General features: G+C 58.0%; 98 protein-coding genes, 1 tRNA gene and 2 pseudogenes. 40 read left to right on the forward strand and 61 right to left on the reverse strand.

The features are described from left to right. Positions 1–1,146 (reverse strand): putative ABC transporter substrate-binding protein YdcS, encoded by a 1,146-nt coding sequence (gene ydcS, locus ACI2JR_RS00770; protein ID WP_462477591.1) that lies wholly within the window; start codon positions 1,144–1,146, stop codon positions 1–3. A gap of 304 nt (positions 1,147–1,450) precedes the next feature. Continuing rightward, the gene (locus ACI2JR_RS00775) at positions 1,451–2,863 is read right to left on the reverse strand and encodes an aminotransferase-like domain-containing protein (protein WP_132730866.1); all 1,413 of its coding nucleotides are present in this window, start codon (positions 2,861–2,863) and stop codon (positions 1,451–1,453) included. Between the two features lie 205 nt (positions 2,864–3,068). Between ACI2JR_RS00775 and ACI2JR_RS00780 the strand changes: the two genes are divergently transcribed. The 5 genes from ACI2JR_RS00780 (at position 3,069) to ACI2JR_RS00800 (ending at position 6,537) form a co-directional block, all read left to right on the forward strand. Then, positions 3,069–3,383, forward strand: a complete 315-nt coding sequence (locus ACI2JR_RS00780) for a putative quinol monooxygenase (protein ID WP_462477592.1) — start codon at positions 3,069–3,071, stop codon at positions 3,381–3,383. 267 nt (positions 3,384–3,650) lie between these two features. Continuing rightward, positions 3,651–5,048: a cytochrome ubiquinol oxidase subunit I gene (locus ACI2JR_RS00785; RefSeq protein ID WP_462477593.1), complete on the forward strand. Its 1,398-nt coding sequence runs from the start codon at positions 3,651–3,653 to the stop codon at positions 5,046–5,048. Continuing rightward, the gene (cydB, locus tag ACI2JR_RS00790) at positions 5,048–6,058 is read left to right on the forward strand and encodes a cytochrome d ubiquinol oxidase subunit II (protein ID WP_462477594.1); all 1,011 of its coding nucleotides are present in this window, start codon (positions 5,048–5,050) and stop codon (positions 6,056–6,058) included. The genes ACI2JR_RS00785 and cydB overlap by 1 nt, the downstream gene beginning before the upstream one ends. Next, positions 6,058–6,198, forward strand: a complete 141-nt coding sequence (locus tag ACI2JR_RS00795) for a DUF2474 domain-containing protein (protein ID WP_132730862.1) — start codon at positions 6,058–6,060, stop codon at positions 6,196–6,198. Before cydB ends, ACI2JR_RS00795 begins: the two co-directional genes overlap by 1 nt. A 93-nt stretch (positions 6,199–6,291) precedes the next feature. Beyond that, positions 6,292–6,537: a hypothetical protein gene (locus ACI2JR_RS00800; RefSeq protein WP_462477595.1), complete on the forward strand. Its 246-nt coding sequence runs from the start codon at positions 6,292–6,294 to the stop codon at positions 6,535–6,537. A gap of 81 nt (positions 6,538–6,618) precedes the next feature. On the opposite strand, the gene ACI2JR_RS00805 is transcribed toward ACI2JR_RS00800, so the two are convergent. Next, entirely contained in the window at positions 6,619–8,583 is a 1,965-nt protein-coding gene (locus ACI2JR_RS00805; RefSeq protein WP_462477596.1) for a U32 family peptidase, read from the reverse strand. 233 nt (positions 8,584–8,816) lie between these two features. Next, positions 8,817–9,365, reverse strand: coding sequence for a helix-turn-helix domain-containing protein (locus ACI2JR_RS00810; protein WP_132730859.1), 549 nt, complete (start codon positions 9,363–9,365; stop codon positions 8,817–8,819). Positions 9,366–9,554: 189 nt separating this feature from the next. Here ACI2JR_RS00810 and ACI2JR_RS00815 point away from each other — a divergent pair, with 189 nt between their 5' ends. Further along, positions 9,555–10,721, forward strand: coding sequence for a benzoate/H(+) symporter BenE family transporter (locus ACI2JR_RS00815; protein ID WP_462477597.1), 1,167 nt, complete (start codon positions 9,555–9,557; stop codon positions 10,719–10,721). On the opposite strand, the gene ACI2JR_RS00820 is transcribed toward ACI2JR_RS00815, so the two are convergent. Continuing rightward, positions 10,698–11,567, reverse strand: coding sequence for an AraC family transcriptional regulator (locus ACI2JR_RS00820; RefSeq protein ID WP_132730857.1), 870 nt, complete (start codon positions 11,565–11,567; stop codon positions 10,698–10,700). The two genes, ACI2JR_RS00815 and ACI2JR_RS00820, sit on opposite strands and share 24 nt — an antisense overlap. Before the next feature lie 183 nt (positions 11,568–11,750). Between ACI2JR_RS00820 and ACI2JR_RS00825 the strand changes: the two genes are divergently transcribed. Beyond that, positions 11,751–12,647 (forward strand): DMT family transporter, encoded by an 897-nt coding sequence (locus ACI2JR_RS00825; protein ID WP_462477598.1) that lies wholly within the window; start codon positions 11,751–11,753, stop codon positions 12,645–12,647. 69 nt (positions 12,648–12,716) lie between these two features. On the opposite strand, the gene ACI2JR_RS00830 is transcribed toward ACI2JR_RS00825, so the two are convergent. Together ACI2JR_RS00830 and ACI2JR_RS00835 are read right to left on the reverse strand one after the other, a co-directional pair. Continuing rightward, positions 12,717–13,385 (reverse strand): DUF3313 domain-containing protein, encoded by a 669-nt coding sequence (locus tag ACI2JR_RS00830; RefSeq protein ID WP_132730855.1) that lies wholly within the window; start codon positions 13,383–13,385, stop codon positions 12,717–12,719. A gap of 132 nt (positions 13,386–13,517) precedes the next feature. After that, positions 13,518–15,110, reverse strand: a complete 1,593-nt coding sequence (locus ACI2JR_RS00835; protein WP_462477599.1) for an ABC transporter substrate-binding protein — start codon at positions 15,108–15,110, stop codon at positions 13,518–13,520. Between the two features lie 114 nt (positions 15,111–15,224). Between ACI2JR_RS00835 and pepT the strand changes: the two genes are divergently transcribed. Further along, the gene (gene pepT / locus ACI2JR_RS00840; protein WP_132731344.1) at positions 15,225–16,454 is read left to right on the forward strand and encodes a peptidase T; all 1,230 of its coding nucleotides are present in this window, start codon (positions 15,225–15,227) and stop codon (positions 16,452–16,454) included. Here pepT and tehB read toward each other — a convergent pair. Together tehB and tehA are read right to left on the reverse strand one after the other, a co-directional pair. Beyond that, a complete protein-coding gene (gene tehB, locus ACI2JR_RS00845) occupies positions 16,451–17,047 on the reverse strand; it encodes a tellurite resistance methyltransferase TehB (protein WP_462477600.1) in 597 nt (198 codons plus the stop codon). The two genes, pepT and tehB, sit on opposite strands and share 4 nt — an antisense overlap. Positions 17,048–17,049: 2 nt before the next feature. Further along, the gene (gene tehA, locus ACI2JR_RS00850; protein ID WP_462477601.1) at positions 17,050–18,048 is read right to left on the reverse strand and encodes a dicarboxylate transporter/tellurite-resistance protein TehA; all 999 of its coding nucleotides are present in this window, start codon (positions 18,046–18,048) and stop codon (positions 17,050–17,052) included. Between the two features lie 110 nt (positions 18,049–18,158). On the opposite strand from tehA, the gene ydcK reads away from it, so the two are divergent. Next, a complete protein-coding gene (ydcK, locus tag ACI2JR_RS00855; protein WP_132731341.1) occupies positions 18,159–19,139 on the forward strand; it encodes a YdcK family protein in 981 nt (326 codons plus the stop codon). A gap of 41 nt (positions 19,140–19,180) precedes the next feature. On the opposite strand, the gene rimL is transcribed toward ydcK, so the two are convergent. Beyond that, positions 19,181–19,747 (reverse strand): 50S ribosomal protein L7/L12-serine acetyltransferase, encoded by a 567-nt coding sequence (rimL, locus tag ACI2JR_RS00860; protein WP_462477602.1) that lies wholly within the window; start codon positions 19,745–19,747, stop codon positions 19,181–19,183. A gap of 63 nt (positions 19,748–19,810) precedes the next feature. Beyond that, on the reverse strand, positions 19,811–21,466 hold the full coding sequence (locus ACI2JR_RS00865; protein ID WP_462477603.1) for a glucan biosynthesis protein D: 1,656 nt from the start codon (positions 21,464–21,466) through the stop codon (positions 19,811–19,813). Positions 21,467–22,022: 556 nt separating this feature from the next. Between ACI2JR_RS00865 and ACI2JR_RS00870 the strand changes: the two genes are divergently transcribed. Beyond that, positions 22,023–22,478 carry a GNAT family N-acetyltransferase gene (locus tag ACI2JR_RS00870; RefSeq protein ID WP_462477604.1) on the forward strand — a complete coding sequence of 152 codons (456 nt, stop codon included), beginning with the start codon at positions 22,023–22,025 and terminating at the stop codon, positions 22,476–22,478. A gap of 288 nt (positions 22,479–22,766) precedes the next feature. Here ACI2JR_RS00870 and ACI2JR_RS00875 read toward each other — a convergent pair whose 3' ends face one another. The 3 genes from ACI2JR_RS00875 to ycaC form a co-directional block, all read right to left on the reverse strand. Next, on the reverse strand, positions 22,767–23,540 hold the full coding sequence (locus ACI2JR_RS00875; protein WP_462477605.1) for a transporter substrate-binding domain-containing protein: 774 nt from the start codon (positions 23,538–23,540) through the stop codon (positions 22,767–22,769). Between the two features lie 11 nt (positions 23,541–23,551). Continuing rightward, on the reverse strand, positions 23,552–24,721 hold the full coding sequence (locus tag ACI2JR_RS00880; protein ID WP_132731336.1) for a pyridoxal phosphate-dependent aminotransferase: 1,170 nt from the start codon (positions 24,719–24,721) through the stop codon (positions 23,552–23,554). A 144-nt stretch (positions 24,722–24,865) separates the two neighbouring features. Continuing rightward, positions 24,866–25,489 carry an isochorismate family cysteine hydrolase YcaC gene (gene ycaC, locus ACI2JR_RS00885; protein WP_132731335.1) on the reverse strand — a complete coding sequence of 208 codons (624 nt, stop codon included), beginning with the start codon at positions 25,487–25,489 and terminating at the stop codon, positions 24,866–24,868. 188 nt (positions 25,490–25,677) lie between these two features. Here ycaC and ACI2JR_RS00890 point away from each other — a divergent pair, with 188 nt between their 5' ends. Beyond that, the gene (locus ACI2JR_RS00890) at positions 25,678–26,574 is read left to right on the forward strand and encodes a LysR family transcriptional regulator (protein ID WP_132731334.1); all 897 of its coding nucleotides are present in this window, start codon (positions 25,678–25,680) and stop codon (positions 26,572–26,574) included. Here ACI2JR_RS00890 and ACI2JR_RS00895 read toward each other — a convergent pair. Then, the gene (locus ACI2JR_RS00895) at positions 26,513–28,021 is read right to left on the reverse strand and encodes a carboxylesterase/lipase family protein (RefSeq protein WP_462477606.1); all 1,509 of its coding nucleotides are present in this window, start codon (positions 28,019–28,021) and stop codon (positions 26,513–26,515) included. The two genes, ACI2JR_RS00890 and ACI2JR_RS00895, sit on opposite strands and share 62 nt — an antisense overlap. A 52-nt stretch (positions 28,022–28,073) precedes the next feature. Continuing rightward, positions 28,074–29,417, reverse strand: coding sequence for a VOC family protein (locus ACI2JR_RS00900; protein ID WP_462477607.1), 1,344 nt, complete (start codon positions 29,415–29,417; stop codon positions 28,074–28,076). A gap of 242 nt (positions 29,418–29,659) precedes the next feature. Here ACI2JR_RS00900 and pcaH point away from each other — a divergent pair, with 242 nt between their 5' ends. From pcaH to ACI2JR_RS00915, 3 genes are all read left to right on the forward strand, one after another. Continuing rightward, entirely contained in the window at positions 29,660–30,400 is a 741-nt protein-coding gene (gene pcaH / locus ACI2JR_RS00905; protein WP_462477608.1) for a protocatechuate 3,4-dioxygenase subunit beta, read from the forward strand. After that, complete coding sequence (pcaG, locus tag ACI2JR_RS00910; RefSeq protein ID WP_462477609.1) at positions 30,397–31,017, forward strand: protocatechuate 3,4-dioxygenase subunit alpha; 621 nt, start codon at positions 30,397–30,399, stop codon at positions 31,015–31,017. Before pcaH ends, pcaG begins: the two co-directional genes overlap by 4 nt. A gap of 178 nt (positions 31,018–31,195) precedes the next feature. Then, complete coding sequence (locus ACI2JR_RS00915; protein WP_132731329.1) at positions 31,196–32,119, forward strand: LysR substrate-binding domain-containing protein; 924 nt, start codon at positions 31,196–31,198, stop codon at positions 32,117–32,119. 66 nt (positions 32,120–32,185) lie between these two features. Here the strand turns inward: ACI2JR_RS00915 and ACI2JR_RS00920 are convergent, their stop codons facing one another. The 5 genes from ACI2JR_RS00920 to yajD form a co-directional block, all read right to left on the reverse strand. Continuing rightward, positions 32,186–33,304, reverse strand: a complete 1,119-nt coding sequence (locus tag ACI2JR_RS00920) for an S-(hydroxymethyl)glutathione dehydrogenase/class III alcohol dehydrogenase (protein WP_462477610.1) — start codon at positions 33,302–33,304, stop codon at positions 32,186–32,188. A 24-nt stretch (positions 33,305–33,328) separates the two neighbouring features. After that, positions 33,329–33,604 (reverse strand): metal/formaldehyde-sensitive transcriptional repressor, encoded by a 276-nt coding sequence (locus ACI2JR_RS00925; protein WP_132731327.1) that lies wholly within the window; start codon positions 33,602–33,604, stop codon positions 33,329–33,331. Positions 33,605–33,709: 105 nt separating this feature from the next. After that, positions 33,710–33,856 carry a hypothetical protein gene (locus ACI2JR_RS00930; protein WP_165905779.1) on the reverse strand — a complete coding sequence of 49 codons (147 nt, stop codon included), beginning with the start codon at positions 33,854–33,856 and terminating at the stop codon, positions 33,710–33,712. Positions 33,857–33,958: 102 nt separating this feature from the next. Next, the gene (cybB, locus tag ACI2JR_RS00935; RefSeq protein ID WP_132731326.1) at positions 33,959–34,486 is read right to left on the reverse strand and encodes a cytochrome b561; all 528 of its coding nucleotides are present in this window, start codon (positions 34,484–34,486) and stop codon (positions 33,959–33,961) included. 339 nt (positions 34,487–34,825) lie between these two features. Then, positions 34,826–35,173 carry an HNH nuclease YajD gene (gene yajD / locus ACI2JR_RS00940; RefSeq protein ID WP_132731325.1) on the reverse strand — a complete coding sequence of 116 codons (348 nt, stop codon included), beginning with the start codon at positions 35,171–35,173 and terminating at the stop codon, positions 34,826–34,828. Between the two features lie 625 nt (positions 35,174–35,798). Here yajD and proX point away from each other — a divergent pair. Together proX and gap are read left to right on the forward strand one after the other, a co-directional pair. Beyond that, positions 35,799–36,797, forward strand: a complete 999-nt coding sequence (gene proX, locus ACI2JR_RS00945; RefSeq protein WP_132731324.1) for a glycine betaine/L-proline ABC transporter substrate-binding protein ProX — start codon at positions 35,799–35,801, stop codon at positions 36,795–36,797. A 263-nt stretch (positions 36,798–37,060) separates the two neighbouring features. Next, entirely contained in the window at positions 37,061–38,059 is a 999-nt protein-coding gene (gene gap, locus ACI2JR_RS00950) for a type I glyceraldehyde-3-phosphate dehydrogenase (protein WP_132731323.1), read from the forward strand. A gap of 56 nt (positions 38,060–38,115) precedes the next feature. Here gap and aldA read toward each other — a convergent pair whose 3' ends face one another. From aldA to ACI2JR_RS00990, 8 genes are all read right to left on the reverse strand, one after another. Then, a complete protein-coding gene (aldA, locus tag ACI2JR_RS00955; RefSeq protein ID WP_462477611.1) occupies positions 38,116–39,555 on the reverse strand; it encodes an aldehyde dehydrogenase in 1,440 nt (479 codons plus the stop codon). 198 nt (positions 39,556–39,753) lie between these two features. Beyond that, positions 39,754–40,554, reverse strand: a complete 801-nt coding sequence (locus tag ACI2JR_RS00960; RefSeq protein WP_462477612.1) for a YdcF family protein — start codon at positions 40,552–40,554, stop codon at positions 39,754–39,756. A 146-nt stretch (positions 40,555–40,700) separates the two neighbouring features. Next, positions 40,701–42,137 (reverse strand): amino acid permease, encoded by a 1,437-nt coding sequence (locus ACI2JR_RS00965; protein ID WP_132731320.1) that lies wholly within the window; start codon positions 42,135–42,137, stop codon positions 40,701–40,703. Between the two features lie 10 nt (positions 42,138–42,147). Continuing rightward, on the reverse strand, positions 42,148–43,143 hold the full coding sequence (astE, locus tag ACI2JR_RS00970) for a succinylglutamate desuccinylase (RefSeq protein ID WP_462477730.1): 996 nt from the start codon (positions 43,141–43,143) through the stop codon (positions 42,148–42,150). 10 nt (positions 43,144–43,153) lie between these two features. Continuing rightward, entirely contained in the window at positions 43,154–44,494 is a 1,341-nt protein-coding gene (astB, locus tag ACI2JR_RS00975) for an N-succinylarginine dihydrolase (RefSeq protein WP_462477613.1), read from the reverse strand. A gap of 22 nt (positions 44,495–44,516) precedes the next feature. Next, the gene (gene astD / locus ACI2JR_RS00980) at positions 44,517–45,983 is read right to left on the reverse strand and encodes a succinylglutamate-semialdehyde dehydrogenase (protein WP_132731317.1); all 1,467 of its coding nucleotides are present in this window, start codon (positions 45,981–45,983) and stop codon (positions 44,517–44,519) included. Beyond that, positions 45,977–46,996 carry an arginine N-succinyltransferase gene (astA, locus tag ACI2JR_RS00985; RefSeq protein WP_462477731.1) on the reverse strand — a complete coding sequence of 340 codons (1,020 nt, stop codon included), beginning with the start codon at positions 46,994–46,996 and terminating at the stop codon, positions 45,977–45,979. Before astA ends, astD begins: the two co-directional genes overlap by 7 nt. An 18-nt stretch (positions 46,997–47,014) precedes the next feature. Continuing rightward, a complete protein-coding gene (locus tag ACI2JR_RS00990) occupies positions 47,015–48,220 on the reverse strand; it encodes a bifunctional succinylornithine transaminase/acetylornithine transaminase (RefSeq protein ID WP_462477614.1) in 1,206 nt (401 codons plus the stop codon). A 527-nt stretch (positions 48,221–48,747) separates the two neighbouring features. Here ACI2JR_RS00990 and ACI2JR_RS00995 point away from each other — a divergent pair. The 6 genes and pseudogenes from ACI2JR_RS00995 to ACI2JR_RS01020 all read left to right on the forward strand — a co-directional run bounded on the left by ACI2JR_RS00995 (position 48,748) and on the right by ACI2JR_RS01020 (position 55,486). After that, on the forward strand, positions 48,748–50,022 hold the full coding sequence (locus tag ACI2JR_RS00995) for a Glu/Leu/Phe/Val dehydrogenase (RefSeq protein WP_462477615.1): 1,275 nt from the start codon (positions 48,748–48,750) through the stop codon (positions 50,020–50,022). Between the two features lie 216 nt (positions 50,023–50,238). After that, positions 50,239–50,670 carry a MarR family winged helix-turn-helix transcriptional regulator gene (locus tag ACI2JR_RS01000; protein WP_462477616.1) on the forward strand — a complete coding sequence of 144 codons (432 nt, stop codon included), beginning with the start codon at positions 50,239–50,241 and terminating at the stop codon, positions 50,668–50,670. Then, positions 50,670–52,322: an MFS transporter gene (locus ACI2JR_RS01005; RefSeq protein WP_462477617.1), complete on the forward strand. Its 1,653-nt coding sequence runs from the start codon at positions 50,670–50,672 to the stop codon at positions 52,320–52,322. Before ACI2JR_RS01000 ends, ACI2JR_RS01005 begins: the two co-directional genes overlap by 1 nt. A gap of 28 nt (positions 52,323–52,350) precedes the next feature. Beyond that, positions 52,351–53,433, forward strand: a complete 1,083-nt coding sequence (locus ACI2JR_RS01010) for an HlyD family secretion protein (RefSeq protein WP_132731311.1) — start codon at positions 52,351–52,353, stop codon at positions 53,431–53,433. Continuing rightward, the gene (locus ACI2JR_RS01015; RefSeq protein WP_462477732.1) at positions 53,433–54,812 is read left to right on the forward strand and encodes an efflux transporter outer membrane subunit; all 1,380 of its coding nucleotides are present in this window, start codon (positions 53,433–53,435) and stop codon (positions 54,810–54,812) included. The genes ACI2JR_RS01010 and ACI2JR_RS01015 overlap by 1 nt, the downstream gene beginning before the upstream one ends. A gap of 15 nt (positions 54,813–54,827) precedes the next feature. Then, positions 54,828–55,486 (forward strand): annotated as a pseudogene (locus ACI2JR_RS01020) (O-methyltransferase). Between the two features lie 398 nt (positions 55,487–55,884). Here the strand turns inward: ACI2JR_RS01020 and hrpA are convergent. Further along, a complete protein-coding gene (hrpA, locus tag ACI2JR_RS01025) occupies positions 55,885–59,730 on the reverse strand; it encodes an ATP-dependent RNA helicase HrpA (RefSeq protein WP_462477733.1) in 3,846 nt (1,281 codons plus the stop codon). Between the two features lie 258 nt (positions 59,731–59,988). On the opposite strand from hrpA, the gene azoR reads away from it, so the two are divergent. Beyond that, positions 59,989–60,594 carry an FMN-dependent NADH-azoreductase gene (gene azoR, locus ACI2JR_RS01030; protein WP_004861333.1) on the forward strand — a complete coding sequence of 202 codons (606 nt, stop codon included), beginning with the start codon at positions 59,989–59,991 and terminating at the stop codon, positions 60,592–60,594. Between the two features lie 61 nt (positions 60,595–60,655). On the opposite strand, the gene paaY is transcribed toward azoR, so the two are convergent. The 13 genes from paaY to paaA all read right to left on the reverse strand — a co-directional run bounded on the left by paaY (position 60,656) and on the right by paaA (position 71,926). Further along, positions 60,656–61,252 (reverse strand): phenylacetic acid degradation protein PaaY, encoded by a 597-nt coding sequence (gene paaY, locus ACI2JR_RS01035; RefSeq protein ID WP_132731308.1) that lies wholly within the window; start codon positions 61,250–61,252, stop codon positions 60,656–60,658. Beyond that, positions 61,252–62,193 carry a phenylacetic acid degradation operon negative regulatory protein PaaX gene (gene paaX / locus ACI2JR_RS01040; protein WP_462477618.1) on the reverse strand — a complete coding sequence of 314 codons (942 nt, stop codon included), beginning with the start codon at positions 62,191–62,193 and terminating at the stop codon, positions 61,252–61,254. The genes paaY and paaX overlap by 1 nt, the downstream gene beginning before the upstream one ends. Before the next feature lie 192 nt (positions 62,194–62,385). Next, complete coding sequence (gene paaK, locus ACI2JR_RS01045; RefSeq protein ID WP_462477619.1) at positions 62,386–63,702, reverse strand: phenylacetate--CoA ligase PaaK; 1,317 nt, start codon at positions 63,700–63,702, stop codon at positions 62,386–62,388. 26 nt (positions 63,703–63,728) lie between these two features. Beyond that, entirely contained in the window at positions 63,729–64,934 is a 1,206-nt protein-coding gene (gene pcaF, locus ACI2JR_RS01050) for a 3-oxoadipyl-CoA thiolase (protein WP_462477620.1), read from the reverse strand. Further along, the gene (gene paaI / locus ACI2JR_RS01055) at positions 64,934–65,356 is read right to left on the reverse strand and encodes a hydroxyphenylacetyl-CoA thioesterase PaaI (RefSeq protein WP_132731304.1); all 423 of its coding nucleotides are present in this window, start codon (positions 65,354–65,356) and stop codon (positions 64,934–64,936) included. The genes pcaF and paaI overlap by 1 nt, the downstream gene beginning before the upstream one ends. After that, the gene (gene paaH / locus ACI2JR_RS01060; protein WP_462477621.1) at positions 65,346–66,788 is read right to left on the reverse strand and encodes a 3-hydroxyacyl-CoA dehydrogenase PaaH; all 1,443 of its coding nucleotides are present in this window, start codon (positions 66,786–66,788) and stop codon (positions 65,346–65,348) included. Before paaH ends, paaI begins: the two co-directional genes overlap by 11 nt. 3 nt (positions 66,789–66,791) lie before the next feature. Next, entirely contained in the window at positions 66,792–67,580 is a 789-nt protein-coding gene (gene paaG, locus ACI2JR_RS01065; RefSeq protein WP_462477622.1) for a 2-(1,2-epoxy-1,2-dihydrophenyl)acetyl-CoA isomerase PaaG, read from the reverse strand. 2 nt (positions 67,581–67,582) lie between these two features. Next, positions 67,583–68,350, reverse strand: a complete 768-nt coding sequence (gene paaF, locus ACI2JR_RS01070) for a 2,3-dehydroadipyl-CoA hydratase PaaF (protein ID WP_462477623.1) — start codon at positions 68,348–68,350, stop codon at positions 67,583–67,585. Continuing rightward, positions 68,347–69,417 (reverse strand): 1,2-phenylacetyl-CoA epoxidase subunit PaaE, encoded by a 1,071-nt coding sequence (paaE, locus tag ACI2JR_RS01075; RefSeq protein WP_132731300.1) that lies wholly within the window; start codon positions 69,415–69,417, stop codon positions 68,347–68,349. Before paaE ends, paaF begins: the two co-directional genes overlap by 4 nt. Positions 69,418–69,424: 7 nt before the next feature. Further along, entirely contained in the window at positions 69,425–69,922 is a 498-nt protein-coding gene (paaD, locus tag ACI2JR_RS01080) for a 1,2-phenylacetyl-CoA epoxidase subunit PaaD (RefSeq protein WP_132731299.1), read from the reverse strand. A 12-nt stretch (positions 69,923–69,934) separates the two neighbouring features. Continuing rightward, positions 69,935–70,690, reverse strand: a complete 756-nt coding sequence (gene paaC / locus ACI2JR_RS01085; RefSeq protein WP_462477624.1) for a 1,2-phenylacetyl-CoA epoxidase subunit PaaC — start codon at positions 70,688–70,690, stop codon at positions 69,935–69,937. Positions 70,691–70,697: 7 nt separating this feature from the next. Beyond that, positions 70,698–70,985 carry a 1,2-phenylacetyl-CoA epoxidase subunit PaaB gene (paaB, locus tag ACI2JR_RS01090; protein WP_132731359.1) on the reverse strand — a complete coding sequence of 96 codons (288 nt, stop codon included), beginning with the start codon at positions 70,983–70,985 and terminating at the stop codon, positions 70,698–70,700. Between the two features lie 11 nt (positions 70,986–70,996). After that, positions 70,997–71,926 carry a 1,2-phenylacetyl-CoA epoxidase subunit PaaA gene (gene paaA / locus ACI2JR_RS01095; protein WP_132731297.1) on the reverse strand — a complete coding sequence of 310 codons (930 nt, stop codon included), beginning with the start codon at positions 71,924–71,926 and terminating at the stop codon, positions 70,997–70,999. Between the two features lie 287 nt (positions 71,927–72,213). Between paaA and paaZ the strand changes: the two genes are divergently transcribed. Together paaZ and tynA are read left to right on the forward strand one after the other, a co-directional pair. Further along, positions 72,214–74,259 carry a phenylacetic acid degradation bifunctional protein PaaZ gene (paaZ, locus tag ACI2JR_RS01100; RefSeq protein ID WP_462477625.1) on the forward strand — a complete coding sequence of 682 codons (2,046 nt, stop codon included), beginning with the start codon at positions 72,214–72,216 and terminating at the stop codon, positions 74,257–74,259. Between the two features lie 315 nt (positions 74,260–74,574). Further along, positions 74,575–76,842: a primary-amine oxidase gene (gene tynA / locus ACI2JR_RS01105; protein ID WP_462477626.1), complete on the forward strand. Its 2,268-nt coding sequence runs from the start codon at positions 74,575–74,577 to the stop codon at positions 76,840–76,842. Positions 76,843–77,137: 295 nt separating this feature from the next. Here the strand turns inward: tynA and ACI2JR_RS01110 are convergent, their stop codons facing one another. Beyond that, positions 77,138–78,637 carry an aldehyde dehydrogenase family protein gene (locus ACI2JR_RS01110; RefSeq protein WP_462477627.1) on the reverse strand — a complete coding sequence of 500 codons (1,500 nt, stop codon included), beginning with the start codon at positions 78,635–78,637 and terminating at the stop codon, positions 77,138–77,140. Between the two features lie 201 nt (positions 78,638–78,838). Here ACI2JR_RS01110 and feaR point away from each other — a divergent pair, with 201 nt between their 5' ends. From feaR to ACI2JR_RS01130, 4 genes are all read left to right on the forward strand, one after another. Continuing rightward, entirely contained in the window at positions 78,839–79,780 is a 942-nt protein-coding gene (gene feaR, locus ACI2JR_RS01115; protein ID WP_462477628.1) for a transcriptional regulator FeaR, read from the forward strand. A 486-nt stretch (positions 79,781–80,266) separates the two neighbouring features. Then, entirely contained in the window at positions 80,267–81,388 is a 1,122-nt protein-coding gene (locus ACI2JR_RS01120) for a Gfo/Idh/MocA family protein (RefSeq protein WP_462477629.1), read from the forward strand. 222 nt (positions 81,389–81,610) lie between these two features. After that, on the forward strand, positions 81,611–83,056 hold the full coding sequence (locus tag ACI2JR_RS01125; protein ID WP_132731291.1) for a sugar porter family MFS transporter: 1,446 nt from the start codon (positions 81,611–81,613) through the stop codon (positions 83,054–83,056). Further along, positions 83,046–83,480: a PTS sugar transporter subunit IIA gene (locus tag ACI2JR_RS01130; RefSeq protein ID WP_132731290.1), complete on the forward strand. Its 435-nt coding sequence runs from the start codon at positions 83,046–83,048 to the stop codon at positions 83,478–83,480. The genes ACI2JR_RS01125 and ACI2JR_RS01130 overlap by 11 nt, the downstream gene beginning before the upstream one ends. 106 nt (positions 83,481–83,586) lie before the next feature. Here ACI2JR_RS01130 and ACI2JR_RS01135 read toward each other — a convergent pair whose 3' ends face one another. The 3 genes from ACI2JR_RS01135 to ACI2JR_RS01145 are packed head-to-tail and all read right to left on the reverse strand — an operon-like array spanning position 83,587 to position 86,751. Continuing rightward, positions 83,587–83,922, reverse strand: a complete 336-nt coding sequence (locus ACI2JR_RS01135) for a YdbL family protein (protein WP_462477630.1) — start codon at positions 83,920–83,922, stop codon at positions 83,587–83,589. Between the two features lie 7 nt (positions 83,923–83,929). Further along, complete coding sequence (locus ACI2JR_RS01140; RefSeq protein ID WP_132731288.1) at positions 83,930–84,115, reverse strand: YnbE family lipoprotein; 186 nt, start codon at positions 84,113–84,115, stop codon at positions 83,930–83,932. Then, entirely contained in the window at positions 84,112–86,751 is a 2,640-nt protein-coding gene (locus tag ACI2JR_RS01145; protein WP_462477631.1) for a YdbH family protein, read from the reverse strand. Before ACI2JR_RS01145 ends, ACI2JR_RS01140 begins: the two co-directional genes overlap by 4 nt. Positions 86,752–86,962: 211 nt before the next feature. Here ACI2JR_RS01145 and ACI2JR_RS01150 point away from each other — a divergent pair, with 211 nt between their 5' ends. The 3 genes from ACI2JR_RS01150 to hslJ all read left to right on the forward strand — a co-directional run bounded on the left by ACI2JR_RS01150 (position 86,963) and on the right by hslJ (position 89,146). Further along, positions 86,963–87,463 carry a DedA family protein gene (locus ACI2JR_RS01150; protein WP_462477632.1) on the forward strand — a complete coding sequence of 167 codons (501 nt, stop codon included), beginning with the start codon at positions 86,963–86,965 and terminating at the stop codon, positions 87,461–87,463. 146 nt (positions 87,464–87,609) lie between these two features. Next, on the forward strand, positions 87,610–88,599 hold the full coding sequence (locus tag ACI2JR_RS01155) for a 2-hydroxyacid dehydrogenase (RefSeq protein WP_132731285.1): 990 nt from the start codon (positions 87,610–87,612) through the stop codon (positions 88,597–88,599). Between the two features lie 124 nt (positions 88,600–88,723). Next, a complete protein-coding gene (hslJ, locus tag ACI2JR_RS01160; protein WP_462477633.1) occupies positions 88,724–89,146 on the forward strand; it encodes a heat shock protein HslJ in 423 nt (140 codons plus the stop codon). Here the strand turns inward: hslJ and ACI2JR_RS01165 are convergent. From ACI2JR_RS01165 to ACI2JR_RS01175, 3 genes are all read right to left on the reverse strand, one after another. Beyond that, positions 89,143–89,409: a putative hemolysin gene (locus ACI2JR_RS01165; protein WP_132731283.1), complete on the reverse strand. Its 267-nt coding sequence runs from the start codon at positions 89,407–89,409 to the stop codon at positions 89,143–89,145. The two genes, hslJ and ACI2JR_RS01165, sit on opposite strands and share 4 nt — an antisense overlap. 398 nt (positions 89,410–89,807) lie before the next feature. Continuing rightward, positions 89,808–90,074: a hypothetical protein gene (locus ACI2JR_RS01170; RefSeq protein ID WP_132731282.1), complete on the reverse strand. Its 267-nt coding sequence runs from the start codon at positions 90,072–90,074 to the stop codon at positions 89,808–89,810. 107 nt (positions 90,075–90,181) lie between these two features. Then, a tRNA-His gene (locus ACI2JR_RS01175) sits at positions 90,182–90,262 on the reverse strand. 518 nt (positions 90,263–90,780) lie between these two features. Between ACI2JR_RS01175 and nifJ the strand changes: the two genes are divergently transcribed. The 4 genes from nifJ (at position 90,781) to ttcA (ending at position 97,055) form a co-directional block, all read left to right on the forward strand. Beyond that, positions 90,781–94,308, forward strand: coding sequence for a pyruvate:ferredoxin (flavodoxin) oxidoreductase (gene nifJ, locus ACI2JR_RS01180; RefSeq protein ID WP_462477634.1), 3,528 nt, complete (start codon positions 90,781–90,783; stop codon positions 94,306–94,308). Between the two features lie 879 nt (positions 94,309–95,187). Further along, complete coding sequence (locus ACI2JR_RS01185) at positions 95,188–95,400, forward strand: KTSC domain-containing protein (protein ID WP_132731280.1); 213 nt, start codon at positions 95,188–95,190, stop codon at positions 95,398–95,400. Positions 95,401–95,479: 79 nt separating this feature from the next. Next, complete coding sequence (gene uspF, locus ACI2JR_RS01190) at positions 95,480–95,914, forward strand: universal stress protein UspF (protein WP_132731279.1); 435 nt, start codon at positions 95,480–95,482, stop codon at positions 95,912–95,914. 205 nt (positions 95,915–96,119) lie between these two features. Then, complete coding sequence (gene ttcA, locus ACI2JR_RS01195) at positions 96,120–97,055, forward strand: tRNA 2-thiocytidine(32) synthetase TtcA (RefSeq protein ID WP_462477635.1); 936 nt, start codon at positions 96,120–96,122, stop codon at positions 97,053–97,055. A gap of 44 nt (positions 97,056–97,099) precedes the next feature. On the opposite strand, the gene dbpA is transcribed toward ttcA, so the two are convergent. From dbpA to ACI2JR_RS01215, 4 genes and pseudogenes are all read right to left on the reverse strand, one after another. Further along, complete coding sequence (dbpA, locus tag ACI2JR_RS01200; protein WP_462477636.1) at positions 97,100–98,473, reverse strand: ATP-dependent RNA helicase DbpA; 1,374 nt, start codon at positions 98,471–98,473, stop codon at positions 97,100–97,102. Positions 98,474–98,487: 14 nt separating this feature from the next. Further along, positions 98,488–98,631, reverse strand: a pseudogene (locus ACI2JR_RS01205) (hypothetical protein); the annotation flags it as partial. Between the two features lie 322 nt (positions 98,632–98,953). Beyond that, on the reverse strand, positions 98,954–99,937 hold the full coding sequence (gene zntB, locus ACI2JR_RS01210; protein WP_462477637.1) for a zinc transporter ZntB: 984 nt from the start codon (positions 99,935–99,937) through the stop codon (positions 98,954–98,956). Between the two features lie 208 nt (positions 99,938–100,145). Further along, positions 100,146–100,787 carry an HD domain-containing protein gene (locus tag ACI2JR_RS01215; protein ID WP_462477638.1) on the reverse strand — a complete coding sequence of 214 codons (642 nt, stop codon included), beginning with the start codon at positions 100,785–100,787 and terminating at the stop codon, positions 100,146–100,148. Positions 100,788–100,902: 115 nt separating this feature from the next. Between ACI2JR_RS01215 and ACI2JR_RS01220 the strand changes: the two genes are divergently transcribed. After that, on the forward strand, positions 100,903–101,865 hold the full coding sequence (locus tag ACI2JR_RS01220; protein ID WP_462477639.1) for a GlxA family transcriptional regulator: 963 nt from the start codon (positions 100,903–100,905) through the stop codon (positions 101,863–101,865). 51 nt (positions 101,866–101,916) lie between these two features. On the opposite strand, the gene fhuE is transcribed toward ACI2JR_RS01220, so the two are convergent. Next, positions 101,917–104,097, reverse strand: coding sequence for a ferric-rhodotorulic acid/ferric-coprogen receptor FhuE (fhuE, locus tag ACI2JR_RS01225; RefSeq protein WP_462477640.1), 2,181 nt, complete (start codon positions 104,095–104,097; stop codon positions 101,917–101,919). A gap of 432 nt (positions 104,098–104,529) precedes the next feature. On the opposite strand from fhuE, the gene ACI2JR_RS01230 reads away from it, so the two are divergent. The 3 genes from ACI2JR_RS01230 to ACI2JR_RS01240 all read left to right on the forward strand — a co-directional run bounded on the left by ACI2JR_RS01230 (position 104,530) and on the right by ACI2JR_RS01240 (position 107,633). Then, positions 104,530–105,615 (forward strand): SMP-30/gluconolactonase/LRE family protein, encoded by a 1,086-nt coding sequence (locus tag ACI2JR_RS01230; protein WP_462477641.1) that lies wholly within the window; start codon positions 104,530–104,532, stop codon positions 105,613–105,615. A 175-nt stretch (positions 105,616–105,790) separates the two neighbouring features. Next, a complete protein-coding gene (locus tag ACI2JR_RS01235) occupies positions 105,791–106,537 on the forward strand; it encodes a DeoR/GlpR family DNA-binding transcription regulator (protein WP_462477642.1) in 747 nt (248 codons plus the stop codon). 13 nt (positions 106,538–106,550) lie between these two features. Continuing rightward, entirely contained in the window at positions 106,551–107,633 is a 1,083-nt protein-coding gene (locus tag ACI2JR_RS01240; protein ID WP_462477643.1) for an oxidoreductase, read from the forward strand. A gap of 508 nt (positions 107,634–108,141) precedes the next feature. Here ACI2JR_RS01240 and ACI2JR_RS01245 read toward each other — a convergent pair. The 6 genes from ACI2JR_RS01245 to ACI2JR_RS01270 form a co-directional block, all read right to left on the reverse strand. Beyond that, on the reverse strand, positions 108,142–108,825 hold the full coding sequence (locus ACI2JR_RS01245) for a hypothetical protein (protein ID WP_462477644.1): 684 nt from the start codon (positions 108,823–108,825) through the stop codon (positions 108,142–108,144). A 381-nt stretch (positions 108,826–109,206) separates the two neighbouring features. Continuing rightward, the gene (locus tag ACI2JR_RS01250) at positions 109,207–110,517 is read right to left on the reverse strand and encodes an amidase family protein (protein ID WP_462477734.1); all 1,311 of its coding nucleotides are present in this window, start codon (positions 110,515–110,517) and stop codon (positions 109,207–109,209) included. Positions 110,518–110,581: 64 nt separating this feature from the next. Beyond that, on the reverse strand, positions 110,582–111,877 hold the full coding sequence (gene hisD / locus ACI2JR_RS01255; protein WP_462477645.1) for a histidinol dehydrogenase: 1,296 nt from the start codon (positions 111,875–111,877) through the stop codon (positions 110,582–110,584). After that, positions 111,878–113,020 (reverse strand): ester cyclase, encoded by a 1,143-nt coding sequence (locus ACI2JR_RS01260; RefSeq protein WP_462477646.1) that lies wholly within the window; start codon positions 113,018–113,020, stop codon positions 111,878–111,880. A gap of 106 nt (positions 113,021–113,126) precedes the next feature. Next, positions 113,127–114,098 carry a nuclear transport factor 2 family protein gene (locus ACI2JR_RS01265; RefSeq protein WP_462477647.1) on the reverse strand — a complete coding sequence of 324 codons (972 nt, stop codon included), beginning with the start codon at positions 114,096–114,098 and terminating at the stop codon, positions 113,127–113,129. After that, positions 114,095–115,165 (reverse strand): LacI family DNA-binding transcriptional regulator, encoded by a 1,071-nt coding sequence (locus tag ACI2JR_RS01270; RefSeq protein WP_462477648.1) that lies wholly within the window; start codon positions 115,163–115,165, stop codon positions 114,095–114,097. Before ACI2JR_RS01270 ends, ACI2JR_RS01265 begins: the two co-directional genes overlap by 4 nt. Positions 115,166–115,343: the final 178 nt, after the last annotated feature.

Consider the following 115,343-nt stretch of genomic DNA (forward strand, 5'->3'; position numbering starts at 1 on the left):
TCAGCGGCCGCCCATAATCGCGATAAAATCCTGCGTCCAGCGGCTGTAAGGCACGTACTTGCCGCCTTGCGCAATCGGCGTTTTCCAGAACGCTATTTTAGCGAACTCGTTATAACCGTTCGTTTCGCACCCTTTATCGCCCAGCAGCGTACTGGCTTTACAGCCCTGCGGAACCACCGGCAGCGAGCCAAACCACGCGGCGACATCCCCCTGGACCTTCGGCGTCAGCGACCAGTTCATCCATTTGTAGGCGCAGACCGGGTGTCGGGCATCGCTATGCAGCATAGTGGTGTCCGCCCAACCGGTGACCCCTTCTTTCGGGAACACGGTGGCGATCGGCTGCCCTTCGCCTTTTAAGCCGTTGGCCTGATATGGCCAGGCGCTGGAAGCGACAACGCCTTCGTTTTTGAAGTCGCTCATCTGAACGGTGGTGTCATGCCAGTAGCGGTGGATCAGCTCGCGCTGGTCGCGCAGTACCTTCAGCACCGCCTGATACTGCGCTTCGGTCAACTGGTAGGGATCGTCAATCCCCAGCTGCGGCTGGGTGGCTTTGACAAACAGCGCCGCGTCGGCAATATAAATCGGCCCGTCGTAGGCCTGCACGCGGCCTTTGTTACTCTTACCATCGGGCAGATCTTGCTTCACAAAGACCACGCTCCAGCTGTCCGGCGGCGTCGGGAAGACTTTGGTGTTGTACATCAGCAGGTTGGGGCCCCACTGGTACGGCGTGCCGTAGACTTTGCCGCCGACGTTAAACCAGGCCCCTTTTTCGACGCGCGGGTCGAGGGTAGACCAGTTGGCGATCAGCGCCGTGTTAATCGGCTGTACCCGTTTACCCATAATTAAACGCAGCGAGGCGTCGCCGGAGGCGGTCACCAGATCGTAACCTCCTTTTGCCATCAGGCTAACCATCTCGTCAGAGGTGGCGGCGGTTTTCACATTAACCTGGCATCCGCTCTCTTTTTCAAACTGAGTGACCCAGTCATAGTTTTTATCCGTCTGGCCACGTTCGATATAGCCAGGCCAGGCGATAATATCGAGTCGCCCTTCGCCTTTATCCAGCGAGGTGGACGGTTCGGCGGCCTGCGCGGTCAGGAAGGCCATCCCCAGCACACACAGGCTGCCACGGGCAATTTTTTTGCTCATCGGGTGTTACTCCTGTCACAATAAAATGAGCGGCAGCCGTGCCGTAAAAATATCTCCCTTAATAACAGTAGTCGGCGCGCTTAGGCCCCTCCGGGATTTTATTCAGGTTGTGACAAGGGGCGCATTCCGCAAAAATCGACGAATGCAGCGCAACAATATGGATTATAGACAAGGAGTTATAGAGCAGCCGCGGCTATGCGAATTTCCTATGGTTACGGCCGGTAAAATAATCACCGGCACGCTTTGAACATCATATTTCGTTATTTTACCGGGCGGTTGACGCGGGTAAAAAATAAGCATCCGTTTACGCCAGCTGCTGGCGAATAAGTTCGCCAAGACGTTTCACCGCCTGCTCTTCTCTTTCTCCCCAGCCCCACGCGGTATTAAAGCGGAAAAACGAAGTCCAGCTGGCGGTGGTGGAGAACATTTTCCCCGGCGCGATGCTGATGTTATCGCGCAATGCGCGGGCGCTTAGCTCCCCGGCATCCGCCCCTTCCGGCAGCTCCAGCCACAAAAAGTAGCCGCTATCGCTATGGTGAATTTTCACTTCTGCCGGCAGATGACGCAGCAGCGCCTGCCAGGCCTGCTGTTTGCGTTCAGCAAGCTGACGCCGCAGGCGGCGAAGATGCGCGTCATAACGCCGGGTAGACAGATAGTCCACCAGCGCCATCTGCATCGGGGAGCTGGTAGAAAGCGTACTCATCAACTGGAGTTGCTGAATGCGCCGGGCATGCTTACCCGCCGCCACCCAACCGATACGAAAACCGGGTACCAGGCATTTAGAAAACGAACTGCAATGCAGGGTCATCTCCTGGCGGTCCCAATATTTGGCCGGCAGCGGTTTTTCACGGCCGAAGTAGAGTTCGCTGTAGACATCATCTTCGATCAGCACCACGTTATAGCGCGCCAGCAGATCGACCAGCCGCGCCTTTTTCTCCGCGCTCAGGGTAAAGCCGAGCGGATTCTGCCCGTTGGTCATCAGCCAGCAGGCTTTCACCGGGTAGTTTTGTAACGCCTGCTCCAGGGCGGCGAGATCAATCCCCTCTTTCACATCCGTCGCCACCGACAGCGCCTTCAGACGTAGCCTTTCCAGCGCCTGTAGCGCGCCGTAAAAACAGGGGTTTTCCACCACCACCCAGTCGCCGGGTTCGGTGACCGCCTGCAGACTGAGGTTTAACGCCTCCAGCGCGCCGGCGGTGATGACGATTTCATCGGGTGAAATATTCATCCCCTGCAGCGCGTAGCGGCGGGCAATGGCATGCCGCAGCTCATCGTTCCCCGGCGGTAAATTCTCAATAACGCTCATCGCGGTGGCGGTTTTGCTCACCTGCGCCAGCGAACGGTTCAGCTGCTGGAGCGGAAACAGCCGCGGGTCGGGAAACGCGGAGGCGAACGGCAGCATCGAAGCCTGGCGGCTGGCCTGCAGAACTTCGAAGATATAGGTATTAATATCCACCGCCTCGTCGCGGGTGACCTGAGCGGGCGGCGCGGGCTGGCGCAGTTTCACCGGTTTTGGCGCCACATAGTAGCCGGACTGCGGGCGAGCAATAATCCGCCCCTGGCTCTCCAGCAGTTGATAAGCATGGCTGACGGTCATAAAGCTCATGCCGCTGCTCACCACCTGTTCGCGCAGCGATGGCAGGCGATCGCCGGGCTGCCAGACGCCAAGCGCTATCTGTTCGGTCAGCTGTAAGGCAAGCTGCTGGTACTTTTTCATCGCGAAATCCGCAGGTTATCCTCTGTCCCTGTAGTATATCAGTTTTGGAAAAACAGGGGTTTATAAAAACTGTTATAGTTGCGATAAGGCGGAACGGATCCGCCCCCCGATGCTGATGGCGAGTTACGCCAAGATGGCGCTGACCCGCCGGACGCAGGTCTGTATTATCGCCAGTATCGTTCTGTTTCACTAACGCGGAGTTCCCATGAGCACACAGCAGTTACAGGTTATCGCCCACTATTATGTCCGTGAAGATGCGGTCGAAAGAGTGGCGAGCGCATTACTCGCCCTGGCCGAAGCCACGCGCCAGGAAGCGGACAACCTCTCCTATGAATTCTTCCAGTCCCGCGAAGCGCCCCGTCACTTCGTGATTCTTGAGCGCTATCGCAGCGCCAACGGGCTCGATATGCACCGGGCGACCCGGCATTTTCAGCATCTCGGCATCGAGGTGATCGCTCCTCTGCTGGAAACAAAACGGGTGGAGAGCTTTTTAGTCCCGGGGTCCGATAACGACAAATAAGGCGGGATGACGCCATCCCGGGATATGGATGCCTTCACGGCCGGCGGTTTCCTTCTCGTTGCCTGACAGGGCGCGCCACGATCTGCCGCGCCGGTTATCGCTGGCCTTTTCATTCCGGCAGTCCCGCAGCGCTTGACCACGCCCTGGCGCCGAAAAAAGCCATAACAGCAGGCAACTGTTATCGCAAAAAATAGCCTTTCTGCCTCTGCAACCCCAAACGGTCGACGCCTAGAATTGCGCTGAATAAATTTTCCTGCGGAGTTCTGCATGTTTGGTCTGGATGCCTTCCACCTGGCGCGAATTCAGTTCGCCTTTACCGTCTCATTTCATATTATCTTTCCCGCCATTACGATTGGCCTGGCCAGCTATCTGGCGGTGCTGGAAGGGCTATGGTTAAAGACCCATAACCCCATCTGGCGCTCGCTGTATCACTTCTGGTGCAAAATTTTCGCCGTTAACTTCGGGATGGGCGTGGTCTCTGGCCTGGTGATGGCCTATCAGTTCGGTACCAACTGGAGCGGTTTTTCTGAGTTTGCCGGCAGTATTACCGGCCCGCTGCTGACCTACGAAGTGCTGACCGCCTTTTTCCTCGAAGCGGGATTCCTCGGGGTGATGCTGTTCGGCTGGAACCGCGTCGGCCCCGGTCTGCACTTCTTCGCCACCTGCATGGTCGCGCTCGGAACGATCGTTTCGACATTCTGGATCCTCGCCTCCAACAGCTGGATGCAAACGCCGCAGGGGTTCGAGGTGGTCAACGGCCAGGTGGTGCCCGTCGACTGGGTCGCCGTGATCTTCAATCCCTCTTTCCCCTATCGTCTGCTGCATATGTCGGTGGCGGCCTTTCTCAGCAGCGCGCTGTTTGTCGGGGCGTCGGCGGCATGGCATCTGCTGCGCGGCACCCACACGCCGGCGATCCGCGCCATGTTTTCGATGGCGCTGTGGATGACCCTGATTGTCGCCCCCATTCAGGCGATGATTGGCGATATGCACGGTCTGAACACCCTCAAACATCAGCCGGCAAAAATCGCCGCCATCGAGGGACATTGGGAAAATCGGCCCGGAGAACCGACGCCGCTGCTGCTGTTCGGCTGGCCGGATATGCAGCAGGAGCGCACCCGCTACGGTCTTGAAATCCCGGCGCTCGGTAGCCTGATCCTCACCCACAGTCTGGATAAGCAGGTCCCCGCACTGAAAGAGTTTGCCCCGCAGGATCGCCCGAACTCGACGATTGTATTCTGGTCGTTTCGCCTGATGGCCGGTCTCGGCATGCTGATGATCCTCCTCGGCGCGCTGGCGCTGTGGTTACGCTACCGCAACCGCCTGTATCAGTCGAAGCCCTTCCTGCGCTTCGCGCTGTGGATGGGGCCGTCCGGGCTTATCGCCATTCTGGCCGGCTGGGTCACCACCGAGGTCGGCCGTCAGCCGTGGGTGGTCTATGGCGTGCAGCGCACTGCCGATGCCGTCTCCGCCCATGGCGACCTGCATATGACCATCAGCCTGCTGACCTTTCTGCTGGTCTACTGCTCGGTATTCGGCGTGGGCTACAGCTATATGCTGCGCCTGATCCGCAAAGGGCCGCAGGACGTTAATCCCCCGCTATCCGGTACCCCGGCACGCCCGCTCTCTGCCGCAACGGAAGGTTTTCAGCATAAGAAGTCCCGCTAATGGGTATCGATTTATCGGTTATCTGGTTCGTGATTATCGTTTTCGCCACCCTGATGTATATCGTGATGGATGGCTTTGATTTAGGGATCGGTATTCTGTTTTGCACCACCCGGGATGCGGAAGATCGTGACGTGATGGTCAACAGCGTTGCGCCGGTCTGGGACGGTAACGAAACCTGGCTGGTGCTGGGTGGCGCCGGGTTATTTGGCGCGTTTCCTTTAGCCTACGCGGTGATTATTGATGCGCTGGCGATCCCGCTGACGCTGATGCTGATCGGCCTGATTTTTCGCGGCGTCGCGTTTGAGTTTCGCTTTCAGGCGACGCCGTCGCATCGCCCGTTCTGGGATCGCGCATTTCTCGGCGGCTCGCTGCTGGCCACGTTTACCCAGGGGATGGTCGTGGGCGCGGTAGTTAACGGCTTTGCGGTCAGCGGCCGCACGTTCAGCGGCGGCGCGTTCGCCTGGCTCACCCCCTTCACCCTGTTCTGCGGTCTGGGGCTGACCATTGCCTATGCGCTGCTGGGGGCGACGTGGCTGGTGATGAAAAGTGAGAACCCGCTGCAGGAAACAATGCGTCGCACCTCCCGGAGATTGCTGCTGGCGCTGCTGGCAACCATCGCCGCTATCAGCCTGTGGACGCCGCTGGCGCAGCCGGCGATCGCCGCCCGCTGGTTCAGCCTGCCGGGCCTCCTTTTCCTGCTGCCGGTTCCGCTGCTGGTCGTCGCGTTCGGGGTCTGGCTGTGGCGTGCTCTGCGTCACCACCAACGTCACGCGCTGCCCTTTATCCTGACCCTGGGTCTGGTATTTCTCGGTTTTAGCGGGTTGGGGATCAGCATCTGGCCGCATATTATCCCGCCGAATATTACGTTGTGGCAGGCCGCCGCGCCGCCGCAGAGTCAAGGCTTTATGCTGGTGGGCGCGCTGCTGATTATTCCGGTGATCCTCGGCTACACCTGCTGGAGCTACTACGTGTTTCGCGGCAAGGTACAACATGGCGAGGGGTATCATTGATGGGTCCGGTATGGCTGAAACGGCTGAAACAGTGGTTATGGCTGGTCGCGTTATGGGGCGGCAGCGTGCTGGCGCTGGCGGCGGTGAGTATGCTCTTTCGCCTGCTGATGACGGCGGCGGGACTAAAAGGGGCATCCTGAGCGGATAAGACAACTCTGATTAGCCAGACCTCCATTGTCTCTCCATTTTTGTTTGCTGAAATCGCGGGGCAGATAAAAATAAAGGACATGACGATGAAAAAAATACTTTTGCTCTCGGCCGCGATGACGTTTGCGCTCTCATCTCTGGCGTTTGCCGCCGATAATCCGCCGCCGCCGAAAAAAGCGGCCGCGGCTCAACAGAGTGCTGGCCACACTCATCGCGCGCCGCAGCACAGCGGCAAACAGCCGTCGATGAAAGGAAAAGTCCCCGCTCATCGCAATAAGCAGCCGGCGAAAAGCGGCCAGCATAAGGACAAACCGTTACCACCCAAAAACTAGCCGTCTAAGCCTCGAACAGCAGCAGCCGTTCGAGGCCGACAGCGATCAGTTGCGCAGCCAGCGGGACGAGGCGGACGCCGATCAGGCGCCTTTGCGCTTCGGCAGGGTCTTCAGCAGCTCATCCGGGCTGACCGAGGCGACAATGCTTCCCGGAAGCGGCATTTTCAAAATATGATTTTTCATCTTGCCGATGACGTGCATTTCGCACGGACGGCAGTCGAATTTCAGCGTCAGCACTTCATCACCGTGAATGAGCTGCATCGGCGTCGCTTTCCAGCTCTTAATCGATCCTTTCGCCTGCTTCGGACACAAATTGAACGCGAAGCGCAGACAGTGCTTGGTGATCATTACCGGCACCTCTCCCTTCTCTTCATGCGCTTCATAAGCGGCATCGATCAGCTTCACGCCATAGCGTTGATAAAACGCGCGCGCCTTATGGTTGTACACGTTGGCGAGGAACGACAGATGCGTTTCAGGGTATACCGGCGGCGGCACAGAAACCGCTTTACGCTGGCCGCGAGGCGCAGCATTCACCCGCGCAGCGTCCAGCAGCTCGACGGTTTCACGGCGCAGCTGGTTCAGCAAACTGTTAGGGACAAACAGCGCGCCGGGCAGATTGATCTGCACATCGCGGGCAAAATAGATCGTCTGCCCCAGTTTCGCCACGCCGTCGCGCAGGTTAGCCAGCGCTTTTTCGCGCTGGGTCGCTTCGGCAAACTCGCCGTCGAGGGTATGAGTGGCGCTGACGCCATCTTCGCAGGTCATCGTCAGCACCAGCTGCTCCTGCCAGCCGCTGAGGGTGAGATCCACCGCGATCCGGCGCTCGCTGGACGTTTTTTGCAGCGCCTGCTGCCAGTTATGGTCAAGGTTACGGTTCAGCACCTGATGCGGGCGCACTTTATGCAGGTCCGCCGGCATCTCATTCGGCCATACGCGATAGCGATTTTCCCCGGTTTTTTCCACCGTATTCGCGCGGAAGCCGACGATTTCACGCTTAATCATCACGTTAAGGCCATCGCCGTTGGTCAGCGCTTCGCTAACTTCGACATCGAGATGGTCTTTGCCCACTTTCAGCACTTCCCCCACCGGCAGGCCGATGAATTTCGGTGAGTCGAAGGCGCCGATGTCGCCTTTGCGCGCATTGACAAAGTAGTCGGTGCTGCCGCGGTGGAAGGTTTTATCGGTGGAGGGGACGAAAAAGTGTTCGGTACGCCCGGCAGACGAACGCATAAGGTCGCCGCGATCTGCGATAATCGCATCGAGCATCTGGCGATAGTGCGCGGTGATGTTCTTGACGTAGCTCATATCTTTGTAGCGGCCTTCAATTTTGAAGGAGCGCACCCCGGCGTCAATCAGCTGGGCCAGGTTTGCCGTCTGGTCATTATCTTTCATCGACAGCAGATGCTTCTCGTACGCCACCACGCGGCCCCGATCGTCTTTTAACGTATACGGTAAACGACAGGCCTGGGAGCAGTCGCCGCGGTTGGCGCTGCGACCGGTCTGCGCGTGGGAGATATTGCACTGCCCGGAATAGGCCACGCACAGCGCGCCGTGAATAAAGAATTCGATCGTCGCGTCGGTATTATCGTAAATCGCTTTAATCTGTTGCAGGTTGAGCTCGCGCGCCAGAACAATCTGGCTAAAACCGACGTCGGAGAGGAATTTTGCCTTCTCCACGCTGCGAATATCGCACTGGGTGCTGGCGTGCAGCTCAATCGGCGGAATATCCAGCTCCATCACCCCCATATCCTGCACGATCAGCGCGTCAACGCCGCTTTCATACAGGTCGGTAATCAGCCGCTGCGCCGGCTCCAGTTCATCATCATGCAGAATCGTGTTCAGCGTCACAAAGATTTTCGCCCCGTAGCGATGGGCGAAAGGCACCAGGTCAGCGATATCGCTGAGGCTGTTGCTGGCGTTGTGGCGCGCGCCGAAACCCGGTCCGCCAATATAGACCGCGTCCGCACCGTGTAATATCGCTTCACGGGCAATCCCGGCATCACGGGCAGGGCTAAGAAGTTCAAGATGATGGTTTTGCAGGCGCATACGCTCGTCGTTATCCGTTATAGGGGGTCGAAATGGCGGCTATTGTAGTCAGAAGTGAGCGCAGACGAAAACATTTTCCATCACCCGCGACCGGTGAATTTTCGGTTTCCGGCAAAGCATTGAAGGAAAAGGTATTTCCATCGTAAAACGCCCGAGGTTACAGTCAACACGTATTCCGGATTTTCCTCGTCACGTTGTGAGTGGTTGTCACTGATCATTTGATTGGCCGCAGGTTAACTCCCTGCGGTTTTTTCTTTCGGGTAGTGAATCAGCGAATGAAAATGGGCCGTTTGCGTACCGCTGTTACGATAGGCATGCGCCAGGTCCCCGGCAAAGCGCCTTCCCTCTCCGGCGGTTAAGACCCGCCATTCTCCCTGCAGGCACAAATCCAGCGCCCCGCTTATCACCACCACATGTTCAATCACCCCTTTTTCATGCGGATCAGACTCGCTGAGCGCTCCCGGCGCCAGGGTAATCGAGAAATGGTCGAAGCGTAGCTCCGGGTCCCACGGGAAAATGGGCGTCACCACCATCGCCTGCTGCTGCGGGTCAAAGGCCGACGGCACGGCAGATTCATCGGCGACGATAAATGATGAAAACGCCACGTTCAGACCGGTGGCGATTTTCCACAGCGTCGCCACCGTCGGGCTGGATTCATTCCGCTCGATTTGACCGAGCATGGCTTTCGACACGCCGGTTTCTTCCGCCAGACGCGACAGACTCCAGCCGCGCTGCTGACGCAGCGTTTTCAGGGTTGCCGCGAGATGTTGCGCAATATTCATTCCACCTCCTGATATGCTCAGCGGAAATTATACGCGCATTGATATGATTCTACAGGGAGTTTACTCGCAAAGCGTTTGTGTGGCTCCCGCGAACCACCTCACCCGGCGGCTAAAATGCTGCCAGCCTTGTGCGCTATAACGCACGATGATACATTTCACCGTATGCTATAACGCACAAGAGGTCATTTTATGCGCGCGTTCTCACTTCCGCTGTCGACGCTGTTCGCCGGTTTTATCGCCGTGCTGGTCGGCTATGCCAGCTCTGCCGCCATTATCTGGCAAGCCGCCGCCGCCGCGGGCGCCGATGCGCAGCAAATCGCCGGCTGGATGACGGCGCTGGGGCTGGCAATGGGCGTCAGTACGCTGGCCTTAACGCTATGGCGCAAAGTCCCCGTCCTCACCGCCTGGTCAACCCCCGGCGCGGCGCTGCTGGTCAGCGGATTGCAGGGCGTGACTCTGAGCCAGGCGGTGGGAGTTTTTATCTTTGCCAACGCCTTAATCGTATTGTGCGGGGCGACCGGTCTTTTTGCCCGCCTGATGAAAATCATTCCGCACTCGCTGGCGGCGGCGATGCTGGCGGGGATTTTACTGCGCTTTGGTCTGCAGGCCTTTGCCAGTCTGGAGGGTAATCTCATCCTGTGCGGCGGGATGCTGGCGGCGTGGTTGATCGGCAAAGCCCTGTTTGCGCGCTTTGCGGTGGTTGCCGCGCTGCTGGTCGGCGGGGCCATCGCCGTGTTCTCCGGCGCGGTCGCCGGGGCGCACATCAGCCTCGCTTTTGTCGCCCCGCAATATATCGCGCCGCAGTTTACCCCTTCGCTATTGCTCAGCGTCGGCGTGCCCTTCTTCCTGGTCACCATGGCCTCGCAAAACGCCCCCGGCTTCGCCACGATGCAGGCATCCGGTTATCAGGTGCCCGTCTCAGCGCTGATGATTGCCACCGGCGGCCTGGCGCTGGTTCTGGCGCCCTTTGGCGTCTATTCGATTTGTATTGCCGCAATCACCGCCGCCATCTGCCAAAGCCCGGAGGCCCATCCGGACCCGCAACGACGCTGGCTGGCCGCGGCGGCGGCGGGCGTTTTTTATCTGCTCGCGGGGCTGTTTGGCGGATCGATTACCGCATTGATGTCGGCGCTGCCGACGGCATGGATCCAGATGCTCGCCGGACTGGCGCTGCTCGGCACCCTTGGCGGGAGTCTGTTTCAGGCGCTGAATCATGAAAGTGAACGCGATGCGGCGGGGATAACCTTTCTGGTCACCGCCAGCGGCATCACGTTGCTGGGGGTCGGTTCGGCCTTTTGGGGGCTGGTACTGGGCGGGGTCAGCTTCGCCCTGCTATCCGCGCTGCGCCGCGCGTAGCTGTGACGGGGTCAGGCCGGTGGCGCTTTTCACCCGGTGGCTAAAGTGGCTGGCGGAACTGAACCCGCAGGCCATCGCGATATCGGTTAGCGACCGCGCGCTGTGGCAGATAAGCTCCCGCGCTTTGACCATCCGCCGCTGCATCACATACTGGTGCGGCGCCATTTTCATCGACTGCCGGAACATCCGCGCAAAGTGATATTCGCTGAGCGCCGCTTCCTGCGCCAGATCGGCAAGGGTGAGCGGCTGATCCAGATTCTCCTCAATCCACGCGATGACGTTACGCAGGACGTGCGGCGCAAGGCCGCCGGTCACCGTCGGTAAACGCCACTGGACACTCGAGTAGTGCTGAATCAGATGGGTCAGCAACAGCGTACTGGCGGAACTGAGGGTCAGCTGATTGGCCTGCTGCTGCCAGTCGTTATCGAGGAGAAACTGGCGATACACGGCGGTAATTTTGTCATCCTGGGAAAAGGTTTGTTCCTGCAGGTTGAACGACGCCGGGCTGCGATCCCAAATCTGCTCCCCGACCCGACGCAGATGGTCGTCGGTGCAGTAGAGATGAACAAAAGAGAGATCGCCTCTGATGTCCCATGTGCTCTCAGCGCCCTTCGGCATCAGGCAAAAACGGTCCGGGCCGCCGCCGTTTTTCCAGCCGGCAGGAGTTTTCTGATAACTTTCGTAGCCATCCGCGACGTACAGACTCAGGGTATGGTGGTCGCTACGCACCGTCACCGTATCGCGATTGTTATACCACGCCGCCAGTTGAATACCGGAGTTGAGCTCCACCGTCTCGCGCAGGACGGCCTTTTGTCGACGTAATGTTTCGAAAGTCCCGTAAGCCATAGCCTTCACATATCAGATTGCGTAAACCTCTAGTCTATGAAGAGTCGACGCCGGATACCAGTTCTCTGCCGCCTGCTGGCAAAAATAAGCGCAAGAATTTGCAAATCCATTCGCCGGGGATGACAGCGCCAACGGCGAAAAACCGCCACACTGCCTCCCTGGTGTGCTTACGGGAGAGATATTTTGAACGCATTACTGTACGGGCTGGTGGTAATTATCTGGGGAACGACGTGGATTGCCATTTTTTTACAGCAGGGGCCGGTCTCCGCGCCGGTTTCCATCTTCTGGCGTTTTGCCGTGGCGAGCGTCACGGTATTGACGATTCTGCGGGTGACCCGCCGTCTGCGCCCGCTGGCGCTGCGCGATCATCTGTTCTGCGTGCTCCAGGGCTGCTGCGTATTCTGTTTTAACTTCTGGTGCTTTTATACCGCCGCGGCGCACATCAATACCGGTCTGGAATCGGTGATCTTTTCCATGGCGGTGCTGTTTAACGCCGTTAATGGCTTTCTTTTCTTCCGCCAGCAGCCGCCGGGACGTTTCTGGCTTGCCGCCGGGCTGGGTCTCGCGGGGATCGTTACGCTGTTCTGGGACGATCTGCTCAGCAACGGTCTGAATGCGTCGCTGCTGTGGGGAATTGGCCTCAGCGCGCTGGGCACCTACGGTTTTTCGCTGGGAAATATGCTCAGTATGCGCCACCAGCGTCGTGGGCTGGAAACGCTGACCACCAACAGCTGGGCGATGCTGTACGGCACGCTGGTGATGGGCGCTATCGCCCTGCTGCGCGGAGATGATTTCACTCCGCAGTGGACGCTGAGCTATATGGGCGCGCTGCTGTACCTGGCCTTGTTCGGCTCGGTTATCGCCTTCGGCGCCTATTTTACCCTGGTCGGGCGGATCGGCGCCGGCAAAGCCGCCTACAGCACGCTGCTGTTTCCGCTGGTGGCCCTGACGATCTCCACCTTTTACGAGGGGTACGTCTGGCATAGCAATGCGGTCATCGGCCTGGCGCTGATTCTGGTGGGGAATCTGGTGATGTTTGCCCGCCTCGAGCAGTGGTTTTTGCGCCGCAGACTGGCTTAGCCCCTGCCTGCTGGCATAAAAAAGCGCCCTCCTGCAGGGCGCCTTTTTCTTTATATTGCTATTGCGAACTTATTTCTGCGTCGGGTCGAATTTCACCGCGTCGATCGCCATATCATCAATAACCTGTTTCAGAGTATCAATGGTCAGCGGCGTATTCTCGTTAGCCAGATCTTTACCCTCGCCTTTACGCACCACTTTGATCACCGGCTTGTTGGTCGCCGGGTCGATCAGCTCACCTTCGAAATAGAGACTGGTATCCATTGTCCGATGGCCGGTCGCCATCTGCGTTCCGGCTACCACTAAGGCGACCGGCACCACTTCATAGAACTGCAACCCCTCTTTGCTGGAATCCACGCCGGTAATCGCGCCACGGAAAATCAGGCTCCGCGGGCCCGGCCTGGCGACCAGCGGTTTACGCTCGGCAATCGCCTGCTTCATCTGTTGGTTGGTATAAGTGAGGATATCGCTCAGCGCTTTTTCCCCGACCTGGGTCGAGGGTTTTGGCACCGGGTAATAGGTAATCGGATGATAGACGACGCTGTCATAGTTTTGCGGCTTGTAATCCGGGGAGATCCAGCGCAGTTCAGGTTTACCCGAAGCCGACGTGGTTTCTTTTAAGTTTGCATAATCTTTTAAGAAACCGGAATATTTTTCCGGTGCCGCAATTTTTGCCGCACAGCCGGTTAAGGCCAACAGCCCGGCGAATGCCGCCACTTTAAAAATGACATGAGTACGCATGAGTAATCCCTGTAGGTGCAGTTGTCGGCGCGATTTATAGCAATGAACAGGCTAAGTGTTGTGACAAAAAGAGTGGAACGCAATGATTTGAAAAAATAAATCCGCCACGGTCGGCGGATTTATCTGGCGGGGTTATTTTATATCGACCTGATAGAAAATATGCTTGCCGAAAGGATCGATTTGGTAGTCCGAAACATCCTTGCGCACCGGTTCAAAAATCGTCGAATGGGCAATCATCACCGCCGGCATCTGATCATGCATCATCTGCTGCGCCTGTTTATAGAGCGCTTCACGTTTTGGCCGATCGGTTATCGATTTCGCTTCGGCGATCAGTTTATCAAACGGCTGATAGCACCACTTCGCCGAGTTGGAACCGCCGTTCGCCGACTGGCAGGTAAATAGCGGGCCAAAGAAGTTATCCGGATCGCCGGTGGCGGTGGTCCAGCCCATCAGCGCCGCCTGGTGCTCGCCATCTTTCACCCGCTTGAGGTATTCACCCCATTCATAGGTCGTGATTTTGGTCTGCACGCCGATTTTCGCCCAGTCCGCCTGAATCATCTCGGCCATTCGTTTAGCGTTCGGGTTATAGGGGCGCTGAACCGGCATCGCCCACAGGTCAATGGTCAGCGGCCCTTCGATCCCCGCCTCCTGCAGCAGCGCCTTCGCTTTTTGCGGATCGTAATCGTAATCTTTCAGCTCGCTATCGGCGCTCCATACCCCTGGCGGCAGCAGGTTTTTCGCCGCGCTGCCGGTGCCGTGAAATACCGCATCAATAATCGCCGGCTTGTTGATCGCCATCGCCAGCGCCTGGCGTACTTTGACATTATCCAGCGGCGGTTTTTGCGTATTAAAGGCTAAGAAACCGGTATTCAGCCCCGCCTTACTCAGCAGATTAATGTCTTTATTCTCTTTCATCCTCGGCAGATCGGCGGGATTCGGGAACGGCATCACCTGGCATTCGTTCTTCTCCAGCTTGGCATAACGCACCGAGGCATCCGGGGTAATGCTAAAGACCAGACGGTCTATTTTCGCTTTGCCCTGCCAGTACTCCGGGAAAGCGGTAAACAGAATGCGGGAATCTTTCTGGTACTGCGCCAGCTTAAACGGGCCGGTGCCAATCGGATCCGAGTCCACGCGCTGCGGCGTCCCGGCTTTCAGCATCGCGTCCGCATACTCCGCCGACAAAATAGAGGCGAAATACCACGCCAGATCGGCAACAAACGGCGCTTCGGCGCGCGCCAGGGTAAAGCGCACCGTATATTCATCAGGTTTATCTATGGCGGTAATTAACTGGCCGAATTCGAGGCTCTCGAAATTAGAGTAGTTACCGCTGGAGACGTTGTGATAAGGATGCTGCGGATCTTTTTGCCGCATGAAGGAGAAAATCACATCATCGGCATTAAAATCGCGGGTGGGCGTGAAATATTTATTACTTTGAAACTTCACCCCTTTGCGTAAATGGAAAGTATAGACTTTGCCATCTTCGCTCACCTCCCAGCTTTCTGCGAGGCTCGGCTGCAGTTCAGTGGTACCCACTTTGAAGTCCACCAGCCGGTTATAGACCGGTACCGCGCTGGCGTCCACGCTGGTGCCGGATGTATAGAGCTGAGGATTGAAGTTCTCCGGCGATCCTTCGGAGCAGTAAACCAGCGTTTTTGCCCCCACGGCGGAACTAACCGTGAGCGCCGTTAATGTCAGAGCAAGCGTGGTGAGTTTGCGTTGCATAACGTTTTCCTTTTTTAATTTGTCAGCTAATGAATAGCTTGTTGTTTTCCTGCCCATACATAACACTAAAGCCAGATTGCAAACACCCTAAAAATCAATAAAGAAGGAATCACTATGTCATCTCCACTCGCCAGTCAATTGACCCAGCGCTTCTTCCGCTATCTCGCCATCAGCAGCCAGAGCGACCCGCGCGCCACCACGCTGCCGACGACGCCGGGGCAACACGAGATGGCCCGCGAGCTTGCCGATGAGCTACGGCGTCTCGGGCTGGACGATATCGTGATCGATGAACATGCCACCGTGACCGCGGTGAAAAAGGGGAATGTCCCCGGCGCGCCGCGCATTGGTTTTATCACCCACATCGATACCGTCGACGTCGGCCTGTCGCCGGATATTCATCCGCAAATTCTGCGCTTTAATGGTGAAGACCTCTGCCTGAATCGCGAAAAGGATATCTGGCTGCGGGTGAGCGAGCACCCGGAAATACTTGCCTATCCGGGGGAAGAGATTATTTTCAGCGACGGCACCAGCGTGCTGGGCGCCGATAATAAGTCGGCGGTTACCGTGGTAATGACGGTACTGGAAAACCTCACGCCGGCGCATCGCCATGGCGACATCGTGGTCGCCTTTGTGCCCGATGAAGAAGTGGGTCTGCGCGGCGCCAAGGCGCTGGATCTCAGCCGTTTTGCCGTCGATTTCGCCTGGACTATCGACTGCTGCGAGCTGGGGGAAATTGTCTATGAGAACTTTAATGCCGCTGCCGCCGAAATTCGCTTTACCGGCGTCACCGCCCATCCGATGTCAGCGAAAGGCGTACTGGTCAACCCGCTGCTGATGGCCGCCGATTACATCAGCCATTTCGATCGGCTGCAAACCCCGGAGCACACCGCCGGGCGCGAAGGCTACGTCTGGTTTAATGGCATTCAGGGGGATCAAAACAGCGCTCTGCTGCAGGCCAGCATTCGCGATTTCGACCGCGAGAGCTTTTTACGCCGCAAACAGCAGATTGGCGACGTCGCAGAAAAAATCGCCGCGCACTATCCAACGGCTAAAGTCGAGTTTACGCTGAGCGACACCTACAGCAATATCAGCAATGCGATTGGCGAAGATCGCCGGGCCATTGACCTGCTGTTTACCGCGATGGAGAGCATCGGGGTTACGCCGAAGCCGACCCCGATGCGCGGCGGCACCGATGGCGCGGCGCTGTCGGCCAAAGGGCTGTTAACGCCGAACTTCTTTACCGGCGCACATAACTTCCACTCAAAATTTGAGTTTCTGCCGCTGCGCGCCTTTGAGGCGTCGTATCGTACCGCCTTCCAGCTCTGCCTGCTGGCGGCGCGTTAAGCCGGTTTTTGCGCCAGCATGGTGGCAAAACGCAGCTTGATGCGGTTGCCGTTAGCGTCGGTGCGGTGCAGCTCGCCCACCTCTTCGTTGTACCTGAGGAACCTCCAGCCGGCGTAATAGCGGCGCAGTTCCTCAGGCTTAAAGGCAAACGGGAAGCCGACGGTGCAAGGATAATCGTCGGTATCCATTGCCGCGACGATCAGGTTGTAGCCGCCGGGCTTTGTACAGCGCTGCATATTGGCGATCAGGCCGGGGATGGTTTGCGCCTCGAGGAACATCAGTACCACCGTCGAGAGAATAAAATCATACTCGCCATCGAAACTCAGCGTATTCAGATCCTTAACCGCGGTCTGTAGCGCCGTCAGCCCCTCCCGATCGCGGATCTCCTGCAGATTCTTAATGCTCATCGCGTTTTTATCCCACGCGGTCACCTCAAAACCGTTCGCCGCAAGATAGAGGCTGTTGCGCCCGTTCCCGCAGCCCAGATCCAGCGCCTTGCCCGGCGGAATCAGCGTCGCGGCATGCACCACCTCAGAGTGGGTGCGGGTCATTCCGTATTTTTCGGTAAAGTAGTTTTCATCACGGATAGTCATGATTAATCCTTATTTTTTAATAATGTGGCCCGATCGACGCGAATCAGCAATTTACCCCGCAGCAGCAGCAGACAAGTATGTACCAGCAGCAGTGCGATAATCAGATTGGTAAAAACAAACAGCGGGATCGACAGAAAATGAAAAAAGCCGTCCGGGTGGCGATGGCCCAGATGCAGCCCGGTACTGGCCAACGCGGAGATGCCGAACGAGAAACTCCAGAACGAGGCGTTAAACGGTTGCCGCAGATACCACGGCATCAGACGTAGCATAAACAGCAGTTGCAATAGCCCGTAACCAAACAGCAGTTTGGCGAAGGTATCCGCCTCTGCGCCGTTGACGCTCAGCCAGGCGCTACAGGCGACCAGCGCCGGCGCCAGTTGAATGCCCAACGACGTGCGTAGACCGAGCGGCAGTTCGCCGTCGCTACGCAAACGTTGCAGAATCACCGGCTCCAGGCTCAGCCATGAGAAGATGCCGGCACCGAGGAAAACCAGCCCGGCATCGTTAAAGCCCAGCGCGCCGCAGGCCATCGCGCTGATGAAATTATTGGCCACCGTCGGTAAATAGAGGCCCGGCGTGGTAGCTTCTGCGGGGTGCCTGCCGCGCCATAAGCCAGCGCTGTGCCAGGCGGAATACGCCAGCTGGAGCGCAACGCCAAGGCTGAACAGCACCAGAGACAGCGGACGAAACCACGGCACAAAGCCGATCGCCACCAGCAGGGTGGTAGCCGGAAACAGGCTGACAAAACTACTGGCCAGCGGATGGCGCATCTCCTGCAGCAGGCTGTGCGGGGAGCGAATCGTCCGCGAGACAAACGCCAGGGTCAACAGCCCCCAGATAACGGTCGCCAGGGCGACCAGCCCGTCGCCAATGCGCTGACTGACCGGCCAGAGCGTGCTGGCATAGCGCCAGGCGAAGCCCATCCCGATGATGCCCAGCACCATGCCGAAATAGCCTGCCGGTAAATTCAGCACCTGCTGAGTTTGCTGCTTTTTGTTCATTTTATTTAATTTTTCAACTTATCTTTAAGTTGCATTTTAAAAGAACCTTCAAACCGCGCTACGGAGATTTTTGCTATGTTTATGTTAACCAAAAGTAAAGAGAAGCCGTGATGAACAAATATCGTCTCAGCGAGCAGGTTCGCCAGATTCACTATGACGAGGACGGGATTAAGCATAGCGTCAATCTGCGCCAGATTGTCGCCCTACGCGATTTCGCCGATGTGTCAGCCGGAAGCGAAGGCGGCTGGCTGGACGATGAAGCGGCGCTCAGCCAGGACGGCGACTGCTGGATTTATGACCCCAACAGCGCGGTGTTTGCCGGCGCGCGGGTGGAAGGTAATGCCCGGCTCACCGGGACCTGTATTGTCAGCCATGGCGCGCTGATAGGCGGCAACGCGTGGCTGGATGACGCCCACATCAGCCATCACGCCGAAATTAGTGACAACGTCACGGTTCAGGACTCTCACGTTCGCGGCTACTGCCGTCTCGCCGACGAGGCGCGTATTCTCCCCCACTGCCTGATCATCGCCGCCAGAGGCCTCACCGCCGACCGCGACAAATATCTGCAGATTTACCATCGGGCGACGGTCAGCGCCTCGCGCATCGTGCATCAGGCGCAGATCTACGGCGATGCGTTTGTCGAGTACGCTTTTGTTGAACACCGGGCGGAAATATTTGACCATGCGCGGCTGGAGGGCAACGAAGAAAACGATGTCTGGGTTTGCGATAATGCCAGGGTGTATGACCAGGCGCGCATCATCGCCGGGCGCGGTGAAGACGCCATACCCACGCTCCGCTACAGCTCGCAGGTAGCGGAGAATGCTATCGTTGAAGGCAACTGTTTGCTCAAGCATCGGGTGATGGTGGGCGGTCATGCCCGGCTGTGCGGCGGCCCGATCCTGCTGGACGACGAGGTGCTGATTCAGGGGCATGCCCGCATCAGCGGAGATGTGGTGATCGAACATCGGGTCGAAATTACCGACGATGCGCATATCGAAGCAACTAACGGCGATGCGATTCATCTGCGCGGCCGCAAAGTGATCAACGGCGCGGAGCATATTACCCGCACGCCGCTGCTGGGCTCGCTGTAGCCGGGCTAAGGCGCAACGCCGCGCGCCGGAGCGCGGAAATATCATGACCCGGCGCTATCGATAATCCGTCCGTAGATATTCTGGTCGTCATACGAGCCGTTCAGATATTCGGCCTGCTTCAGGCACCCTTCGAGCGTAAAACCATTGCGCAGCGCCACCTGATTGCTCTTGTGGTTAGCCACCCGGCACTTGATGACGAACCGGCGCACTTCACCGCTGTGCGCGTAGTGGTGAATAAAGGCCTGCAGCGCCTGCGACAGCAGCCCCTGCCCCTGGTGATGTTCATCGATCCAGTAGCCGATATAAGCGGTCTTATTCAGCGGTTCGATTTGGTTGAACGACAGCACCCCGACCATCTCGTCGCGGAGGAACAGTAAAAACATTTTGGCATAACCACGCTGATGCAGCATGACGTTGCCCTGCACATGGCGACGGGTTTCCTCTTCGCTGCTCACCGCGGCGGGCCAGCTCAGCGCGTTCTGCAGCCAGTGCTTGTTCTTGTCAACCAGCTGGTGTAATTCAGTGACGTAACGTTCATTGACCGCGCGCAGCGTCAGCTGCCCGGTCAACGGGATCTCTTCAATTGCGGGGGACTGTTCTGCGGACATGGCGTCTCTCACTGCGGGTCAACCCATCCACGGCATGGCAGCGTGAATGGGCGACCGTAGGGGTTACTTCATTACCCGGTCATCAACATAGTTGCGTTTGTCGGGAGCCGGCGGGAAATACTGATACAACCAGGTTTCGCTGATCGCATCGCCCTGGCAGCGCAGGAACATGCGCATTTCTACCGGGTCGGTGGCGTCATTGGTCGGATACCAGTCAAACTGAATGCGATAGCCGTCGAACGGTTCGACGTACAGGATTTCAACCTGCTTCGCCTCGCCGTTAGAGAGCGTGATCACCGGCTCGATGCCTTTTGGCGCCGCCACTTTCAGATCGCCGCCGACAAAGTCGATGGCAAAACGCCGCGCCCATTTGTCCGGATAATGTTCGCCCGGCGCCCAGCCCTCCGGGAAACCGCCCATCCCGGTGCGGGTAGCCATCACCCGGGCCAGCGGCGAACGCACCGGCGGCTGCGCGCTCCAGTACAGACGATAGCTGAAGTCCAGCTCATCCCCGGCCTTGATCGCCTTTTCCGGCTGCCAGAAGCAGACGATGTTATCCAGCGTTTCGCCGGTAGTCGGGATTTCCATCAGGCTGACGGCCCCTTTGCCCCACTGGTTACGCGGTTCGACCCACAGGCTTGGGCGCTTGTTATACCAGCCCATAATATCCTGGTAGTGGGAGAAATCGCGGTCCAGCTGCAGCAGGCCAAAGCCGCGCGGGTTTTTATCCTCGAAAGCATTGAACTGCAGCTTTTGCGGGTTATTCAGCGGGCGGCAGATCCACTCGCCGTTACCGCGCCACATGGCGAGACGATCGGAGTCATGGATTTGCGGATGAATGGTGTCGCACATCCGGCGTTCGTTGTTGCCGCAGCTGAACATACTGGTCATCGGCGCAATACCCAGCTGCTTGATATCTTTGCGGGCGTAGATGTGGTTCTCCACATCCATAATCACCTGCGTCTGCTGGCAGTTGATCACAAACTTATAGGCCCCGGTGACGCTCGGGCTGTCGAGCAGCGCATAGACGGTAAAGACCGTCGCGCCCGGTTTGACCGTTTCGAACCAGAATGAGGTGAAGTCCGGAAACTCTTCCGGGGTATCGGTAAAGGTGTCTACCGCCAGGCCGCGGGCGGAGAGCCCGTACTGATAGGTGCTGTCGACCGCGCGGAAGTAGCTGGCGCCGAGGAAGGCGACGATATCGCGACGCGCCAGCTCCGGGGCTTTAAAGGCGCGGAACCCGGCGAAGCCGAGGTCGGTCTGCCCCACCAGCTGTTTGGTGTCGACACCGGCGTCGTTATAGTTAAACAGCTCCGGGCGGAAGTGAATTTCCCGCGCCTGCTGGGTTTGTGTATCCAGCGAGAACATGCGCACCCGGCGGCGAAAGCCCATCCCGACGTGGAAAAACTGAATGTCCAGCTGACGATCGTCGATGTTGTTCCACAGCGAGTGCCCGGCATCGTACTGGATGCTGTTATAAGCCTGCGGGGTCAGATTCGCCAGCGTCGGCGGCAGGTCGCGCGGGGCGCCGCCCCAGGACTGACGCGCGAGATCGTGCGCCATCGATTGCAAAACGGAAAAGTCAAAACGGCGCGTCATTCCATCAGCAATGCCTGAATCTTCGGCAAGCGCGGCGTTAGAGAAAAGTGAAGCGACTCCTGACGTTCCGCATACGGCGGCAACAGCCATGGAAGATTTGAGAAAACGTCTGCGATTCATGCCTGAGAAAGCGTCCTTCTGTTATGCCAATGGATACGCAACGCGACCAACAGATGCGTCGTGAATTTCGCCCACTCTAGACAAAAACGATTGATAATCCAATTGTTGGCGACAGAAAAAGCGCGAAATAATTCTGTCCACCAGACCAGACTGAATTCTCGTTCACAGAGCATTCTCGCCGAAGACCGCCGCTCGCAGTTTCAACAAAACCACGTCGTCGTCCTCGTCGCCCCTGCGCGCGATCGGGTTCGTCATGTCGTCCGACCAAAACTGGCGCATGGCCGGACGCGTTTCTGTTTTAAAGTCTGCCTCACCGCATCTTGTGGGAGGCGAAACAATGAACTGCTGGCCAATCGGCTAAGGATATCGTTTGTGGTAAAGGCTTATACATCCTTGACTCGAAAGAAAAGACGCCTTATGCCGAGAAATGCCGCGTTTACAATTCATCCCGAACAGAGTTGATATTGATCAGCTCAGATAGCGGTTTTCTTTTTTTATAGTGAAATAAACAATCGCCACATCTTATATTTTATTTCCCTATGTGATACATGACGCCATGAATATAACAAAAGCAAATGTAAAAGATCTGCCAAAACTTCTCGACATTCAGAAAGAGGCCTACCTGACTGAAGCGGATACCTATTCTGACTACGCGATCCCTCCATTAACTGAAACCCTTATTGATTTTACCCGAGCGCTGTCCAGGAGCGTTGTGCTCAAGGTCGAACTGGAGGGGGTTCCGGTGGCTTCGGTTCGCGCCACGCTGCAAGGTGACATCTGCGAAATCGGGCGTCTCAGCGTCAGTCCGCACTATCAACACCGAGGTATCGGTCGTTCATTGCTGCTGGCTTGTGAAACCCTTTTTCCCTCATCGCGTTATTGTGAACTGTTTACCGGATCGCGAAGTGAGGCCAATCTGCGATTGTATGAAAGTTTGGGCTATCGTCGTATCAGAACACACGTTCTGTCCCGCAAAGTCACATTGATTTATTTGAGAAAAGCTTTACCGTGAACAAATTAATAATAGAGGCTCGCCCGGATGCACAAATTTTCAGATGGGTTATCGAAAACGAGTCGCCTCCCGGGAAAATCGAACGCTTAACCTGACAATAAATCCGAGAGGAGTGACAACTTCGCAGGAAACCCATCAATCAACAAAAAATCCATTTATTACTTTTCGGTTGACGACAACAGAGGGGAAAACAGTCTCTCCCCTCTGTCAGCAACGTCAGTCCACGCAAAAGAGTCTGCCGGCTTCCCTGCGGTCCGTTGCCTAAAGCCAAACGACGGCGAACGGCTATTATTTGACGCTGACGTCAATACCCGGGAAGTATTTCGCCGCCAGACGGGTAATGGTGCCGTCGGCGCGAACTTTATCGATCGCCGCGTCGAGCTGTTTTTTGCTCGCCTCGTCGCCTTTACGCAGGCCAAAACCGATCCCGCTGCCGAGAATGGTATCGTCAGAGACCGGCTGGCCGATAAAGCCAAAACCTTTGCCCTGCGGCTTGCTGAGGAAACCGGCCTGCCCGGCGGCAGACATCACCAGCGAGGCGTCGATACGGCCGTTCAGCAGATCCGCCCACGCCATGTTCTGGTCCTTGTACGACACCACGGTCACGCCGTGTTTTTCCCAGTGCTCTTTGGCATAGGTTTCCTGAATGGACCCCTGCAATACGCCGATAGTTTTCCCTTGTAACCCTTCCGGCGTCGCCTGCATGCCGCTGTCGGCCTTCCCCACCAGCTGCGAGGGGATGCGATAGATCGGCTGGGTAAAATCGATGCTCTTGCGCCGCTGCTCGGTGATATTCATCGCCGAGTTAATGGCGTCGAACTTTTTCGCCACCAGCCCCGGGATCAGCGCATCGAACGAGGTCTCTACCCAGCTGCATTGCCGCCCGGCGGCCTGGCAAATCGCCTTCCCTAAATCGATATCGAAACCTTCCAGCTCCCCTGCCGTATTACGGCTTTCAAACGGCGGGTACTCCGCTTCCACGCCATAGCGCAGCTCGCTGGTGGCAAACGAAGAGAAGGTGCAAATCATCCCCAAAGCGAGGGTAAGGGCTTTTATTTTCATCCTGTGGCTCCTTAACGCGGCTTAACGTGACACAGTGCCTGCGCACCGGCCCGTAATGTGGCTTCATCTTTAGCAAAAGAGAGGCGAATCAGTTTGTTATCCGTACCATCCGTATAAAACGCCGACAGCGGGATCGTCGCAACGCCGTAGTCGGTAATCAGTCGTTTCACCATTTCGCTGTCGCTTTCATCGCTGAAATGGCTGTAGTCCGCCAGCATGAAGAATGAGCCCGCGCTCGGCAACAGGCGGAACGGCGAGTCGGCCAGCTGCTGCTGGAGGAGATCGCGCTTCTGCTGGTAGAAAGCGGCCAGCGAGAGCCAGGATTGCGGATCGGTCATATGCTCGGCGAAGGCATACTGCATCGGCGTATCGGCGGAAAACATCAGGAACTGATGAACCTTGCAGATCTCGTCCATCAGCGCCGCAGGGGCGACGCAGTACCCTACGCGCCAGCCGGTAACGTGGTAGGTTTTGCCAAACGAGGAGATGATAACGCTGCGTTCAGCCAGCTGAGGATGGGTCGCCATCCCGTGATGTTGCTGGCCGTCAAAGACCACATGTTCGTACACCTCATCCGACAAAATCACGATATCGGTGTTGCGGGTCAGCGCCGCCAGCTGGTTTAAATCTTCAGCGGAAAACACCTGGCCGCTGGGGTTATGCGGCGTATTGACAATAATCATCCGCGTACGCGGGGTGATCGCGGCGCGAACCTCCTGCCAGTTGACGCTGAAGTCAGGCACCGTCAGTTTGATGGCCACCGGCGTGGCCCCCTGCAGACGGACGATCGGCGCGTAGCTGTCGAAAGAGGGTTCGAAGTAGATCACTTCATCGCCGGGATGCACCAGCCCGCCAATGGCCGAGTAGATCCCCTGGCTGGCGCTGGCGGTCACCAGCACTTCGCTGTCGATATCATAGCGGGTGCCGTACAGCGCGGCGATCTTGTCGGCAATCCGCGCTTTCAGCGCCGGCAGGCCGGTCATCGGCGCATACTGGTTATGCCCCGCCTGCATCGCCCGCGTCACTCCCGCCACCAGCCGTTCATCGCAGGCAAAATTCGGCGCGCCCTGAGAAAGGTTGATGGCATTATGCTGAGCGGAGAGCTGGCCGATCACGGTAAAGATGGTGGTGCCGACATCCGGCAATTTGGAACGGGTGGTCACCGGGGAACAGAGACGCATAGTTAATCCTTTCTCATTTTATGTGCATAATCATTCAATCCAAAGCGCTACCCGACGACAACCGAATTGTTGTCATAGTAGCTATGAGCTTTGATCATGCCTTAAGAAAGTAAGCGGCCAGCAGACGCTGGCCGAAGTGGGAAACTACTTGCTGGTTAAGGTGTTATAGCTGGTCATCAGGTTACGGTAGTCCGGTATGTGGTTGGAGAACAGCGTCCCCAGCCCTTCGATGTCATTGCGCCAGTCGCGATGTAGCTCACACGCCGCGCCAAACCACGACATGAGCTGCACCCCGGCCTGCGACATGCGATCCCAGGCGGCATCACGGGTTAGTGGGTTAAAGGTGCCTGACGCATCGGTGATCACAAAGACGTCGAACCCCTCTTCAATGGCCGACAGCGCCGGAAAGGCCACGCAGACCTCGGTGACGACCCCGGCAATAATGAGCTGTTTCTTCCCCGTCGCTTTCACCGCCTTGACGAAATCTTCGTTATCCCAGGCGTTAATATTGCCCGGGCGGGCGATATAAGGCGCATCCGGGAACTGCGCTTTCAGTTCCGGCACCAGCGGACCATTGGGGCCGTTTTCAAAACTGGTGGTTAAGATGGTGGGTAGAGCGAAGTATCTGGCGAGGTCCCCCAGCGCCAGCACGTTGTTCTTGAATTTATCGGGATCGATATCACGAACCAGCGACAACAGCCCGGTCTGATGATCCACCAGTAGCACAGCAGCCTCATTCTTATCGAGACGAACGTAGGGTTTGGCCATGATTGACTCCTCATTTAAACATCAGGTTATTCCGCCGGAATTGTCGTTCCGGCAGAGTTTGTCTTCACATGGCAGATCATAGTGTACTTGCCGGCAGAGGATTAGTCGGTGAAAGTGGAACACAGTGTCCCATTCCCGCAACGAAGCTGGCATACTGCCTATGATCGAAATGCATAGCTGGAGATGAGATGTCGCGAAGCGCCCTGCCTTTTCATGCCGTGGAAACCTTTCTGGTGACCGCCCGGCATCTTAACTTAACCCACGCGGCGCGCGAGCTGTGCCTGACTCAGGGGGCCGTCAGCCGCCAGATTGCGGCGCTGGAGGCGTGGTTCGGCTTTCCGCTGTTTGCCCGCCACGCCCGCGGATTGCATCTTTCGCCGCAGGGTAGCGCGCTGTACCCCGAGCTGCAGTCCGCCTTCGGCCGGCTGGTGACGGTGGCGGAGCAGGCGCGTCAGCAGCAGACCGTGGTGCGCCTGAAAGCGCCAACCTGCGCAATACGCTGGCTGGTCCCGCGGCTGGTAGCCATCGAACAGCGCCATCCGGAGCTGCAAATCGCCCTCACCACCACCACCGAACATAGCGTGAATTTCAAAACGGAACCCTATGATGCGGCGATCGTTTTCGGGACGCATCACAGCGCCGGCGATCTGCTCTTTGAAGAGGCGCTGACGCCGGTCAGCAACGGCGCCATTCCTTGCGATAAGACGCTCAGCGGGGTCACCTTTTTACATCCGACGCGGGATAAGACCGACTGGTCGCTGTGGCTGACGGCATTTTCCCCGAATGCCCCGCTGAGCATGCGTAAAAACCAGCATTTCGACACCATGGATCTGGCGATCACCGCCGCCATGCAGGGGCTGGGCATCGCCATTGCTGACGCAACGCTGGTGGCGGAGGATCTGCGCGCGGGTCGCCTGACCCGGCCTTTTTCCCTCAGCGTGAAGACCGGGGCCAGCTATCGCCTGGTGGTCCGCGGTTCGCAGAGTAAGGCCGACGGCCTGGCGCGCTTTCGCGCGGAGCTGATCAATCCAGCGTCACATGATGGCGCATCACCCGACGAAACAGCGCCAGTCGCGCACGCATAAAGCGGTTTTCCAGCTTAAACCCGGCCCGCTTATGCAGGCCGATGCGCAGCAGCCGATCCCGCCCACGCTGGCTGGCCGGCCAGCGTATCGCGCCCGGGAGTTCGCTACAGCGATGGCCGGCGAGCCGCGCGAAGCTGGTCCAGTAATCGGCCACCTGGGCGGCAAAGGCCTGGTCCTCATCGCTGGCGTAGCCGCGCACCGGATCGGCAAGCGACAGCGTATCGAAGACATAAGGCACCTCATCGCCATGCCACGCGCCGTGCGGATAGGTCTCATCCGCCGCTTGCGGTACATAATCGAACCAGTAGCGCCAGCAGGGTTGCCCCACCCGCTGCTGGGCCAGCATCACCACATAGCCCAGGGTGGTAAAGGCCATATCGCGACACACCTCGCGCCCGAGGTTTTCATCCCCTCTTACCCCGGGATAGAGCAGCTTTATCAGTCCCAGGCCAAAGCGCCGTTCGCGGCGCAGTTTCTGAATCTGCCCGGCGATATCAACGCCAAATATCGCCATCACGCTGGCCTCGTCGCTGTTGGAGCCAATCATCACCGGCAGCGGGTGCTGATGGCCGGCAAAGAACGTCTCCAGCATCGGCTGCGGTAGCACCGCATCACCGGCGATCGGCGCCGGGCCAATCGTCAGCGGCGCGGTAAGCGACCAGAAGGCCTCGGCGGGAATCGCCCGTAGCTGCTCCGCGCTGGCCTCCGGCAGGGAGAAATGTTCCGCCAGCAGGCGCCCCTTCTGCAGCGCTTTTTCACGCGGCAGGTCCGGCAGCGTATAGCCGCTTTGCACGATCGCTTTATGGAACAGCCCGCGCGATTTTGGCGACACCATCAGCGAGAGCACGCTGCGCGCCCCGGCCGATTCGCCAAACAGGGTCACATTGGTGGCATCGCCGCCGAAGGCGTGAATGTTCTCCTGCACCCATTGCAGGGCGGCAATTTGATCGAGCAGAGCAAAATTATACACCCGCTCGCCATCCTCCCCCTCCAGCGCCGGATGGGCGAAAAAACCTAAATGCCCCAGCCGATAATTGACGGTGACCACCACCACCTCCCGCCCGGCCAGCGCTTTGCCGTCGTACGGCGGCAGACTGCCGGCGCCGATGGTAAAGCCGCCGCCGTGCAGCCAGACCATCACCGGCAGCGGCTGAGTACGGGCGGCGGGTGCCCAGACATTGAGATACAGGCAATCTTCCGAGAAGCGGCCGGGATCGCCGCCGCCCAGCTCACGGCAGTACTCAATATCCTGCCAGCTGGCGGCGGAAAAGGCGTCGGCCGGGCGTACGCCCTGCCAGCGCGCGGGGGGGCGCGGCGCGCGCCAGCGGAGTTCGCCGACCGGCGGCGCGGCATAGGGAATCCCGCGCCAGATGTTAATCCCCCGTTCAGCGATACCGGATAGCGTCCCCTGCCGGGTGTTAACCAGCGGAGTCGATGGATTCTGCATGACCTGCTTCCTTTTACGGTCGTCGATAATTCATGTCAGCAGAGTACCGGATTCAAAGCAGACCGCAACGGCGTTTACTGCGCTCCTCCGCCTGTTGATAAAGCGCGAACTCATCCAGCACCGGGCAACCGAGCGCCGCTTCAAAGGCGTCGCGGCTGGCATTGCCGTGGCTGCGGGCCTGAATTTCATTCCCCAGATTAGACTGAAAAATTCCGGCGGCGCTCACCGGCAAAAAGTCTTCATAAATAATCGGTTGCGCGACAAGCCAGCCGCGCTCGATCAACGGCTGCGGATCGTCGCCGGGTCCAAAGGCGTGGCGATGGGCTTCTCCGGCCGGCGTCAGGCGGTAGCGGAACCACGCCAGCCCCTGCTGGCGCAGCAGGAATTCGCTATCCGGGAACTGGCTGAACACCTCCTGAAGATGGCGCTGATGGTTGAGATTGTCTTTGCCGACCCCGGCTTCATTAAGCAGGCGGTCATACAGCGCCCGGCCCTTCGGCGTCAGCGCTATCCCGCGCTGTTCGATCTCGCCAAACCGCGCGCTATGAGTGCCTTTGTGCTCCCCGGCGAACATGACCGGCTCCTCAAGCGCTTTAAAACTGGTCTGGCGCAGCAGTATCGGCACATCGCGGCGCGGCGGTCCTTCAATCAGCGCTTTCGGAACGATGCCGTACTCCGGCATCAACGCCTGAACCCGGTCGATATCCAGAGTGCGCGGCGTCAGGTGGTTGATATGGCAGCCGGGAAAGCAGACCACATCGGCAATCAGCCGGTGTTCGTTGTGCAGCGCATGATAGGTCTCATCGTCTACCGTCGCGTGGCTGTGCCAGCGGAATGTCTCCAGCGCCTCGCGGACAAATTCCCGCGCCTGCGCCGGCGTAAAGCTGCCGCTCTGTTCATAGAGCGCGATCAGCTCGCGGCAGCGGGGAGTAAAGATATCGCGACGGGAGAGGATCTCCGCCGCGCGCTGGCGCAGCTCGACGTTGGCAATCAGCTCAAGACGCAGCAGCGAGGTAAAAATGCGGAACGGGTTGCGCGCCAGCGCCGCATCGTCGACGGGACGAAAGGCGGTGGAATGCACCGGTACCCCGGCCTGCGACAGATCGTAATAGCTGACGGGGAACATCCCCATAATGGCAAACATGCGACGCAAGGTCGCCAGTTCTTCCGCCGTGCCGACGCGGATGGCGCCGTGGCGCTCAACGTTCAGCCGCGACAGTTCGTCGGCATTAGCCAGCTGCTCGTGCAATTTCGGATTATGTTCCAGCACCGCCAGATTAACGTCCGCCACCAGCTCCAGTAACGTCCCGTACTGTGGAACTTCCTGCTGGTACATCGCCGACATGGCCTGCGAAAAGTTTTCCCGAATCTCATCAGCCGTGATGGTGTTCGCCATGATGTCTTACCTCCAGTGAATACTTCCTGGAGTGTAGAAAAGGGCCCGGCTGACGGCGGGAAGAATTTACAAATTGTGATGCGGATAACCTGCCCTTCTCTTTTACAACCCGCGGGACATAACGGTGGGTTATGGAAAACACCCTTTAATTTCACTTTAAATTAACAAGGCATTTACACACACTGTTTCTGGCGATATGACAATAAGATGCCCCTCTACCGATTAAACGGAGCACGTACCCTATGAATGATAAATGGTCACCGCGCGAGGCTATTCATCGCGATTATAACAGCCATCCTCCCGCTTACGCCCCGGGCTATAAAACCAGCGTGCTGCGCTCGCCGCGCAATGCGCTGATCTCGCTACAAAATTCGCTGTCAGAAATTACCGGCCCGGTGTTCAGCCACTACGATCTCGGCCCGCTGGATAATGACCTGATCCTGAATTACGCCAAAGAAGGCCTGCCGATCGGCGAGCGCATTATCGTGCATGGCTATGTGCGCGACGGTTTTGGCCGCCCGATGAAAAACACGCTGGTGGAAGTCTGGCAGGCCAATGCCGGCGGCCGCTATCGGCATAAAAAGGATCAGTATCTGGCCCCTATCGATCCCAATTTTGGCGGCTGCGGCCGGGTGCTGACCGATGACAACGGCTACTACTGTTTTCGCACCATTAAGCCTGGCCCCTACCCGTGGCGTAACCAGGTCAGCGACTGGCGCCCGGCGCATATCCATTTTTCACTCTCCGGGGATGCGTGGGCGCAGCGATTGATTACGCAAATGTATTTCGAAGGCGACCCGCTGATTAAGCAGTGCCCGATCGTCAAAACCATTAATAACGACGACGCCGTACGAACGCTGATTGCCGAACTCGATACCCACGCCGCGGTACCGCTGGATTGTCTGGCCTATCGCTTTGACCTTGTGCTGCGCGGCCATCGCGCCACGCTGTTTGAAAACCGCACTCAGGGGGCCGCCCGATGAAAGAGTATTTAGCCGAAACCGCCTCGCAGACCGCCGGCCCGTACGTGCATATCGGCCTTGCGCCGGACGCCGCGGGTTTTCATATCTTTGAAAAAAACTTCGGCCCGCAGCTTACCACCCCTGATACCGAAGGCGAGCGTATTACTATCGAAGGCCGGGTGATTGACGGCTCCGGCACCCCGGTGCGTGACGTACTGCTGGAGATCTGGCAGGCCAACGCCGCCGGGCGCTACCGCCACCCGGACGACCGCCAGCAGAGCAAAAAGATCGATCCTTCGTTTCGCGGCTGGGGCCGGACCTGCTCCGACTTCGCCAGCGGCATCTGGCGCTTCGCAACTATCAAACCGGGTTCCGTGGTGGGTCGCGACGGTCGCCTCATGGCGCCGCACGTTAACCTGTGGGTAGTCGCGCGTGGGATTAATATCGGTCTGAATACGCGGATGTACTTTGCCGATGAGCAGGAAGCCAACCGCAACGATCCGGTACTGAATCTGATCGAGTGGGAGGTCCGCCGTCAGACCTTAATCGCTGAACGCGAAGTGCGCGGTAATGAAATCGTCTACCGCTTTGATATTCATCTGCAAGGCGATAATGAAACCGTCTTTTTTGATATCTGACGCCTCTCCTGCCCTGATTTCGCCCCGTCCTGAAGCGGGGCGTCTGTTTTACACCACCGTACACAACGAAAGAAGTTGTAATATAACAAGATCAAATGTTAAAAATATTTTGCTATCTGGTTATCAAAATTAAACAACTTCGCTTGTCACTGAGTGCGCTCTGTTTTTAACATCAGCTATGGAAAAAAATGGTCTCTTCAGTCAGCGCATTCGTTTGCGCCATCTACACACTTTCGTGGCCGTCGCTCAACAGGGAACTCTGGGGCGTGCGGCTGAAACACTAAATCTGAGTCAACCCGCGTTATCCAAAACGCTCAATGAGCTGGAGCAGTTGACCGGCACGCGCCTGTTTGAGCGCGGACGCCTGGGCGCCCAGCTGACGCTGGTCGGCGAACAGTTCCTCACCCATGCGGTAAAAGTTCTCGACGCGCTGAACACCGCCGGTCAGGCGCTCAACCGTAAAGAGGGGTTGAGTAACGATGTGGTGCGCATCGGCGCCCTCCCCACCGCCGCATTGGGTATCCTGCCGACGGTTATTGGCCAGTTTCACAAGCAGCAGAAAGATATTACCCTGCAGGTCGCCACCATGAATAACACCATGCTGCTGGCGGGGCTAAAGTCGGGGGAAATTGATATTGGGATCGGGCGGATGTCTGACCCGGAACTGATGAGCGGGCTGAATTACGAACTGCTGTTTCTTGAGTCCCTGAAGCTGGTGGTGCGTCCCGGTCACCCTTTATTACAGGAAACCGTCACCCTCAGCCGGGTGATGGAGTGGCCGGTGGTGGTCTCGCCAAAAGGCACCATTCCGCGCCAGAATGCCGAAACCTTACTGCAAAGCCAGGGGTGTAAAATACCCGCCGGCTGTATCGAGACGCTCTCCGCCTCGCTATCGCGCCAGCTGACCGTGGATTATGACTACATCTGGTTTGTCCCTTCCGGGGCGGTAAAAGACGATCTGCGCCGCGGCCTGCTGACCGCCCTGCCGGTTGCCACTCAGGGCGCCGGCGAACCGATCGGCATCCTGACCCGGGTGGACGCCGCATTCTCTTCCGGCGCGCAGACGTTACTTAGCGCCATCCGCAAATCCATGCCCGCATAATGAACTCTCCGGGCTGACGATCGCGCCGTCATGCCCGGAGGGTTACTGCCGCGATGTTACCGCGGATTAATTTTCGCCGAAGTGGATCACGGTACGGATGGATTTACCTTCGTGCATCAGATCAAACGCTTCGTTGATCTGATCCAGCGGCAGGCGATGGGTGATAAACGGATCGAGGCGAATTTTGCCGGCCATTGCATCTTCAACCATACCCGGCAGCTGGCTGCGACCTTTCACGCCGCCGAACGCCGAACCGCGCCAGACTCGGCCGGTCACCAGCTGGAACGGACGCGTTTTGATCTCCTGGCCCGCGCCGGCAACGCCGATAATTACGCTCTCGCCCCAGCCTTTATGGCAGCACTCCAGCGCCGCGCGCATCACGTTTACGTTGCCGATGCACTCAAAGCTGAAGTCCACGCCGCCATCGGTCAGCTCAACGATGACGTCCTGAACCGGCTTAGCGTAATCCTGCGGATTGATGAAATCGGTCGCGCCCATCTCTTTGGCAAGCGTGAACTTGTCCGGGTTAGTATCGACCGCCAGGATGCGCCCGGCTTTCGCCTGCACCGCGCCCTGGATCACCGCCAGACCAATCCCGCCAAGACCAAAGACCGCCACCGTGTCGCCCTCTTTCACCTTCGCGGTGTTGTGGACCGCGCCAATACCGGTGGTGACGCCGCAGCCCAGCAGGCACACTTTGTCCAGCGGCGCCTGCGGGTTTACCTTCGCCAGCGAAATCTCAGCGCAGACGGTATATTCGCTGAAGGTACTGGTCCCCATGTAGTGATAAATCGGCTCGCCGTTATACGAGAAACGGGTGGTGCCGTCCGGCATCAGACCTTTCCCCTGGGTGGCGCGAACCGCCTGACAAAGGTTGGTTTTGCCGGATTTACAGAATTTACACTCGCGACACTCGGCGGTGTATAGCGGAATAACATGATCGCCCGGCTTGAGGCTGGTCACCCCTTCGCCAACTTCGACCACGATACCGCCGCCTTCATGGCCCAGCACCGCCGGGAATACCCCTTCCGGGTCGTCGCCGGAGAGAGTGAAGGCATCCGTATGGCAGACGCCGGTGTGGGTAATTTTGACCAGCACTTCGCCTTTTTTCGGCGGCGCGACGTCAATCTCAACGATTTTCAGCGGCTGGCCGGGGCCAAACGCGACAGCTGCACGTGATTTCATATCCGTCTCTTCCTTCGTGGTGATTTATTTTAAGTAGGATCGTAGCAGATGACCCACTTCCGCCATTCTCGCCGCGCGCTGATCCGGGGTGGTGTCACCGCTGACCAGCTCGTCCTGGAGATGAATTTCCACCATCTCCCCCATCAGGCCGTTGGCCGCGCCGCGAATCGAGGCAATCTGCTGCAGAATCGACATACAGGACTCGCCGGATTCCAGCGCGCGTTCCAGGGCTTCAACCTGCCCGCGAATACGGCGTACGCGACTCAGCGCGCGTTTTTTGTCTTCAGGTGAATGTGGCATGATGACGCCCTCAATATCATATAGGGGGGTATACTATATTTTATTAGCCGAAGTGGCAAACTGAAACGCCGCTATCCGTCATAGTATAGCGACGAACATTCGGATTCAGGCGAGTTCCCGCGCCATCGCCACCCGGCGTAAATCCGCCTGCGCCAGCCTCGATGGCAGCAGTTTTTCACCCAGCGCGACAAAGCCATGACGGATAACCCACAGCGCAGGCGCTTCATCCCCGACGGCACCTCTGACTTGCATACTTCCCCTTTTCCCCCGGTTCATATCAGATGTAGCACACTCTGCGGAGAAAGAAATAAAAAACCCCGCGATTAAGCGGGGTCTTTACGGTCCGGCAGGCGCTCAGCGCTTGCGCGGCATCATCCGCAGCAGCGTATTATCGTGCCACAGGTAATGGTGCATCAGCGCGGCTAACGCATGCAGACCGACCAGGAAATAGCCGGTATTCGCCAGCAAACCGTGCACGCCTTTCAGCGTATCCACCAGTTCAAAATTACTTTGCGCGGCAAACGGCATGGTCAGGCCAAAAGCGAACCACGGATTGCCGCGGTGATACATCATGACCAGGCCGACCAGCGGCTGGGCGATAAACAGCAGATAGATAGCCAGGTGTCCGAGATGCGCAAAGCCGGTCATCATCGGCGAGGGCTTCGGCACAATCGGCGGCGCCGGGTATTTCAGGCGTACCAGCAGGCGCGCCACCATCAGCAGCAGAATGGAAATCCCGCAGGAAACATGAATCATGTTAATGACCGGTCGGGCGCTGCGAGGAAAAAAACCTCTCAGCTCCATAGTGGCATAGGCACCAACCACCAATAAAAAGACCAGCCAGTGGATACCTATCTGCAGGCCAGTGTATTTATCGCGCATGGGAAAACCCTTAATAAAACAGTGATGTCGACAACATAACGACCTTTGCTGAAAATTTCATTAAGTTTTACGTAGTATTAACAAACCCGGCCCGGATTGCGGTAATGAGTGCAAAAGCAAGCAGTTAGCGAGGGTTATTTCTGGCGAGCGGAGGCATTTACCCACCGTGAGGTCAGAGATCTTCAGCCTGGAGTTATCTCCGGGCGCGATATGCAGAGGTTTCCCGGCCATCGAGGGCCTTCCGCCCCCCGACTACGGGCTGCCAGGCAGGTAAGGCCCGGCGCTCCGGGTTCACTGAGATAACCGCCGGCTATGCGCCCATACAGAGCACCGCGGAGACTATTTCTTCTTATTCAGCATCGCCTTTAAATCGGCAAAGGGATTATAGGTAGCGGCAGCAACATCTTTTTGCGCATCCTCCCCTGCCACCACGGTCGTGCCGTACTGGTCGGCTTCAGTGTACTTCGAGTGCTCGTGGTCATGACAATACAGACACAACAGCTCCCAGTTACTGCCATCTTCCGGGTTATTGGTATGATCATGATCGATGTGATGAACCGTCAATTCGCGTAGGTTCGAATAAACAAACTCTCTCGAACAGCGCCCGCATACCCACGGATAGATTTTTAGTGCTTTCTCACGGTAGCCGCTCTCCAGCCGCGTGTAGTTTTTGGGGATCAGAGCCATTCCGATGTCACCTGCTATAACAAGATAATTTACGCTAGTTCCCCCAATATATCTCATTATGGAACGGAAGGAGACATGAAAGAGGGAGCGAATCAGTAGAGAGTCGCTGCGCGGATGGCCTCTGCGTCCCGATCGCCATCATGCTTCACTGGGCCATCGGGGGATTTAAAACGCCGTCGCAGGTATCGGCATCGCAATGTTGCCAGCGGTTCCGCTGCGGCCCGTTTACTACCCGATTGAATATCTCCCGGCCCCGCCCAGGGAGGCCCGGGAAATATCCTCTGCCTTTGCCAACAATATATTTATCCGGCTGTTCTTCCCGCTTAATATGTTGCGTTCGCCGGCCGCCAGATGACTATTTAGCCGCGACCCTGGGCACATAACAGGAGATAAAAGGTTGCCAGCAGAATTCAGTGTGCTATGGTGAATTCACTGATTACTCATTCATAAAGACCAGACGCCACAATACACAATAGTTATGATCTTATCTAAGCCTGCGCAATCGCCACAATATCTATCAAGCGTTTTCCTCCTGCCATTGCCTCACATCATCACGCACGTTCGCCAATGATTACTCCTGCCGCTTCTCTGGCTCAATAAAATACAAACAACAGGGTTATTTATTATGTCTATTTATAAGACCAGTATTCTCGCAGCCGCTCTGCTTCTCACGCTGCCCGCCGCCTTCGCCGCGGGGCTTCCCGGACAAGGGGTGACCGTGTATCCCTTGCAAAGCACGATTCCTGAAGAGGCTTTCCAGACGGAAATCATCAATAAAGCGCTGGTAAAACTGGGCTATGACGTGCAGCCGACGCAGGAGGTGGATTACAATGTCGCCTATACCGCTATTGCCTCGGGGGATGCGACTTATATGGCGGTGAACTGGCAACCGCTGCAAAAGGATATGTATAATTCGGCCGGCGGAGATAAGAAATTTTATCGCCAGGGCACCTATATCAGCGGCGCGGCCCAGGGGTATCTCATCGATAAGAAAACGGCGGATAAATATCACATCACGGATATTTCCCAGCTTAAAGACCCGAAAATCGCCAAATTATTTGACGTCAACGATGACGGTAAAGCCGATTTAGCCGGATGTAATCCGGGCTGGGTCTGCGGCCAGGTTATTGACACCCAGATTAAGGCCTACGGTTTAGAAAATACCGTAAAACAAAATCAGGGAAACTATTCTGCTATTATCGCCGACACCTTAACGCGCTATAAATCCGGTTTGCCGGTGCTCTATTTTACCTGGACGCCCTACTGGGTCAGCAATGAAATGGTGCCCGGGAAAGATGTTGTCTGGCTTACCGTTCCGTTCTCAGCTAACCCGGGTTCGCTGAAAGAGATGGACACCACCCTGCCTAACGGGAAAAACTACGGCTTTAAGGTCAATAATGAACATGTGGTGGCCAACAAAGCCTGGGCGGAAAAAAATCCGGCGGCGGCAAAACTCTTTGCGATCGTGCAACTGCCGCTGGCCGATGTTAACGCTCAGAACCAGCTGATGCATGAGGGGAAATCCTCTGATGCCGATATTCAGAGCCATGTGAACGGCTGGATTCACGCTCATCAGGCCACCTTCGACCAGTGGATAAAAGAAGCCCTCGCCGCGGCAAAATAGCGCACCCTGCGCTCACCTGTTGGCGCTGCACAAGGCCGACAGGTGGGTCGTCAACCACCCGCCCGACAGATAGCGTACGGCGTAAGCAATAGCCCTTTCGCCTTACGCGCGATTCCCGGCAAATTCATGAATTTTTGTGTGCAGTTTTTCAAACGCTTAGCCAGCCCGGCGCTTTTCCGGGTTGCCGATTCGGGGCGACTGGAGTATGCCTGGAGAGTCTAATACCGCAACCTCACTCACCACCACCCACCGGGAGGCTTTTCATGAGCAAACTTGGGATTAATGGCTTTGGTCGTATCGGACGTCTGGTATTACGCCGTTTGTTGGAGGTTCACAGCCCGCTGGAAGTCGTGGCGATCAACGATCTTACCTCGCCGAAAGTGTTGGCCTATCTGTTAAAACATGATTCTAACTACGGACCTTTCCCATGGAGCGTGGATTTTACCGAGGACGCGCTGATCGTGGACGGGAAAAAAATTACCGTTTATGCCGAGAAAGAGGCCCGGCATATTCCGTGGAAAGCCGTCGGCGCAGAGCTCATCGTCGAATGTACCGGCTTCTACACGTCGACCGAGAAAGCGCAGGCTCACCTCGATGCCGGGGCGAAGAAAGTGCTGATCTCGGCCCCTGCCGGCGAGATGAAAACCATCGTCTATAACGTTAACGACGATACCCTGAGCGCAGATGACACGATTATTTCCGTCGCCTCCTGCACCACCAACTGCCTGGCCCCGATGGCCAAGGTCCTGCACGATGCCTTCGGCATTAAGCTCGGCACCATGACCACGATTCATGCCTACACCGGCACCCAGTCGCTGGTTGACGGGCCGCGGGGGAAAGATTTACGCGCCTCGCGGGCGGCGGCGGAAAACATCATTCCGCATACCACCGGGGCGGCCAGGGCGATCGGTCTGGTGATTCCGGAGCTCAGCGGGAAGCTGAAGGGCCACGCTCAGCGGGTGCCGACCAAAACCGGCTCGGTCACCGAACTGGTTTCCCTCCTCGAGAAAAAAGTCACCGCCGATGAGGTTAACCAGGCAATGAAGAATGCGGCGGCGAACAACGAATCTTTCGGCTACACCGAAGAGGAGATTGTCTCTTCGGATATCATCGGCAGCCATTTCGGTTCCATTTATGACGCCACCCAGCTTGAAGTTGCCGAAGCCGGCGACGTTCAGTTGGTCAAAACCGTGGCCTGGTACGATAACGAATATGGTTTTGTGACGCAGCTGGTGCGCGTCCTGGATAAGTTCGCCCGCTAGCGGCAGCGGCGTAGTCGCCAGCGGATACCCCGGCTACCCGCTGGCGACGCCCACGCCTACGACTGCAGATAGACCACCTGGGTTTGCAGATATTCGTTCAGGCCATGGCGGCCGTCGGCCCCGCCGATACCTGATTTCCGCCAGCCGGCGTGAAAGCCCTGCATCGCTTCAAAGTTCTCACGGTTAATGTAGGTTTCGCCGAATTTCAGCCCCTTTATCGCCTTCATCGCCACGTTCAGATCGCGGGTATAAATAGACGAGGTCAGACCGTAGTCGCTGTCATTAGCCATCGCTAAAGCGTCATCGAGAGTGTCAAATGCCACCACCGGCAGCACCGGTCCGAAGGTTTCCTCATGAACGATATCCATCTCCTGGCGTACATCCAGCAGCAGCGTCGGCGGATAGAAATAGCCGTTCCCCGCCACCGCTTGACCGCCCAGCGCCAGACGCGCCCCCTGCGCCAGCGCCTTCGCCACTTTCTGTTCGACACGTTGCCGCGCCGCGGCGTTAATCAGCGGCCCCATGGCAATATCGTCCCGCGCGGCCGGGTCGCCAAACTGCACCGCTTTTAAGGCCTCGCCAAGACGATTGACGAAACGATCGTAGATCCCTTTTTGCACGTAAACCCGCTCAACGCAGTTACACACCTGCCCGCTGTTAATCACCCGGGAATCCACCACCGCTTTCACCGCCAGTTCGAGGTCGGCATCATCCATCACGATGGCCGGCGCTTTACCGCCCAGCTCGAGGCACACTTTGGTAATATTTTTTGCCGCGGCGGCCATAATTTTCTCACCCGCGCCGACGCTGCCGGTCATGCTGACCATCGCCACTTTCGGGTTGGCCGCCAGCTCCTGGCCCACGGTTTCACCGCGACCGAGCACGAGGTTAAAGACCCCTTTTGGCAAGCCGATATCATCGACAATCTGCGCAAAGGCGACGGCGTTATTGGGGGTAAATTCGCTCGGTTTAATCACGATTGTGTTGCCGGTAATCAGCGCGGGCGCCAGCTTGCGGGCAATCAGAAAGAACGGGAAGTTCCACGGCAAAATCCCGGTGGTCACGCCGAGGGCACGTTTAAACACCAGAATATTTTCCCCCGGACGGTCGCTCTGCACAATCTCCCCTTCATAACGGCGCGCCCATTCCGCCATATAGTCAAGGTAATCGGCGGTAAATGAGACCTCGACCGCCGCCAGCTGCTGAATTTTCCCGCCTTCGGCGACGATCAGCCCGGCAATCTCTTCGGCGCGCTGGCGAATACCGGCGGCAATTTTACGCAGCCATCCCGCCCGCTCAATCGCCGGCAGCGCTTCCCACGCCGGCTGCGCGCGCTCCGCCGCATCGATGGCCCGTCGGGCATCTTCAGCCGTGCCGTCGGGGATACGCGAAATCAGCGCTTCGGTCGCCGGGTTGAGCACGTCAATCCACGCGTCGCCGCGTCCGGCAACAAACTGACCATCAATATACATCGGGTGTTGAACGGGTGCTGTCATGGCCTGCTCCTGTAGATATGTTGTTTTTAACAAGTAACTTATTTGTTAAAAATCTATCGACAAGGAACGTCCGCAGCAGACTGCCCGCCTGATTTTGTGAATCAGGTCATAAAAACAGGCCAGTATCTGGCGCGAATGGCTACATTTCGGCAACAAAAAGTGCCCGTTTACGCAAAACAGGTCACAAACGGGCATTCGTCAGCTCAGGGGACGGGCGTTCAGAGCCTCCGTCAGCAGGCTATCTTCGCGCAGGCGCTCCCCTGCCTCGACAATGTGGGCCGGGATATCCACATGGGCAATAAAGTCTTTTCCACGCGGGCCATAGCCCTGCGGATTATCCTGCAGGCGCGGCAGTTCCCCGAGGATCAGCGACAGATAGCGCCCCACCGGCCACAGCCCGCGATGCTCGCCGCGGAAGGCTAACCCGGCGGCCGTATTGCACAGCAGCGGCGCACAGCCCGGCATGCTGTACCACTGCGGCACGGTTTCCGCGTTCTGCCAGACGCGGGCAAAGGTCGCCATCGTCCGCCGCTGCATGGTCGGGTCCTGAATCACCACCCCGCGACGAGGGGCCAGCCCTTCAGCCATCAGCATTTCGCGGGTAAAGCGCGCATTCTCACCGCAGTTCGTGGAGCGATCTTCAACCACCACCTTTTCCCGCGGAATATGCCAGAACCGATGGGCGATATCGGCAAGGATATGCGCTTCCGGGCGCGCCGCGACCGGGAGCAGACGATAACGCGGGTCGGCGCGTACCGCGTCGTAGAGAAACGACGTCGAGTGGCCGATACCTCCGCTAATCAGCAGTGGCGCCCCGGTATCCGCCGCCAGCCGACAGGCGGCGTCAATGGTCGGGATCACCGCATTACCCGCCAGCACCACGATATCAAGCTGCGGCGGTGGCGCCAGCGCGGTGAAATCATCCTGCGCCAGCCATTGGCCTAAGCGGTTTGCCGCCGCCAGCGTGTCATCCGCCAGGGATGGGAAATGCTCTGTCATGCTCGCTCCTTTGCATAGCGCTTCATCCGTTTAAGGACGTTTCGCTACATGATAAACCGCACAACGCCCCGGCGGGTAATGAAAGGTAACGGGGTCACTTCTTTTGCGCCTGCCGGGGAGACCGGCAGGCAAGATGCCGGCATCACTCAGGCGTTCAGCTTCTGCAGATGAGTTTGCCCTTCTCGCTTCTGCTTTATCTTCCAGAACAGCCACAGCGCGATAAACCACATCGGCGTGGCCATCAGCGCTTTCAGCGTATCCGGGTCAAAGATCATGATAAAAATCGAGAAGGCGAAAAACAGCAGGCTCAGCCAGCTCATCGCCACGCCCGCCGGCATTTTAAACGTCGACTGTTGATGCAGGTCAGGACGCTTATGGCGATAAACCAGGTAGGCCACGAGGATCATCCCCCAGCTGAAGACCACCATAATCGCCGCCAGCGTCGATACGATCGTGAACAGCGTCATCACGTTCGGCACCAGAAACAGCAGCAACGTCCCGCTGAGCATGCAGAAGCAGGAGAACAGCAGGCTGCGTACCGGGATCCGCGTGGTGCGCGACAGGATGCGAAACTGGCCGTGAGCATGCTTTTCCACCGACAGGCCGTACAGCATTCGGGTGCTGGAGTAGACCCCGCTGTTAGCCGACGACATCGCCGAGGTTAACGCGACAAAGTTGATCACCGCCGCGGCCGCTGGCAATCCGGCTTTGGCAAACAGGGTCACGAACGGGCTGGCGTCCGGCGACACCCCCGGCCAGGAGGCGACGGCGATAATCACCACCATCGATAGCAGGTAAAAAATGATAATGCGCAGCGGCAGCGCGTTAATCGCCCTGGGTAAAATCTTCTCGGGGTCGCGGGTTTCGGCGGTCATCGTACCGAGCAGCTCAATGCCGGTAAAAGAGAAGATCGCTATCTGGAAACCGGCGAAGAACCCGGTCACGCCGTGCGGCATAAACACCGCCGGGTCGCTAATGTGGCGCAGCGAGGCTTTAACTCCATCCGGCGACGTCCAGCCGATGGCGATCATCCATCCGCCGGTCAAAATCAACGCGATGATGGTCACCACCTTGATCAACGCAAACCAGAATTCGGCCTCGCCAAACATTTTAACCGACAGTAAATTGAACAGGAACAGAATGCCAAGGGTGGCGAGCGCGGGCATCCAGGCCGACATCGCCGGGAACCAGTACTGCATATAGCTACCGCACACCACCACGTCGGCGATACAGGTCACCACCCAGCTCAGCCAGTAGGTCCAGCCTAAATAAAAACTCGCCTGCGGGCCGAGATAGTCGCCGACAAAATCGGCGAAAGAGCGGTAATCCAGCCGGGTGAGCAGCACCTCGCCCATCGCCCGCATCACCATGTAGGTAAAAAACCCCACCAGCACATAAATCACGAGGATTGAGGTCCCCGCAACGGCGATATTTCTTCCCGCCCCCATAAACAGGCCGGTTCCGATAGCTCCGCCCAGCGCAATCATTTGAATGTGCCGGGCGCCGAGGCCGCGTTTGAGCTGCGACGGGCGCTCCCCGTCGATGGCAGGATTAACCTGCCCCTCGCGTTGATGTTGAGTCATGTCGATTCCTTCAGGCAGGCAAAGAAAGGCATGGCGCGGCAGACTTCAGCAACAAGCCGGCACGTTGTCCGGTCGCTACTCCCGCATTGGGAAATAAGATGTACGGAGCATGGGCAGAAACCACCCACCGTTTATCCGGCTGACGGGCGATTTCATACCCGGCGGGCAGCGCGGTGAAGTTTTCGCTTTGCGGGTCGAGGTTGAGCGTGAAATCGCTGGCACTTTTGACGATGCTCTCCTGCACCACAAAGTGGTGCGCCGGTTCCTTGACCCGTACCGGCAGCGGCGCGTCGGCAATCAGCGCGCGTATGGCGGCGTCGGTGGCGGCAAACAGGCTGAGGTCGTTTTCCCCGAAAGCCATCACTTTACCCAGCTCCAGCGTGGCGCTTTGCGCGGCATACTTTTCACTGGTGTAATGGGTAAAGGTCCCGCCCGGCTCGGTATGGCGCACGATGGCGTCCATACCGCTGGCCTGCAGCAGCGCGTAAAAATCGGCGTGATACTCCCCCTCCCGCGCGGGCAACAGCGCAAACTGCCGGTAGCGTGAGCCGCGAATGGCGGTGTGCAAATCCAGGTGCCTGCGGCTCGCCGCGCCCTGGGCATCTGCGGCGGTAAAGAATTCGGCCACCGCCGTCTCCAGCTCGGCCGCCCGACGGGACTCATTCCCCGGCGCGACGGTAAGGTGCCGTCCGCCAAACAGGCGGTTGAGGTCGTTATGCAGATAGCGGCGGCTGGCGCGAATCGCCGGCAGGTTGCCGAAGACCAGCAGCAGCGCATGGCTGAGCGGCTGTTGCCCCAGACTCAACGACCGCATCAGCTGTAGCAAAATCTCGATCGGTGCGGTTTCGTTGCCATGGATCCCCGCGGAGACGACGGTGGCCCGCTGCCATGGCCGCTGCGGCAGCAGTTGCAGCACGCCATCCGCTAACCAGCGCGCTTCAACGCCGGCGGGAAACGGCCACGCGGCCAGCCGGCAGTGCAGTAAATCATTCACCATCTTGTCCATTGCCGGTCCCTTAACGCTGGAAGTCATATACCGCCCCCAGACGTAAGATCTGCGTCAGCTCATCGAGGGCCTGATAGACCTCATTCAGCAGCTGTGGGTCGCCGAGATCGCGGGCATGCAGACGGTCGCGATAGTGTTTTTCCACCCAGCGGGTGAGCTGCTGATAGCGTTCGTCATTCATCAGGCTATGCGGGTTAACCGCCGCCAGCTCGGCATGATTCAGCACCACGCGCAGACGCAGGCACGCCGGTCCGCCGCCGTTGCGCATGCTCTCGCGTAGATCAAAGACCGCCACTTCGTTAATCGGCGAGGCGCGATCGCTCACCAGCGCGCTCAGATACTGCCAGACGTTACTGCGCTGGCGGCACTCTTCCGGCACCACGATCAGCATTTTGCCATCCGCTTTACTCAGCAGCTGGCTGTTGAACAGATAGGACGCCACGCTGTCATCGAGGCTGACCTGGTCCTGCGGCACTTCCACGCTGGTAAAAGGAATATCCAGCTGCGCGGCTTTTTCGCGCAAGGTCGCCAGCACCGCCTGCTGATGTAAAAAGGCGTGCTGATGGTGAAACAGCACATGGCGGTTGCTGACCGCAATGACGTCGTTATGGAACACGCCGTGGTCAATCGCCGTCGGATCCTGTTGCGCGAAAACGGTATATTCCGGGTTCAACCGGTGCAGACGCGCAATCGCCTGACTGGCTTCCAGCGTCTGGCGGGCCGGGTATTTCCCCGGCGCCACGCCGCCTGCGGCGCGTTTGCCGTAAACGAAAAGCTGTAATCCCTGACGATCGTAGTCGTAGCAAAAACGGTTGTGGTTCGCCGCCCCTTCATCGCCCAGATCGCCATGCTGCGGCAACGCATCGTGGTGAGCAAAATACGCGGCGTCGGCAAACGTGGCGCGCAGAATCGATGCGGTGGTCGGCGCCTCCTGTGAACGGTGTAGTTTGTTGTTCAGGTTGGTGACCGTAAAGTGCAGTTTGCCGTCGGCGCTGTCAGCGGACGGCGACACCGTTGCGGCGTTGGCGGTCCACATCGACGACGCGGAGCTAAACGCAGACAGCAGATGCGGCGCCTCGGCGGCCGCCCGCTGGATCACCTGCGCATCGCTGCCCTGAAAACCCAGACCGCGCAGCGCGCTGATATTCGGCCGCGGCTGCGGCGGCAAAATCCCCTGAATAAAGCCTTTATCGGCCAGGGTTTTCATTTTATACAGCCCCTGTAGCGCCGCTTTCTTCGGGTTGGATAGCCCGTCACGGTTGTTCTGCGAGGCTTCATTTCCGACCGACAGGCCGGCGTAATGGTGCGTCGGCCCGACCAGGCCATCAAAATTCGCTTCAAAACCAGACATAGTGTCCTCACATGATCCGTTATCAGAATGGCAGGCCAGGCGAGGTTGTCGCCGGCAGCGTCAGCGTTTCGCTGACCAGCGAGGCCATCGGCCACGCGCAGTAATCCGCGGCATACCACGCCGAAGCGCGATGGTTACCGGAGGCGCCCACGCCGCCAAAGGGCGCTTTACTGGAAGCGCCGGTCAGCGGTTTGTTCCAGTTGACGATCCCGGCCCGCGCCTCATCGGCAAAGCGCTCGAACAGCGCCGGGTCGGCGGAAATCAGCCCCGCGGCCAGCCCGTAACGGGTGTTATTGGCAATGCGGATCGCCTCATCAAAGGTGTCATAGCGGACAATGGTCAGCAGCGGCCCGAAGTACTCTTCGTCAGGAACCTCAATCCCGGTGACGTCAATAATGCCCGGGGTTAATACCGTTGAATCGGGATCCGGCTGCGTCAGGCGCAACAGCACCCTGCCGCCCAGCCCTTCCAGTTTTTCCTGCGCCGCCAGCATCCCCTGCGCCGCCTGCTGGGAAATAACGCCGCCCATAAACGGCTGGGGTTCGGCGTCCCATTTACCGACGCGGATCCTGGCGCTGGCGGCGACCAGCCGCTGCAGTAAGGCATCGCCCCCGGCGCCGCGCTTGACCACCAGCCGACGTGCGCAGGTGCAGCGCTGCCCGGCGGAGATAAAGGCCGACTGAATAATCACATTGAGCGCCGCATCGCTATCGGCAACGTCGGCGACGATCAGCGCGTTGTTGCCGCCCATCTCCAGCGCCAGCATTTTCTCCGGCTGTCCGCCAAGGTAGCGGTGGAAATGGAAACCGGCGGCGGCGCTGCCGGTAAACAGCACGCCATCGATATCGCGGTTTTCCAGCAGGGCCTGACCGGTCTCTTTACCGCCCTGAATCAGGTTAATCACTCCATCCGGGATCCCGGCCTGCTGCCACAGTTTAACCGTCAGCTCGGCGGTGGCCGGCGTCAGTTCGCTCGGCTTAAACACCACGGTATTGCCGGCAATCAGCGCCGGAATAATGTGCCCGTTCGGCAGGTGGCCCGGGAAGTTATAGGGGCCGAACACCGCCATGACGCCGTGCGGTTTATGGCGAAGCAGCGCCCTGCCATCCGGCATGGCCGTTTCGCGCTGCCCGGTACGCTCGTGATAGGCTTCGATGGAGATCCCCGCTTTGCCTATCATCGCCTGAACTTCGGTGCGGGTTTCCCACAGCGGCTTGCTGGTTTCACGGGAGATCAGCGTTGCCAGCGTCTCTTTCCCGGCCTCCAGCAACGCAGCAAAGCGCTGCACGCAGGCGATACGCTCGGAAACCGGGAGATGAGACCACGAATAAAAAGCGGCACGGGCCGCGGCGCAGGCCGCCTGAACCTCCGCCGCGCCGGCGCTGGACGCCTGCCACAATACCGACCGATCTTCCGGCGCCAGTTTCGTCAACTGAGGCCCTGAGCCCGGTAGCCATTGTCCCGCGATGAACTGCGCATTGATTACCATGATGTCCTTGCCTCCGGATTGAGTGTCACCGCATGAACCCGATCGGTTTCATTCACCTGTAGGGCGTCCAGCGTTAGTTGATTGAGTTCGTTTTGCTCTTCCGGCGCGATCAGCGCCGCACGGAAATGCGCAAACTGGTTATTGGCGACGATCAGCGGCGACGACCGCTGCGCCATCAGCTGTATAGCCGGAATAAACCGGCTTTCGCGAATCGCCCTGATGGCGTCGGTTTCCGCCTCCAGCACCGGACCGGCATCGAAAATGTCGACCGAACCGCGCCAGCTGAAGCCCTCTTTTTCAAGGATCGCGCGGGCCGGGGAGGTATTCGCATGCACCTCGCCAATGACTTCGCGGGCGTTTTTCGGCAGCAGCGATACGTAAATCGGGTATGCCGGCATCAGCTCGGCAATAAAGGTCTTCATTCCGCTCCCGGTCAGACGGTCGGCGTCGGCAAACGGGATGTCGAAGAAGTGGTGGCCCAACGCATCCCAGAAGGGGGAGTTGCCCTGCTCATCGCTGCGCCCGCGCAGTTCGGCGAAAAGATGCGGCGAAAACAGCTCTCTGAAGGCGGCGATAAATAAGAACCGCGCTTTTGACAGCAGCAGGCCATTGCGATTTTTCTGGTACTCCGGGTCGAGGAACAGCGTACACAGTTCGCTGTGTCCGGTATGGTCATAGCTGAGATTCAGCAGTTCCTGATTTTTATAGACCCCCAGCTCTTTCGAGGCGCGCACGGTACGCTGCAGGCGGAAATTATAAAAAGGCTCATCCAGGCCCACGGCGACCTCAATGGCGCTGACGCCCACCACCCGCGCCAGGCGAGTATCTTCAAGAACAAACAGAAAGCCCTGCTGCCCGCGCGGCAGCTTCCCGGCAAAGGTCTCCACGCTACGCTGGATCCGCGCCGCCAGCCGCGCGGGATCGTTAGGTAACGAGGTCATGCCCACCCCCGCCCGCGATGCGAGGCGGATAATATCATCGAGGTCATTTTCCCGAACGGGACGAAATAGCATCATAAACCGTCTCCCGGATCAGCTGGTCAGGCGGGCGACGGCGCGCTCAAGGCGTACGAAAGCTTCCTCAATATCCGCCAGCGGAATATTGAGCGCCGGCGCAAAACGCAGCACGTCAGGCCCGGCAATCAGCGCAATCAGCCCCTCTTCCGCCGCCAGGTTAGTCAGCGTTTTCGCCTTGCCGCGCAGGTGGCTTGCCAGCTCCGCGCCTATCAGTAACCCCATCCCGCGCACCGCGCTGAAGAGATCGTATCTGGCGTTAAGCGCGTTGAGCTTAGCGACGATCAGGTCGTGACGCTGGCTGACGCCGGCCAGCAGGTCGCTATCCAGCTGCGCCAGAACGGCGTTGGCCACCGTTGCCGCCAGCGGGTTGCCGCCGAACGTGGTGCCGTGGGTGCCCGGCTGGAAGACCTGCGCCCACGCCTCTTTCGTCAGCATGGCGCCAATCGGAAAACCGCCGCCGAGACCTTTGGCGCTGGTGAGAATGTCCGGAATGACGTTGTAGTGCTGGTAGGCATACAGCGTGCCGGTACGCCCGGCGCCGGTCTGGACTTCGTCAAAAATCAACGTGGCATCGTGCTGGTCGCAAAGGTCACGCAGCGCCTGCAGGAAGGCCGGATCGGCCGGCATCACGCCGCCTTCGCCAATAATCGGCTCAACGATGACCGCACAGGTTCGCGCCGAAATGGCGGCCTTCAGCGCGGCAATATCGTTATACGGCAGATGGGTAATATCCTGCGGCAGCGGCGCGTAGTCAGCGGAGTATTTCGGCTGACCGCCGACCGTCACGGTAAATAGCGTGCGGCCGTGGAACGAATGGTGAAAGGCGATAATTTCGCTTTTTTCCGCACCAGACTTATCGTGGGCATATTTCCGCGCCAGCTTCAGCGCCGCTTCGTTAGCTTCGGCGCCGGAGTTGCAGAAGAACACCTTATCGGCAAAGGTCGATTCCACCAGGGTTTTAGCCAGCAGCAAAACCGGTTCATTGGTGTAGCCGTTGCCGATGTGCCACAGGTTATCAAGCTGTGACTTCAGCGCCGCGGCCAGCGCCGGGTGGGCATGGCCAAGCGAATTAACGGCAATGCCGCCCGCGAGATCGATATATTCTTTACCCTGTTGATCCCAGACCTTCGAGCCCGCCGCTTTCACCGGAATAAAGGGCGCCGGGGCAAAACAGGGCACCATGTAAGTATTAAAATCTTCACGAGTCATACTGCCTGACATAACAATTCTCCGGAACGATTACTGGCAATAATTCATTTTGCCAGCCATGGATTGGCGAAATTAACCTTCCCCCTGCTCTGTATTACGGACGAACGAGCCCGTTGCGATGACAATAAATTCACCACATTAAAACAAAGCCTTTTTCTGTTCGGGGTTATTTGTTAATTCACAGTTAATACCTTGTGTATTGCGTGCTTTCAATCTGGGCCCTGTTGTACAACAAAGTCAATACGCCAGGCCTCATTTTATTCACTTTTTGAAGATCATCAAGATAATGATAAATATAGAAAATTTATTTTTATATTCACTTAACTGCATAAAATATGCATATTAATGCGCGTTATGACGAGATTTTTCGTGCTTAGTTATGCACTCGAAAAAGCAAATTTCTAACAAAAATGTAAAATTCGCAATGGCCGTCAAATACCGGTTTATAAAATTGGTGATAACATTCATTGCACAGAGTTTACTGCTGTAGCCATTCCACGGTTTCACACGACATAAATAACATTGAGAACAGGACTCTTATGGAAAAGTTATCTTACGCATCTGAAAGTAGTACATCTCCATGGACAACCTACCTGCGCCAGATCGACCGCGTCGCGCCTTATCTGGGCGATCTCGCCTACTGGGTGGAAACTCTTCGCCACCCGAAACGCGCGCTGATCGTTGACATTCCGGTGCAGATGGATGATGGCACCATCCGTCACTTCGAAGGCTATCGCGTACAGCACAATCTTTCGCGTGGACCGGGTAAAGGTGGTGTTCGCTACCATCCAGATGTTGACCTGAACGAAGTGATGGCACTTTCTGCCTGGATGACCATCAAGTGTGCCGCAGTCAATATTCCTTATGGCGGCGCAAAGGGCGGCGTTCGCGTCGACCCGTTTAGCCTCTCCGAAGGCGAACTGGAACGTCTGACCCGCCGCTACACCAGCGAGATCGGTCTGATTATCGGGCCGCAGAAAGATATTCCGGCGCCAGACGTCGGCACCAACGGTAAAGTGATGGCCTGGATGATGGATACCTACTCCATGAACCACGGCACCACCGTCACCGGCGTTGTCACCGGTAAGCCGATTCACCTCGGCGGTTCTCTGGGACGTGAGAAAGCGACCGGCCGCGGCGTCTTTATTACCGGCCGTGAAGTTGCCGGCCGTTTCGGCATTGAAATTGAAGGCGCGAAAGTGGCGCTGCAAGGTTTCGGTAACGTGGGCAGCGAAGCGGCGCGCCTGTTTGCCGAAGTCGGCGCCCGTATCGTGGTCATCCAGGACCATACCGCCACCCTGTACAATGAAGGCGGTATCGATATGGCGGCCCTGACCGCCTGGCAGACCGAGAAGAAGCAGATCGCCGGCTTCCCGGGCGCCCATGAAATTGACAAAGACGCCTTCTGGACCACCCAGATGGACATCCTGATCCCGGCGGCGCTGGAAGGCCAGATCACCCGCGAACGCGCGGAAAAATTGACCTGCAAGCTGGTGCTGGAAGGGGCAAACGGCCCGACCTATCCGGAAGCGGATGATGTGCTGGCCGAGCGCGGCGTGATCGTGGTGCCGGACGTTATCTGTAACGCCGGCGGCGTCACCGTCAGCTACTTCGAATGGGTCCAGGACATGGCGAGCTTCTTCTGGAGCGAAGAAGAGATCAACGCCAAAATGGACCGTATCATGACCGATGCGATCATCCACGTCTGCGAGAAAGCCTCTGATAAAGCGTGCTCCCTGCGTACCGCCGCCTATATCGTGGCCTGTGAACGCATCCTGATGGCGCGGAAAGACCGCGGGATCTATCCAGGCTAATCCGGCGCTAGCGTCGTAACGGTCACCCGGGCCAGGCGTCAACGCCGCCCGGGTTTTCTTTTGTCGACCCGCGCGACGCCGTACGCCGCCGCCTGATCTCTTCTCCTGCGCGCTTCCTCTCCCACCGTTGAGTTAACAACTTTTTAGCATCCGCTCTTGAATTCCCCATTCTGCCAGGCATAAAATCATTAGAGTTCTAATGATTTAAAGACGATTATGGATAACCGACAGCTCACCTTTTCCCATCTGTTACACCTCACCGCCCACCACTGGCAGCTGGCGGTCAATCGCCGGCTGAAGGACCTCGGCATGAGCCAGGCCAGTTGGGTCGCCGTTTCGGCGATTGCCCGCAATGAACATCCGCTCTCGCAAAGCGAACTGGCCCAGGAAGTGGGCGTGGAGAGCGCCACCATCGTCCCGCTGGTCAACCGTCTGGTGGAACTGCAGCTGGTGGAGCGCGTGATGACCGATAGCGATAAGCGCAAGCGCCTGCTGGTGGCGACGGAGAAAGGGCTTGCACTCTACCGCCAGGTTAAAGCGGTCGCCGACGATCTGCGTGAAGAGATCCTCAGCGCGATCACCCCAGAGGAACGGGCACAAACGCAACGGGTGCTGGAAAAGCTGCTGCGCGAGGTGGAGAAAAAGTAATGCCTCGCCATAAAAGCAACCCCTACGTGCCCCACGACTGGGCGCCGCATGAAAAACCCGCGATTCTTGGTTCGCCGTCTACCCCGCTGCACAGTACGCCTAAGCGCATCGCCTATGGCATCGTCGGTCTGCTGGTCTGCCTGACCGGCGCGCTCGGCAATGCGGTGGTGACCGCCAACCTGCAAAACCTGCAGGGGACGTTTGCCGCCTGGTCGACGGAGATCGCCTGGCTGCCCGCCGTCTACGTGATGACCAACGTATCGATCAACCTGCTGCTGGTTAAATTCCGCCAGCAGTTTGGCCTGCGCGCCTTTACCGAGGGCTTTCTGGTCCTCTACGTGCTGGTGACGTTTTTCCACCTTTTCGTCAACGATCTCAGCTCGGCGCTGATGGTTCGCGCCGCGCACGGTATGGTGGCGGCGGCGCTCAGTTCGCTGGGGATTTATTATCAGGTTCAGGCCTGGCCCGCCCGCCATCGCCTGAAGGCGCTGACTATCGGCATCACCGGTTCGTCGCTGGCGATCCCCCTCGCCCGGCTTTTCTCGACCGAACTGCTGCAAATCGACGAGTGGCGCGGGCTGTACTTTTTCGAACTGGGGCTGGCGCTGGTCTCCCTCGCCTGCGTCATGGTGCTGAAACTGCCGCCCAGCGATCGCAAAAAAGTGTTCGAGAAAAAGGATTTTATCACCTTCTTTCTGCTGGCCCCCGGCATGGCGCTGGTCTGCGCCGTTCTTTCGCTGGGGCGCTTCGACTGGTGGTTTGAAGCGCCGTGGATCGGCTGGTCGCTGGCGGGCGCGGTGGTGCTGATTGTGTCGGCCATCGTCTTTGAACACAACCGCAGCAACCCGTTGCTCAATACCCACTGGCTCTCCAGCGGCAGTATTCTGCGCCTTGGCCTGATTATGCTGCTGATGCGTATCGTGCTGGCGGAGCAGAACACCGGGGCCATCGGCTGGCTGCAGTACGTCGGCCTGCAAAACGAGCAGATGACCCACCTGGCGTGGTCGATATTTGCCGGTATCGTCTGCGGAATTGTCGCCAGCTGCCTGACGCTAAACCCGCAGCACCTGTACTGGCCAACCGCCACCGCGCTGGCGGCGATCATGATAGCCTCGTTGCTCGACAGCCAGTCCACTGCCCTGACCCGCCCGGAACAGCTGATGTTCAGCCAGTTTCTGCTAGGCTTTGGCAGCGCCTTCTTCCTCGCCCCGGCGATGCTGGCGGGGATCGGCGGGGTGATTGCCGACCAGCGCAACCTGGTCAGTTTTTCGGTGCTGTTTGGCATGAGCCAGAACGTCGGCGGCCTGCTGGGTTCAGCGATTCTCGGCACCTTTCAGACCTGGCGCGAAAAGTTTCACTCCAGCCAGCTCGCCGACCAGATAACCACCCTGAATCCGCTGATTACCGAGCGCTTACAGCAATACACCCAGATGTACCAAAGCCAGATTGGCGACAGCGCCTTGCTTAGCGTTCAGGCCAGTACCCTTTTGCAGAATGCCTCAACGCTACAGGCGAATATTCTTGCCTACAATGACACTTATCTCCTGACCGCAGCGATTTCCGCCGGGACCTTGATATGGGTGTTCTGGCGTTTAATAAGACTGCGAATTACCGCCCGCATCGCGCTGAAAAATGCGACGGGCAGCAAATAACAATTACAATTTTTACTCTGGAGTCGTTATGAGTCAGCAGGATGCGGCCAGGCAACAGGCCAATACCCGAAATAATATCCGCGTGGTATCCATTTTTAGCGCCGCCGCCATCGGCCTTCTCGGCGTACTGGTCATTTTGTACGCCTGGCAGTTGCCGCCGTTTACCCGGCACAGCCAGTTCACCGATAACGCCTATGTGCGCGGGCAGACCACGTTTATCAGCCCTCAGGTCAGCGGGTATGTGACCGCCGTCAACGTGCAGGATTTTGATAACGTCAAACCGGGACAGGTGCTGTTCCAGATTGATGACCGGATCTATAAACAGCGCGTTCATCAGGCGCAGGCTACGCTTGCGATGAAAGAAGCGGCGTTGAAGAACAACCTTCAGCAGCGTAAAAGCGCCGAGGCGGTGATTATCCGCAACGAGGCCGCGCTGCAAAACGCCCGCGCGCAGAACCAGAAGACCCAGGCGGATTTAAAACGGGTCCAGGAGTTAACCGCCGACGGTTCACTGTCGATTCGCGAACGCGACTCCGCGCGCGCCAGCGCGGCGCAAGGCACCGCCGATATCGCGCAGGCAAAAGCGACGCTGGACATGTCGCGCCAGGATCTGCAGTCGACGATCGTCAACCGCGATGCGCTGGAGGCGGACGTCGCCAGCGCCAAAGCCGCGCTGGAGCTGGCGGAGATCGATCTACAAAATACCCGGATTGTCGCCCCCACGACCGGTCAACTGGGGCAGATCTCGGTGCGTCTCGGCGCCTACGTCAGCGCCGGTACCCATTTAACCTCGCTGGTGCCGCCGCAGCATTGGGTCATCGCCAATATGAAAGAAACCCAACTGGCGGAGATCCGTCTCGGCCAGGCCGTGACCTTTACCGTCGATGCGCTGAACGGCGAAAAGTTCAGCGGCACCGTGCAGAGTATCTCCCCGGCGACCGGCGTCGAATTTAGCGCTATCTCACCGGATAACGCCACCGGCAACTTTGTCAAAATCGCCCAGCGCATTCCGGTGCGCATCGCCGTCGATGACGGGCAGAAAAACAGCCAGCGCCTGAGTCCGGGGATGTCAGTACAGGTGACCATCGACACCCGCGAGGGGGAAAAATGATGATTCGCCCGCTCACCCTCGCCCTGGCTCTCGCGCTGATCGGCTGTCAGTCGGCGGACGTTCAGCGTGCGCAACCGTCACTGCAAATTCCTGCCGCCTGGCGCGCCGGTATCGGGCCAGCCAGCCCGGCGGAGAGCGTGTGGTGGCGTAATTTTCACGACAGCACCCTCAATCAGTACGTTGACCAGGCGCTGCGTTATAACAGCGATGTGCTGATCGCCCGCGAACGGGTGAATGAATACCAGGCCCGGGCCTACGCCGCCGACAGCAGCCTGTTCCCCTCGCTGGATGCCGGGTTGACCGGGACCCGCGCCCGCAGCCAATCCGCCGTAACCGGTCTGCCCGTTCACAGTACGGTCTATAAAGGCGCGCTAACCGCCAGCTATGATGTGGATCTCTGGGGGGCGAACCGCAGCGCCGCCAGCGCCGCGCAGGCCAGCCTTGCGGCGCAAAAGGCCGCCGCCGCCGCCGCTGATCTCACCGTCGCCACCTCGGTGGCCGCCGGTTATCTGACCCTGCTCTCGCTGGATGAGCAGCTGCGGGTCACTCAGCAGACGCTGAAATCCCGCGAAGATGCCTACAATATGGCTAAACGCCAGTTTGAGACCGGCTATACCTCGCGCCTTGAGCTGATGCAGTCCGACTCCGAGCTGCGTGCGACCCGTTCGCAGATCCCGCTCTTACAGCACCAGATCGCCGAGCAGGAAAACGCCCTGAGCATCCTGCTCGGCAGCAACCCGGGAGCGGTTAAGCGGCAAGCTTTCGCCCGGCTGACGCCGCTGGGGCTGCCTTCACAGCTGCCTTCCACGCTGCTCAACCGCCGTCCGGATATCGCCCAGGCCCAGCGGCAGCTGATCGCCGCCGATGCCACTCTCGCCTCATCGCAGGCGCAGCTGCTGCCGTCGATCAATTTGACCGCCACCGGCAGCCTGCAGGACCGCACGCTGCCGGATCTGCTCGATAACCCGCTGCGGCTGTGGAGTCTCGGCGGCAGTATTCTCGCGCCGCTGCTCAACCGCCAGGCGCTGAACGCCCAGGTGGATGTGGCAATGGCGCAGCGCAACCAGGCGCTGTACGGTTATGAGAAAACGGTGCGCGGCGCGTTTAAAGAGGTCAATGACAGTCTTGATGCCATCACCCGCTATGGCGAGCAGCTAGATGAACTGCTGAGTCAACAGGCGGTGGCGCAGGAAACCCTGCGCATTGCGCAGAATCGCTACCGCAACGGTTACTCCTCTTATCTTGACGTACTGGACGCCCAACGAACCCTCTACGCGACGCAGATTAGCGTTGTCCAGGTGAAGAACAATCTGCTGCTGGCGCAGGTGGATTTATACCGGTCGCTGGGAGGCGGCTGGTCTGATTCATCAGGGATGTAATACAGGAAATTTTGCATGCAACAACAATGGTCTGCTGTAGATAGTTATCTTGTTGAATCGCTGATCCCGTCCGACCCGCTCTTGCAGCAGGTGCTGGAGAATAACCAGCGCGCTGGCCTTCCGGCCTATGACGTTGCCGCCAACCAGGGCCAGTTTCTGGCGCTGCTGGTGCGCATCACCCGCGCCCGGCGGGTGCTGGAGATCGGCACGCTCGGCGGCTATAGCACCATCTGGATGGCGCGCGAGCTGCCGCCGGACGGCGAGCTGCTGACCCTGGAAGCCGACCCGCACCATGCGCAGATCGCGCGGCAGAATCTTCAGCTGGCGGGCGTGGGCGTTCGGGTCACGCTGCGCGAAGGTCCGGCGCTGGCAACCTTGAGAGCCTCGGCGATCGCCCCGCGTTTGATCTGATTTTTATCGATGCCGATAAGCCCAACAACCCGCACTATCTGCAGTGGGCGCTGCGCTACTCCCGCCCGGGAACGCTGATTATCGGCGATAACGTGGTGCGGGATGGGGAAGTGACCAATCCGCACAGCGCCGATGAGCGAGTCCAGGGCGTGCGGCGGTTTATTGAGATGATGGGCAGCGATCCGCGCCTGACGGTGACGGCGCTGCAGACGGTGGGCAGCAAGGGCTGGGATGGATTTACGCTGGCGTGGGTCAACGGGTAGCTTTTGTGCGGGTCGGGCCTGGCTGATGGATCGCCGTGATTGCCACGGGTTGGCAGCGCGGGGGTTAAGGCGCATCAAGAAAACTGGCGGGAACGCAGGCGCGCATCCAGGACTGGCGGCCAGAGAGACAGGTCGAGACAGGGACGTCGAGTCCTGCCCGGTCCGCCAGATGAAGCCGGAGTGGAGCGTACCGCGCAGCGGCAGTTTTCAGCGCCATGCCGGGGGCCACGGGGGGCGAGCGAAACGCCCCCCGTGCCGTTCACCCGCAGCGGGTTTGAGAATAGCGCCAGATTTACCGTGAACGGAATATTCCACGAAACTGGACGGAATATCCATGCCACGAGCAGCCAACGCGCTTATTCGCCCAAACCACCCTAAAACGACCATCAGCCCGCCGATCAGGCGACGATCTGCTCCATCGCCTGTAGGATCCGCTTATCGGAAATCGGATGCGGCGTCCCCAGCTGCTGGGCGAAGTAGCTGACGCGCAGCTCCTCGATCATCCAGCGGATCTCCTGCACATCGTCATCGCCGCGACGCCCCGGCGGCAGCTTATTCAGCCACTGCTGCCAGGCCTGCTGCACGCTCTCCACTTTCAACATCTGCGCCCGATCGCGGTGCGGATCAATCGCCATCTTTTCCAGCCGCTTTTCGATCGCCTGCAGATAACGCAGGGTATCGCCGAGACGGCGGAAGCCGTTGCCGGTCACGAAGCCGCGGTAGACCAGGCCGCTCATCTGCGCTTTGACATCCGACAGCCCCAGCGCCATGGTCATATCCACGCGCCCTTTCAGCCGTTTATTGATATTGAACACCGCGGTGAGGATCTGTTCGACCTGTTTGGCAATCTCCACCACCGTATCGTTGAGTTCGGCGCGCACCTTGTCGTGCAGCTGCGTAAAGCCCTCTGCGCTCCACACCGGGCCGCCCGCTTCATCAATCAGCTTATCCACGCCGCAGGAGATGCAGTCATCGATCAGATCCAGCACCTTGCCATACGGGTTAAAATAGAGCCCCAGCTTGGCCTTGTTCGGCAGCTTCTCGTGCAGATACTTGATCGGCGACGGGATGTTCAGCAGCAGTAAACGGCGTAAGCCCTGCCACATCGCCTGCTGCTGTTCGAGCTGATTATCGAACAGCCTGATCGCGACACTGTCACGTTCGTCCACCAGCGCCGGCCAGGCCTTCACTTTGTAGTTCCCGCGTTTCTGCTCGTAGCTTTGCGGAAGCTGACCAAAACTCCAGATATGCAGACCGCTCTGCTCAATACCATCATCGGCCACCGCAGAGAGCGTCTCCTGCACTTTGCCTTTCAGCGTATCTTTTAACTCCTGTAACGAGCGTCCTTCCGCCAGCTTCTTGTTCTTATCATCCACTACCCGGAAGGTGATTTTCAGATGATCGGGCACCTGATCCCACTGCCAGGCTTCGCGGTCGATGGTCACTCCGCTCATCCGGCGCAGCTCACGCTCCAGCGAATCCAGCAGCGGCAGCTCCAGCGGCGCGGCGCGGCCTAAAAACGCCTCGGCGTAGTTCGGCGCCGGCACGAAATTACGCCGTACCGGTTTTGGCAGCGACTTAATCAACGCAATAATCAGTTCACGACGCAGACCGGGGATTTGCCATTCAAACCCGGCCTCTTCAACCTGATTAAGCAGCGGCAGCGGGATATGTACCGTCACTCCGTCGGCGTCGGCGCCCGGTTCAAACTGATAGGTCAGCCGCAGCTTCAGGTTGCCCTGATGCCAGAAGTTCGGATAGTCCAGCTTGCTGACCTGCTCCGCCCCCTCTTTGATCAGCATGCTCTTTTCAAAGTTGAGCAGATCCGGCGTGTCGCGGCTGGCCAGTTTCCACCATTTATCAAAGTGACGCGCGGAAATAACGTCATGGCTGATGCGCTGGTCGTAGAACTCGAACAGGGTATCGTCGTCCACCAGAATGTCGCGGCGGCGCGATTTATGTTCCAGCTCTTCAATTTCGGCGCGCAGCCTGAGGTTGTCGCGGAAGAAGGCGTGACGCGTCTGCCAGTCGCCTTCCACCAGCGCGTGGCGGATAAACAGCTCGCGGCACAGCGCCGGGTCAATCTGGCTGTAGTTCACTTTACGGGCGGCGACGATCGGCAGGCCGTAGAGCGTCACTTTCTCGGTGGCCATCACCGCCCCCTGCGCCCGTTCCCAGTGCGGTTCGCTCCAGGAACGCTTTATCAGATGCTGGGCGACCGGCTCGACCCATTCCGGATCGATGCGGGCGGCAATGCGCCCCCACAGACGGCTGGTTTCGACCAGTTCAGCCACCATCGTCCACTTCGGCGGCTTTTTGAATAAACCGGAACCCGGGAAGATCGAGAAGCGCGCATTGCGCGCCCCGGTAAACTCCTGCTTATCGTTATCCTTCATCCCGATATGCGACAGCAGACCGGTCAGCAGCGCGGTGTGGATTTCGCGATATTCCGCCGGCTGGCTGTTAATCGGCAGCCCCAGCTCTTTCACCACCTGGCGCAGCTGGGTATAGATATCCTGCCATTCGCGCACCCGCAGATAGTTGAGGAAATCGGTACGGCACTGGCGACGGAACTGGTTCGAGGAGAGCGCTTTTTGCTGCTCCCCGAGGTAGTTCCACAAATTAACAAACGCGAGGAAGTCGGATTCTTTATCGTGGAAGCGGCGGTGTTTCTCATCCGACGCCTGCTGCTTGTCCATCGGGCGTTCGCGCGGATCCTGAATCGACAGCGCCGAGGTGATGATCATCGCCTCACGCACGCAGCCGTGTTTTTGCGCTTCCAGCACCATCCGCGCCAGGCGCGGGTCAACCGGCAGCTGGCTGAGCTGACGGCCCATCGGCGTCAGCTTGTAGGCGGTCTGCTGTGCGTCGGTGGTAATCGCCCCCAGCTCCTCGACCAGACGCACGCCGTCCTGGATATTGCGCTTATCCGGCGCTTCGACGAACGGAAAAGCGGCGATATCCCCCAGTCCGAGGGCGGTCATCTGCAGAATCACCGACGCCAGGTTGGTACGCAGAATTTCCGGATCGGTAAATTGCGGGCGCGACAGGAAATCATCTTCCGAATAGAGACGAATACAGATCCCTTCGGAAACACGCCCGCAGCGCCCTTTACGCTGGTTGGCGGAAGCCTGGGACACCGGCTCGATCGGCAGGCGCTGTACCTTGGTACGGTAGCTGTAACGGCTGATGCGCGCGGTCCCGGGGTCAATCACGTACTTAATGCCCGGAACGGTCAACGAGGTTTCGGCAACGTTGGTCGCCAGCACGATACGCCGCCCGCTGTGGGACTGGAAAACGCGGTTCTGTTCGCTGTTCGACAGCCGCGCATACAGCGGCAGGATTTCGGTATGACGCAGATTGAGCTTATTCAGCGCATCGGCGGTATCGCGAATTTCACGCTCGCCGCTCATAAAGATCAGGATATCGCCCGGGCTTTCACGGCCCAGCTCATCCACCGCGTCGAAAATCGCCTGCAGTTGATCGCGTTCGGTATCATCGGCCTCTTCGACAATCGGCCGGTAGCGGACCTCCACCGGATAGGTGCGGCCCGACACTTCGATAATCGGCGCATGGTTAAAGTGGCGCGAGAAACGTTGCGGGTCGATCGTCGCCGAGGTGATAATCACTTTCAAATCCGGGCGCTTAGGCAGCAGTTCGCGCAGATAGCCGAGCAGGAAATCGATATTCAGGCTGCGTTCGTGCGCTTCATCGATAATGATGGTGTCGTACTGCATCAGCAGCCGGTCCTGCTGGATTTCCGCCAGCAGAATACCGTCGGTCATCAGCTTGACCATCGTGTTGTCGCTAACGTGGTCGCTAAAACGGACTTTATAGCCGATGCAGCCGCCCGGCTCGCTTTGCAGCTCTTCGGCGATACGGTTAGCCACGGTGCGCGCCGCCAGACGACGCGGCTGGGTATGGCCGATCAGCCCTTTTACCCCGCGCCCCAGCTCCATGCAGATTTTCGGCAGCTGGGTGGTTTTACCGGAGCCGGTCTCCCCCGCCACGATCACCACCTGATGGTCGCGAACCGCCTGCAAAATCTCATCTTTTTTCTGGCTGACCGGCAGATTTTCCGGGTAGGTAATCATCGGGCGCGAGGCTTCGCGCAGCAGGACTCTCCCTGCGGCTTGTTCGATCTCTTGCGCCATCTCCTGAAGAATGGCCTGCTGGGCTTCAGGATTTTTAACCTTCTTCGCGCCGTGCAGGCGCCGGGAAAAGCGCGATCGGTCGCGCAGCATCAGGCCGTCAAGCTGTTGGAATAGCTGAGAGAAGGTGAACGTTTGTTGTTCTGTCATAGCGTTATCGGGCAGCGCACTGCCGGGAAAAATCTCTTTTGAAGTATTGCTGTATATTACCACATCTGTGAATTCTATGCCTTGTTCAAAAAAACTGAACACAGAGTTCGATTTATTGCGCTTTCTCTGTGGCATGATTGTGAATACAGTGTCAACAAGCACCAGGGCATCGACCCGTCAATCTCATATAAGGAAACACCCATGAGCAAAGTATTAGTACTGAAATCCAGTATTCTGGCAGGGTACTCACAATCCGGTCAGCTGTCCGACTATTTTGTTGAACAATGGCGTGAACAGCACGCGGAAGACGTTATCACCGTGCGTGACCTGGCAGCAAACCCGATTCCGGTACTGGATGGTGAACTGGTTGGCGCGCTGCGTCCGAGCGATGCCCCGCTGACTCCGCGTCAGCAGGAAGCGCTGGCGCTGTCCGACGAGCTGATCGCCGAACTGCAGGCCAATGACGTGATTGTTATTGCCGCGCCGATGTACAACTTCAACATCCCGACCCAGCTGAAAAACTACTTCGACCTGGTGGCTCGCGCCGGCGTAACCTTCCGTTACACCGAGAAAGGACCGGAAGGTCTGGTCACCGGTAAACGCGCGGTGGTCCTGACCAGCCGCGGCGGTATCCATAAAGATACCCCCACTGACCTGGTCACCCCGTACCTGTCGACCTTCCTCGGCTTCATCGGTATCACCGACGTCAACTTTGTCTTCGCGGAAGGCATTGCTTACGGTCCGGAAGTGGCGGCAAAAGCGCAGTCCGACGCAAAAGCGGCCATCGACAGCGTGGTTGCGGCCTGATCGCCAACGGGCCGATAGCCGGCTGGCGCTACGCTTAACCGGCGACGCTCGTGACAGAACGTTACACCTGCGATTTCGGTCGCAGGTGCTCATCAAACTCCAGACGTTTTCTCTGCGCTTCCACCTCTTTCAGCGGCTCCACCTGATGCAGCGTCTGCCTGCAGCGCTCAACCAGCACCTGATATTCCCGCGTCCCCTGCTTTTTCCACGCCATCTCCTGCTCGCTCAACGTGCGGATAGCTTTTGCCGGGCTGCCGACAATCAAATGGTTCGCCGGCATCTCCGCTTTCGCTTTCACGAATGCCGATGCCCCCACGATGCTGTTCTCCCCGATGGTTGCACCGTCGATAATTACCGCGCTCATGCCAACCAGCGCATTGCGGCCGATCACGCAGCCGTGAAGGATGGCGCCGTGGCCGATATGCCCGTCCTCTTCCACCACCGTATCCTGACCGGGGAAGCCGTGCATCACGCAGTTATCCTGAATGTTAGCCCCGTCTTTCACCACAATACGGCCAAAATCGCCGCGCAGGCTGGCGTTCGGACCGACATACACCCCTTTACCGAGGATCACATCGCCGATCAGCACCGCCGTCGGGTGCACATAGCTTTCATCCGGTACCACCGGGGTCATTCCATCAATCTGATAAATCGGCATTACGCCTCCTTATTCGATGCGCCTGGCAAACCGCCAAAACGCTGAAAATAGAGCGGCCCCGGCGCGGGCAGTTCCCCCACCGAGCTTTCCCCTTTTTCGCTGACGAACGCCAGCGCGCCGGGCGCGACCCGCTGGTAAATATTGATACACAGCTGGCGGGCGGTCTGTCCGGCCCAGTGCGCCGGCAATAGCTCCTCCGGCAGCAGCGGATCTTTCAGCACCACGCGACGATAGAAATGGATCAGCAGCAGCTGAATCTGGAAGCAACGTTGCGGAGTGAACTCTTCGGCATCCGCCTCGCGCAGCAGCGGCAGCAGCGGGCGGAACAGCGCAATGAAGGTTTCATACATCGCGTTCTGCTCCGTTAAATGCCAGCACTCTTCAACCCGCGCGCGCAGCGCCGCCTGGGAAAGTGCCAGCGGCGAATGGGCCTCAAAGCAGATGACGTTCTCCGCCACCCCCGCCTCATGCAACAGCGACTGGACGTCGGCCATTTTTTGCGACGGCGATGCCAGCAGGCTGGGAGCCAATGCGCCAAAGCCTTGCCACAGCAGCTGTTTTTTGACCTCCGCCAGCAGGTTTTTCTCCAGTCCTTCCGACAGCAGCAGCAGCCAGGTCCCGTCCCATTCCGGCGCGCTGGCGCGGTAGATTTTATGCTCCGCGCGGCGGGTCAGCCGCAGCCCTTTGTCGCTCAACCGATAGAAGCTGCGGCGGCCAATACGCACCACATCCAGCCACTCCTCTTTGTTGAGACGAAACAGCGCCGTCCGCACAAAGCGTTCGCCAAACCCCAGACCTTCGAGCAGGGCGGCCACGCTGCCCAGCCACACTTCCCCTCCGCGCTGCAGGAGTGAATCCCCGTACAGCGAGGCGATCAGCGACGTGCCGCTGATCGGCATCGCTTCTACCGCCTGGTGAATAAAAGTATCGAGTTTACTCATCTGATTCATTCTGTTGTTATTGTTGTCCTTTCTGAATCATAGCACAGGAAAATCCGCGCCAGCGCGAGCTTCGCGGGGCGCGGTCCGTCGGCGGGTAATGTGCGAAGAAGCGGCTTAACCATAGCCACGACCTTGCGCCTCGGCGGGCAGCCCGGCTTGCGGCGTATTCGCCGCAAGCCGGGAGGAACAACGTCAGCCGTTGGCCGCGACCTTGCGCAGGTCAGATACGCGGCAGGCCTTGCCTTCCGAGCGCGGAATACTGCCGCAGTTGACGATACTGATATCGGTCGAGATCCCCACCATCGACTTAATCCGGTGGCGCAGCTGATGGCAGATCTGGCAACGCTGTTCATGGCTCAGCGACAGACTGCTCTCTTTCAGCTCGACCCGCACCGAAAGTGAATCAAGATGACCGCGGCGATTGACCTCCAGCTGATAGTGCGGCGCCAGATGCTCCACCTTAAGGATCTCTTCTTCCAGCTGCGACGGGAAGACGTTGACTCCGCGAATAATCAGCATGTCATCGCTGCGCCCGCTGATACGGTCCATCCGACGCATGGTGCGGGCGGTGCCCGGGAGCAGGCGGGTCAGATCGCGGGTACGGTAACGAATCACCGGCAGCGCCTCTTTCGTCAGCGTGGTGAACAGCAGCTCGCCGTGTTCGCCATCTGCCAGCGGCGCGCCGTCGTTCGGGTTAACCACCTCCGGGTAGAAATGGTCTTCCCAGATGGTCGGACCGTCGGCGGTTTCCAGACACTCCATCGCCACGCCCGGCCCCATCACTTCCGACAGGCCGTAGATATCCAGCGCGGAGATCCCCAGCCGACGCTCAATCTCGGCGCGCATCGCCAGCGTCCACGGTTCGGCGCCGAAGACGCCAACCCGCAGCGAACAGCCGCTGGCGTCGCCGCCCATCTGCCGCTCCAGCTCTTCAATCAGGTTCAGGCAGTAAGACGGGGTCACCATGATCATATCCGGCTGAAAATCACGGATCAGCTGCGCCTGTTTTTCCGTCTGTCCGCCGGACATCGGGATCACCGTCGCCCCGAGGCGTTCCGCGCCGTAGTGCGCGCCCAGCCCGCCGGTAAACAGGCCATAGCCATAGGCGACGTGGATCTTATCTTTTGCCGTACCGCCGGCCGCGCGCAGCGAACGGGCAACAATATTGGCCCAGGTGTCGATATCATTTTGCGTATAACCCACCACCGTCGGTTTACCGGTGGTGCCGGACGAGGCGTGGATACGCACGATCTGTTCCATCGGTACCGCAAAAGTATCAAACGGATAGTTGTCCCGCAGATCCTGTTTGGTGGTGCACGGGAATTTGCTCAGATCGCTCAGCTCACGAAAATCGTCCGGGTGGACACCCGCGGCATCAAATTTGCGACGGTACATCGGCACATTGTCGTAGGCGTGGTGCAGCGTCCATTTCAGGCGCCGGGTTTGCAGAGCATGTAATTCGTCACGAGAAGCAGTTTCAATCGGATCTAATTTTGTATTAGTTATCATTTTAGGGTACTCGCAGGTAAATTAGCTCACACTCGCTCGAGGATCATGGCAATGCCCTGACCCACGCCAATACACATCGTACACAGCGCATAGCGCCCGTTACGCCGTTGCAATTCCAGGCTGGCGCTGAGCGCCAGTCTCGCGCCGCTCATCCCCAGCGGATGGCCTAACGCGATGGCGCCGCCGTTGGGGTTAACATGTGGCGCATCGTCCGCCAGACCCAGCTGCCGGAGGACGCCCAGCGCCTGAGCGGCGAAGGCCTCGTTTAGTTCAATGACGTCCATATCGTTAATGTTCACCCCCGCGCGTTCCAGCACTTTGCGCACGGCGGGCACCGGCCCCAGCCCCATCAGCCGTGGTTCGACGCCCGCTGTCGCCATCGCGACAATTCTTGCCCGCGGCGTCAGTCCCTGCGCCTGCGCCTGCTGCGCGCTGGCGATAATCAACGCGGCGGCGCCATCGTTCACTCCGGAGGCGTTGCCGGCGGTGACCACGCCACCTTTACGGAAAGGCGTTTTTAACTGCGCCAGCTGTTCAAGGGTGGTCTCCGCCCGCGGATGCTCGTCGTCGCGCACGGCGCTGACAGCCCCCTTCTTACCGACGATCGCTACCGGTACGATTTCCTGCGCCAGGATCCCCTCGCGTTGGGCTTTCGCCGTCCGCTGCTGGCTGCGCAAGGCAAAAGCATCCTGATCGGCCCGACTGATATTTAACAATTCAGCTACATTCTCCGCCGTTTCCGGCATGCTGTCAGTGCCAAATTGCTGCTGCATGAGCGGGTTCACAAAACGCCAGCCAATCGTGGTATCAAACAGCTCTGCCTGGCGCTGGAACGGCGCGCTGGCTTTCCCCATCACAAACGGCGCGCGCGACATCGACTCCACGCCGCCGGCGATCATCAGGTCGGCATCCCCGGCTTTGATGGCGCGAGCGGCAAAGCCGATGGCGTCAAGACCGGAACCGCATAGCCGGTTGAGAGTGGTGCCGGGAACCGTCGGCGGATATCCCGCCAGCAGCGTCGCCATGTGGGCGACGTTACGGTTATCTTCCCCCGCCTGGTTGGCGCAGCCGAAAATCACGTCATCAATCGCTGATGGATCCAGGCGTGGGTTACGGCTAAGCAGTTCGCGTAGCGGAATGGCGGCTAAATCATCGGCACGGACGCTGGCCAGCGCCCCGCCGTAGCGGCCAATCGGCGTACGAATCCCATCACAGATAAAGGCATCGCGCATCACACTTCTCCCGTTATTGTGCCGCCGATGCGGTGCGATTTACCGCGAAACAGGGCCACAGTTTTTTGTTGTTGGTTCACGATTTCAATGTCGTAGACGCCGGTCAGCCTGCCCTGCTGCTTAACCCGTGCCGTGGCGACCAACCGGTCGCCGGCGAAGGCCGGGCGCAGAAAGTCGATGCTGGCGGCCGAGGCCACCGCCGCCAGCCCCTGGCTGTTACAGGCGTAGGCAAAGGCGGTATCGGCGAGGGAAAACAGCTGTCCGCCGTGGCAGGTCTGATGGCCGTTGAGCATGGCCGGCGAGACGGTCATACTCATCTGCGCGTAGCCCTCATCCATCGCCATAATCTCGATCCCAAGGGTTCTCGCACAGGTATCGTTTTCGTACATCACGCGCGCGTTGCGCCAGGCATCATTGCTCATTTAGCCTCTCCACCAGCGCCTTCTGGCGCAGCAAGGAACAGGGCCGATAGCGCTCTTCGCCATAGTGCTGCTGCAGGTTCTCCAGCAGGCGCAGGACGCGGCCCCAGCCTAAGGTCTGTCCCCATGCCAGCGGGCCATGCGGATAGTTAACGCCCAGACACATCGCGGTATCGATATCCTCGGCGCTGGCCACCCCTTTCTGCAGCGCATCCAGCGCTTCATTGATCAGCATGGCGACCGTGCGCCAGACCAACAGCCCAGGGTAGTCGGCAATGAGCAGCACTTTCCGGCCCTGTTGCTGGAAGTAGCGCACCGCTTTATCGGTCGCCGACGGCGGATTGGTGGCCGCACTCGCCAGCACGACGGTGTCGCCAGCGCAATAGTCATACACCACCACCGGCGCGCCATACCGCGCGCTCAGCGCCTGGGCCGTTTCGCCTTCGGTTTCCACCACCCGCACGTCGTCCAGGGCGATCGGCGGCCTTCCGGTGACACTGTCACTAATGCGACGCACGGTTTTCGCCGCCAGCGCCTCGGGAACGGCAGCCAGCGCCGGTTCTGCCGTGGCTTCAGCGGGCCAGCGGTAGACGCCCTGGCCGCTTTTTTTGCCCAGCCGCCCGGCCAGCGCCAGCTCCTGCTGGAGCAGCGACGGCAGAAAACGACGGTCCTGCCAGAAGGCGTTAAACACCGAACAGGTCACCGCGAAGTTGACGTCCTGACCGATCAGATCGGTCAGCGCCAGCGGCCCCATCGGGAAGCCGCCGCCTTCGCGCAGCGCGGCATCGATGATCTGCGGCGGGGCGACCTGTTCTTCCAGCGCGCGCCACGCTTCGGCGTAGAACGGACGCGCCACGCGGTTGACGATAAAGCCCGGCGTGGAGCGGCAGCGCACCGGCCGTTTGCCCCATGCGCTCACGCACTGGCACAGCTGTTCAACCACTTCCGGCGAGGTTGCCAGACCGCTGACCACCTCGACCAGCTTCATCACCGGCGCGGGGTTAAAGAAGTGCAGCCCGGCAACGCGCTCCGGGTGTTTAACGTCAGCGGCGATGGCGGTAATCGAAAGCGACGAGGTATTGCTGGTCAGCAGCGTCGAGGGGGAACAGATCGCTGCCAGCTGACCGAAAAGCGCTTTTTTCACCTCGGGACGTTCGGAGGCCGCCTCGATCACCAGCCAGGCATCGGCCAGCGCCGCCAGCCCGGTGACCGGAACAATGCGCGCCAGTAACGCCTCCGCCTGCTCCGCCGCCAGCTTGCCGCGCGCCACCCGCGAGGCCAGCCGCTGCCCAATGCCGTCAACGGCGCGGGTTAGCGTATCGGCGGCGATATCGTAGATCAGGACCGGATGTCCGGCGGCAGCGGCCACTTCGGCGATACCTGCGCCCATCGTGCCGCAGCCGATCACGGCGACGGTTGGTAATGTTTTGCTCATGGCTTATTTCCCGCTGAACTGAGGGGGACGTTTAGCGAGAAAGGCGCTGACGCCTTCCCGATAGTCATCGCTGCGTCCGGCCAGGCGCTGGTAATCCCGCTCCAGATCCAGCTGGGCATCCAGGGTATTGGTCCCGGAGGCCAGCAGCGCTTTTTTGATCAGCCCCAGGCCGAAGGTGGGCTGGGAAGCCAGATGGCGAGCCAGCTGACGGCTGGTATCCGCCAGCTCGGCGTCCTCCACCAGCTGCCAGATCATCCCCCACTGCGCGGCCTGCTCGGCGCTGAGTTTTTCCCCCAGCAGCGCCAGGCCCATCGCCCGGGCGCGTCCGGCCACTCGCGGCAGGAACCAGCTGCCGCCGCAGTCGGGCACCAGCCCGAGCTTACTGAAGGCCATAACAAAATTCGCCGAACGCGCCGCGAGGACGATATCGCAACCCAGCGCCAGCGTGGCGCCGGCACCGGCCGCCACGCCATTCACCGACGCAATGACCGGCTTGGGCAGCGCCGCCAGTCGGCGGACCAGCGGGTTATAAAAACGCTCCACCGAGAGGCCCAAATCCGGCGCCGGGCCGCTGGGATCAACATTGCGGTCATTCAGATCCTGGCCGGCGCAAAAACCACGACCGGCACCGGTAATCAGCAGGCAGCGCACGCTATCGTCGCGTTCGGCCTGGGTCAGGCACTCTGCCAGCTGCTGATGCATAAGATCGTTAAAGCTATTCAGACGATCCGGACGGTTGAGGGTAATTGTCATCACCCCCTGTTCGACTTCACTGAGAATAAATGCGTCCACGATTAGCGTCCTTTAAATTCCGGGGTTCGTTTTTGTAAGAAGGCATTGATGCCTTCACGGCGATCTTCCGTGGCGCTCAGCAGCGTAAACAGCTGCCGCTCCTGCTGAAGTCCCGCCTGCAGGCTCACTTCCTGCGCCTGGCGCAGCGCCTGTTTCGCCGCGCGTAGCGCCAGCGGCGAGTGACGGGCGATAGCGGCCGCCAGCTTCAGGGCATATTCGTCGGTCAAAAGCGCCGGGGTGATGTCACTCACCAGACCGGCCTGTTGCGCCCGCTGCGCATCAATACTTTCACCGCTCAGCACCATCCGGCTGGCCAGCGCTTTGCCGACGCTGCGGATCAGACGCTGGGTACCGCCGGCGCCGGGCATAATCCCGAGGGTGATTTCCGGCAGGCCGAAGCGCGCGTTATCGCCCGCCACCACCAGATCGCACAGCAGCGCCAGTTCGCAGCCCGCGCCGAGGGCATAGCCGTTGACCGCGGCAATCAGCGGCTTCGGGAAGGCATCAATTCGCTCCCACAGACGGGGGCGGATATCGTCCATCGTGGCGGGGAGGTCCTTTTCCGCCATTTCGTTCAGGTCGGCGCCGGCGGCAAAGAAGCGGCTAGTGCCGCCGATCACGCAGGCACGGATATCCGGGTCAGACGCCGCCGCGTCCAGCGCGTCGGCAATCTGCGTCAGCAGCGCGTTATTCAAGGCATTACGCGCCTGTGGACGATTCAGGGTCAGCAGCAGGACCCGCTGGTGACGGGCTATCAGCAGTTCGCTCATGCCATCCCCCTCGCGTCGAAATCGACCACCACGTCGCCGCTGGTCGGCAGCGCCTGGCAGCTCAGGACATAGCCTGCCGCCAGTTCATCGGCTTCAAGGCTATAGTTGGCGGCCATCGCCACCTCGCCGCGCAGCACCTTACATTTACAGGTGGCGCAGACCCCGCCTTTACAGGCGAAGGGCAGGTCCGCCCCCTGACGTAGCGCCGCATCCAGAATGCTGTCATCTTCCGCGGTGAGGGCAATCTGCCGATCGCGGCCGTCCTGACGGAGGGTGACGGTGCGGCCTTCCGCCTGCACGCCGGTGGCGCGTTTGACGCCGCTCCCCGGGGTATTAAAGCGTTCAAGGTGGATACTGTTTTCCGCCATCCCCAGCCCCCGCAGCGCGATTTCCGCTGCTTCCATCATCACCGCCGGGCCGCAGATAAAGGCCTCGTCGAAGCGGCTGAAGTCCAGCAGTCGACCGGAGAGCGCATGGAGCTTCTCGCCGTCGATCCGCCCCTGCAGCAGGTCGCTGTCCATCGACTCCTGGCTGAACAGATGGATCACCTGCAAGCGCTGTGGATAGCGATCTTTTAAATCCGCCAGCGCCTGGCGGAACATCATGCTGGCGCTACTGCGGTTGCCGTAAATCAGGGTGAAGCGGCTGTGCGGTTCGATGGCCAGCGTGGCGCTCATAATCGCCATCATCGGCGTAATCCCGGAGCCGGCGGCAATCGCCAGATAGTCCGCCTGGCGCCCGGCCCGCGGCTGGTAGCCGAAATGCCCCTGCGGCACCATCACCTCCAGCGCCATTCCCTGGCGGATATCGCTCTGCGCATAGCGTGAGAAACGCCCGCCGTCGATGGCTTTTACCGCCACGCTGATCTCCCCCGGCCCGCGGCTGTGACAGATGGAATAGCAGCGTCTCAGCTCTTCCCCGCCTAGCTGGGCTTTCAGGGTCAAATGTTGACCGGGGCGGAAGGCATAGTCGGCCTGCAGCGCTTCGGGAATCGCAAAGGTTATGGTCACCGCATCGCGGGTTTCCGGCTCCACTTTCGCGACGGTAAGCGAATGAAACGTCGTCATGGCAACCTCAAATACATTTAAAGTAATCAAAGGGTTCACGGCAGCTATCGCAGCGGTAGAGCGCTTTGCAGGCCGTGGAACCGAATTCGCTAATCAGCGTGGTATGGACGCTGCCGCAACGTGGGCAGGCCACCTCTCCCGGCATTTCAGCATGGCAGGCGTGTCCCTGCGGCGGGCTGATACCGTACTGGCGCAGGCGCTCGCGGGCGTCCTGATTCATCCAGTCGGTGGTCCACGGCGGGTCCAGCTGCAGGACGATATGCACCGGCGTATAGCCATGGCGGGTCATTGCCGCGCGGATTTCCGCCAGCAGGTGCTCGGTCGCCGGGCAACCTGAGTAGGTCGGCGTGAAGCCAATGAGCCAACCTTCGCCGTGCGGCGCCACGCTGCGTACCATCCCGAGATCGGTGATGGTCAGGACCGGTACTTCCGGGTCGGGGATTTCACTTAACACCGCCCAGATAGCGTGAATTTCCGCGGGCGCGATAGCGGCGAGACGTTGCATAGCCACCTCCTGTTACCACTGCTGACCGGGATAAGCGCGTTGCAGATACTGCATTTCCGCCAGCAACGGGCCGAGATGTTCGCTGTGCAGGCCCTGCTTGCCGCCGTGGCGGAACGCCGCTTCCTGCGGGATCTGCAGGCCGGCATCGAGCAGCGCGTTGTGTACCGTGCTCTGCCACTCCGCCTGCAGCTCGCGCGGGTCAACCGCAATGCCCTGTTCGGCGAGCGTGATTTCCAGCTCATCGGCAAGGAACAGTTCGCCGGTAAAGCGCCACAGGCTATCGACCGCCTGTTGCATCTTCTGCGCCGATGCTTCCGTGCCGTTACCCAGACGTTCCAGCCAGCCGCGGCTGAAGCGCAGGTGATAGCGCACTTCTTTCAGCCCTTTGGCGGCAATGGCGGCAATTTGCGTATCGCGGCTGTTCACCAGGCGGCTAAATAACGCCACGTGCCAGGCATCGATAAAGAACTGGCGGGCGATGGTGTCGGCGAAGTTGCCGTTCGGCTGTTCCACCAGCAGTAAATTGCGGTACTGACGCTCATCGCGGCAAAAGGCGAGGCTGTCTTCATCGCCGCTCCCCGCCTGCTCTGCCGCGTAGCTGAGGAAATTACGCGCCTGGCCCAGCAGGTCGAGGCCGATATTGGCCAACGCGAGATCGATTTCCAGCTCCGGCGCATGGCCGCACCACGCGCCTAAGCGCTGGGCCAGCACCAGACCGTTATCGCCGAGACGCAGCGCATAGGTTGCAACGGGATTGAGGTTGTTCATCGCGGCCTCACATATGTTCCATGCCGTCGGGCACGCTGTAAAAAGTCGGATGGCGGTAGACTTTGCTCTCCGCCGGGTCAAAAAATTCCCCGCGTTCATCCGGCTGCGAGGCAATAATCTGGCTGGCTTTTACCACCCACAGCGAGCAGCCTTCGCTGCGCCGGGTATATACGTCGCGGGCATTTTCCAGCGCCATTCGATCGTCGGCGGCATGCAGGCTGCCCACATGACGATGGGATAATCCCTGTTTGCTGCGGACAAAAACTTCATATAACGGCCAGTAAACGTTGCTCATCATGCTTCTCCTTATGCCGCATCGCGGGCGTGTTGTTTCTGCGCATGGGCCAGGGCGGCTTCTCGCACCCATGCCCCCTCTTCCCAGGCCTTACGTTTGGCCGCCAGCCGTTCGTGGTTGCAGATCCCGCGTCCGTTGATCACCTCGTTCAGCTCCTGCCAGTCGATTGCGCCAAACCGGTAGTGGCCAGTGGCCTCATCAAACTGCAAATCGGCGTCCGGCACCTGCATGCCGAGGATCGCCACCTGGGGTACGGTGTTATCGACAAAACGCTGGCGCAGCTCGTCGTTGGAGTGGAGTTTGATTTTCCACGCCATGCTGCGCGCGCTGTTCGGCGAGTTGTCGTCGCTGGGGCCAAACATCATCAGGGCCGGCCACCAGAAACGATTAATGGCATCCTGCAACATCTGACGCTGCTCTTCGCTGCCCTCGGCCAGCGCCATGCAGGCTTCAAACCCCTGACGCTGGTGAAAGCTCTCCTCTTTGCAAATTTTGACCATCGCCCGGGCATACGGGCCGTAGGAGGTCCGGCACAGCGCGACCTGATTGACGATAGCGGCGCCGTCCACCAGCCAGCCGATAACGCCGATATCCGCCCAGCTCAGCGTCGGGTAGTTAAAGATCGAGGAGTATTTCATCTGCCCGTCGAGCATCTTCTGATACAGATCTTCGCGGGCGCAGCCGAGCGTTTCCGCCGCGCTATAGAGATACAACCCGTGCCCGGCCTCGTCCTGCACCTTCGCCAGCAAAATCGCTTTACGGCGCAGCGTCGGCGCGCGGGTGATCCAGTTACCTTCCGGCAGCATGCCGACAATTTCAGAGTGCGCGTGCTGGCCAATCTGCCGGATCAGCGTCTTGCGATAGGCCTCCGGCATCCAGTCCTGCGGTTCGATGGCCGTATCCTGCGCGATGCGCTGCTCAAAGCGTTGTTCTTCTGTCACGTCATCACCTTTTATGATTCCGATAAATCCAATAAATACCAATTTGCGAATCACTTTGTTTTATAAAAGTTACACTCAGGTTAAATAAAACCACAAATTTTGTTTGTTCTTTTTGTGATGACTACCGCAAAACAATGCGAGAAAAGGCTGAAATACAACAGGATAGCGCCGAAACGCTAAGCGCCCGCGATCACAATGTTAATAAATTATTAAATAGCACCTTGCATTTTGTGATTCATAAAATAACTATTTAAGAATATTTAACGTAACACATTTGGAGATTTGCGATGCAGCAGTTAGCCAGCTACTTATCCGGCGCCTGGCAGACCGGACGGGGCCGCAGCCGTACTATTCGCCACGCCATCAGCGGTGAAGCGCTATGGGAGGTCACCAGCGAGGGGCTGGATATGGCCCAGGCGCGCCGCTTTGCCATCGACCATGGCGGCAAGGCGTTACAGGCCATGACCTTTATCGAACGCAGCGCGATGCTGAAAGCGGTGGCCAAACATCTGCTGGAAGAAAAAGCCGCGTTATATGCCATCTCGGCGCAAACCGGCGCGACCCGCGCCGACAGCTGGGTCGACATCGAAGGCGGGATTGGCACGCTGTTTACCTACGCCAGCCTCGGCAGCCGGGAATTGCCGGACGATACGCTGTGGCCGGAAGATGAATTGATTCCGCTGTCAAAACAGGGAGGCTTCGCCGCCCGCCACCTGCTGACCGCAAAATCCGGGGTCGCGGTGCATATCAATGCCTTCAACTTCCCCTGCTGGGGGATGCTGGAAAAGCTGGCGCCAACCTGGCTTGCCGGGATGCCGGCGATCGTCAAACCGGCGACCGCTACCGCGCAGCTGACCCAGGCCATGGTCAAATCCATTGTCGACAGCGGGCTGGTGCCGGAAGGCGCCATCAGCCTGATTTGCGGCGGCGCGGGCGATCTGCTCGATCATCTGGACAGTCAGGACGTGGTAACCTTTACCGGCTCGGCGCATACCGGCCAACAGCTCCGCGTTCACCCGAACCTGGTGGCGAAATCGATCCCCTTCACCATGGAAGCCGATTCGCTGAACTGCTGCGTGCTCGGGGATGACATCACCCCGGAACAGCCGGAATTTGCCCTGTTTATCCGCGAAGTGGTGCGCGAGATGACCGCCAAAGCCGGGCAGAAATGTACCGCTATCCGCCGCATTATCGTCCCGCAGGCGCAGGTTAACGCGGTCAGCGAGGCGCTGATTGCCCGCCTGCAAAAAGTGACCGTCGGCGACCCGGCGCAGGAAGGGATCCGGATGGGCGCGCTGGTCAGTCACGACCAGCGTCAGGATGTGCAGGAGAACGTCAACAGGCTGGTGCAGGCCGGGTGTGAAGTCCTGCTCGGCGGCCAGGCGGATCTCAACGCGAGCGGCGCCTTCTTCCCCCCGACGCTGCTGTTCTGCCCGCAGCCGGATGAAACGCCGGCGGTGCACGCCATCGAAGCGTTCGGCCCGGTGGCCACTCTGATGCCCTATCAGCATCGCGAACATGCGCTGGCCCTGGCGCGCGCTGGCGAAGGTAGCCTGGTGGGGACGCTGGTGACCGCCAGCGGCGAACTGGCCCGTCGCTTTATTCTCGGCGCCGCGCGCGCCCATGGCCGGATTCAGATCCTCAACGAAGAGTCGGCGGTGGAATCCACCGGTCACGGCTCCCCGCTGCCGCAGCTGGTCCATGGCGGGCCGGGACGCGCGGGCGGCGGCGAAGAGCTGGGCGGGCTGCGCGCGGTGAAACACTACATGCAGCGTACCGCCGTTCAGGGTAGCCCAACCATGCTGGCCGCCATCGGCCAGCAGTGGGTCCGCGGCGCGCAGGTCAACGAGGATCGCATCCATCCGTTCCGTAAATATTTTGAAGAGATTCAGCCCGGCGATAGCCTGCTGACCCCGCGCCGGACGTTGACCGAAGCGGATATCGTTAATTTTGCCTGTCTCAGCGGCGATCACTTCTACGCCCATATGGACAAGATTGCCGCCGCCGACTCGATTTTCGGCGAACGCGTGGTTCATGGTTACTTCCTGATTTCCGCCGCCGCCGGGCTGTTCGTGGATGCCGGCGTCGGTCCGGTCATCGCCAACTATGGCATGGAAAACCTGCGCTTTATCGAACCGGTGAAGCCGGGCGATACCATCCAGGTGCGGCTGACCTGCAAGCGGAAAACGGTGAAGCGCCAGCGAACTGCCGAAGAGAAAGCGACCGGCGTCGTGGAGTGGGCGGTGGAGATAGTCAACCAGCACCAGCAGCCGGTGGCGCTGTATTCGATCCTGACGCTGGTGGCCCGCCAGCACGGCGATTTTCCGGGCTAACGCGCGGCGGTGTTTGCCCTGCGCCGGGCCAACAGCATCGGTTCCAGATGCCTCTTCGGAGGCATTTTTTGTGCCATGCGCTGAAGCATTCGCCGCATAACTGGCACATCTGACAAACAACCTGGCAAGAGCACGCAAACGTCTTGCCACTCACCGCTGGTAGGTTAAAGCGTGTGAAGCCGCCTTTTCGCCGCGGCAAGCAATACCACCACTCGCCCTGAATCATTGGGATTGCAGGATGGGCCGCACGGACCCGCAGCCGATGAACACGCAATCTGCAGCATGACGGGAATATAAATATAAGATGAGGTCACAATGGCAAATAGCTCAATTCGTTCCCCGCGCAAAACGGCGTTAGCCCTGGCCGTTGCCCTGTTTTGCGCCTGGCAGTCTCCGGCGTTCGCGCACGGCGGCGAAGCCCATATGGTCCCGATGGATAAGACTCTGCAGGCGTTCGGCGCCGACGTGCAGTGGGATGATTATGCCCGGATGTTCACCCTGATTAAGGATGGCGCGTTTGTCAAAGTGAAACCCGGCGCTAAAACGGCCATCGTCAACGGTAAGCCGCTGAATTTGCAGGTTCCGGTGGTAATGAAAGACGGCAAAGCGTGGGTCTCCGAGACCTTTATCAATGATGTCTTCCAGTCCGGACTTGACCAGACTTTCCAGGTGGAGAAGCGTCCGCATCCGCTCAACTCGTTATCCGCCGCCGAAATCAGCGAAGCGGTCACCATCGTGAAGGCCGCGCCGCAATTCCGCCCCAACACCCGTTTCAGCGAAATCTCCCTGCACGAGCCGGATAAGGCGGCAGTATGGGCCTTTGCCTTAAACGGCACCGCCGTCGATGCCCCGCGAACCGCCGACGTGATCATGCTCGATGGCAAACACGTGATTGAAAGCGTGGTCGATCTACAGAACAAAAAAATTCTCTCCTGGAAACCGATTAAAGATGCGCACGGCATGGTGCTGCTGGATGATTTCGCCAGCGTGCAAAATATCATTAACGCCAGCGACGAATTTGCCGCGGTGCTGAAAAAGCACGGGATCGCCGATAGCAAAAAAGTGATTACCACCCCGCTGACCGTCGGCTACTTTGACGGCAAAGATGGCCTCCGACAGGACGCGCGGCTGCTGAAAGTGGTGAGCTATCTTGATACCGGCGACGGCAACTACTGGGCGCACCCTATCGAAAACCTGGTCGCCGTGGTGGATCTCGAACAGAAAAAGATCGTTAAGATTGAAGAAGGTCCGGTGATCCCGGTGCCGATGGCGCCGCGCCCTTATGATGGCCGCGACCGCGTAGCGCCCTCCGTCAAACCGCTGGATATCAGCGAGCCGGAAGGGAAAAACTACACCATTACCGGCGACACCATTCACTGGCAGAACTGGGATTTCCATCTGCGGCTGAATTCGCGCGTGGGGCCCATTTTGTCCACCGTGACTTACAACGACCATGGCAAGAAACGCCAGGTGATGTATGAAGGTTCGCTGGGCGGGATGATCGTGCCTTACGGCGATCCGGATGTCGGCTGGTACTTCAAAGCCTACCTCGACTCCGGCGACTACGGCATGGGTACCCTGACCTCGCCAATCGCGCGCGGCAAAGATGCGCCGGCCAACTCGGTGCTGCTGGATGAAACCATCGCCGATTATACCGGCGCGCCAACCACCATCCCGCGCGCCATCGCCATCTTTGAACGCTACGCCGGACCGGAATATAAGCACCAGGAGATGGGGCAGCCGAACGTCAGCACCGAGCGTCGCGAACTGGTGGTACGCTGGATCAGCACCGTCGGCAACTATGACTATATCTTCGACTGGGTGTTCCACGAGAACGGCACCATCGGCATCGACGCCGGGGCCACCGGGATTGAAGCGGTCAAAGGGGTGATGGCGAAGACCATGCACGACCCGAGCGCAAAAGAAGATACCCGCTACGGGACGCTGATCGACCATAACATCGTCGGCACCACCCACCAGCATATCTACAACTTCCGCCTTGATCTCGACGTCGACGGCGAGAACAACACGCTGGTGGCGATGGACCCGGAAGTGAAGCCCAATACCGCCGGCGGCCCGCGCACCAGCACCATGCAGGTGAACCAGTACAGCATCGACAGCGAGCAGCAGGCGGCGCAGAAGTTCGACCCCGGCACCATCCGTCTGCTGAGCAGCACCACCAAAGAGAACCGGATGGGCAACCCGGTATCGTATCAAATTATCCCGTACGCGGGCGGTACCCACCCGGCGGCAACCGGCGCCAAATTCGCCCCGGACGAGTGGATTTATCACCGTCTGAGCTTTATGGATAAGCAGCTGTGGGTGACCCGTTACCATCAGGCAGAGCGCTACCCGGAAGGGAAATACCCCAACCGTTCGGTGCACGATACCGGTCTTGGCGCGTATGCCAGCGATAACGAGTCGCTGAATAACCACGACGACGTAGTCTGGATCACCACCGGCACCACCCACGTAGCGCGGGCCGAAGAGTGGCCGATTATGCCTACCGAATGGGCGCATGCGCTGCTGAAGCCGTGGAACTTCTTTGACGAAACCCCGACCCTGGGCGACAAGAAAAAGTAGCCCTGGCCCCGGTCCGCGACATGCGGCCGGGGAATTCTGCACAGCGTTAAACGTGCCCTCCCCGGGCACGTTTGCGCATCTGCGGTGAAATCCAGCCAGATTCAGACGTCACTCCCCGACTGGCGCTTAGCGCCTCCCGCCAGCGCTCGGGACAATACAGCGGGAGAGCAGAGTTTAATCGCCGGAGGGGAAGAAAGAAGAATGGCGGCGCAGCGATAAGTCAGCGAACACGCGGGGATATTTCAGCGCCTGACGCCACGGCGGGATGCCGGGCGTCAGGCGCTGGGGTCAGAGATTAATAACGCACGCAAACCGATTTCGTTTCACACCAGTCGTCCAGCCAGTCCGGACCGAAGTCGCGTCCGGTTCCGGACTGCTTCATGCCACCAAACGGCAGGTTGGCGTCGATGAGCGTATGGCTGTTGACCCACACCGTCCCGGCCTGCAGGCGCTCGGTATAGCTCAGGGCCTGTGTCAAATCGCCGGTCCAGACGCTGGCGGTCAGACCAAAATCACTGTCGTTAGCCAGGCGCAGCGCTTCTTCGCCATCGGCGACGCGCACCAGGTTGACCACCGGACCAAAGACCTCTTCCCGGCTGAGACGCAGCCCGGCGTCCGGGTTAATCACCAGCGTCGGCGCGATATAATAGCCCTGCGTATCCGGCCCGGCCTGTCCGCTAATCAGTTCCGCATGCTGCTTGCGCGCGTCATCCAGATAAGCCGCCACTTTCTCACAGTGCGCCCGCGACACCACCGGGTTAATCTGGCTGGTTTCCTGCATACCGGGTCCGACCTGCAACGACTTCACCGCCTGCTCAAAACCGCTCACCAGGCTATCGAACAGCGGGGCTTCAATATAGATACGCGAGCTGGCGGCACACACCTGACCCTGGTTGAGGAAACTGCCGGTCATTAACCCTTCAATGACCCACTCCGGGTTGGCATCTTTCAGCACAATCGCCGGGTTTTTGCCCCCCAGCTCAAGGGTCACGCGGGTCAGACGGTCGGCGGCAACGCGGGCAATCTGCTTGCCGGTGGCGGTGGAGCCGGTAAAGCTGACCTTCGCCACCTGCGGATGGGAGGTTAACGCCGCGCCGCAGCCGGCGCCGCTACCGGTCACGACGTTAAACACCCCGTCCGGGATCCCGGCTTCGGTTGCCAGCTCGGCAACCCGCAGCAGGGTCAGCGGCGTGGTCTCCGACGGCTTGATAACGATAGAGCACCCTGCCGCCAGCGCCGGCATCACTTTCCACATGCCGATCATCAGCGGGAAGTTCCACGGCACGATCCCGGCGACAACCCCCACCGGCTCTTTGCGGGTCCACGCCTGGTAACGCGCCCCCTGCGGGAACGGAATCGAGACGTCGAGCGTACGCCCGCTGATTTTGGTAGTCAGTCCGGCGGTGTAGCGCATCCAGTTCAGGGTGCAGCCCACTTCAAACGCCCGGGAGATAGCGATCGATTTCCCCTGTTCGAGGGTTTCCAGCTGCGCCAGCTCTTCGCCATGCCGCTCGACCAGGTCGGCAAAACGCAGCAGGATCCGCTCACGATCGGCGGGCGGGCGTCCTGCCCAGCTACGGGCAACAAAGGCCCGCCAGGCCGACATCACGGCGCGATCGACATCGGCGGCGCTGGCGTCCGCTGTACTGGCGATGGCCTGCCCGGTCGCCGGGTTCCAGACGGTGAGCCGGCGTTCGTCGAACGACGCCTGCTGGGTGCCGTCGATGTATAAGCCATGCTGCCGGTCTAAAAACTGCTGTACGCTGGCAAGCAGCGCTACCTGTGCTGTGGACATATCGCTTCCTTATTCCTGACGGATCGTGAGTTCAGTCTACGACGAGGCCGGCGCGCCCGCTTTTTTCTCTGTGACATTCGTTGTTGCTGCTGTGACAAGCGCCGCAATTAAGCAGATTGCGCGCCCAGAAATGTGCCTCAGGTAATAGTTCTTTCATATACTCCGCCCCGCGCTCTTGAATGCGGCAGCGTAAATGCAACAATGCCAAAACATTATTTTTACAAGAGACGGGTTATGACGACGGTGGAGAACGGACAGGACTTCCAGCGCTGGTTGGCGAAAATCAATCAGGTCTGCGGCCATTTTGCCGCCCGTCCGCTGGAAGGCCGCTTTCACGGGGAGATCGATGCCAGCTACGCCGGTAACCTGAAGGTCAGCACCGTCACCGCCTGTGGCGTTAATCTCTTCCGCACCCGCGATGAAATTAAGCGCGATAACGATGACTGGTTTTATACCGTGTTCCAGCTCTCCGGCCAGGCGGCCATCGAACAGGACGATCGTCAGGCGGTGCTGGAAGCGGGTGATATCGCCCTGATTGACGCCTCCCGCCCATGTTCAATCTTCTGGCAGCAAACCTCACGCCAGGCATCTTTGCTGCTGCCCCGACCATTGCTCGAACAGCAGCTGCGCGGCAGCGAAATCAGCATCGCCACGCGGCTGGAAAAATCCCTGCCGATGGTGCAGCTCAGCCAGCGGCTGTTGCAGGAGAGCATGAGCAGCCCCGGACTTTCCGCAAGCGAGAGTGAAGCGGCGCTGGAGGCTATCGTCTGTTTGCTACGGCCGATGCTGCATCATCACGATGCCCAGCCCTCGCGTCGGGAGAAGCAGTTTCAGAAAATTATGGATTTAATCGATGATTCCATTCAGGCGGAGCACCTGCGCCCGGAATGGCTGGCCAGCGAAACCGGCATGTCGGTACGCAGCCTGTACCGGCTGTTTGCCGATAAGGGGCTGGTGGTCGCGCAGTATATTAAGAACCGCCGTCTCGACCTCTGCGCCCGGGCGCTGCGCAATGCCCACGATGATGAAAAACTGGCGGGGATTGGCTATCGCTGGGGCTTCAGCGACCACAGCCACTTCTCCACCGCCTTCAAGCAGCGCTTTGGCGTTTCGCCTGGAGAATACCGCAAGCGCTGCCGTTGAGGATTGACGCAGCCCGCGCCTCTTTACCCCGGCCCCCTGCACGCGCTATTGAACGTCTGACCCCCTCCCGCGAGTCCCGGCCCGGGCGTGCGAGGCGCATGCAGCGTAGCGCGCAGGCGATTTCCCTTCCTGCCGCTAAAGACATGAACTCGCCAACAACCGATAAAATGGAATTTAAATTTCAATATTAATCATGCGGATTTAGAAGTGTGATTCCCATCAAAATTTTAACTTTTAATTCAATATGTTGAATTTCCTGAACTCATAAAGCGCCAAAATAAATAGCATTAAAAATCAACACATTACACCATGTCTTTTTTATCCATCATGAAAATTCAGCCTCTCCTGAACAAAATGAAATGAAATAAAATTTCCAAATTGAGATATGTTTGTGATTTTATTTCATAATAAAACGTCATATTACTCTTTATAAAACAAAACCTGACGACCCTTAGCGGTACCTGAACCCGCTAACAAGGAGGAGAGATGAAGGAAGTAAGAATAGGACTGATCGGTACCGGCTATATTGGCCGTTGTCATGCCATTGCCTACGCTCAGGCCCCGACGGTATTTCAACTGAAAGGCAAGCTGGTCAAGGAGATGGTGGCAGAGATCAACGAAGATTTAGCCAGACAAAAAGCGCAGGATTTTGGCTTCAATCGCTACACCGGCGACTGGCAAACGCTGTGCCAGGACCCCAACATTGATGTCGTGGATATCTGTGCGCCGAACTATTTGCATAAAACTATTGCTCTGGAAGCGATTAAACACGGCAAACACGTCTATAGCGAAAAACCGTTAGCCTTAACCGCCAGCGACGCCCGGGAGATGGTCGCCGCAGCTGAGCAGGCGGGAGTCAAAACGCTGGTAGGATTTAACTACATGAAAAATCCCGCGGCGCAGCTGGCTAAGCAGATTATCGATCGCGGCGAAATCGGAGATATCGTCCATTTCTACGGTACGCATAATGAAGATTATCTGGCTAACCCACACACCCCTATCGACTGGCACTGTGTAAAAGAGTTGGCCGGTTTAGGCGCGCTGGGCGATTTGGCGGCCCATATCGTCAATATGGCCCATTATTTAGTCGGCGGCATAAAAGAAGTTTCCGGTGATATGGCGACGGTCATCCCGGTACGCCCGGATCCGCGGGATCCGCAAACAATGCGCAGCGTAGAGAATGAAGATCAGGCCAGCGCCCTGGTGCGCTTCGAGTCCGGCGCGATGGGCGTCATTGAAACATCGCGTATTGCCTGCGGGCGTAAAATGGGTTTGACGTTCGTTGTGACCGGCACCAGGGGGACGATTAGCTACACCCAGGAACGGATGGCGGAACTCAACGTCTATCGCCATGACGATGACCGATCCCGCCAGGGCTTTAAAACGATCCTCATTGGTCCTGAGCACCCCAACTATTCTGCTTTCTGCGTCTCCGCCGGGCACGGTTTCGGCTTCAACGATCAGAAAACGGTTGAAATCGGCGAGTTGATAAACGGCATCGCGGCAGATGAACCGCTATGGCCCGATTTCCAGGAAGGCCTGCGTGTTTCTCAGGTTCTGGAAGCCATCGCCAGTTCCGCGCAAAAACGTTGTTGGGTTAGCGTTTAAATAGCCACCGCGGAGGAATAAATATGCCAGATATACTGATAACACACCGTTATTCAAAAATAAGCCTCAGCGCCCATGTTGATTAAACGCATGATGGTGAGCGCGAATAATTGCACCGAAAAAAATAATTCGCCGCCGTGCCGCGGCGGTAGACCATACGCTATCGCGCGAACCTGAAGCGAAACTTTTTCCGTGCCGTTAATTAAAATAAAAGGTATGAAAATGTCAGCTATCATGAATCTGAACCTACAGCAAAGAAAACGCCTGCACCAAATAACCTTAGTGGCGACATTCGGTGGCCTGCTATTTGGTTATGACACCGGGGTTATTAATGGTGCATTTTCTTCACTAAAACAATATATGGCCCTGACTCCGACAACGGAAGGTCTGGTCATGAGCGTATTGCTGGTTGGCGCCGCCATTGGCAGCGTATTCGGCGGCACGCTTGCCGATTTCTTCGGCCGCAGAAAGTACCTGCTGTGCTTGTCATTTATTTTCTTCATCGGCGCATTAATGTCTGCTCTGGCCCCGGATATCACCGTTCTGCTGATTTCCCGATTCTTGTTAGGCTATGCCGTGGGCGGCGCTTCAGTGACCGCGCCTACATTTATCTCCGAAGTCGCGCCAACCGAAATGCGCGGTAGGCTCACCGGCCTCAATGAAGTGGCGATCGTTATCGGACAGCTGGCCGCATTCGCTATCAACGCCGTAATTGGCATCGTCTGGGGACACCTCCCTGAAGTCTGGAGATATATGTTAATGGTCCAGACCATTCCCGCCATTTGTTTATTTGTCGGGATGCTGCGTTCGCCGGAAAGTCCGCGCTGGCTGGTCAGCAAGAACCGCAATGAAGAAGCGCTGGAAGTCTTAAAGCAAATTCGCTCTCCGGAACGGGCCATCCAGGAATATGAAGATATTACGACCTTAATCAACATCGAAGAGGCGAGAAAATCGAGTAACCAAAACGCCTTTATCACCATCATCAATACGCCATGGATTTTTAAATTACTGCTGGTGGGTATCATCTGGGCGGCGTTGCAGCAAACCACCGGGGTTAACGTCATTATGTACTATGGTACGGAAATTCTCAGCACCGCCGGATTCTCCGAAAGAACTTCATTAATATGCAACGTACTTAACGGCGTGTTCTCGGTGGGTGGCATGCTGATTGGGGTCATGTTCCTCGTTGACCGTTTTAAACGCAAGACCATTATTATTTATGGTTTTGCTATTATGGCGACGCTGCACCTGATTATTGCCGGCGTCGATTACACTCTGGTCGGCGATCTCAAAGCAACGGCGATCTGGCTGCTCGGCGCGCTGTTTGTCGGGGTGATGCAAGGAACCATGGGGTTTATTACCTGGGTGGTATTAGCCGAACTCTTCCCGTTGAAATATCGCGGACTATCGATGGGCATTTCGGTGTTTTTCATGTGGATCATGAATGCGATTGTCAGCTATCTGTTTCCTCTCCTGCAGGCCAAACTCGGTTTAGGCCCGGTATTCCTGATTTTTGCCGCGATTAACTATCTGGCCATTCTCTTTGTGGTTACCGCACTGCCGGAAACGGCCAACAAATCCCTGGAACAACTGGAAGAAGAGTTATCCTCTAATAACAACGATGTGCTGATTAATCATGGCGCAGAGGCGGCCCACTATGATCGATAACATTACGGCAGATAATCTGCACCTTGGCTACAAGGCTAAAAATAAGACCGAAGTCCTGTCACTACTCGGTGATGAATTCAGGAAAAAAGGTTATGTCAGCGAAGACTGCATCGTTTTTCTTGAGGAAAGAGAGCGCCAGGTCTCCACTTTCTTAGGTAACGGGATTACGCTCCCGCACCTGCCGAAATCTGCAGGCCAGATCATTATCAGGAGCGGGGTGGAAATTTTTCAGTTTCCTGATGGCGTCATCTGGGACAGAAGCAACGTCATGTTCATTGCTATCGGAGTGATTGCCAAAGAAAAGGAGCACATCGATGTGCTGAAGGAGATCGCCTCTATTTTTAGCGATGAGATCATTGCCAACGCGCTGTCATTAATCTCAAACAAGCAGGACTTCCTGAAAATTTTACAGCAACATCGCTAGTCACGGTCTTTGAACGTCGAAAACGTTTAAGCCCGGCCGGCCCTCGCCGCCGGCGATGAAAGAATCGTCATCGCCGGCGGCGCTCAGTCAGCGACAAGCCGACGCGTCACTGCGGGAGCGATTTCCGCAGCCATTTGCCGTTAAGGCCCTGCACATATTCCCCCGGCTGCGCCCTGGCCACCAGCTTCTGTCCGGCCATTTTAGCCACTTCATCCACCGGCAAATTATTCTCATCCGCCAGCTGCTGGTAGCTTTCGCTGCGCGCGGTATTGATCTGTTTTACCAGCGCCAGCGTCTCCTTGTCCTGACTTAGAGGAGCCAGATACCCCTTCAGCGTTTCACCTACCCGCCCCTGTTCACGCGCCTCATTTAGCGTCAACGCCATCGCCGATGTACTGAGGAGACCGAGCGCCAGGGTCACGATTAACCGTCGTTTTCTCATTGCCACCTCAGAATAGATCGCTGCGCGACTTCAATAGTTCTTCAACGTCCTTATCCACTTTGATATGAATTTCATGCTCAATTTTGACATTCATATTGATGGTGATCGGCTCCTTCGATGCCGCGATTTCGATCCGTGGCGTACAGCCCGCCAGCAGCATCGTGACCAGCACCGCCGTTAGCAATTTCATCATTGTTGTTCCTTACACTTTTTACCGTCCGTACAGCGCTGCACGGGAAGCACGGCGTTTTGCTCAAACCATGCCTGCACATTGTCGCCAAAACGTAAACTGCGCCACAGGTCGAAAATATTCTCCTGATGAGAATAGTTTAAATGCACCGTATTACTCTGCTCCCCGACGCGACTGGTTCCGCTGATGGTCGCCTTCAGCGTCAGCACGCCCAGATTATCGAGATTGATGCTCGTCCACGAGCGGGAGATCTCCATATAGCGCAGCCAGTTAATCGCCGCGCCCGCGGAAACATTGTCATTGACCAGCGCATCCGCCATATCCTTATCAAGACGCAGCGTCATCGGCCCCGGATTATTTAACCAGCCGTCCTTAACGATCCACTGGTCATTATCCAGCCATAGCGGCAGCGCGCCGTTAAAGGCCCCGGACATGGCGAACTGTTTGATATTTACCGCGCTCACCAGCTCGCTGCTGGAGATATTCTGCAGGCGCAGGAGCGCCGGATCGTGTTGCGGCATCCGCAGCTGCTGCATCGTCACTTTGCCGCCGAGAATATCGACGCTGACGTTGCTGAGCTGCAGCGGGTCGCTTTCACTCCACGGATAAGCCCCCTGCAGGTCTGCCGTCAAATTGCTCGCCGTCACCTGGTTGACAATTTCGCCGATACGCAACGTCACCGGCCGCCGGATCCCCAGTTGCCAGGCCCCCTGGCTAAAGCGGAACGGCAGCACAAAATCGACGCCATTGATCTGATTATCCGGCATCCAGGCGCTGCCGCCTTTTAAGACGCCATGCCCGCCGGCTTCAAATCCCTGGTCTGCCGCCGCCGAGAAGGCGACCTGCGCATACAGCATCCCTGCGCGCAGGTTCATTTTCCAGTCCGGCGGTACCAGCGGTTGAAAAACCGTTAGCGACTGTTTCGGCCACCAGGCCTGGCCACGCAGCCGCTCACCGTCCCAGCGCCCGGTCACCCGCACGGGGCCGATCTTGTTGGCGTGCAGCGAACCGTTGAACAGGAACCAGGTCGGATCGCGTCCGTCGATGTTGAATTTTAACGTCGAGGGCGGGAGTTCGCTGCCGCTGCTAAACGTGGTTTTCCCCGCGTCGAGCGACAGCGCGCCGCTAAGCCTGGGGTGTTGTTCACTTCGCAGCCAGTGGATCGGCTGGTCCAGGGTCAAGCGCGGCGTGCTCACCAGCATAGTGCCGTATTGCAGCTTATCGAAGCCGGTCGACAGGCTGTTGAGTACAATCGCACTGTCAATCCATGCCCCCGCGCCTTTTACGTCCCAACGCGCCTGCATCGGCGTAAAATGCCCCTCGCCCCAGTAGCGCCACTGCCAGCGCCCGCTATCGGGCATAAAATTATCGGCCTGGCCATCAAGATGCAGCGTGAAATCGCCCATTTCCTGCTCGTGGGCGCGCAAAATGGCCTGCAGGCGGCCGTCCACGCCCTGCCGGGTCACCTTTACCCCAGCCAGCGGCAGGCGAATTTCATCAATGTTTAATGAATCAATAACCCGCCCGCGGGAACGCAGCAGCGCGCCGGGATGGAACGCCAGTTCAGGTGCGGCCAGCGGGCCGTGCAGATTCGCCGGCAGCGCGGCATAAACGATCAGGTCGCCGAGTTTGGCCTCGCCGGTCAAGCGCAGCGGCATGTCGCTGTCGTCGATACTCAGTTTACCGGGACCGATGGTCAGAACCGCGTTCCCTTTACCGGCGTCCCCCTGGGTGAGCACGTTCAGACGGCCGCTGACCTGCATCTGTTCGGTACCCTGTTGCCAGTTGCCGACCGACAGCGCCACCCGGCCGTTCAGCGGATAGCCGGCATATTCGGTATGCCAGCGCCCATCGCTGATAGTCATGCGCTCCGGGGTGATTTCCCACGGCAAATCGAGCATCGGCTCAACCTCGCCGCGCGGGGTCACGACCAGCTGTCCGCGGTTCTTCTCCCACTCCAGTTCGGCATCTACCAGCCCTGCCGTTTGCGGGAATTCAAAGGTGGTGACCAGGTGGCCATCAACCGGTAAACCGTCCGGCACCAGCGGCATATGAAACTCGCCGGCGAGCTTAACCGGCGCCTGGCCGTCCACCAGCCGGGCCGAAAAGTCGCTGACCGTCAGCGCCTGTCCGCGCAGGCGCGCCTGCAACGTGATTTCTTTACCGCTATAACCGATATCCTGCTGCTGCGGGGTCAACGACATCACCAGCCGCCCCTGCCACTTTTCCCACGGCGAGAGGCGCAGGCTTTCAATGGTCAGCCAGCTATAGGGCAGCATGGATTGCCATTCCGCCAGGGTACGCGGCGCGCCGGCCGCCGGTTCGCTTTCCGGGAGCTTGCTCAGACAGGCGCTGTTGATATCGAGTTCGTCAACGTGCAGCCGCCAGCGGCTGGGGTGCGAAAGCTGAGCGTCGGTGATGCGCGCCAGCTCGCAATCGCCGACCAGATAGCGAAGATCGGGAATGCGTAACCCGGAGCGCGTCAGGCGCGGGCTGTCAGTAAACGCGATACGGGTGCCCGCGGGCAGCCAGATGCCTGCCAGCGTGGGTACCCAATGGGTTAGCGTCGACAGCAAAGCCAGCGGTAGCAGAATAAGTGCTAACAGTAGCGCGATGGCGGCTTTATATTTACCCTTCATGGGCAGTAATATCCTGATTCAACAAAAGTAAAAGCCGAAAGTAGCGCTTATTGTGGCACGTTCGACCAGTGAGTTAAAGTTTCCATCCAGCCTAAGAATAGTTGCTGCGCCGCCATCGCTACGGTGAAATTTTGTCCATGACCTATTTAGCCGTCATTTAACCGCCCGCTGCCACACTCGCGGTATACGATTAAAGAAGCCGGCGGATCCCGTGGAATTGATTGTTTCGTTCATTGAATACGCACAGCGCTATTATGCATTGCTCTTGCTGCTGGTCTTTTTGCTGACGTTCAGCAAATCCTGCGCGCTGATTTCGCTGCTGGTGCCGGGCACATCCGGGCTGTTGCTGTTCGGTCCGCTGGCGGCCAGCAGCCTGACGCATTTTTTATTAATGTGGCTAAGCGCCAGTCTTGGGGCAATCGGCGGATTCTGGCTCTCCTGGTGGCTGGGACGCCGCCATCAGCATCGCCTGCTGCGCCTGCGCTGGCTGCGCGATGAACGGCTGGCGCGCAGCCAGATATTTCTCCGGCGTCACGGCGCATGGGCGGTGTTTTTCGGCCGCTTTCTTTCCCCGCTTCGCGCTACCCTTCCCCTGGCAAGCGGCGCCAGCGGCACGCCATTCTGGCGCTTTCAACTGGCTAATATCAGCTCGGGTTTACTCTGGCCGCTGATACTGCTGGCGCCCGGCGCGTTCAGCGTGAATTTTTGGTAAAACACATTGTGTTTTAAAGAGATACCTCTACTCAGCGATATGCTCTAGAATTATCATTATAACCAGCAAGATAAACTATTTTTTAATATTTGTGTGATTATTTTAAATATGCTACCGTGGCGGTATAATCACTGGAGAAAAGTCTTATGAAAATCGCGGTGTATAGTACGAAGCAGTACGATAAAAAGTACCTTCAGCATGTTAATGATACATATGGCTTTGAACTCGAATTTTTCGACTTTCTGCTGACCGAAAGAACGGCGAAAACGGCCAACGGCTGCGAAGCGGTATGCATTTTCGTTAATGACGACGGCAGCCGCCCGGTTCTGGAAGAGCTGAAAGCGTATGGGGTGAAGTACATCGCCCTGCGCTGCGCCGGGTTTAATAACGTCGACCTTGATGCGGCGAAAGAGCTGGGCCTGCGGGTGGTTCGCGTCCCGGCCTATTCACCGGAAGCGGTGGCTGAACATGCCATCGGCATGATGATGTCGCTGAACCGCCGTATTCACCGCGCCTATCAGCGTACCCGTGATGCCAACTTCTCCCTCGAAGGACTCACCGGCTTTACCATGCACGGTAAAACCGCCGGGGTAATCGGTACCGGCAAAATCGGCGTTGCCGCGCTGCGTATTCTGAAGGGCTTTGGTATGCGCCTGCTGGCGTTCGACCCCTACCCGAGCGCCGCGGCGCTGGATCTCGGCGTCGAGTATGTCGATCTGCCGACCCTGTACGCGCAATCCGACGTCATCACGCTGCACTGCCCGCTGACCGAAGACAACTACCATCTGCTGAACCATGCGGCGTTTGACCAGATGAAAGACGGGGTGATGGTGATCAACACCAGCCGCGGCGCGCTGATTGATTCGCAGGCGGCTATCGATGCCCTGAAACATCAGAAAATTGGCGCCCTGGGAATGGACGTGTATGAGAACGAACGCGATCTGTTCTTTGAAGATAAGTCCAACGACGTCATTCAGGACGACGTCTTCCGCCGCCTCTCGGCATGCCACAACGTGCTGTTCACCGGGCACCAGGCCTTCCTGACCGCCGAAGCGCTGATCGGTATTTCGCAAACCACCCTGGACAACCTGCGCCAGGTCGATAACGGCGAAACCTGCCCGAACGCGCTGGTCTGATCGTCCTTGCCCTTTTGTGCCCTCCCTCCGCGGGGGGCACTTTCAGATAAGCCCCACAGAAATCGCCTGCCGTAAAGTTACACTCTGCTTAACTTATCAATGCGATCGCTATTCTGGAGGAATAATGAACAAGTATGCTGCACTGCTGGCGGCAGGAGTGCTGTTATCTGGCTGCGTCTACAACAGCAAGGTCTCCACCGGCGCAGAGCAACTTCAGCACCATCGTTTTGTTCTGACCAGCGTTGACGGTCAGGGGCTGAAGCCAGGGGAAAAACCGCTGGAACTGAGTTTTGGCGAAGATATGTATGTTTCAGGCAATATGTGTAACCGCTTTAGCGGCAAAGGCAAAATCAGCGACGGCGAGCTGAAGGTGAAAACGCTGGCCATGACCCGCATGCTGTGCGCGGATCCCGGGCTGAATGCGCTGGATAGCACCCTGAGCAAAATGCTGCGCGATGGCGCACAGGTTGATCTGACGGAAAGTCAGCTGACGCTGGCCACCGCCGACCGGACGCTGGTCTATAAGCTCGCCGAGCTTATGAATTAGTAGTTTCCGCAGCTACCGCCCGCCAGGGCTTGCTCGCTGCAGCGCTTACCGTTAGGCAAGGCGCACATCCCGATCGCTGACCCATCAAGCTGGCGTGCCACGGAGAGCGAGCCGCCAACCATCGCGCAATTCGCCTGCCCGGAGCTGCTCATCGCGGCACGCATGCCCGGCGACACGTGTGCCGCGGTTGCCTGTTGTACTGGTTCGCTACTACAGGCCGACAATAATAACGCGGCACACCCCATTAAAAACGCAGCTCGCATCGTCTCTCCCCCTCAGAAACATCTTAAAATAAACAAACCCAAGAATAATAGGCAGCGTAGCGCCGGACGTCGAGAGGCGAAATACGTATTTATGCGCCTCATTAACATTTTCTAGCAAATTTCCCGGCCGATCGTTGATTTTGTCAGGAAAAGAGAAGGGTGAACAGGTGGTCAATCTTTACCCGCGACGGGCGCCGTGGCTGACAGGCCGGGCCAGCGGGTAAGCGTATCGCGATGATTCTACCTTTCAGCCGGCGGTTAAGAGTGATCCGCCCAATACCGGGTTCTATTTTGGCGGCAAGGCGCGGGAAAAGTTCGTGGAGAGTGACCGGATGCCTTACCCCTTGCCATTCGCAGGGTTGTTTACATCTCAGATGATAATGATTATCATTTAAACATCAACAGGGAGGCATGCCGCAACCTTTACCCGTTATTGCATAATTTGCTGCCAACAAACTTCCCAGTGACTGGGCTTTTTCGGCGAGGATGCCATGTACAGTCTGAGAAAACAACTCAGCCGATATTCGGCCCGATACACGTTGCTCATCGAGTCGCAGCAGCTCCCTTTTGCGTGGGAAATATTTCGTAATACCCTGATAATACAGCAATGTGCAGCAATTGAAATCAGCCTTGCCGGTCGAGGCTGGAAACTGCACGTCGGTCATGATGAAATAACCGGTTTTCCCATGTACATCGCCAGAAGCAAGTATGGTCGTCTGATTATCATCAGGTACTCTGACTATCAGAAAGAGATGGCGAAGATTAGATAGAGTGGTCCGCCATCGGGGTCTCGAACCCCGGCCCCTACTTCCTGTCACAAAGCAATGCTCTTGCCTGGTTGAGCTAATGGCGGAACAGAACAGGATGATACCGTCCATATGGACCCGGGTTCAACCATGCATTCTGTGCATCTAACACGATAAAACCCTGCCATCTGCATAATGCACTTTCTCACACCCTCTGCGGGTGAGCGGCACGGGGCGTTTCGCTCGCCCCCATGGCCCCCGCATTGCCAGCCCGTGGCCACTCTGTAGCTCTATCGTTGCTGTCAGCAACGCCCATGTAAGCATGGAACATCGGCACAGACAGCAGGGGGTTGGGACGGCTAAAAATCGCTGCGGCGCAGGCGGCTGACCGGGTTGCCAGGGGCGGGCGAAACATCGCGAGAACTGAACCAGAATCAGCAAGATATCAGTCCTCCTCCTTCGCTCCCTTCTCCCCCTTCAGGGAGAATTCATGGATCAATTTGTGCACTCGAAAGCCTCATAACTTCAAGGGTATAGAGAATGCCCTTATACTAACTACTATAATTACAGGATCCGCGGCTGTCTGGCGGTCCCTTCTTTTTGCGCAATGTTAGGGTGTCTTCTTATGATTACTATCGACGGTAATGGCGCGGCGGCTTCAGTCGCGTTTCGCACCAGTGAGGTTATCGCCATCTACCCGATTACGCCCAGTTCGACGATGGCGGAACAGGCGGATGCCTGGGCCGGTAACGGGCTAAAAAACGTGTGGGGCGATGTGCCGCGCGTGGTGGAAATGCAGTCGGAGGCCGGGGCCATTGGCGCCGTACACGGCGCGCTGCAAACGGGGGCGCTCTCCACCTCATTCACCTCATCGCAGGGTTTGCTGCTGATGATCCCCACGCTGTACAAACTGGCCGGCCAGCTGATGCCGTTTGTCCTGCACGTCGCCGCGCGTACCGTCGCCACCCACGCGCTATCCATCTTCGGCGACCATTCCGACGTCATGGCCGTACGTCAGACCGGCTGCGCGATGCTGTGCGCCAGCAGCGTACAGGAAGCCCAGGACTTTGCGCTGATTTCCCATATCGCCACCCTTAAAAGCCGGGTGCCGTTTATTCATTTCTTCGATGGGTTCCGTACCTCGCACGAAATCAATAAAATCGCCCCGCTGGCGGACGACACCATTCGTAGTCTGCTGCCGCAGGAAGAGATTGACGCGCACCGTCTGCGTGCGCTGAACCCGGAACATCCGGTCATTCGCGGGACCTCGGCCAACCCGGATACCTATTTCCAGTCTCGGGAAGCGACCAACCCGTGGTATGACGCGGTGTACGACCATGTCGAAACGGCAATGAACGACTTCGCCGCCGCCACCGGACGCCAGTACAAACCGTTCGAGTTCTACGGCCACCCGCAGGCGGAACGCGTGATTGTGATCATGGGCTCGGCAATCGGCACTTGTGAAGAGGTCGTGGACGAACTGCTCAGCCGCGGTGAAAAAGTCGGCGTCCTGAAAGTGCGCCTGTATCGCCCCTTCTCCGCCGCCCATCTGCTGGAAGTCCTACCGGAAAGCGCCCGCGCGGTTGCCGTGCTGGATCGCACCAAAGAACCCGGCGCGCAGGCGGAACCGCTGTATCTCGATATCATGACCGCGCTGGCGGAAGCCTTTAACCGTGGCGAGCGGGAAACCTTACCGCGCACCATCGGCGGGCGCTACGGCCTGTCGTCGAAAGAGTTCGGCCCGGAGTGCGTGCTGGCTATCTTCAATGAATTACGCGAAGCCCGGCCCAAACCGCGCTTCACCGTCGGGATCTACGATGATGTGACCAACCTGTCCCTGCCGCTGGGAGAAAATACTCTGCCGGCGGAGGCCAAGCTGGAGGCCCTGTTCTACGGTCTCGGCAGCGACGGTAGCGTCTCGGCGACCAAAAATAACATCAAAATTATCGGCAACTCCACGCCGTGGTTCTCGCAGGGCTATTTCGTCTATGACTCGAAAAAAGCCGGTGGCCTGACCGTTTCGCATTTGCGGGTGAGTGAAAAACCGATTCGTTCTTCTTATTTAATTTCGCAGGCTGATTTCGTTGGCTGCCACCAGCTACAGTTTATTGACAAATATCAGATGGTTGAACGGTTGAAGCCCGGCGGAATCTTCCTGCTCAATACGCCGTACAGCGCCGATGAGGTCTGGTCGCGTCTGCCGCAGGAAGTCCAGGCCACCCTGAATCAGAAAAAGGCGCGCTTTTATATTGTTAACGCCGCGAAGATCGCCCGCGAATGCAGCCTTGGCGCCCGTATCAACACCGTCATGCAGATGGCGTTTTTCCATTTGACGCAGATTCTCCCGGGCGACAGCGCGCTGGCCGAACTGCAGGGGGCGATTGCCAAAAGCTACAGCATCAAAGGCCAGGATTTGGTTGAGCGTAACTGGCAGGCGCTGGCGCTGGCGCGTGAATCGTTAGCTGAAGTGCCGTTACAGCAGGTGGACGCCGCCAGTCCGAATCGCCCGCCGGTGGTATCCGACGCCGCGCCGGACTTTGTCAAAACCGTCACCGCCGCGATGCTGGCCGGGCTTGGCGATGCGCTGCCGGTCTCCGCCCTGCCGCCGGACGGCACCTGGCCGATGGGCACCACCCGTTGGGAGAAACGCAATATCGCCGAAGAGATCCCCATCTGGAAGGAAGAGCTTTGCACCCAGTGTAACCACTGCGTGGCCGCCTGCCCGCACTCGGCGATTCGCGCCAGGGTGGTTTCGCCGGAGGACATGGCAGAGGCCCCGGCCAGCCTGCACTCCCTGGATGTCAAATCCCGCGACATGCGCGGACAGAAATATGTGCTGCAGGTCGCGCCGGAAGATTGCACCGGCTGTAACCTGTGCGTGGAGGTGTGCCCGGCCAAAGATCGCCAGAACCCGGAAATCAAGGCCATCAACATGATGTCGCGACTGGAACATGTGGAAGAAGAGAAAGTGAATTATGACTTCTTCCTCAAGCTGCCGGAAATTGACCGCAGCAAGCTGGAACGCATCGATATTCGTACCTCGCAGCTGATCAGCCCGTTGTTTGAATATTCCGGCGCCTGCTCCGGCTGCGGCGAAACGCCGTATATTAAACTGCTGACCCAGCTGTACGGCGACCGGATGCTGATCGCCAACGCCACCGGCTGCTCGTCCATTTATGGCGGCAACCTGCCATCAACGCCGTATACCACCGACGTCAACGGTCGTGGCCCGGCGTGGGCGAACTCGTTGTTCGAGGACAACGCCGAATTCGGCCTCGGCTTCCGTCTGTCGGTCGATCAGCATCGCCAGCGGGTAATGCGACTGCTGGCGCAGTTTGCCGATAAGATCCCGGCGGAGCTGAACGACGCGCTGCAGGCCGAAGCGACGCCCGAGGTTCGCCGGGAACAGGTGGCGGCGTTGCGTCAGGCGCTGGCCGGCGTCGCCGACGCGCAGGAGCTGCTCACCGATGCCGACGCGCTGGTGGAAAAATCTATCTGGCTTATCGGCGGCGATGGTTGGGCCTATGACATTGGCTTTGGCGGGCTGGATCACGTCCTCAGCCTGAGCGAAAACGTCAACATTCTGGTGCTCGATACCCAGTGTTACTCCAATACCGGCGGCCAGGCATCGAAAGCCACGCCGCTCGGCGCGGTCACCAAGTTTGGCGAACACGGTAAACGTAAGGCGCGGAAAGATCTCGGCGTCAGCATGATGATGTACGGCCATGTCTACGTGGCGCAGATCTCGCTGGGCGCACAGCTGAATCAGACGGTGAAAGCGATTCAGGAGGCGGAAGCCTACCCCGGCCCGTCGTTGATTATCGCCTACAGCCCCTGCGAAGAGCACGGTTACGATCTCGCGCTGAGTCACGATCAGATGCGTCAGCTGACCGCGACCGGCTTCTGGCCGCTGTATCGCTTCGACCCGCGCCGTGCGGATGAGGGCAAACTTCCGCTGGCGCTGGATTCTCGCCCGCCGTCCGACGCGCTGGCCGAAACGCTGCTTAACGAGCAACGCTTCCGTCGGCTCAATGCGCAGCAGCCGGAGGTAGCGGAGCAGCTGTGGAAAGATGCGGCAGCGGATTTGCAAAAACGCTACGACTTCCTGGCGCAGATGGCCGGAAAAGCGGAGAAGCCGGTGACCGAAAGTTAAGCCGCGGCGTACAGAACCCCAGCAATAAAAAAAGCCCGAATACTGATTCGGGCTTGTCATTTCTACCGCTAAAAATACACCTGCTGCACAATGCGGCGGCAATAATAAATTCTGGCGACAATAAAGGCATATAACACGCGGATAATACGCCCGTACATGACCTGTGTATAATTTTTATTATATATATTTTCATACCATATATTCACAGTAATTATCACCATCAGCGCAGCGTTATTTACCCTGCCGCAATTCATCACCGGATCATCGATTATTTACCCAGTCTTAATTTTCGCTTTGAGCATAAGCCTACGCGCCGCCAGGAGAGCAAAATAAAAAATAGCAGTCAGTCCCCCCGCGGACATGCCAGCGCGAATGGCGCGGCGGCGGGCCCGGCCGACGGCGCTAAAGCCGACATCCGCAACCGGATTAGGCAGTATGCCGCTAATACTATATTTCTACTGACGACATATTCTCCCCCCCCCCCCTAGATCGCCGCAAAAATTAAAATGGCGGCTTTCATAAAAAACAGAAAATTAACGCCACGGCGCCATCGCCGTCCTGTTTACTCCTGCATACGCGCGTTCCGATCCGCACCACAACAATAAGCGCAGGTGAAACAGATCGGCGCTGGCGCCGCCTGTCGCCTCCGGTGAAATATCTCCGCCTGGGTTGATGGCAGAATAAACCAGCGCAAAGATGGCGTTCGTGATGACAACATCCCCGTTCCGGGCCGGCCCTGTGCGGGCTGACGCCCAGGCCGCTGGCCGCGCATTACGCCAGCAACTTCAATCAAATCAAAACAATATAGCTACAGTATTAAAAGAGTGGCCCAATGGATGATATATTGCCTGTAAAGCCTGTCGTAAAAGGACGCCTGTCATGCATCATCATCCTGTTAACTCATCCCGAATTGCTTCCGTCGCTTATGACGAAGCCTCTGGCATCCTCGAAATTCGTTTTCGCGACAATACCACGCTGCAATATGACAAGGTGCCCGAACGCATCTTCCGCAATTTCCTGCAGGTGGTGTCTAAAGGCCGTTTTTATGATGGCGTCATTAAGGGGAAATTTAGCGAACGCCGGTGCAGCTAAAGCCAAAATGTGACCCGGATAGGGTACATAATCCACCAGGATGGCGTACACTTTAAGTGGTTACTTAAACAGAGGTTTTATGGCCAGAATAATTCTTGTACCCATTGATATCTCAGATAAAGAATTAACTCAACGCGTCATATGCCACGTTGAAGCCGAGGCGCGCATTGATGATGCCGAGGTGCACTTTCTGACCGTGATTCCATCCCTTCCCTATTACGCCTCGTTGGGGATGGCTTACACTACCGAACTGCCGCCAATGGATGAGTTTAAAGCGGAATCTGCAACCCGTCTGAAAGAGATCGTGGCCCAGTTTGCCATTCCTGAAGACCGGGTCCATTTCCATGTCAAGGAAGGCTCGCCGAAAGACAATATTCTGGAACTGGCGAAAACGCTTCCGGCAGATCTGGTGATCATCGCCTCTCACCGTCCGGATATTACGACCTACCTGCTCGGCTCAAACGCCGCGGCGGTTGTCCGTCACGCCGACTGCTCGGTGCTGGTGGTGCGTTAACCTCTTCAGCCCGCCGTCACGGCGGGCTTTTTATCTTACTCATCGTCAGGCTAAACCGCCTGAAATGTGCTGACATCCCCATCGCGAATCCGTACCATACACGCCACAGACTTCTACTCATCAATGTAAGACGTCATTAATTGCGATCGCCCGCAGAGCTGTGAGCAGAATGCGTGCGCCACACTATGAATTGAGCTATCATTAAATGCTGCAAAATCAAGAAATTAGCAAAAAAGAAAAGTACAGCCTCGATAAATTGCAAAAACGCCTGCGTCGTAACGTCGGCGAAGCAATTGCCGACTTCAACATGATTGAAGAAGGCGACCGGATTATGGTTTGCCTTTCCGGCGGTAAAGACAGCTACACCATGCTGGAAATCCTGCGCAATCTGCAGAAAAGCGCGCCGATTTCGTTCTCACTGGTGGCGGTTAACCTCGACCAGAAACAGCCGGGTTTTCCTGAGCACATTCTGCCGGAATATCTACAGCAGCTCGGCGTCGAGTATAAAATTGTCGAAGAAAATACCTACGGTATTGTGAAAGAGAAGATCCCAGAAGGCAAAACCACCTGCTCACTCTGCTCACGTCTGCGCCGCGGCATCCTCTATCGCACCGCGAGCGAGTTAGGGGCAACCAAAATTGCTCTCGGCCACCACCGTGACGACATTTTACAAACGCTGTTCCTGAACATGTTCTACGGCGGAAAAATGAAAGGCATGCCGCCGAAACTGATGAGCGATGACGGCAAGCATATCGTGATTCGTCCGCTGGCCTACTGCCGTGAAAAAGACATCGAGCGCTTTTCGCAGGCCAAAGATTTCCCGATCATTCCATGCAACCTCTGCGGTTCACAGCCTAACCTGCAACGCCAGGTGATTGCCGACATGCTGCGCGACTGGGATAAACGTTACCCCGGCCGCATCGAAACCATGTTCAGCGCCATGCAGAACGTGGTGCCATCCCATCTTAGCGACGTTAATCTGTTCGACTTTAAAGGCATTAACCACCACTCTGAAGTGGTTGACGGTGGCGATCTGGCATTTGACCGTGAAGAGATCCCGCTACAGCCTGCGGGCTGGCAGCCGGAAGATGAGAGCACACCGCTGGATGAACTGCGCCTGAACGTGGTGGAAGTGAAGTAAACCCCCGGCGTCCCGGAGCGCGCTCCGGGACGCCTTTTAAGGCTCTATTGCAGCAGGCGGACGCGGCAATTTTTGCCTTTGATTTTACCGTTCTGTAACTGCTTATAGGCTTTCTGCGCTACGCCCTGACGTATAGCGACATAGACGTGGGCCGGATGGACGTTAATCTTGCCGATATCCGCGCCGTCAAAACCCATATCGCCGGTCAGGGCGCCAAGCACATCGCCGGCGCGCATTTTGGCCTTCTTCCCGCCATCGATGCACAGCGTCGCCATTTCCGCGTGAAGCGGCGTGATGGCGCCGTTTGCCGGCGCCGCCATCCAGTTCAGCTTCAGCTGCAGCATTTCCGCAAGAATATTGGCGCGCTGCGCCTCTTCCGGCGCGCACAGGCTAATAGCCAGACCGCTCTCCCCGGCGCGGGCGGTACGTCCGATGCGATGCACGTGAACTTCCGGATCCCACGCCAGCTCATAGTTAACCACCAGCTCCAGCGATTTAATATCCAGACCGCGCGCGGCAACGTCGGTTGCCACCAGAACGCGCGAGCTGCCGTTGGCAAAACGCACCAGCGTCTGATCGCGATCGCGTTGTTCAAGATCGCCATGCAGCGACAGCGCGCTCTGCCCTGAAGCGTTCAGCGAATCGCACACCGCCTGGCAATCTTTTTTGGTGTTACAGAACACCACGCAGGAGGCCGGCTGATGCTGGCTGAGCAATTTTTGCAGCAGCGGGATCTTCCCGCGCTGAGAGGTTTCGAAGAACTGCTGCTCAATCGCCGGCAGCGCATCTACGGCATCGATTTCAATCGTCTGCGGGTCATTCTGCACCCGCCCGCTGATTGCGGCGATGGCTTCCGGCCAGGTGGCGGAAAACAGCAGCGTCTGACGACTGGACGGGGCAAAGCGGATCACCTCATCAATGGCATCGCTGAAGCCCATATCCAGCATCCGGTCGGCCTCGTCCATCACCAGCGTCTGCAGGGCATCTAACGACACGGTGCCTTTCTGCAGGTGATCGAGTAAACGGCCCGGCGTGGCGACAATAATATGCGGCGCATGCTGCAGCGAATCACGTTGAGCGCCGAATGGCTGCCCGCCGCACAGCGTCAGAATTTTTGTGTTCGGCAAAAAACGCGCCAGGCGACGCAGTTCGCCAGCAACCTGATCCGCCAGCTCACGGGTCGGGCACAGTACCAGGGATTGCGTCTGGAACAGGGTCGCATCAATCTGCTGAAGCAACCCCAGGCCAAACGCCGCCGTTTTACCGCTGCCGGTTTTTGCCTGCACGCGCACATCCTTACCGGCCAGAATGGCGGGCAAGGCGGCTGCCTGGACAGGGGTCATCGTGAGATAACCCAGCTCATTCAGGTTAGCGAGCTGGGCGGCGGGCAAAACGTTCAGGGTTGAAAAAGCGGTCACAATTTTTTCTCGAATTAAAGGGCGCACGGTTGGCAGGCGCGTATCCTCGCAGATCTGCGCCTCTGATGCGACAATTTAATCGGTTCATCATCCGCCGGCGGGTCCGGCAACGGGTGTGGGCGCGGACGCGGATCGGGCACCGGCGTCGGTTCGTTAGGTTCAGGTGAGATGGGTATTGACGTTAAGGGCTGATATCGCATGTTGACTCTCCCGGTTATGAGCGGGTGCATCTGTTAAGCGTAGAAGCTGGCGAGCAGAGAGCAAAAAAAAGCCGACTTAATCAAGTCGGCGTCGTACGAATCAATTGTGCTATGCAGTAATTCAAAAAAAGGAAGTAAGACAATATGGAGCGCAACGCCCATCGCTTGACGTTGCATTCACCTGCGAGAGAGATATTGCCCCGAACGGGGAGAGGGTTTATTGATTTCGCTCAAACATTGCCGGATTTTCCCCATCCGAACGCCGATAAAAGGCGATTATTTACAGCCATTTACTACGATGTAACCACCATGCAACACCACCAATGAGAACAACTAACATTATGCAAAAGATGGAAAAACCTAAATGCCACGCATTGCCGGGAATGCCGCCAAGGTTGACGCCAAACAGGCCGGTTAAAAAGGTGCTGGGCAGAAAAACCATCGCCATCAGGGACATAGTATAGGTTCGCCGCGATAGCCCCTCCTGCATAATCTGCGCGATTTCATCGCTCATGATCGCCGTGCGGGAAATACAGCTATCAATCTCATCGAGGCCGCGCCCCAGCCGGTCGGCAATATCCTGCATGCGCCGACGATGATCGTCATTCATCCACGGCAGGCGTTCACTGGACAGGCGCGAGTACACATCGCGCTGCGGGGACATATAGCGACGCATCACAATCAGCTGTTTACGCAGCAGCGCCAGGAAACCGCGCGGCGGCACCTGCTGATCGAGCAAATTGTCTTCGAGGTCGATAATCCGGTCGTGTAGCTGCTCGATAAATTCGCTGGCGTGATCGGTCAGCGCATCGCAGATATCCACCAGCCAGCCGCCGCAGTCCGTCGGCCCGGTGCCTTCCCGCAGATCGCCGAGGACATCGTCCAGCGCCAGCACCCGCCGCTGCCGGGTGGAGACAATTAAACGCGCATCCATATACAGGCGCATGGCCACCAGCTGATCCGGGCGTTCATCGGTACTGCCGTTGATACAGCGCAACGTAATTAACGTCCCGTCGCCGATGCGCGTCACCCGCGGCCGGGTACTCTCCCCCGCTAAGGCATCGCGCACGCTATTGGGCAACAGCGGCGTCGATGCCAGCCATTCGGCGCTATCGGCATGGGTGTAGTTCAGATGCAACCAGCAAGGGTGATCCTTATCGATAGTGTCGCTGTCGGTCAGCGGCTTCACGCCGCCCTGCCCGTCGAATTGCCATGCAAAAACGGCATCCGCTACGTTCAATTCCGCTCCCTTAATGGCGTCCACCCAACCTCCGTCAATGAATGCTAATTTTCGTAGTCTAGCCTGCCACATCGGTTAATCAAGAGTTAAAGCAAGCAGGGTGCTGAATTCGCTGATGAAAAGCGGCGGCAGAAAAAAGAACCCGCCCGCCGGGCAGGATGAGATCGGCGCGGAGTATGCGCTAGCCGCCTCCGGCGATGGTGATTACAGCGATCGCCGGAGGCGTTTTACCTCAGCCCTGCCAGCGCGACGCGCGAATAATGTGACAGAAGTTGAGCGGCGTAAATGCCGGATCCTTGTCGCGCAAGACGTCGGCTTTGACATTGCCGAAGGTAGTGGCCGGTTTATGTTTGATGCCGTCATAGAAGGCCTGGATTATCGCCTCCTTAAACTGCGGCGGGCGCGGATGCTGCCCGACGACGGCGGTACGCTCCTCCTCGCTAAAGGCGTCGTAGCCCATTCCCAGCACGTCCATCTCCACGCCGGCGGTCACCAGCGCAATTTCCGCCGCCATAAACTGCGGAATGCCCGGCGTAGTATGCAGGGCAATGGCCGTCCATACCTTATCGATATCGTTTTGATTCACGCCATAACCCTGCATAAATTCGCGGGCGGCGTTGGCCCCATCCACCTCGAAGCGCCGATCGCAGCTGCAGTGTTCGTGGGTCAAGCCGATATCATGAAACATACAGCCGACGTACAATAATTCATGGTCAACCTTAATCGCCTGCTGCCGGGCGGCAAGCGCGGCCCAGTAGTAAACCCGGCTGGAATGGTGGAAAAGCAGATCCGATTCGCTATCGCGAATAAACGCCGTGGTATCGCGCGCCATCTGGCTGTCCGGAATGGTGATGCCCTGTACGGTAAAAGTCATCTGATGTCTCCTCAGGTGGGTGTAAGCGCTATTGTGGTAGAGACAACCTCTGTCTTAAATGGTATTAAACAGACGATATCGGACATTACGTCAAAGCGGGACCTGGAGAGAATAAATGCAGCACCACATTGTGATTCTGGCGGTTCCCGGCGTACAGCTGCTGGATGTCGCCGGGCCGCTGGATGCCTTCGCCGAAGCCAACCGTCTGCTGTGCCGCCCGGTTTATCGCCCGCAGATCCTCGCGCTGTACGGTGAGACCGTGCGCGCCTCCTCGGGCGTGACCCTGGCCGCCGACGCCCGGCTGGGAGAGAGCCCGCCCCCCGACAATATGACCTTCCTGATCGCCGGCGCCCCCGACATCGGGCAGCAGCGGCTAACCGTACGGCAAATCGCCTCCGTCACCCAGCTCTGTGGCGCCAGCTGGCGTTACGGCTCGGTCTGCACCGGCGCCCTGCTGCTGGCACAAACCGGGCTGCTGGAAAAGCGTCGGGTCACCACCCACTGGTCCGTTGCCGACGCTCTTGCCGCGGCGAATCCCGGCATCCAGGTCGATGCCGATGCGCTGTACGTCGCGGATGGCCCGGTGCGCACGGCGGCGGGCGTCACCTCCGGGATGGATCTGGCGCTGCGCTTTATCGAAGAGGATCTGGGGCGGGAGGTAGCCCTTGATGTGGCGGCTAATCTGGTGATGTTTTTCCGCCGCCCCGTGGGCCAGGGGCATTACATCCGCAAGCGCCAGGCGTCGCTCAACGGTAGAAGCGCACTGCAGGATCTCCAGCGCTGGACGCTCACTCATCTGGAACAGGTCGGCGGAATCAAAACGATGGCGGAGCATATCAACCTTAGCACCCGCCATCTTAACCGGCTGTTTCATCAGGAGATGGGCATGAGTACCGGCGAATGGCTGGAAGGGGTAAGAATGGCGCGGGCGCGGGAACTGCTGAGCGCTCAGGTGCCGCTTAAGACGGTGGCTTTCCGCTGCGGTTATCGCAGCAGCGACGTCCTGCGCCGGGCCTTTATTAAAGTCACCGGCTTAACGCCGACGGTGTATCGCAAAATCTATGGCACCGGGCAATAGATAGCACTATTTCGTCGGTTCCCCCGCGATACGCCAGGGGAACCGTACGCATCAGAAGGTGTAACTCATGCTCACCGAGACGTTGCGCGGTTCGCCGTACACCGCCGAATCATCAAGGTAGGAGTAATATTCGCGGTCAAACAGGTTGGTGACGTTTGCCTGCACCGCCAGCTGCTTCGTCACCTGATATTGCGCAAACAGGTCCACCAGCGGGTAGCTGCCCTGGTACAGACGTTGCGTGTCGCCATCCGGCCCGCTGATGTCCTGATACACCCGGTTTTGCCAGGTTGCGCCGCCGCCGACGGTCAGCTCTGGTAATACCGGTAGTCGGTAGCGTGTGAAGAGCTTCAACTGCGTCTGCGGCGCAAAGCTGTTGTACCGCCCGCCGCTGTCGGTGGCGACATAGCGGGTGGCGCTAAAGGTCAGCTGCATATTGTCGGTCACCGCGCCATTGACTTCAAACTCCGCCCCCTTACTGACCGCCCCTTTCGTGGCGCGATAGGCCTGCTCACTGGAGCCATTGACAAACTCGCCGCTGACGGCTTCCGCCGCATTCTCCTGCTCAATACGGAAGATAGCGAGGTTGCTTGTCAGGCGGCCTTCCATCCAGTCCGCTTTCAGCCCGGTCTCATAGTTTTTCCCGGTCACCGGCGCCAGCCAGCCGCCGCCCGCCGAGCGTTTGGTTTGCGGCGAGAAGATGGAGGTGTAGCTGGCATAGCCTGACAAACTCTCGGTGATGTCATAGACCAGCCCGCCATACGGCGTGATGTTGTATTTGCGCATCTCGCCGCTGCTGCCGCTGGTACTGTACTGCGTGTAGCGCGCGCCAATAATCAGCGACAGCGGGTCGGCCAGCGACAAGCGCGCAGCGGTATAGGCGGATTTCTGCCGCACAATATCATCCGCGTTCAGATACCAGTCGCCCCATTCCGGTTCCGCGACGCGCCCGTTCCAGCGGTTGTCAAAGATCCCCAGCTGGTCGCTATCCATCGGGCCATCCTGACTGTGGCTCGCGTTATGCTGGCGGCTATAGCTGGCGCCGGCCATCAGCTGGTGCTGCCGCCCAAGCAGGTCAAACGGCCCGCTGGCATACGCATCATACGAGTCGAGGGTCCGTTCCCCCCGATCTTTACTCCCCCAGCCGGTGGCCCCTTCTCCGCTATTCGCATCCGGATTACCCATGATATACAGCAGCGTATCGTTCAGGGTCTGCTCGCCGTGCGTGCCGTTCAGGCGCAACGACCAGCCGTTGTCCCACTCATGGGTCAGATTTGCGAATATTTTGCGCGACTCAATCGCATAATGCGTCCAGTCGGCGGAGGTGCTGGTGCTGCGCTGGTAATGGGTCCGCGAGCCGTCGCTATACAGACTCGGCAGCCCGCCCCATGTCGGATTGCCGGTAGTGGACTTTTGATAGTCCCAGCCGAGGGAAACCGTTGTCCGATCGCTGAGATCGGCATCGACCACGCCATACAAAAACTTCCTGATTTTGTGGTATCGGTCGAGCCAGCTATCCTGGTCCTGATAGCCGGCGATCGCCCGTCCGCGTACGCTGCCGTCGCCGTTCAGCGGCCCCGAGATATCGCCCACATAGCGCTGTTTGTTCCAGCTCCCGTAGCTGGCGCTGATATTCCCGGTTAAGGTTTTGCTGTCCGCTTTTTTACGCACCATATTCACCGTCGCACCGGGGTCGCCTGCGCCGGTCATCAAACCGGTCGCGCCGCGCACCACTTCGATACGATCGTATATCGCCGTGTCTTCCGCCGCGTCGCCGTAGTTCCAGGCGTCGCCCATCGAGGTGGGAATATCGTCGTAGGAGAAACTGGTGATTTCGAATCCGCGGGAAAAGTACTGCGAACGTTCGCTATCAATCTGCTGTGCGGAAACACCGGTCGCGTTGGCCAGGACCCGATCGACGGTCTGGAGATCCTGATCCTTCATCCGCTGCCCGGTCACCACACTGACCGACTGCGGAATATCCCGCGGGGCCAGCAGCATTTTGGTTCCCGCGCGGGTGGTTTTGACCGCGTAATCCTGCGCTTCATCGGCACGCTTTCCCGCGTCGCCATAGACCACCATCTCTTGCCGGGAATCGGTATCCTTACTCTCCTCGGCCGCCCGCGCAGGCTGGGCCAGGATGTGAACCGCCAGCGCCAGTAGCGAAACGGTAAACGGTATTTTTACGCTCGTTGCGGCTAGCTGCCCGCACCTTCCCCTGCCATTGAGAAACATATCTTTTCCATCAGGAATAATAATTGTGGGTGTCGCCGCTTCGCCCGCAGCGCAGATGAAATAACGCTCTGTTCCATGAGCCTTCGCGTCGCAAAAACGGGAAATGGCAGCCAATGAGAATGTTAATGATAATTATTTGCCTTATTGTGCGCAGTCTGTTTTGTAAGTTATATGTAAGTAAATGTATATATTCAGTAAATCAATACGTTGAGCGCACATCCCGCTAACAGACGGCCGGGAGGAGAGTGAAAAGCCCACCCCAGACGCCAATTTATGCCGGTGGAATCGGCGGAATCCCCTCTCGCGCCACCTCAGACCGGCGCACCACGTTTGCGCAATCCGGACAAATGATTATTATTCTCATTCTTGTTTTGCCTTTTCCCGGGCAGCGCTGACCTGCCGGGAAGCATTTATCCAATGATGGAGTCGAGAATGAAAGTGTTGCTCACCCCGCGTAAAACGGCGCTTGTTGCTGCGTTTGCCGCGGCATTGGCCCTGACGGGTTTCCAGGCTTCGGCGGCGCCCCCCCCGGCCGCGCAGGCCGCCACTGCGCAGAACACCGCCTCCGTGACGCAACGCGTCCTTGGTGATGGCTTATATGAAATGGCCTATCTACCCGCGGAAGGCGCGCTGTATGTCGCCAGCGCCCAGGGATTCAAAGCGGTCAACGGCGGAATGATCTACCGGCTGGATCCCGCCACCCTGGCGACTAAAGCGGAAACGCACACGGATTTAAAAAACTTCGGTATGGCCGTGGATGATGATGGGAAGGTGTTTTACACCACCAACTCGCTGGACGGCGGCGTTTCGAAAGTCGATGCGCACAGCGGCAAAGTCCTGCAGCGGGTGCTGTTTACAGGAACCGACAAAGATGGCGACCCTATTGGCGCGCGTGAGGTCCTGTTCCACAATAATCAGCTGTTTATCGGCCGTGTCGCCGACCCTGGTTTTATTACCGTGGTCGATGCGAAGACGATGACGCTGAAAACCCACATCGAGAACGCCGGGAAATGGGTCACCGGGCTGATCTACTCTCCTCTAACCCAGCGGATCTATGCGGCTAACGGTAGCGGCGAAATCCTGGTGATTAATCCGACGACCTACCGCATCGAACAACGCTGGACGCCGGGTGATGGCCAGTCATATCTGTTCCTTAACCTGGCGGAAGATCCGGCCACCGGGCGGCTGTTTGTCACCGATGATTCCCAGGCCAAAACGACGTTAGTCTTTGATGAACGTAGCGGTAAAGTGATCAAACGGCTTGCCGGCGATGCGCTGGGGATTAAATTCAACGCTAAACGCAATGAAATTTACATCAGCCAGCGTGAATCGAGGAAGGTACTGCAACTGGACGCCGGCAGCTATGCCGTCAAGCACAGCTGGTCGTTCGCCAGCCATCCGAACAGCCTGCAGTTGTCCCCTGACGGTGAGACGCTTTTTGTCACCCTCAAGCAGGATTTTAACGAAGACAACTCCACCAAAGGCCCGGATAGCGTGGCCCGCATCACGCTGAACTAATCTCTTCTCTGCGCGCGGAGAGGGAAACCTCTCCCACTCTGGTCATTTTTCCAGCGTGACCTTCAGCTACCGTTCCCTCTTCCGTTGTGCCCGATACTGCCGGCAGCAGGGATTCCTTTTGCCGCAATTTGCTGTATTATGCGATTTATTGCAGCATTTTGCGGAGTTACATTCGATGCATAAAACCGCGAGGCAGAAGTACCTGCTCGATCTCATCAGCGAAAATGGCCAGGTCAGTATCAGCGAGCTGGTGGAAAAGCTGCAGGTTTCCGCCGATACCATTCGTCGGGATCTGACCGATCTGGAAAAACAGGGCCTGGCGCAGAAGAACCACGGCGGCGCGATCGCCCTTAACCTTTCCGCCATGAATCGCCAGAGCAGAAACGTTCTGCTGCCGCAGACCAAACAGCGCTTAGGCCAGCTGGTGGCCGGCAAAATTCCCGGCGGGTCGACGCTGTTTTTAGACGCCGGCAGCACCGTGCTGGCCGTCGCCAGGCAGATAACAGGACCGATGACGGTCATCACCCCCTCTCTGGACATCGCGCAGCACTTCAGCGCCCGGGCGGATATCCAGCTGATTGTGCTGGGGGGGACATGGGATATGCAGCAGCGTCTGTTTGCCGGTAGCGCCACGCTGGCCCTGCTGACACGCTATCGCGCCGATATCGCCATCCTCGGCGCCTGCGCCATTCATGCACAACTCGGTTTAAGCGCCAGCCAGGAGGCCGATGCCGAAACCAAGCGCGCCATGCTGGCGGCCAGCACCGAACGCTGGCTGGTCGCCGATCATATGAAATTAAACCATTGCGAGCCGCATCTGGTGGCCGGGTTAGCCGAAATCGATCGGCTGTTTTTAGACCGCCCCTGGGAAGAGCTCGGGGAAAATAGTGCACTGCAGGTCAATATTGTTGACGCTCAATAACGTGGAGAGGGTAATGAACAAAGTAATCGCGGGTGATGGTAAGAACATCAATATTGCGCTGATCGGTTATGGTTTCGTTGGCAAAACATTCCATGCGCCGCTCATCCGCTCGGTTGAAGGACTGAAGCTGGCGGTGGTCGCCTCCGGCGACGAAGAGAAGGTGAAGCGTGATATTGCGGATGTCACGGTTATCGCTTCGCCAGAAGCGGCGATTCAGCATCCGGATATCGATCTGGTGGTGATCGCCTCCCCGAACGCCACCCATGCGCCGTTAGCCAAACTGGCCCTGAACGCCGGGAAACACGTGGTGGTCGATAAGCCGTTTACGCTGGATATGCAGGAAGCCCGCGAGCTGATTGCGCTGGCGGAAGAGAAACAGCTGCTGCTCTCCGTATTCCACAATCGCCGCTGGGACAGCGATTTCCTCGGGATTAAACAGGCTATTGACCAGGGGCTTATCGGTAATGTTAAGCACTTTGAGTCGCATTTTGATCGTTTCCGCCCGGAGGTTCGCGTCCGCTGGAGAGAACAAAATGTCCCGGGCAGCGGATTATGGTTTGATTTAGGGCCGCACCTGATTGACCAGGCGCTACAGCTGTTCGGCCTGCCGCAATCGGTGCAGGGCAATATTGCTACCCTGCGCCAGGGCGCGGAAATCAATGACTGGGCGCACGTGGTCTTAAACTACCCGCAGCATAAGGTGATTCTGCATTGCAGTATGCTGGTGGCCGGCGGCGTATCGCGCTTTACGGTCCACGGGGACAAAGGCAGCGTGGTGAAACAGAAAGCCGACCAGCAGGAAAGTCAGCTGCTGGCGGGGGTGCTCCCCGGTAGCGATAGCTGGGGTCATGACGACGATAGCCTCGTGGTGTTTGATGCCGGCTCACAGCCGCGGGCAATCCCCGCCCCGCCGGGCGACCAGCGGCAGTACTATATTAACGTGCGCGATGCGTTAACCGGCAAAATTGATAACCCGGTATCACCATTACAAGCGCTGGCCGTGATGGCGGTATTAGAAGCGGCGGTACAGTCTGCGCAATCCGGCACCCGGCAAACCTTAGCGTTAACCGCGGATGAGCTGGCGGCATTGCAATAATTCTCCCCGGCGCATGATCTGCGGTTTTCCGCAGGTCATGCGCCGCCGGCCGGCATGCAATAGCCCGCGGCAGAGTGTCGTTTTCAGGTAAATGCCTATCCATGTTCTTAGCGGGCGGCCTCTCACCTAAGCCGGCGCTGCATTTTCTGGTCGTGGTGACTTCGCTGGCATGGTAGGGAAAAGCGCGACAATTTAATATTATTACCTGAAATACAATAGGTCAGAACCATATTATTTCCCTCACTCCCCGGCGAGAACATTCTCTTTTTCGGCATACGCCTGCTTCCCTTTCCTTGACGATAATTGAACCATTATGGAAATTGTGCCCGGCGACAATCCCGGCGAAAGCAATATCGTCATTACGCGCAAGCAGGCGAAAATGTGGCGCCTGGGGCTGTCGCTGAGCAAGAAGTGGACTTAAATTCATTCGGCTTTGATGGCGTTTACGCCAGTGCACGCAGTGGAGGACATACAGTATTATTTTTGGTATGTAATCACATCGCCGCAGTTAACTCTTTAATGGATAACATTTTGTCCAGTTGTAATTGATCTTCGCTAATGTCAGTTCTCCGGCAACATCCCCGAAATTAATGGCCTGACGTTCACTAAAAAATTGCCGCAAGGTTACGGGTAAAAAAGCAGCGCTGTAGCGCAGAAGCGTGCTGTGCCAGAAGGGTGCTGGTAAAGGGCTGCCGGTATGGCGCATCAGCAACTCATTTTTCCAGTGAGAATTCAGAACCTTTTCGCAAAATGACTGACGCATGTCTATCGCAGGACTCTCAGGGATCCCGGCAAGCAACAACTGACTGGGCAACGCAACTAACCGGAGATCCCTGATAACAATTTTTTTCCCATGAAATCCAGTCCAGATATTTGTCAATTGATCCACTTTCGCTGGCAATAGCTCGTTCACTTTATACCGCGGCAGAGTCAGGGGTAAGAAAGTAAAATGGAAACCTTGGGTTGGCAGAGTATCGGCCAGTGGATCATCCTTTGTGAGTCGTTTCAATTCACCAATAAGACGTGAGACACAAACGGGTACAGGAGGCTGTATGCCTGCGGCAAGAGCGAGTTTTAGCGGATCGTAGTAGTTTTCTTCTCTGATCTCCCCGATGCCTGCATTTTTCGCCCATATTGCGATGGTGTCCTCGTTTGCAGAAAGATACATGTTTTGCAGACTTACTGATTTCATGACTGACCTTATGGCATAAGTGTGAACACAGAGGATTAATTATTCATCGTATTTCTGTCAGACATTTTAGACTATGCAATTAATTATTAAGTATCATCTGGGCTTAAGAAGTGAGATGCCTACCTGATAAGGAATATTCAGGTGACTCACATTGACCACGCCACAATGTGCGCAATGTCCGCTTCTGGCACGAAGCGGGCGTCTGAAGGACAGCAGATCTCATATGACTCTAAACGGGGAGTTAAAAGGTATAAAATACCGGGAACAGGCTGGCGGTCGGCGAGATTTGCGCGGCAGCGCACCGCAGCCTGGAAAATGGGAAACCTGAAGACATTTAAACGAACGGCGCAGTGGAATTCCCTGCGTCACGGCCACATCTCTTCATTCTTGCAGATAAAAAATGCGCTCGCAGGCCATCGCCAGCCTCATTAGCGAAGTTTCATCCTCCTGCACGGATAAAATTTCCATGCCCACCGGCAGCCCTTTTCGGTTTACCCCACAGGGTAAGGTCATCGCGGCCATGCCGCTTATTGCCGCAAGCTCAGGTGCACAGCCGGGAGGCATTTTTGCCATACTTTCCGGTAAACGTTGTACGGTAGGATACAAAAATCCATCGATGCGCTGCTCTGTCGCCACCCGGTTAAGGTTCTGCCGCAACTGGCGCTGAAAACGCCGCCCCGCCAGCCAGAGCGGGGTTTTCAGCGTGTCATACGTCAGCAGCTGCATGAGAAACGGCGCGAACTCTGGCAGGAAAGCGCCAGAGGCCATAATGTCAGTCAGTCCCAGGGGCGCACCAGGCTGTTTGCTGAGCCAGTCATCAATCGCAACGCGAAATTCATACAGACTCAGGCAGGTTGCCTGTCTGACCTCCTCCAGAAAAGGTAACGAAATATCCACGAGCACCGCCCCAGCCCGGCTTAATGCGTGCAGTGCCGTCTGCCACACCGCCAGCTGCGTTTCATCCTCACCCTGTAATGCGGTGACCACACCAAAGCGGACGCCTTTTAGCGAACAATTCGCAAGTGGAAACGGGGGCAGACCGTGGATGATGGCATGCAGCAAGGCGGCATCTGCAACGCTATGAACCATAGGCCCAACGGTGTCTTTACTGGGCGAGAGCGGTGCAACGCCATCCAGCTGTGAACGGCGAAAGGTGGGACGAAGCCCCACCAGCCCGGTATAACTGCAGGGGATCCGGATGGAGCCGCCGGTATCGGTACCCAGCGCGCCATCGGCCATTCCGGCCGCGACTGCGGCGGCGCATCCGCCACTTGAACCACCAGCGGTAACCGTCGGGCGAAGCGGGTTGGCGACATCGCCACCCAATGAGCTTCGCGAGCGCACGTCGAAGGCAAACTCCGACATATTGGCCCTGGCGAGAATAATCGCCCCCGCTTTGCGTAATCGCTGCACGACCAGCGCATCCGATGTCGCCCCGACCGAGGCCAGCGCCCGACAGCCAAGGGTGATCGGCATCGACGCGCAGGCAATATTATCTTTGATGATCAACGGAACCCCATGCAAAGGCCCGATATGCTCCCCGCGCCGACGTTGCTGCTGGCACTGTTCTGCCAGAGGTATGGCTTCAGGATTAACTCCAAGGATGGCGTTAAGCGCCCGGTGCCGCTGTATTATGCCGAGACGGTGGGCGATTTCAGCCGGACAATCGTCTGGCGGTATCAGGCGCATCATGGTCATGTCAAAGAACTCCTGCACTGACCACCGGGCGGTATCCCGCCCGGTGTTTTCACATGGCTTAGTCCCGAACGCCGTTGGTGATAGCGTCAATATCCTGCGGACGCAGACGAATTTCCGCCGCCCGCCGGTGCCCCTGCATTCCCTCAGTGCGGCTCTGGCGGATCGCCGGTTCGGCAATCGCCGGAATGCCCTGCACATCAATCCACTGATGAGTACAAACTTTGACATACGCCCCCACCCACAAACCGCCGGTATAGCGCGCCGCCGCCATCGTTGGCAGCGTATGGTTGGTGCCGCAGCATTTATCGGAAAACACCACGCTGGCGTTCTGACCGATAAACAGCGAACCATAATTGCGGATCTTCGCCGCCGTGGCGTGCGGATCGCGGGTATGCACCTGCAGATGTTCCGTCGCCATCTGATCGGCAAAGGCGATCAGTTGCGCTTCATCCTCACAGACCACGATCTCGCCCTGCCGACGCCATGCCTCACCCGCTGTGGCCGCCGTTGGCAGGCTGGTTAACTGACGCTCAACCTCCGCCAGGGTGCGCTCAGCAATAACCCTGCTGGTGGTCGCCAGCCCAACGCGGGTATGAATGTCATGCTCTGCCTGCGCCAGCATATCGGCAGCCAGAATACGCGGGTCGGCGCTGTCATCGGCAATGGTGAAAATCTCGCTCGGCCCGGCGAGTGCGTCAATGCCGACTTTACCGAACACCTGACGTTTCGCTTCATTAACAAAGGCGTTCCCCGGCCCGACAATTTTATCCACCGAGGGAATGCTTTCCGTTCCCCAGGCCATGGCCGCGATCGCCTGCGCGCCGCCGACTTTGAAAATGCGATGCGCCCCCGCCAGATGGCAAACCGCAATCATCGCCGGATGCGCTCCCGGCGGCAGACAGGCAATAATCTGCTCGCAGCCCGCTACCGTCGCCGGGACAATCGACATCACCGGCGCGGAGAGAATCGGATAACGCCCGCCCGGAACGTAGCAGCCCACCGTCTGCACCGGGATGATCCGGTGACCAAGATGCACACCCGGCAGCGTCTCTACCTCCAGCGGCTGCATGGTCGCCAGCTGCGCCTGCGCAAAACGGCGCACCTGGTTAATGGCGAATTCACTGTCGCGACGCGTCTGGGCATCCATCCCCTCCAGCGCTTCGGCAATCTCCAGCTCACTCACTTCAAACTGCGCTGGCACGACTTTATCAAACTGCTGCGAATATGCTCTCAGCGCCGCGTCACCTTCGGTTTTCACGCGTTCGATAATGGCACTGACCGTCTGCGTCAAAGAACGATCGGCCTGCACATCCTGCCCTTGTGGACGCTTAATCCAGCTCACCTGATTTATCATTTACGCGTCCTCCATCTGGCCGAGTTTGATCTGCGCCAGCAGCGCAAGATGGTCGTAAACCAGCCACTCATCGACAATTTTGCCGTTGACGATGTGGTAATGTGACATGCCCATCACAAACAGGCGTTCCCCGGTAGGTTTACCCAGCTCGCCGTAACCCAGGTGATGCCCTTCGATAATCCAGCGAATCGCCACTTTGACGCCGCCTTCGTCGCAAGGGTTAGAGCAAATATGCTGTGGTAACCACGCGCCATCAGGGATCATTCCCACCAGCGCCAGCGTCTGATGCGTCACCGCCGCAGTTCCGTACAGTTCTTTCATCAGGGGACCGTGCCACTGTACGTTTGGCGCGTATACCTCTTTAATCTTGCCGAACATCCGGCGGTTGTAGATCTCATGCAGCCAGCGCAGACACTGTTCTTCCGTATCGCTGTGCGCAATAGAGATATCGCACTCAATCTCCGGCGGATATTGCCCCAGCATGCGGCCGTTTTCGCCGATATCCGTCACGCGGAAGCCTTTGTCAAACTGCTCTTTCGCCATATTGAAGGCGACTTCATCGGTATTCAGGCCAAGCTGCTTCATCAGCGACATATTGTCGCTGACCACCCACTCCCGGTAAATTTTGTTCTCGTGGATCATGCAGTCCGCCACGGTACGAGAAACAAAGGTACGGTTTGTCGGCTTGCCTAAATGGCTGTACTGAGTATGCCGCCCGCTTCCCGTCACGAGGTGTGAGGTATAAAAACCATCAACGTCATTCCCGTTCCAGATTACCTGCGTCGCCATACCTCGCCGTTCCGGGAAGGCGATTAATCTTTGCAGCGTATCCTGAACCACCTGTTCACGGTTATATAGCGTCCCCAACGCGTTATACAGCACGCAGTTATGGGTATAGTGGGAATAAATTAAGCCGACGTCACGCTCATCCCATATTTTATGGGTGCAGCGAACAATATAATCGACAATATCGGTATAGCAGTCATCAAAGCCGCGTAATGATTGCATACGTGGACGCTTTTCCGGTACCAGGTCGACAAAATCATGGCGCTCCACCTGCAATACCGGCTCTTCTTTCAGCGTTTTCACGCTGTTTTTTTCGGGTACGGCTGGTGCTTTATTTGTTGCTTCAGTTGAAGACATATAAACTCCTGCTCTATTTTTAGACAATAAAAACCCGCACCCGTAAGTGTGGGTGAATAAAACATGGCTATATTTGGCAGATGGAATAAAAGAGCTGCCCGCTACATTAATTAAATATTTGTGACCAGATCGCTAATTCATCAATACCCAGATATTCGCGGAAAATTAAACCATCACGTAATTCAAGCTGGCTGATGCCGGTAATGGAAACGGGTTTCCGGGTTGGTGCGCCGAACTTGCCATAACCGTCATGCCAGGTTAATAACGACCAGCGCAATGAAATACGAATCGGTTCGTTGGCGTCTTTACGCACAATCAGATGATGAAGCTGTGTTTCACTGTCGGCAAAGGAGGCGCGGTAGCCGGAAAGCTGCGCGCCGATTTCTTGTTCGCCGGTACAGATGCTGTGACCAGGGGCATACAGCGTCGCCGCCGGGTGATATAAACCGGGCACCACGCCGCTGTTGCCACCCGCCCACATCGTCAGATAGCGCTCGACAACCCCCGCCAGCGCCCCCTCCACATCATCGCCTTCAGGTCCTCCCACCCAGCGTTCATCTATCGTCTCGGCAGAAACAGACTCCAGCCCAAGCTGCTGGCGCATGGTTGCCAGGTTAAACGCAAACTCGCGGATATCCAGCCCCAGTTGCGCCACAATGGCAGCGCGATCCTGCAATAACCACTCCTGGCGTACGGCACCGTCAACACAAATACGATCCGCCCACGTGCGTACCCAAACATTTTTCCCGGTCGGCGGCCCAAAAAAACCTTCCCCCTGATGCTGAATTCGCGCCACGGTTCGCTGTGCCGCGTAGTATTCATCTCCCGGATTCAGGCTGCACAGAATATCTTCCGTCATCACCGATCGCTGCGGGAAACTGTGCATCGCCTCAAGCGTGAGGCGCATAAACTGGGAAAGATCGTGCAACTGTTTTTCCGGGGTTATAAAGATAACCGGCGTGGCGTAAAAATCTGCCAGTTGACCGATATCTTTCTGTTCCCATACTACGTGCGTCAGCGTCAGAATGAACTGCTGGATAGAGTCGAATTGTGGGCTGAAGCCCCGCAATCTGGTCATTTGAGTTCCTTAGACTGAAATAACGATAAACCATTGGTTTCGATAACGCCGCTGCGTGGGCGGCGGGCTGAGTGGCGTATGACCAGCATGCCGGGCACCGTAATCTGCTCAGGCTCAATGGTTCCACTTTCAATTTGCTTCATTAATAGTTCGACCGTGGCCTCAACCATCGCATCTACCGGCTGTGACGCCGAAGTCAACGCATAGGAGGGCCAGCCGGAAGGGCCGATATCATCGTAGCCGACAACGGAGACCTCCTCCGGAATACGTAAACCAAACTCATAGCGCGCTACATCCATTACCGTAACCGCCATATGATCGTTGGCGACGAAGACGGCATCCGGCGCAGGCGATGCCGAAAACAGGGTATAAGCCGCACGGGTTGTTTGCTGAACATCGTAATTCCCGTTCACCACCTGCACATCGGTAATGCCATGTTCGGCCAGAGTAGAGAGATATCCGCGCTGGCGAGCAATATTGACCGGGGAATCGGCCACACCGCCGACGTAAGCGAAACGCTGATGCTCCCCCGCCAGCAGAAATTCAGCAATCTGCCGCGCCGCCGCCTCGTTATTACTGTTGACGCTGGAAGCCATCCCGCTCTCTTCGCTGCGGTTAAACAGCACCACCGGAATTCCGGCAGCAAGACACTCCTCAGACAACTCCAGCGACAGCGTTACCGATGCCAGCACAATGCCATCCACCCGGTACTGCATAATCTGGTCAAAAATCCGGTCAACGTTGCCTTCACGATCGCCGACAAACAGCAACAGGTGATAATTCAGCGTATCCAGCTTCTGCGCCAGTACCTCAAGCACCTGAGAATAAAAGGGATTATCAAAGTAAGAAATCACCACGCCGATAATGCGTGAGCGCGCCGTGTTGAGCGAACGGGCTATCGCATTCGGCCGATAGCCGAGTTCACGGGCCGCCTTCAGCACCTTTTCACGCGTCGCGGGTGAAATGCTGGCTCCCGGCGTGAACGTTCGCGAGACCGCCGATTGCGATACCCCCGCCAGCTGCGCGACCTGTTGAGATGTGACTGCTGCAAAAGTCTTACGTTTCATTACCCCTGATTCCTTATCAACGTCTTACCCACGTTTACCTTGTTGCAGACCAGTGAAAATACCCTTTTCCCCTCTGTCCCTGCACTTTAGCAGGTGGGTGTTTTTTATACTTACACCACCTTTGCATGCGTATGCAACACAAAAAATCAAAATTCTCACAACAAGATCAAGATCACTT

Source organism: Klebsiella sp. NPDC088457 (assembly GCF_044900465.1).
In the GTDB taxonomy this organism is placed as follows: Bacteria; Pseudomonadota; Gammaproteobacteria; order Enterobacterales; family Enterobacteriaceae; genus Klebsiella.

Excerpts from the sequence above, each read along its gene's own strand:
- ydcS (WP_462477591.1), bottom strand. The coding sequence starts at position 1,146 with ATGAGCAAAAAAATTGCCCGTGGCAGCCTGTGTGTGCTGGGGATGGCC.
- ACI2JR_RS00775 (WP_132730866.1), bottom strand. The coding sequence starts at position 2,863 with ATGAAAAAGTACCAGCAGCTTGCCTTACAGCTGACCGAACAGATAGCG.
- ACI2JR_RS00780 (WP_462477592.1), top strand. The coding sequence starts at position 3,069 with ATGAGCACACAGCAGTTACAGGTTATCGCCCACTATTATGTCCGTGAA.
- ACI2JR_RS00785 (WP_462477593.1), top strand. The coding sequence starts at position 3,651 with ATGTTTGGTCTGGATGCCTTCCACCTGGCGCGAATTCAGTTCGCCTTT.
- cydB (WP_462477594.1), top strand. The coding sequence starts at position 5,048 with ATGGGTATCGATTTATCGGTTATCTGGTTCGTGATTATCGTTTTCGCC.
- ACI2JR_RS00795 (WP_132730862.1), top strand. The coding sequence starts at position 6,058 with ATGGGTCCGGTATGGCTGAAACGGCTGAAACAGTGGTTATGGCTGGTC.
- ACI2JR_RS00800 (WP_462477595.1), top strand. The coding sequence starts at position 6,292 with ATGAAAAAAATACTTTTGCTCTCGGCCGCGATGACGTTTGCGCTCTCA.
- ACI2JR_RS00805 (WP_462477596.1), bottom strand. The coding sequence starts at position 8,583 with ATGCGCCTGCAAAACCATCATCTTGAACTTCTTAGCCCTGCCCGTGAT.
- ACI2JR_RS00810 (WP_132730859.1), bottom strand. The coding sequence starts at position 9,365 with ATGAATATTGCGCAACATCTCGCGGCAACCCTGAAAACGCTGCGTCAG.
- ACI2JR_RS00815 (WP_462477597.1), top strand. The coding sequence starts at position 9,555 with ATGCGCGCGTTCTCACTTCCGCTGTCGACGCTGTTCGCCGGTTTTATC.
- ACI2JR_RS00820 (WP_132730857.1), bottom strand. The coding sequence starts at position 11,567 with ATGGCTTACGGGACTTTCGAAACATTACGTCGACAAAAGGCCGTCCTG.
- ACI2JR_RS00830 (WP_132730855.1), bottom strand. The coding sequence starts at position 13,385 with ATGCGTACTCATGTCATTTTTAAAGTGGCGGCATTCGCCGGGCTGTTG.
- ACI2JR_RS00835 (WP_462477599.1), bottom strand. The coding sequence starts at position 15,110 with ATGCAACGCAAACTCACCACGCTTGCTCTGACATTAACGGCGCTCACG.
- pepT (WP_132731344.1), top strand. The coding sequence starts at position 15,225 with ATGTCATCTCCACTCGCCAGTCAATTGACCCAGCGCTTCTTCCGCTAT.
- tehB (WP_462477600.1), bottom strand. The coding sequence starts at position 17,047 with ATGACTATCCGTGATGAAAACTACTTTACCGAAAAATACGGAATGACC.
- tehA (WP_462477601.1), bottom strand. The coding sequence starts at position 18,048 with ATGAACAAAAAGCAGCAAACTCAGCAGGTGCTGAATTTACCGGCAGGC.
- ydcK (WP_132731341.1), top strand. The coding sequence starts at position 18,159 with ATGAACAAATATCGTCTCAGCGAGCAGGTTCGCCAGATTCACTATGAC.
- rimL (WP_462477602.1), bottom strand. The coding sequence starts at position 19,747 with ATGTCCGCAGAACAGTCCCCCGCAATTGAAGAGATCCCGTTGACCGGG.
- ACI2JR_RS00865 (WP_462477603.1), bottom strand. The coding sequence starts at position 21,466 with ATGAATCGCAGACGTTTTCTCAAATCTTCCATGGCTGTTGCCGCCGTA.
- ACI2JR_RS00870 (WP_462477604.1), top strand. The coding sequence starts at position 22,023 with ATGAATATAACAAAAGCAAATGTAAAAGATCTGCCAAAACTTCTCGAC.
- ACI2JR_RS00875 (WP_462477605.1), bottom strand. The coding sequence starts at position 23,540 with ATGAAAATAAAAGCCCTTACCCTCGCTTTGGGGATGATTTGCACCTTC.
- ACI2JR_RS00880 (WP_132731336.1), bottom strand. The coding sequence starts at position 24,721 with ATGCGTCTCTGTTCCCCGGTGACCACCCGTTCCAAATTGCCGGATGTC.
- ycaC (WP_132731335.1), bottom strand. The coding sequence starts at position 25,489 with ATGGCCAAACCCTACGTTCGTCTCGATAAGAATGAGGCTGCTGTGCTA.
- ACI2JR_RS00890 (WP_132731334.1), top strand. The coding sequence starts at position 25,678 with ATGTCGCGAAGCGCCCTGCCTTTTCATGCCGTGGAAACCTTTCTGGTG.
- ACI2JR_RS00895 (WP_462477606.1), bottom strand. The coding sequence starts at position 28,021 with ATGCAGAATCCATCGACTCCGCTGGTTAACACCCGGCAGGGGACGCTA.
- ACI2JR_RS00900 (WP_462477607.1), bottom strand. The coding sequence starts at position 29,417 with ATGGCGAACACCATCACGGCTGATGAGATTCGGGAAAACTTTTCGCAG.
- pcaH (WP_462477608.1), top strand. The coding sequence starts at position 29,660 with ATGAATGATAAATGGTCACCGCGCGAGGCTATTCATCGCGATTATAAC.
- pcaG (WP_462477609.1), top strand. The coding sequence starts at position 30,397 with ATGAAAGAGTATTTAGCCGAAACCGCCTCGCAGACCGCCGGCCCGTAC.
- ACI2JR_RS00915 (WP_132731329.1), top strand. The coding sequence starts at position 31,196 with ATGGAAAAAAATGGTCTCTTCAGTCAGCGCATTCGTTTGCGCCATCTA.
- ACI2JR_RS00920 (WP_462477610.1), bottom strand. The coding sequence starts at position 33,304 with ATGAAATCACGTGCAGCTGTCGCGTTTGGCCCCGGCCAGCCGCTGAAA.
- ACI2JR_RS00925 (WP_132731327.1), bottom strand. The coding sequence starts at position 33,604 with ATGCCACATTCACCTGAAGACAAAAAACGCGCGCTGAGTCGCGTACGC.
- ACI2JR_RS00930 (WP_165905779.1), bottom strand. The coding sequence starts at position 33,856 with ATGCAAGTCAGAGGTGCCGTCGGGGATGAAGCGCCTGCGCTGTGGGTT.
- cybB (WP_132731326.1), bottom strand. The coding sequence starts at position 34,486 with ATGCGCGATAAATACACTGGCCTGCAGATAGGTATCCACTGGCTGGTC.
- yajD (WP_132731325.1), bottom strand. The coding sequence starts at position 35,173 with ATGGCTCTGATCCCCAAAAACTACACGCGGCTGGAGAGCGGCTACCGT.
- proX (WP_132731324.1), top strand. The coding sequence starts at position 35,799 with ATGTCTATTTATAAGACCAGTATTCTCGCAGCCGCTCTGCTTCTCACG.
- gap (WP_132731323.1), top strand. The coding sequence starts at position 37,061 with ATGAGCAAACTTGGGATTAATGGCTTTGGTCGTATCGGACGTCTGGTA.
- aldA (WP_462477611.1), bottom strand. The coding sequence starts at position 39,555 with ATGACAGCACCCGTTCAACACCCGATGTATATTGATGGTCAGTTTGTT.
- ACI2JR_RS00960 (WP_462477612.1), bottom strand. The coding sequence starts at position 40,554 with ATGACAGAGCATTTCCCATCCCTGGCGGATGACACGCTGGCGGCGGCA.
- ACI2JR_RS00965 (WP_132731320.1), bottom strand. The coding sequence starts at position 42,137 with ATGACTCAACATCAACGCGAGGGGCAGGTTAATCCTGCCATCGACGGG.
- astE (WP_462477730.1), bottom strand. The coding sequence starts at position 43,143 with ATGGACAAGATGGTGAATGATTTACTGCACTGCCGGCTGGCCGCGTGG.
- astB (WP_462477613.1), bottom strand. The coding sequence starts at position 44,494 with ATGTCTGGTTTTGAAGCGAATTTTGATGGCCTGGTCGGGCCGACGCAC.
- astD (WP_132731317.1), bottom strand. The coding sequence starts at position 45,983 with ATGGTAATCAATGCGCAGTTCATCGCGGGACAATGGCTACCGGGCTCA.
- astA (WP_462477731.1), bottom strand. The coding sequence starts at position 46,996 with ATGCTATTTCGTCCCGTTCGGGAAAATGACCTCGATGATATTATCCGC.
- ACI2JR_RS00990 (WP_462477614.1), bottom strand. The coding sequence starts at position 48,220 with ATGTCAGGCAGTATGACTCGTGAAGATTTTAATACTTACATGGTGCCC.
- ACI2JR_RS00995 (WP_462477615.1), top strand. The coding sequence starts at position 48,748 with ATGGAAAAGTTATCTTACGCATCTGAAAGTAGTACATCTCCATGGACA.
- ACI2JR_RS01000 (WP_462477616.1), top strand. The coding sequence starts at position 50,239 with ATGGATAACCGACAGCTCACCTTTTCCCATCTGTTACACCTCACCGCC.
- ACI2JR_RS01005 (WP_462477617.1), top strand. The coding sequence starts at position 50,670 with ATGCCTCGCCATAAAAGCAACCCCTACGTGCCCCACGACTGGGCGCCG.
- ACI2JR_RS01010 (WP_132731311.1), top strand. The coding sequence starts at position 52,351 with ATGAGTCAGCAGGATGCGGCCAGGCAACAGGCCAATACCCGAAATAAT.
- ACI2JR_RS01015 (WP_462477732.1), top strand. The coding sequence starts at position 53,433 with ATGATTCGCCCGCTCACCCTCGCCCTGGCTCTCGCGCTGATCGGCTGT.
- hrpA (WP_462477733.1), bottom strand. The coding sequence starts at position 59,730 with ATGCTGCGCGACCGATCGCGCTTTTCCCGGCGCCTGCACGGCGCGAAG.
- azoR (WP_004861333.1), top strand. The coding sequence starts at position 59,989 with ATGAGCAAAGTATTAGTACTGAAATCCAGTATTCTGGCAGGGTACTCA.
- paaY (WP_132731308.1), bottom strand. The coding sequence starts at position 61,252 with ATGCCGATTTATCAGATTGATGGAATGACCCCGGTGGTACCGGATGAA.
- paaX (WP_462477618.1), bottom strand. The coding sequence starts at position 62,193 with ATGAGTAAACTCGATACTTTTATTCACCAGGCGGTAGAAGCGATGCCG.
- paaK (WP_462477619.1), bottom strand. The coding sequence starts at position 63,702 with ATGATAACTAATACAAAATTAGATCCGATTGAAACTGCTTCTCGTGAC.
- pcaF (WP_462477620.1), bottom strand. The coding sequence starts at position 64,934 with ATGCGCGATGCCTTTATCTGTGATGGGATTCGTACGCCGATTGGCCGC.
- paaI (WP_132731304.1), bottom strand. The coding sequence starts at position 65,356 with ATGAGCAATGATGCCTGGCGCAACGCGCGCGTGATGTACGAAAACGAT.
- paaH (WP_462477621.1), bottom strand. The coding sequence starts at position 66,788 with ATGAGCAAAACATTACCAACCGTCGCCGTGATCGGCTGCGGCACGATG.
- paaF (WP_462477623.1), bottom strand. The coding sequence starts at position 68,350 with ATGAGCGAACTGCTGATAGCCCGTCACCAGCGGGTCCTGCTGCTGACC.
- paaE (WP_132731300.1), bottom strand. The coding sequence starts at position 69,417 with ATGACGACGTTTCATTCGCTTACCGTCGCGAAAGTGGAGCCGGAAACC.
- paaD (WP_132731299.1), bottom strand. The coding sequence starts at position 69,922 with ATGCAACGTCTCGCCGCTATCGCGCCCGCGGAAATTCACGCTATCTGG.
- paaC (WP_462477624.1), bottom strand. The coding sequence starts at position 70,690 with ATGAACAACCTCAATCCCGTTGCAACCTATGCGCTGCGTCTCGGCGAT.
- paaB (WP_132731359.1), bottom strand. The coding sequence starts at position 70,985 with ATGAGCAACGTTTACTGGCCGTTATATGAAGTTTTTGTCCGCAGCAAA.
- paaZ (WP_462477625.1), top strand. The coding sequence starts at position 72,214 with ATGCAGCAGTTAGCCAGCTACTTATCCGGCGCCTGGCAGACCGGACGG.
- tynA (WP_462477626.1), top strand. The coding sequence starts at position 74,575 with ATGGCAAATAGCTCAATTCGTTCCCCGCGCAAAACGGCGTTAGCCCTG.
- ACI2JR_RS01110 (WP_462477627.1), bottom strand. The coding sequence starts at position 78,637 with ATGTCCACAGCACAGGTAGCGCTGCTTGCCAGCGTACAGCAGTTTTTA.
- feaR (WP_462477628.1), top strand. The coding sequence starts at position 78,839 with ATGCCAAAACATTATTTTTACAAGAGACGGGTTATGACGACGGTGGAG.
- ACI2JR_RS01120 (WP_462477629.1), top strand. The coding sequence starts at position 80,267 with ATGAAGGAAGTAAGAATAGGACTGATCGGTACCGGCTATATTGGCCGT.
- ACI2JR_RS01125 (WP_132731291.1), top strand. The coding sequence starts at position 81,611 with ATGTCAGCTATCATGAATCTGAACCTACAGCAAAGAAAACGCCTGCAC.
- ACI2JR_RS01130 (WP_132731290.1), top strand. The coding sequence starts at position 83,046 with ATGATCGATAACATTACGGCAGATAATCTGCACCTTGGCTACAAGGCT.
- ACI2JR_RS01135 (WP_462477630.1), bottom strand. The coding sequence starts at position 83,922 with ATGAGAAAACGACGGTTAATCGTGACCCTGGCGCTCGGTCTCCTCAGT.
- ACI2JR_RS01140 (WP_132731288.1), bottom strand. The coding sequence starts at position 84,115 with ATGATGAAATTGCTAACGGCGGTGCTGGTCACGATGCTGCTGGCGGGC.
- ACI2JR_RS01145 (WP_462477631.1), bottom strand. The coding sequence starts at position 86,751 with ATGAAGGGTAAATATAAAGCCGCCATCGCGCTACTGTTAGCACTTATT.
- ACI2JR_RS01155 (WP_132731285.1), top strand. The coding sequence starts at position 87,610 with ATGAAAATCGCGGTGTATAGTACGAAGCAGTACGATAAAAAGTACCTT.
- hslJ (WP_462477633.1), top strand. The coding sequence starts at position 88,724 with ATGAACAAGTATGCTGCACTGCTGGCGGCAGGAGTGCTGTTATCTGGC.
- ACI2JR_RS01165 (WP_132731283.1), bottom strand. The coding sequence starts at position 89,409 with ATGCGAGCTGCGTTTTTAATGGGGTGTGCCGCGTTATTATTGTCGGCC.
- ACI2JR_RS01170 (WP_132731282.1), bottom strand. The coding sequence starts at position 90,074 with ATGACCGACGTGCAGTTTCCAGCCTCGACCGGCAAGGCTGATTTCAAT.
- nifJ (WP_462477634.1), top strand. The coding sequence starts at position 90,781 with ATGATTACTATCGACGGTAATGGCGCGGCGGCTTCAGTCGCGTTTCGC.
- ACI2JR_RS01185 (WP_132731280.1), top strand. The coding sequence starts at position 95,188 with ATGCATCATCATCCTGTTAACTCATCCCGAATTGCTTCCGTCGCTTAT.
- uspF (WP_132731279.1), top strand. The coding sequence starts at position 95,480 with ATGGCCAGAATAATTCTTGTACCCATTGATATCTCAGATAAAGAATTA.
- ttcA (WP_462477635.1), top strand. The coding sequence starts at position 96,120 with ATGCTGCAAAATCAAGAAATTAGCAAAAAAGAAAAGTACAGCCTCGAT.
- ACI2JR_RS01215 (WP_462477638.1), bottom strand. The coding sequence starts at position 100,787 with ATGACTTTTACCGTACAGGGCATCACCATTCCGGACAGCCAGATGGCG.
- ACI2JR_RS01220 (WP_462477639.1), top strand. The coding sequence starts at position 100,903 with ATGCAGCACCACATTGTGATTCTGGCGGTTCCCGGCGTACAGCTGCTG.
- fhuE (WP_462477640.1), bottom strand. The coding sequence starts at position 104,097 with ATGTTTCTCAATGGCAGGGGAAGGTGCGGGCAGCTAGCCGCAACGAGC.
- ACI2JR_RS01230 (WP_462477641.1), top strand. The coding sequence starts at position 104,530 with ATGAAAGTGTTGCTCACCCCGCGTAAAACGGCGCTTGTTGCTGCGTTT.
- ACI2JR_RS01235 (WP_462477642.1), top strand. The coding sequence starts at position 105,791 with ATGCATAAAACCGCGAGGCAGAAGTACCTGCTCGATCTCATCAGCGAA.
- ACI2JR_RS01240 (WP_462477643.1), top strand. The coding sequence starts at position 106,551 with ATGAACAAAGTAATCGCGGGTGATGGTAAGAACATCAATATTGCGCTG.
- ACI2JR_RS01245 (WP_462477644.1), bottom strand. The coding sequence starts at position 108,825 with ATGAAATCAGTAAGTCTGCAAAACATGTATCTTTCTGCAAACGAGGAC.
- ACI2JR_RS01250 (WP_462477734.1), bottom strand. The coding sequence starts at position 110,517 with ATGATGCGCCTGATACCGCCAGACGATTGTCCGGCTGAAATCGCCCAC.
- hisD (WP_462477645.1), bottom strand. The coding sequence starts at position 111,877 with ATGATAAATCAGGTGAGCTGGATTAAGCGTCCACAAGGGCAGGATGTG.
- ACI2JR_RS01260 (WP_462477646.1), bottom strand. The coding sequence starts at position 113,020 with ATGTCTTCAACTGAAGCAACAAATAAAGCACCAGCCGTACCCGAAAAA.
- ACI2JR_RS01265 (WP_462477647.1), bottom strand. The coding sequence starts at position 114,098 with ATGACCAGATTGCGGGGCTTCAGCCCACAATTCGACTCTATCCAGCAG.
- ACI2JR_RS01270 (WP_462477648.1), bottom strand. The coding sequence starts at position 115,165 with ATGAAACGTAAGACTTTTGCAGCAGTCACATCTCAACAGGTCGCGCAG.